A 115,343-nucleotide genomic window follows, 5' to 3' on the forward strand; every position below is an offset into this window, starting at 1 on the left:
CTTTAGGTATTTTTTGCCATAATAATATGTAATTCATAATATTTAATTAATTTTAGATAATATATTTATTATTAGACTTAAATACATGATCACAAAATAATTTTTATTTAGTGTAATATATAAATTTTAGTGTAACATAAACATGAGTCAAACCTTTACTCAACATTGCCAGTTTATAAGGAGATAAAGATTTAGGATTAATAAAAATGTAGCAGCTTTAGCAGAATGGATAGAAAGACGTTTGAAAACTATCATAAACATAGAAAAGGGATATTATGAAGTTAACGATAAAATTGGTAAAAACGATGAATATATACGACAAAGAATTATAAAATTGATAGATTGCAAAGAACCAAAGGAGATTGGATTATTGCCAAAATCAGAGCGAAACAAAATTATTAAACAGCTAAAAGAGAAAGAAGGCTTTTCAATTCAGTAAATTGAAGGAGCAATTGGATTACTATAAGCATTATATCAAAATGTTGACAATTAAGGTACGTCCCCTTTTGACTCAATAGCTTTCCCCTCATAAGTGTAAAAACTTGATTTCTGATGTATGATACTACTTTTGTATTCAGCTGAAAAAGAAACATAAGTATTGCTCAGCTCAAAATAACCAAAAATTTTATTATTGGTTATTTCTATGCTACAATTATTTAAAACATTATCCATCTCTAAATATCCTCTTGAAATTTTGTAAGTCATTCCCCTCCATTTTACTTTTGGTCTAAAATTATCCGTCGCTCCAAATACAACTGTTGTTGAAAATATTAATATCAAAGTAAGTAATACTGTCACTATCCTTTTCATTTAATTCCATCCTCCTACCTTAAAATTAGTCGTAAGCAAAAAGCATTTCTCAAATTCCTTCCCTCTCTTAACACTTTCACCCCTTTCCTAATAATTCTAATGACTACCGGTAGTTCCTTCTATATCCATGGTATCTTATTTCCAGCATCTTGTCAATTGACCAAAAGTATAAATTTTCACTAAAATAGCCTTTACTTTTGCACTTTAGTATAAAAACCGAGTTTCTCCCCTTTAAAATTTGTACTAAAGTACATTCTAACATTTTTGTCCCTTATTTAGTAATGTAATAACAATAAAAACTCATATTAAATCTAACTTTGTTGCCTTGTATATGCAGTCCTTCACATTCCTTGTCCCCAATAGTTTGAAAATTTTCCTTTTGTGATACTTTATATTACAATTTCCTTCTTTATCAAAAATAGGTCCAGCAGTACAATTTAACCTTTTTAAATCTTCAATATAGTGCTGTTCTTTTCTTACAACCACTATATTCTCCTCTCTTATCGCCAGCGATACTGCATTTGTACCTGCAATTTCTTCTTTCAATACCATACCCTTTTTTAAGTAAAAATCGATATCGGCATGGGGTAAGTCTAATTCCAGTATTACACCTTCTTTATCAGTTAACAAAAATATAAAGTTTCTAAAATCATTAATATCTCTCAAATCTTTAATGCTTTTGCGAAAAGCTTTAATTAATGAATATCTTTTGCTATCTTCAACAATTTTTACATTATTCAACGCCACTAACTTTTTATTCGGTGTTAAGCCCCTTTTTAAACATCTCCCCCACGACTGTTCAAATAGACCCTTATGTGTCTCAAACTTTATAATCCTGTCCATATTTTCCCTCCATAATATGTTCCTTATTGTAATATTTCTCCATTAACCTCTAAATTCCTTCTTTGATTGCCAAATTGTAATATTTCTGTAATGTTGTATCAAAGAAAAATGTCGATCCCTTTTATTTAAAATATAAAAAGCCCGGACAGTGCTTTCTGTCCGGGCTTTTTATATTTTAGACAAAGGGAACCGTCCCCTTTGCTTAAAAAGATATGCATTTTATTTTGCAGCATTTATGGTGGGCTACTTATTACTTATGCTTATGCTTTTCTTTAACATTAGTTTCGGAATGAGGAATAACGTCCCCAATACCTTTATGATATCTCCGATACTTACTATACTTGGAGAAAACCATAAAAAACCAGGAATATAGATAACATCGGCAAGAAAATATAAATGCGTGTCTTCTGTTACAAGGGAGTGTATGTAATCCGATTTATCCATAATTTCTTGGTAGAAATGTGATAATCGTGGATCTCCCAAGAGGTACTTTACTTCAACCGGCATGTAAAACCCGTTAGCAGCAACAACAAGAAAATTGAGAAATTCACCGATGCCAATAATAAACATTTGCACGTTCTTGCGGTTATCCCAAAAGAAAAGAAGTAATAAAATTTGGCTGATAGTAAAAGCAACAGCCTTAATAAATATAGGAATATTTACAATAGGATACAGCGTTTCTAAGAGCCAAATGATTATTATAGCAGGTACAGCATATTTCCATATACCTTTTAGATTTAACACTTGATCAAACAAGTTTTTAAAACTGCCTCCTAAAAATATTTTTGTAAAGAGTGCTTCCAAAATAAAAATAACTAATCCCATAACTAATCTTCTTTCCCCTTTCCATGTATGAAGAAATAAAGCCCATGCATAATTCTCTTTTATCACGCTCTTATTTATTAGCTTCATAAGAACAAGCATAGACTTTTAATCATAACTCCAATCATTTTACATTAAATTTTATTTATATCGGCAATACAAGAGTTATTGTCTTTGTTACAAACCAGACTGCCGAATTAGGCACCCATGATGGTGCAACATCTCTTATTCCCTTATAAATTGCATTTTCAATTTCACCCTCTATACCAAGATAATGATCAATAGCTTTAACTGCTGTATCAATCGGAATATATCTTTTGAACCAATATGGAAGCTTAGGATAAACTTTCTCAATGGCTTTTCGAATCAACTTTATCGTAATACTTCCTTTTGATTGTGGAGTAACAACTACACCAGAAACATCTTTCTCCGTGGCCATGTTAAGGTTTGGAGAGAAGTGGTCGACTTGATCATCAACTACAGATTGTTGATTTACGGCTGCAAAAGATGGTGAAATTACTGTAAAGGTAAAAACCATTGAGAGAATAAGAATAGCAAACTTTTTATTCATATTCAATCATCTCCTTTATTTTTCTTTATTTTTTCAAACATTAAACGGAGCGTACGTTTTCTGTCATTTTATGTTATTCTTTTACTCCCTCCTCTCCTTTTTTAATTTTCCTCAGTTGACTGATTTTTCATAATGTTTTCCATTGAAAGATTTTCCAAAAATAGAGTAACATTTATTTTTATTTTGTGCAAACCTTAAATAACACCATATTTTCCTATTTTAAACCGTTTTTTTTTTTTTTTTTTTGAATTATCTCAAGTTTCCTTTATTTTACTCGATTTTCCTGCCATTTACAATAATCTTTATGTATTTTTTAATTTTTAAAATAGCCCATTCTTTATACTGCTTGCCTTTTATTTTGCAGCATCAAGGGTGGGCTACTATCTATCTACTCTCTTAAATTAATTTGTTTTATGGTCCCTGACCTGGTAAAAAATCACCTTTTCTTGAAGTTATTTTCCATACCCCATCTTCTTTAGCCAAATTATAATAAAATCTCATTGTTCCCTCAGGACTATTTGTTACTAATTTTTTAGGAGCATTCTTTATGTCTTCTTCCATTTTTGCTTTCATTTCTGGTTTAATTTCTTCTTTTTTATTACTGGTCTTATATTTATTTATATCAACACCTTGTGGCACAAGCGAAATTATCGTAGCCTGTCCAGAAATATCTGCAATTACTGTTGCTGTATCACCATTAATATTTAGATCAATAAATTTTATACTTTTATTTATGTTTTTCACAACTCTACTTTCTTTGTCTTTAGCCTGTGCATCAACAGCCATTTGTAAAACTTTTATTCTATCAGCAAGCAAACCGGATTTAGCACTGTAATATTTCTGGCATTCTGATATTACTTTTTTGTTCATTGAATCTATAACCTCATTTGGTACCTCAACTTCCGGTGACGAGTTATATGCTTCTGGTAAAAGATATATTGTATTTTCCATATCCTCGGCTTCCATTATAACTCTCTTAATTTTGTTTATATCATTATATTTGGCTTTGTCTTGAAATCCTAAAATTGTTAATATCGCAAATCCTATTATAAGCAATATTGCCAGACTTATAAGAATACTCGACCTTGAAACTAATCTTTCTTTCATGTTTTCACCGCCTTTTCTATACATTTTATTTAGGTCTTATAGCCATAATAGTTGTTGTTGACGAATATTTATTATAAGGCTTTAAATGCCATATTGCCCATTTTCTGTCTGTAGTATGTTGATCTTGTAAATCTCCATAGTGCGGCGAATGTGGATCTTGCCCATAATCAGTTACTATAGCAGCATGAGACCATCCTTCTCCTGTTCCCCAATCATATATTAAAACATCACCAAATCTTAAAGAATAATTAATATCTCCTTGTTGCGTCGGTCCCCACATCCCTACTATAGTACCACCCTCATTTTCAATAAGCCAAATCTGATGGTAAACTGCTACACTCCATGGTTTCCCATAACTGAATCCTCCATACCAATTTTTATAGCAAAACCATCCACCCGCATAATCAAATGAGATTTTACCTCCTTCGTGTAAAGCCTGTGATACGAAATTCGTACAATCAGAACTAAAATTAGGGTATTTTGAATTTCTACTTAATGCCCAGTTATCTGCATATATTGCAGCATTAATATTATCATATGCTAAGATATTGCTGTCATTACCTATTATAAAAATTAATGCTAACAGGAAAATTAAATAAAATCGTTTCACTCTCAAAACTCATCTATCCTTTCCTTTGTATTTTTATGGATTGTTTTAATAAAATTGCTTTTTTATGATAAGAATTTATGTGATTTTACATGAAAGATCTTTCATTAATATAGTAATACTTATTTATATATAGTGCAACACTGATATTTTACTATATTTGCTCATTTATCACTGTTTTTTTTTTTTTTTTTTTTTTTGAATTATCTCATTCTTACTTTATTTTACTCGATTTTCCTTCCATTTACAATAATCTTTATGTATTTTTTCATAAAAATCTCTATATTTTAATTTTAAAAATAGCCCGACCTTTATACTGCTTGCCCTTTCTATTTTGCAGCATTAAGGGTGGGCTACTCACTACTCACTACTCACTACTCACTACTCACTACTAGTTTTTGTTTATCGTGATCCTGTCAAAGGATGATGTTTATTTTCATTAAAAAATTATGGCTTCAGGAATTTTGTGTATCACTTTCGTATCACATGTTTAACTCTTTGGTTTATATTTTTTATAGTATCGTTTATGTCATTTTATGACTTTGCTTAAATCCATTTTAGCATATATAACCCTGTAAATCTCAACAACCTGTTCTTTAACCACATAGAACACTAAGAGTCCACTCGAAATCATCAATCACAAATTAACAAATATGTTATTGAAAACCATATAATTTACAATAAAAAATACTCCTGAACACATATGAAATAAGCACTTAAGAGCTATTTTTATGATATAATATAAATAATATAATAAGAAAAATGTGGTGATAAAAATGTTAGGAAAAGCAGACAGACAAATGTCATTTTCAGATTATTGGTTACTTGGAAAAATTTCTGAAGATAGTTATTATCATAGATTAAGAACATGGGTATTTAATAATCTTAATGAAGAAATGTTTCAGCCACTTTTCTCATACTATGGCAGAGAATCCATATCTCCGGTATATACATTTACAGCGATGCTGATACAATTTGAAAAAGGATATTCTGATCGTGAAATGGAAGAAGAATCACGATTCGATGACAGAATTAAATATGCATTAACCGCACCACGGGATTTTGATGGAATAGATGCAGTAACATTATGTGATCATAGAAAAAGACTGTTTAACAGCGAAATAGGAAAAGAAATATTCATTAAAACAATTAGTCAGGCAAAAGAAGTAGGACTGTTTGATAAAGACAACTTACACATAATAGATTCATTCATGATTTGGGGTTCCTGTGCCAGACAAGATACTTACACTATGATATACCAAGGGATAAAGATGGTTCTCCGTTTCATGAAGTTTTACGAAATGGAAGATGAATCGAAAAAAATACTGAAAAGAACAGATTATAAAGAAAATATCAAAAAACCCAAAATAGCATGGGAAAACGAAAAAGAAAAAGCAAAATTACTCGAAGAACTTGTTAAAGATGCACTATCACTCGTAGAAAATATAAAAACAAAAAAAGATATAAAAGATGATTTAAAAAAAGCAATTGAATTATTAGAAAGAGTAGCATTACAAGATGTTGAAATAACAAACGACGGGCATGTAAAAATGATAAAAGGAACAGCAAAAGACAGAATAATATCAGTAGTAGATGATGAAATGCGCCATGGAAGAAAGACCTCATCGAAATTATCAGATGGATACAAAGCTGAAATTATAACAGGAGGAGAAAAAGGCTCAGTAGTAGTAGGAATAGAAGTTGATGGAGCAAATATAGCAGATGGAGAACATATGAGTGATCTTATAGAACAAAGCCGAAGAAACGGCGTTGATATAGATAAACTGTATGGAGATTGTGCATATAGTGACTTTGAAGAAATAGAAAAAAGGAAAGAAGAAGGAACAGATTTTTGCATTAGAGTGCCGGAAGCAACAAATCCAAGTGGAGGATTTTCAAAAGAAGAATTCAAAATTGATTTAGAAAAAGGAACAGTAGAATGTCCCAATGGACATATAAAACAATTTGATACTGAAAAAACACAAAAACATGAGCAAGTTACAGTGAAATTTAGAGCAGAAGAGTGTAATGATTGTCCGCTAAAAGACCAATGTACAAAATCAAAAAAAGGGAGAACAATAAATATACATCCGTATGAAAAAGAAATACAAGAACAAAGGGAATATCAAAAAACAGATGAATTTAAAGAAGACTATGCAAAAAGACCGAATGTAGAAAGAAACATATCAGAACTTACCAGGCATGGCGGACGTAAAGGAAGGTATAGAGGAAAATTAAAAATAAGATGGCAAATGATAATGGTAGCAATAAACAATAATATCAAAATAATAACGAAACATATTTCTAAAATTTGTAATAGACAAATTAAGAAGGTGGAAGTCTGCCCAAAAACGGCTTAAAGAATGGTTAAGGATATTAAAAATAGCAATAACAGGTCAATAAAGCCATAATATACATATTAAAATCAATAACAAAATCATATATATTTCTTTGAATAGAGATTATTCTGATAATTTATGCGATGATAAAAATTCTTAACCGGCAGATAAGTTATTTTCGAGTGGACTCCTAAATAGTTTTTTACAGGTAATACTCTATATTCATTTTCAAGGGATTTTTCAGGATAATATACCCTGCATGAATACGGAAATTGTGCAAGTCTTGATATTGAAGTATCCAATGCATCAATTAAATCCGTTGCTGCCTTTGGTGCTTTTAACTCATCTGCAATATAAGATACAATATTAGATAAATCTTTACTTGCCAAAGGCAGGTATCTAATTTCATACTTCATCAGATTCCACTTTATTCGTTAACCTTGTCCTTAATTCATTAAATACTTCTTCATGGGAAAAACGTTTATCAGTTGATTTTACTTCCAGTTCCGCTTCCTTCAGCTTAAAGTAAATTTCACTTTTAAACAGTTTCCGTTCATAAGCTTCCATGCTCATTACAACCATATCCCCATAACCATTTTTAGTCAAGAATACTGGTTCGTCAGTTTCATGTACTATCCTTGAAATATCGGCAAAATTATTTCTCAAATCCGATACTGGTCTAATATGTGGCATACAACTATCACCCCTTTATTGATGTTTTAGCATAATTTTATCATAATTATGCTAAAACATCAATAAAGCTATAAAAGTTATTTTTCCTCATTAAGTTGTTCTAATGGCTTAATAGTGAATGTGTCAGTCAGGTTATAACCTTCATATTTTTTAAAAATTCAAGTAAAGCTAAACGTGTAACCTTCATTGAACCAAGTTTTAATGCTGAAAGCAAACCAGCTTTTATAATGTCATAAACATATTTCGTATTTGTTTTTATAAGTTCCGCAGTTTCAGCAATAGCATAAAGAATATCCTATGATTCAGTATTATTTATGACAATGATATTTTGAATATTACCTAAAAGATAATGCCTTTTCAATAGTTATACCATTAAAATTGCCACGTTTAGCTTCAATAAAATTTTTCAATGGCAACAAATCCAATTCTTTTATATTATCATGTAAAATTTTTTCGTCTTTTATTTTTAAACCTTTTTCTGAAACACTCGTATTATCTGCAATAATTTTAACTATTTTTTTATTCAAATTTTTTGCTTTTAACTCATTACTTTTTAAATCATAGCTTCCTATAGCAAAAACAGAACTCAAACTTGAAACCGAAAGAAGTGTCGAAACTAGAAGAAATGAAATAATTTTTTAAATATTTACCAACGTCTCTCTTTTTATTATTTAATTTTACTGAATATTAAGCGGAGCGTGTTTCATCCATTCGAGAAAGAAAAATGCATAAAAAATATACCATAATATCCTTATGCAATCCGTCGTTCTATATCAATTTTATGCGTATAATAGTTTGTTTTATAAGAAAATTTTAATTGATTTACACATTGAGCTTTACATAACCTTTTTTTATCATGTTATTAACAGCAATCATGATACTCAACTTGATTTGGCTATATGATAATCCACCCTGAATATATGCAATATATGGTTTTCTTATTGGAGCATCTGCACTAAGCTCAATAGATGACCCTTGAATAAATCCTCCGGCAGCCATTATTACCTTATCTTCATAACCAGGCATGTCCCATGGCTCTGGTGCAACAAATGAATCAACCGGAGAGCCTTCTTGTATTCCCTGTATAAATGTAATTAATTCATTTTTGTCATTAAATTTAACAGCTTGTACAATATCGGTTCTTTTATTATTATACTTAGGTAAAACTTCATAACCTAAAAGTTCCATGACCCTTGATATTAAAATCGAACCCTTCAATGCATTTCCAACAATATCAGGAGCAAGAAATAATCCTTGCAATATCAATCTGTTGATACCAAGTGTTGGTCCTACCCTCTTCCCTATTCCTGGTGCATATAATTTATAAGCAGCCTTTTCCACAAGTTCTCTTTTACCAATAACATATCCACCTGTTGGTGCAATTCCACCACCAGCATTTTTAATAAGAGAACCCGCTATCAAATCCGCACCAACCTCTGTTGGTTCATTAAACTCTGTAAATTCTCCATAACAATTGTCAACAAAAACAATAATATTCTTATTCCTATTCTTTATATTTGTAATTGCTTCATTTATATCATTAATAAATAATGACTGTCGATAGTCATATCCCTTTGACCGTTGTATCATAACCATCTTTGTAGCATTTGTTATTGAACTTAATAATGCTTCCATATCAATTTTCCCATTACCCTGTAATGATATTTTTTTATATGATATTCCATAATCCATTAGTGAACCTTCACTTTTAACGTTATCACCTATTATTTCTTTAAGTGTATCATAAGGTTCTCCACAGGCAAAAATAAGCTCATCTCCTGGCCTTAAATTTGAAAATAAACATAATGCTATGGCATGTGTTCCAGAAACAATTTGAGACCTTACTAAGGCATCTTCAGCTCCAAATATACCTGCAAATATTCTTTCAATTGTATCCCTACCAATATCATCATATCCATAACCTGTTGTTCCGTTAAAATGGATATCACTTAATTTGTTTTTTTGCATATTGAATAAAACTTTATATTGATTATATTCAACTATTTCATCAACATAGTCAAACATGGTTTTTATATCATTCTCTGCTTTTTTAAACAAAAAAATAACATCTTGTGATATACCAAAATCATCTGCTAAAATATTTCTGTTTATCATTATTTCAATCCTCTCTTATATCAATTCCATCAATTGTCATCAAATCATCTCTTGTAGTAGTTCTCTTGTTTATAATTCTAACTGCATGTTTCCGTATGGCACGTTCAATAATATTTCTGACAAGCCTAGCATTTCCCATCTCCCTTGATTCCTTATCGTAAATAAGGACTTTCATTATCTTTTTCTTTGCTGTATTTGTAAGTACATACTGTCTATTCTTTATCATTAATTCAGCAATCAATAAAAGCTCATCTATTGTATAATCGGGAAAATCAATCTGTATTGGAAAACGTGATCTTAAACCCGGATTTGTATTTAAAAAATATTCCATCTCATCTCTATAGCCAGCTAAAATCAAAATAAAGTTATTTTTATTATCTTCCATTGCTTTAACAAGGGTATCTATAGCCTCTTTGCCAAAATCTTTTTCTCCTCCTCTTGCAAGTGAATATGCCTCATCTACAAATAGTATTCCATCAAGTGCTTTTTTTACATTTTCCTGTACTCTGTGTGCTGTATGACCAATATATTGACCCACAAGGTCTGCTCTTTCTACCTCGACTACATGTCCTTTTTTCAGTATACCAATGCTTTTGAATAATTTACCAAGGATCCGGGCAACTGTTGTTTTACCAGTTCCCGGATTTCCTTTGAATACCATATGTAATACAATTGGAGAAGTTAAAAGACCTTCTTTCTTCCTCTTATTCTGTAATTGAACAAATGCATATAATTCATTAATTATTTGCTTGACTTTATTTAAACCAATTAATGAATTTAACTCTTTTAATGCTTCCTTTTGCAAATCAATATCAGGTTTATTCTCATTTAATAATTTTTTTTCATTTTTACATGATTTGTCTAATTTTAGTGTTTCAAAGTGTATAGGCCAGATTCCCAAAATTATCACATCCCAATATACAGTTTATAATATTTTATGAAATTGAGATATGAATTGTGCTTATTAAAAAATTTATACTTCTATATTTATATTTATATCTTCTACTTTATTTTTACTTATAATAGGTTTTACAACGTCCTCGATATATTCTTCTACTTGGCTTATAGACCTTCCAATAAATTTTATTGGATTTACTAAATTTTCTATTTCCTTATCTGATAAACCTATCTTGTCATTATTTTTAAAATATTCTAATAATTTGTTTTCTTCTCCATTTTTAACTTCTTCAGCTGCTTTTAACGAAAGAATCCTTATAATTTCATGAATTTCCTGTCTGTCCCCTCCTTTTAATACACACTCCATTAATATTGCTTCCGTTGCCATAAAGGGCAGTTCATTTACTACATGTTTTTTAATCATTTTTTCATTAACTTTTAATCCAGATGCAATGTTTATATATAAATTTAAAACAGCATCTGTTGCAAGAAACATCTCTGGTATAACTATTCGCCTGTTTGCTGAATCATCAAGCGTTCTTTCAAACCATTGTTCAGAAGCAGTTAATGAAGTATTCAGCAATGTAACAATAATATAACGGCATAATGAAGCCATTCTTTCGCTTCTCATAGGGTTTCTTTTATATGCCATAGCAGATGAACCAACCTGTTTTTCTTCAAATGGTTCTTCTATTTCTTTTAAATGTTGTAAAAGTCTTAAATCATTACTAAATTTATGTGCACTTTGTGCTATCCCGCTTAAAACTGATAAAAGCATAAAGTCATATTTTCTGGTATATGTTTGTCCAGTAATAACAAAAGATTTATTATAGCCCATTTTTTTAACTACCAAATTATCCAAATCCTTAACTTTTTCTTCATTACCATTAAATAATTCCATAAAACTTGCTTGTGTACCTGTTGTTCCCTTTATACCCCTTAAAGTAATATTATCAAGTCTATATCTTAAATCATAATAATCCAAAATTAAATCCTGAATCCATAAGGCTGCCCTTTTCCCTACTGTTGTTAACTGTGCTGGTTGAAAATGAGTAAAACCCAAAGTTGGCATATCCTTATATTTAATAGCAAACTTAGATAAAATCTCTATAAGCTTTATTAATTTTTTCTTGATTAATTTGAAGCCTTTATCCATTAATATTATATCTGTATTATCATCTACAAATGCTGATGTGGCTCCAAGATGAATTATGGGTTTTGCCTTTGGACATTGTAAACCATATGCACGTATATGTGCCATTACATCATGCCTTAACTCTTTTTCAAATCTTACCGCATCTTCATAATTTATATCATTTATATGCTCTTCCATTTCAGTTATTTGTTCATCTGAAATATTAAGTCCTAATTCCTTCTGGCTTTTAGCAAGTGCAATCCAGAGTTTTCTCCATGTTTTAAATTTCTCATCCTCAGAAAAAATATGCGCCATATCATAACTTGCGTACCTTGTTACTAATGGATTATTATATATATTCTTCATCGATTTACCTCCCATTCAATCTATACTTTTTAAGAAATTATTAATCCTATTTAGTCCCTTATCTATATTTTCTATTGACATAGCATATGACAATCTTATATAATCGTCAGCACCAAATGGTAAACCCGGAATAACTGCTACATTCGCATTTTCAATTAAAACATTTGCAAAGTCAATAGAATTTTTTATATTTTTGCCATTTATATTTTTGCCAATATATTCATTGATATTTACAAAAATATAAAAAGCTCCATCCGGCATTAGACATTTTAAACCTTTAATCTTATTAATTTTATCAACCATGAATACTCTTCTTTTATTAAATTCATCAATCATATGTTTTATTATTCCCTCACCGCCTTTTAATGCAGCTATACTTGCATATTGTGCTATAGAATTCGGATTTGAAGTTGTATGACTTTGGATATTTGACATTACAGCAGCAATTTGACTGTTTGATGCAGTATATCCAATTCTCCAGCCAGTCATTGCATATGCTTTTGACATACCATTTACAACGATCGTTAAATCTTTTATTTTATCATTAAATGATGCAATACTGACATGTTTACCTTCATATATAAGTTTTTCATAGATTTCATCAGATATAATTATTATATTATGTTTCTCTGCTATATCTGCAATTTTTCTTAGCTCATTTTTTTTATAAACAGCTCCTGTAGGATTATTAGGACTGTTTAAAATCAATGCCTTTGTTTTTTGTGTAATAGATTCTTCAAATTGTTTTGCTGTAATTTTAAAATTATTTTCCTCTTTACCTTCAATAAAAATTGCTTTTCCATCTGCAAGCCTTACCATTTCAGGATAACTGAGCCAATAAGGAGATGGTATAAGTACTTCGTCACCTGGATTTAAAATTGCAGTTAATGCATTATAAATTGAATGTTTTGCACCATTTGAAATAACAATTTGTGATACGTCATAAGTTAATCCATTATCCTTTTGTAATTTTTCACATATTGCTTCTTTTAATTCTATCATACCTGATGCAGCAGTATATTTTGTAAATCCTTTATTAATAGCCTCAATAGCAGCTTCTTTTATATAATCCGGTGTTTGGAAATCCGGTTCACCAGCTCCAAATCCAATAACATCAATCCCCTGCGATTTTAATTGATTTGCTTTAGCAGTTATTTCAAGTGTAAGGGATGGAGTAATATGTATGGCTTTTTCAGATAAATTCATTAATTGCACCTCCGAATATTTTTATAACTTATATTTTAACGTAAAATTTAAATTATTTCCATACTTTTTAAAAATTCTTTAAGAAGCTCTACATATTTATAATCTAATTTAATAGTTCCTAATAAATCTTTTCCATCTACTTCTATACCATGAAAATCAGAACCGCCAGTTATTACCAAGTTATTTTCTAATGCAAATTTATAATAATATTTACTTTCCTCAGAACTTTGTTTTGAATGATATACTTCAATACCTTTTAAACCGTTATTCATAAGATTACTTATTATGTTCTTGTCCTTGAGGAGTACTGGATGTGCAAGTACCGGTATCCCTCCTGCCTCAATTATATATTTAATTGAATCTTGAGGATATAAACGGTATGTTCTTGGAACATATGCCGGACCACCTTCGCCAATATATTTTTCAAATGCTTCTTTTACGGTTTTTACATAATTTTTTTTAATCATTGCTCTTGCAATGTGAGGACGTCCTATGAATTTTTCATTTGCAAATTCTAATACATCCTTCATAGTTATGCTAATATTTAAATTGTTTAACTTTTCTATTATTGTATTAGCCCTAACTATTCGGGAATCAATAATTTTTTTCAACCTACTTTTCAATTTATTATCCTTATAATTAATAAAATAACCCAACATATGGACCTCTTGCTCCCCATCATTAGAATTAAGTTCAATGCCAGGAATTATTTCTATATTTAATTCATTTGCTTTTTTTAATGCTTCCTCAATACCATCAACGGTATCATGATCTGTTAAAGATATTGTATTAAGTCCCTTTTCCTTAGCAAGTTTTACTATTTCTGATGGAGAATTTGTACCATCAGATGCTGTTGAATGTATATGTAAATCTGCAAACATTAGTTTCACCCCGCATAATATTATATAAAAACAACCTGCATTAACAGGTTGCTTATCTTGGCTCAACAATCAATTTAATAGCTGTTCTTTCCTCACCATCAATTTCAATGTCCGTAAATGCAGGTATACATATTAAATCTATGCCACTAGGTGCAACAAATCCTCTTGCTATTGCTACAGCTTTTATTGCTTGATTTAATGCACCTGCTCCTATAGCCTGTACTTCTGCTCCTCCGCGCTCACGTAAGACACCGGCAAGTGCACCTGCTACGGAATTTGGATTGGATTTTGCTGAAACTTTTAAAACTTCCATTATTTTTCCCCCTTTATTATATCAATTACTATAAGTGTATATTCTACATAAAAATTAAAAATCCTTCTTTATTTTTAACTTATATGTAAATATTATTTATTCTATAAATATGACTGCATTTTCCAGTTGTTTCGTCAATTTTTATTACTATAGCATTTATCTGTGAACCCCCCTTTGCAATATCAAATTTAACAGGCAAAGAGGTTGTAAACCTTTTTATTATAGATTCTTTATCCATCCCAAGGACTGAATCAGAAGGACCTGTCATTCCTATATCTGTTATATATGCTGTTCCTTCTGATAATATTTTTTCATCAGCGGTTTGCACATGTGTATGAGTTCCAAAAACACAAGAAACTTTGCCGTTTAAAAAATACCCTAAGGCAATTTTTTCTGATGTGGCTTCCGCATGAAAATCAACAATAATAATTTTTGTATGTTGTCTTAGAAACTCTACTTCTTTTTCGGCAACTAAAAATGGGTTCCTGTTACAAGGCATGAAGGTTATTCCTTGTAAATTTAATAATGCAATTTTTATATTCTTAATTGAAAGTAATGAAAAACCTCTACCGGGAGTTCCTTCAAGATAATTAGCCGGTCTTACTATCCTTTTTTCATCATCAATAAAATTAAATATTTCTTTCTGATCCCATACATGATTACCCATTGTTAAAGCAGATATACCAAGATCAAATAGTTCATCTGCAATCTTCCTGGTTAAACCATTACCGCCAGCAGCATTTTCCCCATTTGCTATGATAAAATCTATATTATTATCATGAATCAAGTCTGAAAGCCTTTCCTTTAATATATTTCTACCTGGTTTGCCTACTATATCGCCAATAATTAATACATTCATTATTTACCTCCGTAAAAATTAATATGTTGTAAAAGCGTGCATATGCACGCTTTTACAACTATTTTGCATAATCTACTGCAAATGTTTCTCTTATAACTGTAACTTTGATTTGACCAGGATATTCTAATTCATTTTCTATTTTCTTCGTTATATCACGAGCTAATAGTATAGCAGATTCATCATTGACTATTTCTGGTTTTACTATTATTCTTATCTCACGTCCAGCCTGTATTGCAAATGATTTCTCTACACCTTCAAACGAATTAGCTATCCCTTCTAATTTATCAAGGCGTTTTAAATATGATTCAAGAGTCTCTCGTCTTGCTCCCGGTCTTGCTGCTGATATTGCATCAGCAGATTGCACCAAAACTGCTTCAACTGTCTGCGGTTCAACATCATTGTGGTGTGCCATGATAGCATGTATAACCTGTTCTGATTCATGATATCTTTTAGCTAAATCAGCCCCTATTATAACATGGGGACCTTCAATTTCATGATCAACTGCTTTACCAAGGTCATGTAACAAACCTGCACGTTTAGCAATGTTCGCATCGGCACCTAATTCATATGCCATAAGTCCTGCCAAATGTGCAACTTCAATTGAATGTTTAAGAACATTCTGTCCATAACTCGTACGGAATTTTAGTCTTCCTAATAATTTAATTATCTCAGGATGTAGTCCATGAATACCTATTTCAAAGGTAGCCTCTTCCCCTGCCTTTATAATTACATTTTCTACTTCTCTTTTTGCCTTTTCAACCATTTCTTCAATTCTTGCAGGATGGATTCTTCCATCTTCAATAAGTTTTTCAAGTGCTATCCTTGCTATTTCCCTTCTGATCGGATCAAAACCAGATATAACTACAGCTTCAGGTGTATCATCAATAATCAAATCTATTCCTGTTAATGTTTCAAGTGTCCGGATATTTCTACCCTCTCTACCAATGATCCTTCCTTTCATTTCATCATTAGGAAGTGTGACAACCGATACTGTACTTTCTGCTGCATGATCAGCTGCACATCTTTGAATAGCTGTTGCAACTATTTCTCTTGCTTTTAACTCAGCTTCTTCTTTTGCTTTCAACTGCATTGTTTTAATCATAATTGCAATGTCATGTTGGATTTCATTTCTTACATCATCTAATAAAATATTTCTTGCTTCATCCCTTGTTAATTCTGAAATTTTTTCCAACTCTTCAACTTCTTTTTGATGCATTTCACTTATCTTTTTTTCCAAATCACTTATTTCTTTTTGCTTTTTTTCAAGCGAACTATCTTTTTGTTCAATTATCTCTGCTCTTCTGTCAAGGGATTCTTCCCTTTGCATTAAACGCCTTTCTAATCTTTGTAGTTCTCCTCTGCGGTCTCTTATTTCTTTTTCAAGATCAGACCTTTGTCTGTGAAGTTCCTCTTTAGCTTCAAGTAGCAATTCTCTTTTTTTGTTTTCACCATCTTTTTTAGCATTTTCTAAAATTGTGCGTGATAAATCTTCAGCACTTTTTATTTTAGATTCAGCAATGAATTTTCTTATAAAATACCCTATTGAAAGACCAATTGCTACGGCTATTAATGCAATAATTGCTATAATTAATGGACTAACGTTAATTTGCCTGCACCTCCTTTGTAGATACTTCTTATTTTATTTTAGACTTCTTTCAAAATTATGTCAAGTATACAAATGACTATAGTTTGCACTTCACAAGCAATTTATATGAGAGCCATTTTCATCTTTTGTAATATTAATTGTATATGGAAAATTATCTTTAAAATCTTCCAAATGTGAAATTACAACGATTAATTCAAATTCATCTTTAATAAGATTAAGTACATCAATAATGTTTTGCCTCCCAATTTTGTCCTGAGAGCCAAAGCCTTCATCAATAATTAACGTTTGCAATTTTACTCCTGCTCTTTTTGATAAAAATTTTGAAAGTGCTATACGAAGTGCAAAATTTATTCTAAATGCCTCACCCCCACTGAATAATTCATATTTTCTTGTACCAACATCATCTGATATTTCGATATTTAAAGTTTCCAATACAGAACCATTTTTATTTATCTTCTGTGTTATTAAATTTAAGTACATCTTGCCATCTGAAAGTTTTGATAAAATATTATTTGCTATATCTTCTAATTCTGGTATTGCATTTTCAATTATTAATGCCTGTATACCTTTTTTGCCAAATGAATATTCTAATATTTCATAATAATGTCTTTCCATAGCATTCTTCTCTCTGTCTTTTTTTAAAATATTTATTTTGCTTTCAATGGTGTTGATATTATTTATTTTTTCTGTTAAAGTAGATAGATTAATATTAATGTTAAGGAAATCTTTATTTTCATTTTCAATTTTAATTTTTAATTTGTTTATATCTTCTATTAACATATCATAATCCTTATTCTGTTTTTTTAAAAATTCCATAGTTTTTTTGTCTTTTTCTAAATTTTCTTCATAAATCTTAATGTTTTTTATATATGTTTCACATGTTTTATCATAGGTAACAATAGTCTGTTTTGAAATATTTAATTGTTCCATCAGTTTTTCATATTTTTTATATTTATCATATTTCAACTTGACTAATTTATAATTTTCAAAAGAAAAATTTAATTTGGTTATTTCTGTCTGGATTAATGAAAGCTCTTCTTTTTCATTAATTGCATAATTTTCAGTATTGATTATATCATTTAATTTTTCTATTCTTTCACGTAATTCCTTAATTTTATTAATTTTAAATTCTCTTTCAGATAATTTATTTTTTAATGTATTAATCCTAACAAGAAATTCATTTTTCTGTAAAAGCAAATTATTTATATTATCTTTATTATTTTTAAGCATATTTATTTCTCTAACCAATTTTTCGTTTTCTTTTTTCTTAGTAAATATTTGTATTTTATAATCTTTTTCTTCTTCTTTAAATCCATTTAAAAGTAATTCTTTTTTTTCAGCATTAAGTGCTGTATGACATGTAGGACATATCGCACCAGTATTTAGTATCTTATTATAGTTTTCATTCAATTCTTTAATTTTTTTATTGTAAGTTGAAATTATAGTTGTATTTTCAACCAATTTGGTATTTAAAACAATGATTTTTTCATCGATTTGTTTAAATTGATTTTCAAGATTGTCGAAATCAGGCATTTTCTTAATAAGTTCTTTTAATTCTATCTCATGATTATTTAATTTATCAAGTTCTTCTAAATATTCATTATAACGAGAGGTTAAATTTTTAAGTTCCATTTCCTTCTCTTTTTTTATAGAATTAATCTTATTTTGAATTTCCGTTTTTGATTTTTCCAATTCATTAAAATATATATATTTGCCATCAAGGTTTTTTAATTTATTTTGAATTTCCATAAAATTATTAAATCCCTTAATTATATTGTCTTCGTTATTTAATATGTCCTTCAATTCTTTTCTCTTATTCTCGATATCCAAAAGCATTTCTTTATATTCACTAATTATTTTTTTATCTCTTTCAATTCTATCATAAAACTCTTTTATCTTTAAAATGACTTCATCCATTTCTTTTTTCTTTTCAAGGAGTCCTTCTAAGCGTTTATTTAATTTATTTAAAATAAGTTGTTTTTTAAAGGATAATTCTTCATTTTCCTCTTTCTTTTTAATGATATCTTTTTTATCTTCTATATCCCTTGAATACATTTTTAATTGTTCATCTATTATAACAAGCTTTTGTTCATATTCAATTCTCTTTTCTTTCGCTTTTATTTGTAATTTATTATAGAAATCAAGACCAAGAATTTCTGAAAAAATTTCCTTCCTTTTTGTTGGTTCAACTTCTGAAAAAAAACCATCTTTATTTTGAGGCATAAATGACGATGCTATAAATGTATCATAATCTAGCATTATAGTATTTTTTATTTTTTTTTCAGTATCAATAATCTTTTCCTGTGTCAATGATTTAAATGTTTCATCATTAGTAATAATATTAAATTCAAGAATAGATGATGAATTTCTTTTTTTCTTGCGTAATATTCGATATTTTGTATTTTCTATTCTAAAAGTAAATTCTACTTCCATTGCATCAGCACCAATTCTTATGAGGTCATCAGCACCTCTTCCTGCCGCATCAAGTCCTCTGGCTCTTCCCCATATACACCATGTTATTGCATCCCATAAAGATGACTTTCCATTACCATTTTCTCCAACTATAGCCGCAATATGAAATTTAGTAAAATCAAGGCTTTCATTATCAGAATATGACATAAAATTTTTCAATTTTAAATTTAAAGGAATCAATTATTAATTCACCTCTTCTTTAAGTTCATCAAACAAAGTATTCGCCCTTTTAATTAATTCACTTTTATCTACATCAAGTTCAATTGATAAAAAGTATTTTTCAAGTGCATCTATGGGGTTAAGTTGTTCAGTAACTTCAGGATTTCTTAAAGCACTTTTATCAGAATCTATATCTTTATTTATACCTACAAAGTAATAGCACTTTTCTATCATTAATTTATTGATTTCCCTATATCGTATTTTTCCGTCAGTATCCTTTGTGATTTTCAAGATAAGCCTGACAATGCTGTCATCTAACTCCATATGTTTTATTCTATCTATTATTTTTTGGGTTGGATCTTCTCCTTCAACCTCTATCTTAATTGTTTTAAAAGGTCTTGCATGAAGATTAATGAATTTATGTGATACATTATCCCTATCAATTATTACATGGCAAAATCCCTTTTCATCTTTCTCTTCGCCAAAATCTATTCTTTCAATACTTCCACTATATACTGTTAATGGTTTATCCCATATAACTTGGTATTTATGAATATGCCCAAGGGCAATATATTTATATTGGGGTCTTGCAAGTATGCTTACTGGTATAATGACTTCATCCCCAATCATAATACTTTTTTCACTGCTTGTTATTGCACCTGTAACAGATAGGTGTGCTGACAATATGGCTGGAATTTCTGAGTCAAGTTGGTTCGTCAAAATACTTACAAGATTATTTATTTTTTCTACCATTTTCAAATTAATTTCATCTATTGATAAATTTCTATTTTCTTCAAATTTAAGCAATAAATTTTTAGGGAAATAGGGCAAGCATGCAATTTGTAGTGGCCCATTCTTTGTATTAATCAAAAATATATCTGGCTTATTTGCTATATAAACATTGGGAACTTTTAATATCTTATATAAATCAAATGCTCTTGCTTTAGTATCTGAATTAGGTTGATCATGGTTACCGTTATTAATAACGACAGGGATTTTTTCAGATAATTTTTTTATCCTTTTAGCAAGTTCCCTTTGATGTGTTGGATTAGGTTCCCTTGTTTTATACATATCTCCCGAAATAACAGCAATATCACAATTTTCTGAGGCATATTCTACAAATCTATCAAAAGATTTTAAAAAATCAATTAATCTTGTATTAAATCCGGTATCCTTGTCAATTATACCATAATTCTCAATGCCAATGTGTATATCCGCTGCATGTGCTATATTTATCATGGAATTTTACCACCTTTCTAATCTGGAAATAGTTCATCGACTTTTTCCTTTTCTAAAAGCTTTAAAAAAGGCTTATCAATAAAATCATCTTCTGAAAATGTTGATACATCGTTATAAAAATTTTGATCATAATTTCTTGTTTTTATAACAACAGGCATAGGAACCGCATGACCCAAAATCAAAGCCTGCTGTTTTTGATCGAGGCTTGCAAGTACATTTCTCAATTTTGTTGCATTATTTACACCTGATAAAAACGAATTTATATCATTATCATCTTCAAGCCTACAGGTAATCTTTGTGCCTATCTGTGACAATACTTCAGAATCTATTTGAGAGGTACGTTGATCTACAATTAATAATGTAACATTATATTTACGCATTTCTCTTGCTATTTCACCCATAGTTGTTTCTCTTGAAATTGATGGGTCAAGAAACCTATGGGCTTCTTCAATTGTTATTACAAGAGGTGTTGGTTCTTTACTGTCATTTGCTATGGATTCTTCAGATGCCTTTACATACATTTCATGAATATGCCTTGTAATTATGTTTGCAACAAGCATATAACCAAGCGTAGATACATTGCCGAATTCAATGACAACATTTATGCCTTTTTGTAAAAAGTCCATTATTTGTTTAACACAGTCAGATGGGACAATATGTTTTAAAAAAGGAAGTCTTGTTAATCGTTCCAGCTTTCTTTTTAACGCTTGAAGTGAATTTCCATTTGCACCTATTTTTTCAGCATATTCTTCAATTTCCGATGAATCCATTTTGATAAATTTATAAAGCCAGTCGTTTTTTTCTGCCTTAATCATTTGATAGATACTTTCAACTGCTGTATTATTCAAGTTCAGCATAGAATTTAACAGCATTATATCATCAGGTGTTATTTGATTATATGCAATATTTAGAACCCCATCTACAGGTACTTCCCTTCGAAGTGACGATTCTCTGTCAAGTGTAAATATCGCTACCTGACTCCCAAATAGTTGTTTTAAGCCTTTTACCTTTGAACCCCCTTCTCTTTTGGCTTCGTAACCATATTCATTATGTGCATCAAAAACTAAATTAACAGCACACTTAGATTTTACAAGACCAGCTAATAAAAGCCTTGTTAGATATGTTTTACCTGTACCGGCTCTTCCAAATACTCCTGTACTACGTTCCACCAATTTCTTTAAATTAATACAAATTGGTATGTCCATCTCCGGGGGTGTTCCAATGTATAAATTTTCTTCTGAAGGTATCCCAAATACATTATATATATCTTCAGCATTTGCATCCTGAGCTAATGAACCGTATGCAGGAATAGATTTTACTGAAATAGCATTTCCCTCTCCATCAACCTGTATCATTGGTGATAATGTTATAACACCATATACTCCTGTACCATCTATTATCTTTTCATCTATATCATCTTCAATATTTATGCCATTTATTAGCATCTGTGGATTTAAAGCCTCAAATTTAATATCTGTTACCATACATAAATATTTATTTTTTTTCCCTTGAATTACAACAAAATTTCCAACTTTCACATCTTCGATTATATTTCCATCTGATAATTTGATTTCCAATCCTGATGTTATAGAACCTCTAAACAGATTACCTTTCATATCTTACACATCCTTTTTATCGTTAGAAACCTATCAAAATCATTTTTTAAAAGCCTTATAAGTTCTTTACCCACTGTTATCATGTAACTATCCTTTTCAAGAACTACTTTTGATAAATTACGAATAACCGATGCCACTAATTCTTCTTCAATACCTGTTTGCCCATTTAAAATGTTCTTTAAAAAATTAAGGTCTTTAGATATATCTATTAAATCCTCCCTTTCACAATCATACACAAATGAATGTATCTTTGCTGGTCTTGGTGGCAAAATACCTCTGTAACCTTCTTTTTTATAACCGATTATCAATACTTTGAAATATGTATGCATCAATTCAAATATTTGAGGTTGTTGCCTACGTAATTCTTCCTCAGTTAATCCAAACGCAACTGGTTTTCGTGTAATATCTTCACTCATTGTACAAATATTAAAAACTATACCATAAATCGTCATATCATTTGAGATAACTTTTACAAATCCACCAAAATCCGGACTTTCATCAAGTTTTACAGACTGGCATTCGAACATTTTTGTATTTGTTTCAATAATTTCACCAATATGTTTCACAAAATACCACTCCTCTTCCTCTGGGATTTATAAGACCTCGACATCTTAATACCATTTTTTACGCATATATTTGAAAGCATATTATAAAACATTTCTCTATCACTTCCTGATACAACTGCCTGCTCATGAGCTTCCTGCAGCGATATGGGATATCCCTTCCCCTTTTTTGCCTGGTCGTAACATACGGCATGTATGAAATCTACAAGTTCACTTTTTTCTGTAACCCAAAAAGGTATTTCAATTCTTGATATTTCGCTTCCGGTATTCATGTAGAAAAATGCAATTTTATGCTCCCCATATCTTTCTAATATATGGGACGTGCTTAAAAACATTGGAGAGCGTTCTCCATCTTTCAATATTATGGAAAATAAATCCGAATCATTTATCTTGCTTATCTTGTTACATGGAAGATTATTTCCGGATTTAAGATACCTACATGTATTACAATTTACTACCTTTGAAGGGCATATACAAACCCTAAGCATATTTATAAAATCATTGCTTTTAGGAGAACTTAAATACCCCACTAATGGTATATTAAGTTCTTTTGCCTTATCGAAAGTTTTTAATATACTGCTGATAATAATAGATTCATTTTCATCTCCTTGTACCATCCATTCGATTAAAGTTCCATCAATAAATGCCATTGATATATCTTTATCAGGTTCAGAGATACATTCAAATACCTTATCATATTCCATTATAGTTCTTTTGAATGAAAGGTCTTTTTGAGTTATAAATGTTTTATAACCATTTATATCTTTATAAAGTTCTTCTTCTTTATAAAATAATGTTGGAATACTATTCATTATTGCATAAGAATTTTGACCATAACTTAATATAACATATCCTATATTGATTAAATAACATATTCTTATTTCATGATGATCCGGCATTATTTGTGAACCATCTACCGCAACAACAGAATAGTTTACAGGTATAGAAGGAAGCGGTTTTATGGAGCTAAAATTTTCTATCGGTATTGCAGTTAACCAGGATGTATTACTATCTTTGATCTTTTTTATTAGTTCTTCTTCGTTTCCCTGAATTTTCTTATATTCTTCAAAAGCATTATGGAGATACTTTTTAATATTATTTAAAAAATTTTTATCATTGTTGACAAGTTCATAAATCATTGGCATCAATTTACTTCTGTTAAGCAATTCAATTCCCCTCCTTTCACTTAAGTTCTTCCAATTTCAAGACTTTATTTATATCATCAATCTTAAAGCCATTTCTATATAAATAAGCTTTTATTTTAACAATGTCATTTGAAGTTTTAAGCTTTTTATACAAAATTCTCTTTATAATTTCTAATTCATCAGGATATTTATCTTCAAGTACATCAGAGATTATTATTGTATCTATCCCTTTCACCTTTAATTCGGAAAATATTCTGTACTTACTATGTAATTGTTCTTTTTTTTCTTCAATGTATAATTCTGCATAATATCTATCATCTATATATTTTAGTTCCTTAAATTTAAAAATAATATCATTTATAATGTCATCAGGAAAATCCTTAGATTTTAGTTTTTCTTGTAATTCCTTTTCTGTCCTCATCTTATACGAAAGAAATTTAACTGCTGTATTTTCAGCTTTTCTTTTAAGAAGATAGTTTAAATAATAATTATAGTGTTCATCATCTATTTCTTTACCTTCTTTTAAATCTAAAAAATTTAATTCCTCATATGATGCAGAAAACACATATTTATTATCGATATAAATATTAAACCTCTTATTATTTTTCTTTTGCTTTTCTATCATTGTTATATACATTTATTACACCACTTTTATCAAAGTTTATTTAGTCAATTAAGAAAAGAACCCCTTTTGTGGGGTTATTTTGTTGATACATCTGCATTTTCAATCTTAACATCATTGTGCACAAGGTTAAAATTTTCCCTTATTTTATTCTCCAATTCTGCTAAAAGTTCTTTGTTTTCTTTTAAATATTGTTTGGCATTTTCTCTTCCTTGCCCCAGTCTAACTTCGTTATATGAATACCATGCTCCACTTTTTTCTACTGCGTTTATACTGACCGCCAAATCCAAAATACTTCCTTCTTTTGAAATACCTTCACCATACATTATATCAAATTCTGCCTGTTTAAATGGTGGAGCTACTTTATTTTTTACTACCTTTACTCTCGTCCTATTCCCGACAACATCATTCCCTTGCTTTAATGATTCAATTTTCCTGACATCTAATCTAATTGTGGAATAAAATTTTAATGCTCTACCTCCAGGGGTTGTCTCAGGATTGCCAAACATAATTCCAACTTTTTCCCTTAATTGATTAATAAATACAACAATACATTTTGATTTGCTTATTACACCTGATAACTTCCTCAAGGCTTGAGACATAAGCCTCGCTTGCAAGCCAACATGTGCATCACCCATTTCTCCATCTATTTCAGCTTTTGGAACCAATGCGGCAACAGAATCAACTACTATAACATCGACAGCACCACTTCTTACAAGTGCTTCTGCAATCTCCAATGCCTGTTCACCAGTATCTGGCTGTGAAACCAATAAATTATCTATATTGACACCTAATTTTTTTGCATAAGTAGGGTCAAGTGCATGCTCAGCATCTATAAACGCACCTGTCCCACCAATCTTTTGTGCTTCTGCCAATATATGTAAAGCAATTGTTGTCTTACCTGAGGATTCCGGTCCAAATATTTCTATGATTCTTCCGCGGGGAATACCGCCAACCCCTAGTGCAATATCGAGGTCTATTGAACCGGAAGAAATCACCTCAACATTTAACCTGCTATTATCACCAAGTTTCATTATGGAACCTTTCCCGAATTGTCTTTCAATCTGGTTTATTGCCATATCAAGGGCCTTTTGTTTCTCTATCATTTTTTCTCCTCCCGACCTCAAAAACATATGTGCTTATAATTTATTATATATTATGATAATTTATAAGTCAATTTTTAATTTTAAAATATGTCTCCTAATCATATCCATAGCATTTAATGCGGAAATTAATCTTATCCTTTGTCTAACTCCCATTGTTAGGGTTTTTCTTACATAAAATTCATTGTTATATGATAGACCTATATATACAAGCCCTACGGGCTTTTTTTCCGTTCCACCATCAGGACCAGCAATTCCTGTTATTGAAACACCATAATCAGCATTGGCTATTTCTTTTGCATTAACAGCCATTTCTTTAGCTGTTTCGATGCTGACTGCACCATATTTTTCAAGTGTTTGTTTTGAAACGCCAAGCATTTTGTGCTTAGCTTCATTGCTATACGTAACAAAACCATATTTAAATATTTCCGATGAACCTGGTATATCTGTTATCATTTTTGATAATAATCCACCTGTACAGGATTCTGCTGTGGTTAAGGTCAAATTTCTTTCTCTTAATAAGTTAAAAATAACATATTCCATTGTTTCATCATCTGAACCAAAAATATAATCTCCTATTACGTCTTTTATCTTTTCTTCAATTTTTGCTATCATATTTTCTGCTTCTTCTTTATTATCAGATTTAGCTGTTATTCTTAATGTAACTATTCCATCGCCGATTAATGGAGCTACTGTAGGATTTGATGATATTAATAAATCATTTACCATATCTTCAACTTTAGATTCACCTATGCCAAATATTTTTATAACCTTAGATACGATTATTTTATCACTCATGTTTTTTAAATATGGGTAAACGTAATTATCAAACATCGGAATTAATTCAGAGGGGGGACCGGGAAGTATTATAATTATTTTACCATTTTTTTTTAAAATACAACCGGGCGCTGTTCCTATTTCATTTGGTAATATTTTTGAGCCCTCAGGGAAAAGTGCCTGTTTATAATTATTTGCTGTCATTTTTCTATTGGATTTATTAATATAATTTTCTATTGAAAGTTTAGAATCAGTATCTTCAATCAATGGCAAATCAAAAAATTCTGCAACAGTTTCTTTTGTCAGGTCATCCATTGTTGGTCCGAGTCCTCCAGTTAAAATAATAACATCGGAACGCTTTACAGCAATCTCTAAACATTCTTTCAGTCTTTTGGAATTATCCCCAACATTCGTTTGAAAAAAAACATCTATTCCAATTGTAGACAGTTTTAAAGAAATATATTTTGCATTAGTATTTACTATCTGTCCAAGAAGAAGTTCTGTTCCTACAGAAATTATTTCTGATTTCATTTTTCAACATCTCCTATTTTTCAAATATAAAATCCTTAGATTTTATTATATAATCAATACCAGAAAAAACTGTTGTAATTAAGGCTAAATAAACCACAATAGTAGATAAAGGAAAGTTTATAAGACTAAAAGGATAATTATTAAGCATTAATAATATTACAGCGATTATCTGAAAGGTAGTTTTATATTTGCCGTAAATATTTGCTGCAATAACAACCCCTTTATTTGCTGCCACTGTTCTTAAACCGGTGACAATGAATTCCCTTGCCAAAATTATAATAACAATCCAACTTTCAATTCTTCCAAGTTGTATCAGTGCAATAAGTGCTGAGGATACCATTACTTTGTCAACTAAAGGATCCATAAATTTGCCGAGGCTCGTTATCTGATTATATTTACGTGCAACATATCCGTCAAGTTTATCCGTTAATGATGCTAAAGCAAAAAAAACAGCTGAAAGTATATTTTTACAATTTAAATCCGATAATAAAATAATTATAAAAATCGGAATCATTAGAAGCCTTGCAATAGTAATTTTATTTGCTAAATTCATTATAATTCCCCTAACAAATCATATTCAAATGCATTCTTTATCAGTACTGATACAAACTCTCCTATCTTTAATTTTTTATTTGTTCTAATAAGTACAGTATCATCAATTTCAGGCGCATCCATATAACTACGCCCATAATAAAAATCATTTTCATATCCTTCTATAATTACTTCAAGCTTTCTACCAATATTTTTTTGATTTTTATTAAAAGATATTTTCTTTTGAAGATTCATTATTTCCTTATATCTTTTAAGTTTTATACTTTCCTTAATCTGCGGCTGCATATCATATGCTTCTGTATCTTCTTCACGAGAATAAGTAAAAACACCTAATCGATCAAATTCTTTTTCTGCAATAAAGTTTTTCAAATCCTCATATTCTTCTTCGGTTTCACCAGGAAATCCAACTATAAACGTTGTTCTTATTATCATACCCGGAATATTTCTTAATTTAAAAATAATATCCTCAATATTTTTTCTTCTGGTATTTCTTTTCATCCTCTTTAAAACATTGTCATTTGAATGCTGTAATGGTATATCTAAATATTTAACTATCTTATCATTTGTTTTTATTTCCTCGATCAATTCATCTGTAATGCTATCAGGATATGCATAAAGTATTCTAATCCATTTTAAATTATCTATCTCTGATAATCTTTTTAAAAGTAATGGAAGCATTAATTTTCCGTATAAATCAATACCGTATTTAGTTGTATCTTGAGCTATTAAGATTAACTCTTTAACACCACTTGAAACCATTGATTCTGCTTCAGATACAATATTTTCAATTTTTGTACTCTTGTAATGACCTCTTAATTTAGGTATTATACAATAGGTACATTTATTATTACAGCCTTCAGCTATTTTCAAATATCCATAATATCCAGGTGTACTTAACACCCTTGGTAAATTAGAATCATCCAGCATATTAGCCTTTCCATATTCAAGAACCTTATTGCCCATTTTAATCTTCTCAATAACATTAATAATCTGCGGAAAATCTCCTGTGCCAATTACTGCATCAAGTTCAGGCAGTTCTTTTAATAATTCATCTTTGTATCTTTCAGATAGACAACCAGCTGCTATAAGTATTTTTAATCTTTTGGCTTTAAGTTTTCCTATTTCTATTATCGTTTCTATGGATTCTCTTTTCGCACTTTCTATAAATCCACAGGTATTTATTATAATTATATCTGCATCATTTTCATTATTAACAATTTTATATCCTTTTTTACTTAATAAACCGATCATTTTTTCTGAATCCACAGTATTTTTTGCACAACCAAGTGAAATAATACCAACATTATCCATATAAATCCCTTTCTCTCTATTTTTAAGTATATAACATGTAAAATATGTTGTAAATAAATTTAATCATTGATAATCTTTTTAATTTCATCTTCAGTTAGTAAAATCTGACGTGGCTTAGAACCATCATAGCCGCTTATTATTCCTTTTTCTTCCATTTGATCAATTATTCTTGCTGCTCTTGCATAACCTATTCTTAACCTTCTCTGCAGCATTGATATTGAAGCCTGCCCTGTATCAAGAATAACTGCAATTGCATCCTTAATTAATTCATCTTCTCCTATTGACTTAATTGTTTCAAATTTTGTTTCAACATTCATTTCGGTATATTCAGGTTGTGCTTGTAACTTAAGGAAATTCACCACATCTTCTACCTCTTTATCTGAAATAAAAGCTCCCTGCACTCTTAAGGGTTTTGCTTCGCCTATTGGATAAAACAGCATATCTCCTTTGCCAAGTAATTTCTCTGCCCCTGCCATATCTAAGATTGTTCTTGAATCAATTTGTGATGTTACAGCAAAGGATATTCGAGATGGTATATTTGCTTTAATTACACCCGTTATAACATCAACAGAAGGTCTCTGTGTTGCAATAACAAGGTAAATACCTGCTGCTCTTGCCATTTGTGCCAATCTGCATATATATTCTTCTACTTCGGAAGGGGATACCATCATTAGGTCAGATAATTCATCAATTATTATAACTATTTTAGACATGTGATTTTCTTTATTAATTCTGTTGTAACCTTCTATATCTCTTACATTTATATCTGCGAACATTTTATATCTATTTGTCATTTCTTGAACTGCCCAGTTAAGTACACCTGCAGCTTTTTTAGGATCTGTAACAACCGGTGTTAATAAATGTGGAATCCCATTATAAATATTAAGCTCAACTACCTTTGGATCAATTAATATCATTTTAACTTTATCTGGCAATGCTTTGTATAATAAACTTATAATCAAAGTATTTATACATACACTTTTTCCAGAACCTGTAGCTCCTGCAATTAATAAGTGAGGCATTTTTGCTAAATCTGTAACAATAACATTTCCTGAAATATCTTTTCCAAGTGCAATGGATAAGTCAGATTTATGATTTTTAAATTTATTTGTGTCAATAACTTCTTTTAATGTTACTATCGATATTTTGTCATTTGGGACTTCCAAACCAATAGCCGATTTTCCTGGTATTGGTGCTTCAATTCTTACAGACGGTGCAGCCAAACTCAAGGATATGTCATCGGTTAAACTTACTATTCTACTTACTTTAATACCTGGATTAGGCTGGAGTTCAAATCTTGTAATCGCTGGACCGCGAGTAACTTGAATAACTTTTGCCTCAATTCCAAAATTTAATAATGTCTGTTCAAGTTTTTTTACATTTTCAATAATAATGTTATTATTAATCTTCTGCCTTTGATTACCGTCTTTTAAAAGTGTTAGTGGCGGAAAACTATAATTCCCGTTATTTTTATTAACAGGAACCATATCCGGTTTTTGATTATTCGATTTGATTTTTTCTTCCAGTATCGGCTGTACGATTTCAATATTATTTTCTTCTAAATCATTGCAATCTTGATGTTCTTTTGTTAATGTTACCTCAGCAATTGTTTTTTCAAAATTATCGACTATTATTTTTTTGCTATTAATTTTATTTTTTATTAAAGCTAAAAGCATTTTTATTGAATTTACAAATGAAATATCTGTAATAATTATTGAACATATAATTAATGAAGCACTCAAAAATAATAAAGTACCTATAATTCCGATTAATTTTAAAAGAACGTAAAGTATAATGCTTGCAATCATACCTCCACCAATATTTTTAATCCCATTTTTATAAGCCTCTGCAATATAATCTCTAATTGATATTACATTATTAAAATAATATAAATGATCAATACTTATAAAACATAAAAATATTATTAAAAGCGAAATAACCTTTTTGGTTTTTAAAAAATCACTTTTCTTAAAAAGAAATAAAAAAGCAAAAACTAATATCAATAAAGAAACAACATATGCACCAATACCAAATAACCCTTTTAATAGTATGGAAATATTATACCCTAAAACACCTGTAGATTTTGTATAAAGACTTAATATAGATAAAATAGCAATAACGCAAAATATAATTCCCATAATTTCATTTTTGTATATATCTTCCTTCTTTGATTTCATAATTCATCACCTTATAATTTATTCTACATATTCATTAAAATTCCTCTATTCGTAAATAAAAATAGATGCGTTTTACACATCTATTATATCATAATTTATATAAACCGTGTATTTATAATAGTTCCAGGGCTATATTTAATATCTAAATAATCACATGGATTAGTCGAATATAGTCTTATAATTTTAAAACAGTTTTTGGAAATTTCCTCAAGCAGTAAATATTTATTTTCTATCACCGTTTCAAAATAATTATTATTTATATCATCCCTTTTTTCAAAAATTAATTCGTAGGGAATCACTGTATATAACATTATATACCACCTTCATTTTTTTTGATAAGTTCTTGTAATTTTTTTAGTGCCTCAGACACACCCCCAATTTCATCTATTAATCCATATTCTACTGCTTCTTTCCCAATAAGTATTGTACCAACATCATTAGCAAGTTCACCTATTTTCAGCATAAGGTCTAAAAATATTTCTCTTTTTATTTTTGAATTTCTAATTACAAATTCAACAATTCTATCCTGCATTTTATTAAAATATTCAAATGTTTGAGGAACTCCAATTACAAGACCGGTCATTCTGATTGGATGAACCGTCATTGTTGCACTTGGAACTATAAAAGAATAATTTGATGAAACTGCAAGCGGTACTCCAATGCTGTGTCCTCCTCCTAATACGATTGAAACGGTTGGCTTTGATAGACTTGCAATCATTTCAGATATGGCAAGTCCTGCTTCAACATCACCCCCAACTGTATTCAATAATATTAGCAACCCCTTTATTTGAGGATTTTCTTCTATTGCAACAAGCTGAGGAATTATATGTTCATATTTAGTAGTTTTATTTTGAGGTGGTAATATAAGATGCCCTTCAATCTGTCCTATTATTGTGAGGCAATGTATATTACTCTCAAAATTCGGTATATTTGTTTGCCCAAAATTTTGTAAATTCTGTTGTATTTGAGCAATCTCTTGCGGTGTAGTATCTGCACTTTTAATTGAACTCATTTTATCACGCTCCCGTATATTTATATTATTAAAAAAAAAACGCATAATATGCGTTAATTATAAATTTTAAAGCTTAAATTCATCATGTAAAGCCCTGATTGCTTTTTCAGTTTTGTCTTGACTTATAAGGCATGATATCGTATCATATGAGTCCGCTGTTTGATATATTTCAATGTCGTTATCTGATAATATTTTAATGATTTTTGACATAACCCCTGGAACACCACGTATTCTATTGCCTACTATTGATACCTTGCTGCAGTTTTCCTTTATAGTATAATCAATTTTATATTTTTCCAATAATTCCTCTAACTTTTGTAAGTCTTGCTCTGATATTGTAAAAACCTTTTTATTAGGAAATATGTTTATTAAATCAATACTAATTTTATTTTCGGCTATTTTTTCAAATATATTATTTTCATCATTTTCCATGTTTAATACTATTTGTACTCTATTATTCAAATTTGCTATTCCTGTGACAAGTTTATCAGCATTATATATATTGTTATATGCATCGTTGTATTGTGTTATTATTGTTCCTTGACTATCTGTCATGGTATTTTTGATTATTAAAGGGACATTTCCTCTCATGGCTATCTCCACTGCACGTGGATGTATTACATTAGCACCCTGCTCTGCAAGTTGAAATACTTCATTATAGCTTATTTTTTTCAGTATATTTGCATTAGACACAATACGAGGATCTGCAGTCATAATACCATCTACATCTGTATAAATTTCAACAGCATATGCTTTTAAAGCTTCGCCGAGCAGTACAGCAGATATATCGCTACCACCTCTTCCTAAGGTTGTTATTTCACCATCGACAGTTATTCCTTGAAATCCGGCTACTACGGGAATTATATTTTGATTTACAGCATCCATCAAATGATTAGATTCTACTCTAATAATATCAGCATTACCAAAATTATTATTTGTAATTATACCAGCTTGACCTCCAGTAAAGGCTTTGGCTTTATAACCCTTACTTATAAGCGTATTTGTAAAAATTACGCTGGAAATTATTTCGCAACAAGACATCAGGATATCCATTTCCCTTTTTGGAATATCATTGTTTATAGATTTAGCAAAATTAATCATAGTATCTGTCGCATACGGATCACCATTTCTTCCGATGGCTGATACTACAACAACAGGGGAATATCCCTGTTCTATTGCATTTATAACCTTTGATACAGCCATGTTCCTTCTTTCATTAGTTGCTACTGATGTACCACCAAACTTTTGTACTAAGATATTCACAATCTCACCCTTCCATTAATTATATATTAACTTTTATTATACTTTATTAAACTAATAAAAAAAAGATATTTTTGATTTTCTTTATATTTTGACTTCAACAATTATCATATCATTACCTATTTTTTTAATCGCATCCCAAGGAATTTCTATATTTTCCATCTTATTTCTAAAAATTGAACCTTTCATTTCATAGACAATAATAGATTTGATTTTCCCAGTATTTTCATCTATTATTAAATCTGAATCTTCCATAAGCCCCAATCTTCTTCCGTCATTTAAATTAACAATTTCTTTATTGCCAAATTCACTTAATCTCATATTATCACCCTTTATAATCCAGTATGGCCAAAACCAGATGGACCCCTGTCTGTTTCATTAAGTTCAATAACCTCGATAATTTGAGGCAATTCTATTTTATTTATAATCATCTGAGCAATTCTTTGTCCTCTTTTTACTGTAAAATCTTTACTGCCAAAATTTATAAGGATTAATTTAATTTCACCCCTATAATCTGAGTCAATCGTTCCGGGAGTATTAAGCAAGGTAATTCCATAATTAAGTGCAAGCCCACTTCTTGGACGTATTTGTGCTTCATATCCTGATGGCAATTGAATTTGAATACCCGTTGGAATTAATTTAATTTCAGAAGGTTTTATATTTATACTTTCATGCACATTTGCAAATAAATCCATACCAGCTGCACCAGTACTCATGTATTGTGGTAATGGCAAATCAATAGCATCTTTTGTTTTCTTTATTTTTAGCAGCAAGTTGTTTCCCATTTTTATCACCTTAATTCTATCATTATTAACTTAACTTTAAGAATATTTTATCTACTATTTTAAGACATTAGTTACATTTGTAATTGTATAACCTTTTGATTTGAGTTCTTTTATTATTATTGGCAATGCTTCAACAGTACCTTTTGTTGGATGCATTAAGACAATTGCACCATTATGGCTCTTATTTACAACTCTATTCACAATATTTTCAACACCGGGATTATTCCAATCAATTGTATCAATACTCCAAAGTATTACTTTATATCCCAAACTTTCTGCCGTTTTTATAACTTCATTATTGAAATCACCATATGGAGGTGCAAAAAGCGTCGGTTTTACCCCAGTTATTTTTCTTAGTAATTCACAAGATTTTTTTATATCCTCAGAATATTTCTCTTTATCCCACTGAGTATATTTTACATGTGTATATCCATGGCTTCCTATTTCATGACCAGCCTCAGCAATTTCCTTAACTATTTTAGGATTCTTTTCGGCCCATTGCCCCTCAAAAAAAAATGTTATATTAATATTATTTTCTTTAAATATTTTTAACATCTGTGGTATAAATTCATTTCCCCACGCCACATTGCATGCAAACGCAATCTTCTTTTCATCAGTATTTCCCTTATAAATAGGCTCATTAGTATTAAAAGTAGTAATTGATCTATTTATTAAAAAACACAAGAATAAGATTATTGCTATAATAATGATAATAAATATGAATGATTTTTTAGGATACTTTATATAATATATTTTCATATTAACACCACCAATCTTATATTTCATACTTAATTTTATTCATATGGTGTTTAAATATATTACACATATCCAATAAAAAATTTGTATGAAAAAAGATATAATGATTGTTAAATACAATTTTTAACATTATACCTCGATTATTCTTTCATATAAAATAACAATCTAATTATTCTTTTTCTTTTTTATCCTCTTCTGATAATATATCTTTTCTTGATAGATTTATACGACCTTGTTTATCTATCTCTGTTACTTCTACAAGGATTTCATCTCCTAAATTTACAACATCCTCAACTTTATTTACATGCTTTTTGGATAATTTAGATATATGAAGAAGCCCCTCTTTACCAGGTGCTAATTCGACAAACGCACCAAATGAAACTATTTTAACAACTTTGCCAAGATAAATAGTACCTACTTTTATTTCTTTTGTAATAGTTTCAATTATTCTTTTTGCTTTTTCACTGGCTTTTAAATCTGCCGAAGATATAAAAACTGTACCATCATCTTCTATATCTATTTTAACACCTGTATCAGCAATTATCTTATTTATAGTTTTTCCACCTGCACCTATTATGTCTCTAATTTTATCAGGATCAACATTCAATCTGATTATTCGTGGTGCATATGGTGATAATTCTTTTTTAGGTTCTTTAATAGTTGCTAATATTTTGTCTAATATAAACAATCTTCCTTTTCTCGCTTTTTGAAGTGCAGTTGAAAGAATTTCCCGATCAATTCCGGATATCTTAATATCCATCTGTATTGCCGTTATACCTTTTTCTGTTCCTGCAACCTTAAAGTCCATATCGCCTAAGAAATCCTCGATTCCTTGAATATCTGTCAATACAGAAACAGTATCGCCTTCTTTAATAAGACCCATTGCTATACCTGCTACGGGAGATTTTATTGGTACACCTGCATCCATCAAAGCCAAAGTACTTCCGCAAACACTGGCTTGTGACGTAGAGCCATTAGAACTTAATACTTCTGATACTAATCTGATTGTATAAGGAAATTCATCTTCAGATGGTATCATGGGTTCAAGTGCCCTTTCTGCTAATGCTCCGTGTCCAATTTCTCTTCTGCCAGGTCCTCTTAAAGGCCTTGTTTCACCTACACTAAAAGGCGGAAAATTATAATGGTGCATATATCTTTTTGATTCTTCATCACCAAGTCCATCAAGTATTTGGATATCACCCAGTGGTCCTAAAGTTGCTACAGTCATAACCTGTGTTTGTCCACGTGTAAAGATTGCAGAGCCATGGGTTCTTGGCAAAACATTTATCTCACATGTAATTGGACGTATATCATCAAGTCCTCTACCATCTACTCTTATTTTTTCTTCTGTTATCATTTTTCTCATTTGCTCTTTTGTAATAATGTATAATATTTCATCGATATCTGTTAAATTATTTGGATACTCTTCCTTGAAATGTTCCAATACTTCCTCTTCAACCTTGTCTATATTATCATTTCTTTCTTTTTTTTCTTCTGTTCTTAATGCATTATATATCTTTTTTGTCGCAAATTCTCTAACATTATTTTCAATATCAGCATCTATCTTATGCAATATTACTTCCCTCTTGGGAATTCCGACTTCTCTCACTATATCTTCTATAAAAGAAACAATCTTTTTTATATATTCATGTGCATACATGATTGCATCCAGCATTACATCTTCAGGTACTTCATCTGCACCTGCTTCAACCATCATTATGGCATCTTTTGTCCCTGAAACAGTCAGATGCAGAGTACTTTTTTCTCTTGTCTTTAGATCCGGATTTATAATAAATTTATTATCTACCATTGCAACAGATACCGAACCTGTAGGTCCATTAAATGGTATATCTGAAATTGATAATGCTGCAGATGAACCAATCATTGCAATTATTTCAGGTTGTACATCTGAGCTGACTGAAAGAACTGTTGCAATAACCTGAACATCATTTCTATATCCATGTGGAAATAAAGGTCTTAGAGGCCTATCAATAAGTCTCGAAGTCAAAATAGCCTTTTCAGTTGGTTTCCCTTCTCTTTTTATAAAACCCCCAGGTATTTTACCTACTGAATATAATCTTTCTTCATAATCAACACTAAGCGGGAAAAAATCAATACCCTCTCTTGGCTCTTTCGATGCACAAGCTGTTACTAATACTACTGTATCTTCGCATTTAACAAGAACACTCCCATTTGCAAGTTGTGCTAATTTGCCTGTTTGGATAATTAATTTTTTCCCTCCTAATTCCATTTCAAAATTTTTTTCCATAGTATCCTCCTTTCACTCTTTAGTATTTTTTCATATAATAAAGGCTTTAATACATTTAAAATAGAGCGAGGTAACCCGCTCTATTTTCTTAAATCCAATTTATCAATGATGGCACGGTACCTGTCAATATCTTTTTTCATGAGATAGTTCAATAATCCTCTTCTTTGACCAACCATCTTTAATAGTCCTCTTCTGGAATGATGATCCTTTTTATGGACTTTTAAATGTTCATTTAAAGTATTTATTCTTTCGGTAAGTAATGCAATCTGTACTTCAGGTGAGCCAGTATCTTTTTCATGAACTTTATTTTGATTAATTATTTCACTCTTTCTTTCTTTATTTAACATTTTTTCACCTCCATAATTTTTGTATACACCTATGAGCTTTGATACCGCCGGAGAACGAAAATCAAAGCAAAAGGTAACCATACGTTATATTTTATCATACAAAGTTATTCTTGTAAAATATTTTTATAATTTTGTGCATATATAACATCATTATTGATCTGTTGTATTAAACCCTCAATATTTTTAAATTTTATTTCATCCCTAATTTTTTTTATAAATTCGATTTCTATAAATTTTCCATAAATATTGTCATTAAAATCTAATATAAATGTTTCTATAGAAAAATCCCTATTTGTAAATGTTGGATTAAAACCGACATTTGTTACCCCGATGAAATAATTATCTGCTATTTTTATTCTCGTTAAATACACACCAAAGTTTGGTCTTATTAAATTTTCATCTATTTTGATATTTGCAGTTGGAAATCCAAGTTCTCTACCTATTTTTTCTCCTTCTGTTACATAACCTTCGAGACTGAAATAATGACCAAGACATTTATTTGCTTCTTCAATTTCCCCTAATTTTATTAAATCCCGTATATAACTGCTGCTAACTGTTTCATCATTAATTTTGATATGTTTAATTACGTTAACATCATAACCATATTTTATGGATGCTTCTTTTAAAAACTTTACATCTCCACTTGCATTATAACCAAATCTATAATTTTCACCTACTATTGCTATTTTCATTTTTAATTTATCAACCAGAACATTTTTGATAAAATCTTCTGGCTGCATTTTGGAATATTCTTTTGTGAAATTAAATAATATACAATAGTCAAGGTCAAATTGTGATAACATTTTTATTTTTTTCTTTGGCGTAATTAACAAAGATGGCATTTTTTCAGGATTAATGATTTCCATTGTATGCTGCCTAAATGTAAATACAGCACTTGCAATATGGTTATTTTTCGCCAATTTGACGGCATTATTAAGTAATGCTTGATGCCCTAAATGTATTCCATCAAAATTACCAAGTGCTACTGCTTTATATTTACTGTTAGTATAAATATTATTTTCATCTATTATCTCCAATTACTCCTCAACTCCAACCAATAATCTTTCAATAGATATTTTATTATCATTAACTCTACCAATGCCTATTAAATTTTTATTATTATCATACAATTTTATATTTGGTAAGTTGTTAATATTATATTTATTCATTATTATCTGTCCATGCTTAATTTTATAGGAATCAACATCATTGAGAAAAATTAATGGCATATCAAGTACACTATTAATATCTATCAGTTTAAAATTTTTATTTTTTATTTCTTCTATTGTTATAGAATCCTCAATTTTGAAAGGTCCTACAGCTGTTCTTATAAGCAAAGACATGTATCCTGCCATTGATAACTTCTTACAGATATCATAAACCAACGTTCTTATATATGTTCCTTTAGAGCATTCAATATCAAGCATTAATCTGTATAAATTTACATATGAAACAATTTTGATATCATAAATGGTTATATTAATTTTATTTCTTTCTATGATTTTGCCTTCTTTAGCATATTCATATAATTTCTTACCCTTTACTTTTTTGGCAGAATACATAGGTGGAATCTGCTTAGTATTACCTCTAAAACTATTAATTACGTTAATAAGCTCATTTTCATTTAAATTATGCACTTTAGTAACATGTAAAATATTCCCATATTTATCAAGGGTATCTGTTGAAAATCCAAATGTAATTTCTGCCCTATAACTTTTTTTATGTTCCATCATATAATTTGATAATTTCGTTGCTTTACCAATACATATTGGTAATACGCCTGCTGCACCAGGATCTAATGTTCCTAGATGACCAACTTTTTTTATATGAAGGTGTTTTCTTACAAAATTAACAACATCATGAGATGTCATACCAGGTGGTTTTAATATATTTAAAAATCCATTCAATTTTATCCCTCATTAATAATATCCTTTATTTTATTTAAAATTTGAATCTTTGCTTCTTTTATAGTATTTTTGAGAGAACAACCGGAAGCCCTTATATGTCCACCTCCACCAAATATTTGGGCAATTTTATTTACATCAACTTTTTCCTTTGACCTTAAGCTTACTTTTATTTCATCATCTTTTTCAACAAGTAGTATGGCAACTTCAACACCGTTAATATCTCTTCCATAATTTACTATATTCTCTATGTCGGAAATTTTAGAATTTGTCTCATCTAAATCCTTTTTTGTTATCTCAAGGCATGTAATTTTACCATTTTCATACAATTCCAAGCTATTTAAGGCTCTCCCGATTAGTTTTATTTTATTATATGTGATATTATGAAATATTTTATCCGAAATATCACTTACAGGAGCCCCATTGTTTATCAAATCTGCTGCTACTTCATGTGTAAAAGCCGTTGTTGAGTTGTACATAAATCCACCGGTATCTGTAACAATTGCAGTATAGAGACATGTTGATATATCCGAGTCAAAATTAATACCCAATAATTTAATAATCTGGTAAACTATTTCTGCGGATGAAGCAGCATTTGTGTCGACATAATTTATATCTGCGTAAAGTGTATTTGATATATGGTGATCTATATTTACCGAGATAATATCTTTCTTTAAAAACTCCTGTGCATTCCCTATTCTATCTTTATCTGCACAATCAATAACAATAATAATATCTGCATTTTTATCGTACGGTCTTTCTATTTTGTCGCTATTAGGCAAAAATTTATAAACATCTGGAATATCATCATCAATAAATATTTTTACATCTTTTTTTAATAATTTTAATGCTTTATACATTGCTGTGGTACAACCAATGGCATCACCATCAGGTGATATATGTGTAACTAATATGATATTACTTGAACTTAATATATTTTCGATTATCTCATTTAATATCACTCATTTCCACCCTCCTTATCATTTAAATCTTTTAATATCTCTGATATATGGGCACCGTATTCTATTGAATCATCTATCTCAAATATCAATTCCGGCGTATATCTCATTTTAATTTTTTTCCCTAATTCTCGCCTTATAAAACCTGCGGCACTTTTCAAACCATCTAAGGTGTTTTTTTTCTCTTCATTATTTCCATATATGCTTATAAATACTTTTGCATAACGAAGGTCTTTTGTTACATTTATGTCAGTAATGCTTATCATTGGGCTTATTCTCGGGTCTTTAATTTCTTCAAAAATCATTTTGCTTATCTCACGTTTTATTTCTTCAGATAACCTACCACTTCTGTATTGCACTTTGTTTCATCCTTTCATCGAGGTATTTCTTCCATTTGAAATGCCTCTAATACATCTCCTTCTTTTATATCGTTAAATCGCTCAATCCCAATTCCACATTCAAACCCCTGTAAAACTTCCTTCGTATCCTCTTTGAATCTTTTTAAAGAAGCAATTTTTCCTTCATATATTACTATTCCATTTCTGACTATTCTTATTTCTGCATTACGTAATATTTTACCTTCAAGTACATAACAACCAGCTATATTACCAACACCAGGCACTTTAAATACTGCCCTTACTTCGGCTTTACCAAGCTCAATCTCTTTAAATTCAGGTTCAAGCATTCCCTTCATAGCTGCTTTAATATCATCAATTGCATCATATATAATCCTATATAATCTTATATCAACTTTTTCTTTTTCGGCTAAAGATTTAGCTTTACTGTCAGGTCTTACATTAAAGCCTATTATTATGGCATTTGATGCTGCTGCAAACATTACATCTGTTTCTGTAATTGCACCTACAGCCCCATGTATTACTTTTATTCTAACTTCATCATTACTTAACTGTTCAATAGACTGTTGTATAGCTTCAACGGACCCTTGTAAATCAGCCTTTAATATTATATTTAATTCTTTAATATTTCCTTCTTTTATTTGATTAAATAATTCATCAAGAGAAACCTTTTGTTTTTGTTTTATCTTATCTTCTCTATGTTTCTCTTTTCTTTTTTCTACAATCATGCGAGCTTTTTTTTCATCTTGCAATGCCACAAGCACATCTCCTGCCTCTGGAACATCAGAAAGCCCCAATACTTCTACTGGTGTTGAAGGAGTTGCTTTTTTTATTTTCTTTCCTTTATCATCAAACATTGCCCTTACTTTTCCAAAGGCACTACCTGCAATTATAACATCGCCGGTTTTTAAAGTGCCCTTTTGGACAAGAACAGTTGCAACTGGTCCTTTGGTTTTATCAAGCTGTGCTTCTATAATAACTCCCTTTGCATTTCTATTGGGATTTGCTTTTAGTTCCTGCATTTCAGCAACAAGCAACACCATTTCAAGCAATGTATCAATACCGGTTTTTAAGTGTGCAGATACATTTACACATATGGTATCACCACCCCAGTCTTCTGGAACAAGTCCATGCTCTGTTAATTCCTGTTTTACCCTATCAGGATTAGCATTTGGTTTGTCTATTTTGTTTATTGCAACAATTATTGGTACATTGGCTGCTTTTGCATGATTAATGGCTTCAATAGTCTGAGGCATTACACCATCATCTGCTGCCACAACAAGAATAGCAATATCTGTAACACTGGCACCTCTTGCTCTCATGGCTGTAAATGCCTCATGTCCCGGTGTATCAAGAAAAATAATTTTTTTATTGTTAATTTCAACGACAGATGCACCAATATGTTGTGTTATCCCACCTGCTTCATGTTGGCTTACTTTTGTTTTTCTTATGGCATCAAGAAGTGATGTTTTGCCATGATCTACATGCCCCATTACGGTTACAACAGGAGGGCGTGGTAATAACTCCTCCTCATTATCCTTTTCATCATCTTCTTCATCCAATATATTTATATTTTCATCATCTTCTTCTTTTTTATCAACCAAAAAACCATATTCTTCTGCAATCTGAACAGCATTATCATAATCAATTTGTTGATTAATTGTAACCATGATTCCACGGGACATAAGTTTTTTAATTATATCAGATGGATTAATATTCATTTTTTCAGATAATTCTTTTACTGTAATAAAAGGTGGTACAGATATTATTTTAATATCTTCACTTTTAACCTGATTGTTTTCATCATTCCCATTCTCTATACATTCCATTTTATTTTCATCATCTTTGACTTCATGTTTATCTGTAAGAATTTCAACAATCAAGTTTACTTCTTCATCTTCCAATGTACTCATGTGATTTTTAACTTTGATACCAAGTTCATTAAGCTTTAAAATAAGGTCTTTACTTGATATATTTAATTCCCTTGCTAATTCATATACTCTTGTTTTGGACATATTATTCACCTCCATCATTTTGTAACTCCTTTATTATATTTAATATTTCATTTGATAGATTTAAGTCGTTAATACTAACAACTGAAGTATCATTTTTCCCAATACTTCTACCAATCAATTCTTTTTTACCTTGTATTAATAAAGGTATTTTTTTGATTTCGCAAAGATTTTTAAATTTCTCCGCTGTATTTGTAGCTGCATCATCTGCAATTATTACCAAATATGCAAAACCACTTTTTATACTTTTTTCTACAGCAAAACTTCCATTTGACATGTTTGCAGATTTTTTGCTGATTCCCAACAAAGAATAAAATTTGTTATTCATCAATAACCTCTTTTCTTAAAACCTCTATTAAATCATCAGGTACCTTACACTCCAAGGATTTCTCTATACGTTTAGTTTTTATTGCTTTTTCAAGACAATCGATGTTTTTACATATATAACAACCCCGGCCAGAAATTTTCCCTGTAAAATCAACCTGAACCCCATTGTCTTTAGCTCTTTTTACAATTCTTATAAGTTCTCTTTTAGGTTTCATTTCTTGACATCCAAGGCACATTCTTAAAGGTACTTTTTTTATTTTCATATAAACCACCTCTATTAACCTTCAACCATAGATTCACTTTTTATATCAATTTTCCATCCAGTTAATTTGGCTGCAAGCCTGACATTTTGCCCTTCTTTTCCTATTGCTAAAGAAAGCTGATAATCTGGAACAATAACTTTTGCAAGCTTTTCCTTTTCGTCAATTTCTATATTAATAACTTTTGCTGGGCTTAATGCATTTACAATAAATTCCTGAGGCTTTGAACTCCATTTTACTATATCTATTTTTTCACCTCTTAACTCATTTACAACAGCCTGAACTCTTGTCCCTTTGTATCCAACACATGAACCTACCGGATCGATATTTGGATCTTTTGTAAAAACAGCCATTTTTGTTCTTGAACCGGCTTCTCTGGATATACTCCTGATTTCAACTATACCTTGCTGTATCTCTGGCACCTCAATTTCAAACAATCTCTTTACAAGTCCAGGATGTGACCTTGATATTAAAATCTGAGGTCCCTTTGTTGTCTTTTTAACTTCAACTATATAGACCTTTATTCTATCGCCATGATTATAAGTTTCATTAGGAATCTGCTCATTGGGAATTAGAGTTGCCTCTGTTTTACCCATATCTATTAAAACATTTTTCTTTTCAATTCTTTCAACAATTCCTGTTACAACTTCTGATTCCTTACGAAGAAAATCTTCATATATGATATTGCGTTCTGCTTCCCTTATTCTCTGAATAACTACCTGTTTTGCATTTTGGGCAGCTATTCTCCCAAATATTTTAGGAGTTACTTCAATATCTATTATATCTCCTATTTGATATTTCTTATTGATTTTTAATGCATCCTCAAAGCTTATCTCTAACAAGTTATTATATACATTATCGACTACAACCTTTTGAGCAAAAACCCTGACATCACCTGTTTCGTGATCCATAGTAACTTTTACATTTTGTGATGTGCCATAATTTTTTTTATATGCAGAAACGAGGGCTGCCTCAATTGCTTCAAACATTATATCAGGAGCTATCCCTTTGTTTTTACATATTTGATTTAATGCTTCTATAAATTCGCTATTCAATTTAATCCCCTCCTTACTATTAAAATTTAATTACCGGTTTTATTAAACTAACATCTTTAATATTGAATTCTCGTTGAATTCCATTTTCTAATATTAAAATTTTATCATCAAACAATCCCATAAGTTCGCCTACAAATTTCTTTTTTTGGTCAATCGCAGTATATAATGATATTTCAACTAAATATCCTTTAAACTTTTCAAAGTCTCTTGCACTTCTTAGAGGACGATCTATACCAGGCGATGAAACTTCAAGTATATAACTGTTTTGTAATGGATCAATTTCGTCAAGTTTACTGCTTAAATATTCACTTACAAGCTGGCAATCATCAAGAGAAACTCCGCCATCCTTATCTATATAAACTCTTAAATACCAGTTACTACCTTCTTTTTTATATTCAACATCTACCAGCTCATATTTATTTTGGATTATTACTGGCATTACGATATCCCGGGTTATTTCTTCTATTTTTGACATAATAAATACCATCCTTTATATAAATATGAAAGAGTGGGATCGCCCACTCTAATCTCAGCATAAATTCTATTTTACCATACCCATTATAACATACATGTTTTTGCAATGCAAGATTAAAATAAACTTAACTGATTTGATTCAGGTATATTATTAAGACATCCATGATTTTTCAAAATCTCAATAACATTTTTACTTATCTTTGTTCTTGTTCTTAAATCTTCTACAGAAACAAAAATACCGTTATTTCTTTCTTCAGCTATAACTTTCGCTGCTTGCCTTCCTATACCTTCCAATGAAGTCAATGGTGGTAATATTCCATCTTTTGTAATTAAAAATTTTAAGGCATCTGATTTATAAAGGTTAACATCGGTAAACTTAATACCGCGTAAATACATTTCTAATGCAATTTCAAGTATTGTAAGCTGCCCTTTTTCTTTTGCAGTTGCATTATTACCTTTAGATTCTAAAATTTTAATATTATTTTTAATGTTTTCAAGAGAATTCATTAAATCAAAGTTAAATTCATCTGCTCTAACAGTAAAATATGTTGCATAAAAGGCTTCAGGGTAATGTACTTTAAAATATGCTATTCTAAAAGCCATAATAACATATGCTACAGCATGTGCTTTAGGAAACATATACTTTATTTTTTTACAGGATTCAATAAACCATTCCGGTACATTGTGTTTCTGCATTTCCTGTATTTCTTCATCTATTAAACCTTTGCCTTTACGAACGTTCTCCATTATTTTAAATGACAGTTTTTTTCCCATATTCTTGTTCAATAAATATAACATTATGTCATCTCTTGTTGAAATAACTTCTTTAAGTGTTGCAATCCCTTCTTTTATTAAATCCTGTGCATTGTTAAGCCATACATCAGTACCATGTGATAGGCCGCTTATTCTTACTAATTCTGCAAAAGTCGACGGTTTTGTTTCCAACAGCATTTGCCTTACAAACCTTGTACCAAATTCAGGTAATCCCAATGTTCCAACAGGACAATTTATATCTTCAGGCTTTATACGTAGAACATCAACACTTGTAAATAAACTCATGGTTTCTTTATCATCAAGTGGTATTTCCTGTGCATTTAATCCTGTAAGCTCTTCAAGCATTTTTATAACTGTAGGGTCATCATGCCCCAGTATATCAAGCTTTAACAATCTGCCGCTTATTGAATGATAATCAAAATGAGTTGTAATTATATCTGAGTCCTGGGAATCGGCAGGATGCTGTATAGGTGTGAATTCATATATACTTCTCTCTTTTGGCACAACCATAACACCACCTGGATGTTGTCCTGTTGTTCTTTTTACACCTGAGCAACCCATAATTAATCTCTTTATTTCGGCATTGTGTACAACAAGATTCCTTTCATCTAAATATTTTTTAACAAAGCCAAAAGCAGTTTTATCTGCTAATGTTCCTATAGTTCCTGCTCTGAATACATGCCCCTTGCCGAATAATTCTTCTGTATATTTATGTGCAATAGCTTGATAGTCTCCCGAAAAATTTAAGTCAATATCAGGTTCTTTATCACCTTCAAATCCAAGGAAAACTTCAAAAGGAATATCATGACCATCTTTTTTCATCTTTGTATTGCAATTAGGACAATTATTATCAGGTAAATCAATCCCAGAACCATACTTTTCATTTAGTATAAATTCTGAATGCTTGCAATTAGGGCATATATAGTGAGGAGGCAGTGGATTTACTTCTGTAATACCACTCATTGTAGCAACAAATGATGACCCAACAGATCCTCTTGAACCAACAAGATATCCGTCACTTAAGGATTTTGAAACGAGTTTTTGTGCGATTATATACATTACTGCATATCCATTTGAGATTATAGAATTTAATTCCCTATCAAGTCGTTCTTGAACTATTTCAGGCAAGGGATCACCATATATTTCATGTGCTCTTTTCATTGTCAATTTTTTAAGTTCATCTTCTGCCCCATCTATTGATGGTGGAAAAGTACCATCTGGAATTGGTTTTACCTCATCAATTAGTTCAGCTATCCTATTTGTATTATAAATAACAACCTCTTTTGCAGCATCATTTCCAAGATAATCAAATTCTTCAAGCATTTCTTCCGTGGTTCTGAAATATAATGGCGGCTGTCTGTCTACATCCTTAAACCCTTTCCCTGCCATTAATATTTTTCTGTTTACATCATCCCAAGGCTCTAAAAAATGTACATCACATGTTGCTGCAACAGGTTTATTATACTTTTTACCTATATCATATATTTTTTTATTAATTAATTTTAATTCATCAATATTTCTTACTTCACCTTTATCTATTAAAAATTCATTATTGCCGATTGGTTGTATTTCTAAATAATCATAGTAGTTAACAATATTTTCTAATTTATTATTATCATAATTTGCTATAATAGCCCTGTAAATTTCTCCTTGTTCACATGCTGAGCCAATTAATAGTCCTTCTCTCTTTTGTGTTAATAAGCTCTTAGGTATTCTGGGATTTCTATGAAAATATCTAAGATTTGACTCAGATACAATCTCATATAAATTACGAAGCCCTTTTTGATTTTTAACTAATATTATTACATGATACATAGGTAATTTTTTTATATCTATCGTATTTTTTAATGAATTATTTATATCTTTTACATATAAAATGCCCTTTTCTTTAATTCTTTTAATACTTTTCAAAAATATTTCAGCTGTAGCTTCAGCATCATCGATTGCTCTATGATGATTTTTTAGATTTACTTCAAGGTATTCCGCTACTGTATCCAATTTATAGTTTTTTAAATTGGTATACAAATGTCTGCTTAATTCCAATGTATCAAGTACTGGATTATTTAATTCTAAACATAGTTCTTCAGCTTTCGTTTTTACAAAAGTTACATCAAAATTGGCATTGTGTGCAACTAATATACTGCCAGATATAAATTTTAAAAATCCTGGCAATACCTTATCTAAAGTTGGATAATCCTTAACCATTGAGGTATTTATGCCTGTCAATCGTGTAATAAACGATGATATTGGTATTTCAGGATTAATAAATGTTTTAAATCTATCAACTATTTCATAATTTCTAATCTTTACAGCTCCAATTTCAATTATTTTATCATATTTACTTGAAAGACCGGTTGTTTCTATATCAAATACAACAAAATCATCATCTAATGATGCATCCGTATTACCTGTTACAATAGGTTCACCATCATTAACAAGATACCCCTCAACACCGTATAGTACTTTTACGCCATATCTTTTAGCAGCGGATTGAGCCTCTGGATATGCCTGTAATACCCCATGGTCAGTAATTGCAATTGCTTTATGCCCCCATTCAGATGCTCTTTTAATCAAAGCTTCAACAGAACTTACACCATCCATACTACTCATTTGAGTATGAACATGTAATTCGACTCTTTTTTCATCTGCTAAATCTATTCTAATTTTTTTATTGACTAATACAATATCCTTAGCATTTAAAACCATATCCCTTTCATATTTGTCATATAAAACCAAGCCTTTTACTTTGATACGTATATCTACTTTTAAAGTTTCTTGCATTACTTTATATGTATCTTCATTTATAAAAGCTTTAACAGATATTGAAGATGTATAATCCGTAATATCAAATACCATTAAATATTTAGACTTAATTTGTTTAAATTCAATAGAAAAAATATCACCTTCAATTGTTATTTCTTCACCTTCTTGATTTATATCAGAAATAGCTTTAGCATCTGTATTTATTTCTTTCCCCATTAAAACTTTTATATTTTTGTTAATTTCATGATTTTTCTTGTTTTTTTCATTTTCATTTGAATTTATAATTATATTTGCTAAATTATCTTCATTGGTTTTAATTTTTTCATTTATATTAATATTTAATGTAGAATCTAATAATAATTTTATTTTTATTTTAATATTATAGTTTTCATGAATAAATTTTTCTAAGAATAAATTTATCCTGTTTTTATTTAAAAAATTATATGCAATTTCATTCGATGCTTTGATTATTAATTCCCCATTTTCTTCATACACATTGCAAGATTTAAGAAAACTAAATAAGCCGTTATAAATTTCACTTGATTTAATAAGAATCTCATCCCAATGTTCTTTTATTAGCTCGTCAATGCTTTTAACATTAATTTCCTTAAAACAAAATTCTATATCATTTAGAAGCGGAATAACAGATTTAATTTTCGATTTAATTTTTTCCATAATTTTGTCATTCCGATATTTGTTTGGCAATTCTAAAAATAAAATTTTTTCCTTTATAGATAGGCTTATTTTTTTTATATCAATATTTTTTATCTCAGGGTCTTCTGTTAAAAAAGATGGCAACATCGATTATACTCCTTTACACCCAGATTTTTAAAATATCTAAGTACATCTTAAGTCTTGCATAAAACCCTTTTAAAATACCTAATTTTTCTTCTTTCATAATATGTGTCATATTTTTAAAAGGGATTTGCACTAATCTTAATTTTTTTACTTTAGCATATTTAGTTAATGCTATTTCAAGTCCATATTTGCAAGTATCTAAATCTTTTGAATTTAAAAAGTCTATAAAATACTTTTTGTTCATCGCCCTCTGCCCAGATAAAAATGGAGCAATTTTTTGAGCCAAATCGGTTGATTTTCTTCCCGAAGAAAATACCCCTATACTCATATCTGCTGAATCATTTAAAATAGGGTTGATAAGACTTAAAAAATGGGTTTCTGTTAATCCAACCAAATCCGCATCAAGCATTACTATAATATCACCCTTGGATTTTTCAATACCTGCTTTTACTGCTGCACCTTTCCCCATATTTTTTTTGAGATTTATTAAGATAATATTGTATTTTTCCGCTTCAGCAACTGTATTATCTTCTGAACCATCATTAACTACAATAATTTCATCAATAATATCAATTTTTGTTAAGACACTTAAAACATTACCTATCGTTTTTTCTTCATTATAGGCAGGTATTATAACTGAAATCATTTAGAGTCCTCCTCTAACAAACTTTGTATTTCTTTTATAAATTCGTCAAGAAGAAATTCCTCAGGAACTTTTTTATATATTTGCCCATGTTTAAAAATTAAACCTTCTCCTATTCCTCCGGCTATACCTATATCGGCTTCCTTAGCTTCTCCGGGACCATTAACGGCACATCCCATAACAGCAATTTTTATATGCTTTTTTATGCTTTTTGTTCTTTCTTCAACTTCTTTGACTAAATCTATAAGATTGATTTTTGTTCTGCCGCAGGTAGGACATGAAATTATTTCAACACCTTCATTAAGTAAGCCTAAGGACTTTAGTATTTGTCTGCCTACTTTCACCTCATCTTCTGGATCACCCGTTAAAGATACCCTAATGGTATCACCTATTCCCATATATAATAAAGTTCCTATCCCAATGGAGGATTTTATTGTACCTGAAAATAATGTACCTGCCTCAGTTATTCCAAGATGTAATGGATAATTGACTTTTTCTGATATAAAATTATAGGAATCTATCGTCAAAGGAACATTTGACGTTTTTATAGATATAACAATATCATAAAAACCAAACTTTTCCAAAAGTGATACATTTTTTAACGCGCTTTCAACAATTGCTTCTTTTGTTAAACCGCCATACTTGAAAAGCATATCCTTCTCTAATGAGCCTGAGTTAACGCCTACTCTTATTGGAATATTCCTGCCTTTAGCTGCATCAACTACAATTTTAATTTTATCTATTCCACCAATATTACCGGGATTTATCCTTATTTTATCAGCACCATTATTTATTGCCTCTATTGCTAATTTATAATTAAAATGAATATCAGCAACAATAGGTATATTTACCTTTTTTCTTATTTCCTTTAAGGCATTTGCAGCATCAATGTCCGGAATTGCAACTCTTATAATGTCACAACCAGCATTTTGAAGCTTAGCAATTTGTTCAATAGTTTTTTTTATATCTCTTGTATCTGTATTTGTCATAGATTGAACTGCAATAGGATTATTTCCCCCTATTTTTACTTTGCCTATATTAACAACTTTTGTTAATTTTCTCATATTTATCACCTAATTAAAAATATTCTGACTAAATCTCTATATGTTACAAAAATAAATAAAATTATTAATAATAAAAATCCTATATAATGCACAAATCCTTCTTTATTCGGATCAACAGGTTTTCCTCTTAATACCTCTATTAAAACAAATAATATTCTTCCGCCATCAAGGGCTGGAAATGGAAGCAAATTGAAAAGCCCAAGGTTGACGCTTATAAAAGCCGAAAATATTAATAAATCGACAAACCCTGTCTTTGCTACTGCTCCTATGGTCTGAACTATTCCAACAGGTCCCATTAAATCATTTGCAGGCACTTTGCCTGTTATAAGTAAAACAATGGATAATATAATTATTTTTGAAAAATATACTGTCTTGTCTACAGCTGTTTTTATAGCTAAAAAAATTGACCTCTGATACTCAGGCATTATTCCTATCATGGCTTTTGATGTTTTTTTATCAGTGATTGGCGTTATTTTTTTATCAATTATTGAATTATCTCTTTTTATCTTTAAATTTAATTCGGTTCCTTTATTAGAACTGATAATTCTCTCTAAATCATTCCAATCATTGATTTTTGTACCATTAATCATGACAATTTTATCATTGGGCAATATACCTGCTTTCTGTGCAGGATATCCGCTTAAAACTGATTTTACCTGTGGGACTGGCGAACCTGTTATATAAAATGCCATAAACAAAAACACCATTGCCAATAAAATATTCATAATTGGTCCCGCCGCCAAAATAGCAAGTCTAATATACCAAGGCTTATTTGCAAAGCCTTTTTTATCATCTGTTTTTTCATCTTCACCCGCTAATGCACAATAGCCACCAAGTAATAGTATCCTAAAAGAATACTCCGTTTCTCCATATTTCCATTTAAATAAACGTGGACCAAATCCTATTGAAAATTCATTAACCTTTGTACCAGACATTTTTGCTACTATAAAATGTCCAAATTCATGTACCATTACAAGAATACTTAATACTATCAAGCTTAAAACTATTATCAAATAAATCACCTCATATATTCATCTAAAATTGACTTTCTAATACTATGGTCTACCTCTATTATATCATTTATGTCAGGATTAATGATATTATCGTGTTTTTCCATGCTTTTTTCAATAATTTTTGGTATGTCTAAAAATTTTATTCTCTTTTCCAAGAATAATGATACCGCAACTTCATCAGCGGTATTCAATACTGTTGTCATTGTACCACCTTCTTCAATTGCCTGATAAGCCAATGATAAACATTTAAATGTTTCAAGGTCTGGTTTTTCAAACGTTAATGTGCTAAATACCTCAAAATCCAAAGATTTCACACCCTTTACAGCTTTTCTTTCCGGATAATTCAAAGCATATTGTATTGGGATCCTCATATCAGTTGTAGCCATTTCTGCAATTATACTTCCATCTATATATTCAACCATAGAATGTATAATACTTTGTGGATGTACTAAAACCTCTATTTTGTTTAAAGGTACATCAAATAACCATTTTGCCTCTATTACTTCAAAGCCTTTATTCATTAATGTTGCAGAATCTATGGTAATCTTTTTACCCATCTTCCAATTTGGATGTTTCAATGCCTGTTCCATTGTAACAAATTTTAATTCTTCTTTTGTTTTTCCCCTAAAAGGTCCTCCAGATGCTGTAATAATAAGTTTGGATATATACTTTTTTTCATTACCTTGTAGACATTGAAAAATTGCATTATGTTCACTATCAATAGGCAATATTTTAACCTTATTTTTCTTTGCAAGTTCAGTAATTATTTTGCCCCCTGTAACAAGACATTCCTTATTTGCAAGCATGATATTTTTTTTTGCTTTTATCGCCTTGTATGCAGGCATAAGACCAGCTATACCCTCTATTGCCACAACGACAAGTTCAGCATCATGGTATTCAGCAACATCGCAGATACCCTTTTCTCCAGATAATATTTCAACACCTGTATTATTTAATATATTTTTTAGTTCTTTAGCATTATTTTCATCTTTCACCGCAATTACCTTGGGTTTAAATTCATCGATTTGTTTTATAAGCAAATCTAAATTATTATTACAAGTTAATCCAAGAACATTAAAATCCTTTGAATTTCTGATAACATCAAGGGTCTGTGTTCCAATTGAGCCTGTTGAACCTAAAATTACAATATTTTTCATATTAACGCCTCATTTCATATGCAAATAGTTAAACATAAAATACACATATGGTGCTACATATAGTATACTATCAAACCTATCAATAATTCCACCATGTCCGGGTATTATATTGCCATAATCTTTTATATGACAATACCTTTTAACTGAAGATGCAAATAAATCACCCACTTGTGCAACAACGCTTCCAGATATACTTAAAACTAAAACAAATAATATACTTATTTTAAGTTTATCAAAAAAAAGATACGTAAAAATTATGCTTCCAAATATCGAACCAAATATCCCACCTATTGCACCTTCCAATGTTTTATTAGGGCTTAAAATAGAACATAATTTAGTTTTTCCAAAAAACCTACCTGTAAAATAAGCAAACGTATCTGTCAGCCATGATATAATAAAAACAAACCATACTATTAAATATCCTTCATTTAATTCTCTTAATTTTCCTATGTACGAAAAGAATAAAACATATATAATACCTATAATAGTTAGAGAAACATCCTTTATATTATATCTATTTATAAAAATAGGAACACTGAAAATTATCATAGTAATTAATATCAAGATATCTTTATTGTCCATTAAATTTTCAGTTAAATAAAAGAATAGAATTGACAAATACCCAAAAATTTTAATTGGAATGATATCAATATTTTTTAGAACATTATAAAATTCGTATAATCCAATCATGCTTAATAAAATTAAAAAAAATTGTAAATATACCCCGCCTTTTAATACAATAAAAAAAATCAGAGGTAATCCAACTGCAGCACTTATTATTCTTGTTTTAAGCATAAATTCAACTCCCTCGTTATAAACCGCCAAATCGTCTATTGCGTTTCTGATATTCAACAATTGCCTCTATTAAATCATCTTCATTAAAATCCGGCCATAATACATCTGAAAACCATAGTTCAGAATATGCAGACTGCCAAATCAAAAAGTTACTCAATCTCAATTCACCACCTGGTCTCAAGATTAAATCGGGATCAGGCTGTCCGTATGTATATAAATTTTCATTAATAATATCTTCATTTATGTCGGATGTTTTTAGTTGTCCTGATACTACTTTATCACAAATTTTCTTGACAGCTTTAATTATATCATTTCTTCCACTGTAATTAAACGCTATATTTAGAATAAGCCCTGTATTATTTCTTGTTTTTTCTTCAGCTTTAAATATCTCATAATTGCATTTATCAGGTATTTTGGAAAGGTCTCCAATAAAAATAATTTTTACATTTTTTTTATTAAGCTCATCAACCTCCTTTGATAGATATTCAATTAAAAGATTCATTAATCCATTGACCTCATCAGTCGGTCTTTTCCAGTTTTCTGTCGAAAATGCATATAAGGTTAAATATTTTACAGATAAATCTGAACAGACCTTAACTATTTTTTTTACTGTTTTTATTCCAGCCTTATGTCCAAAGATTCTTGGTAATCCTCTTTTTTTTGCCCATCTTCCATTGCCATCCATTATTATTGCAATATGTTTTGGTATATTATTCATATTTATTTTATTTTTAGCTTCAATTTTACGTTTGTTTAAAAAAAACATTAAATTTCCTCCTCATATTACATAGGCAAGACCCCTCAAAAATGAGGGGTTAAAATTTTGCTATTATTACGGTTATTTCATTGTTATTAATATTTTTCACATTAACAACCCTATATTGATAACCTGTATAATTATAAACCGATCTCGTTTCAATTATTTTATATTTTAAATTATTTTTTTCAAGAAGTTTTATTGCATCATATAGATCCATACCTATAATATCAATCAAATTTCCATTATCTCCTTCTCTTTTGCATCTATTATCCTGTCGATTTTTTTTATATATTTATCTGTAAGCTTTTGTACATTTTCTTCCTTTTTTGATTTTTCATCATCGGATATTTCGCCATTTTTATCCATTTTCTTAATTGCATCATTCGCATCTCTTCTTATTTGTCTAATCGCAACTTTAGCTTCTTCTCCCTTTTTGCGAACTAATTTTACCAGTTCTTTTCTTCTTTCTTCTGTCAAATCCGGTAATACCATCCTTATTACTTTCCCATCTGATGTCGGATTAATATTCAAATCAGATTTTTGAATAGCTTTTTCAATATCTGATAATTTTGATGTATCCCATGGCTGTATGACAATAACTTTTGCTTCAGGGGCCGTTATTGTTGCAAGCTTATTTATTGGCGTAATTGTACCGTAATAGTCGATGGATATTCTGTCAAGAATGGATGGATTTGCTCTGCCTGCTCTTATTGCCATTAACTCATTTTTAAGTATTAAGATAGATTTTTTCATTTTGTCTTCACTGGTTTTTAGTATATCACTCATTTTAATCCTCCTTAACAACAGTACCTATTTTTTGATTCATTAAAATATTTTTTATATTATCAGGAACAGTTAAATCAAAAACGATTATAGGAATTTTATTATCCATACATAGGGACGTCGCTGTAGAATCCATAACTTTAAGTCCTTTATTTAAAACATCTAAATATGACAATTCATCAAATTTAATTGCATCTTCATGTTTTAACGGATCTTTATCGTATACGCCATCTACCTTCTTTGCAAGCAAAATAACTTCCGCGTCAATTTCGGCAGCTCTTAACGAGGCTGTAGTATCAGTGGAAAAGAATGGATTACCAGTTCCTGCTGCAAAAATTACTACTCTTCCTTTCTCTAAATGTCTGATGGCCCTTCTTCGTATATATGGTTCTGCTATTTGCCTCATTTCAATTGCAGTCTGCACCCTTGTTTCAACACCCCTATGCTCAAGTGCATCTTGAAGAGCAAGGGAATTAATAACAGTTGCCAGCATTCCCATATGATCTGCAGTTGTTCTGTCCATACCTATTCCCTCTCTGCCTCTCCATATATTGCCGCCGCCAACTACCATTCCTATTTCAACGCCCATTTCTTTTACTTCCTTTATCTGATCGGCAATTAAACTTACTGTATCAAAATCAATACCATAACTATTCTTGCCAGATAAAGCTTCGCCAGAAATTTTTAAAATTATACGCTTATATTTTGTTAACAATAAAAACACCCCATTTATGAATTCTATAAAATTTTCTAATATCCTTCTTTAATATTTTAAAATAGGACACAACCGTGTCCTATTTTATTGGTTGCCTATTTAATTTTATTATTCTTCAGAAGAATTTTCAATACCTTCGCCTCTTTCATATCTAACAAATCTTCTGATTATTATGTTTTCACCAAGTTTGGCAATTTTTTCATTTAGGTAGTCTTTAACCGTCTTCTCATTATCTCTAATATAAATCTGTTCTAAAAGACAATTTTCCTTATAAAATTTTTCCAGACGACCTTCTATTATTTTTTCAAGGACTTTTTCTGGTTTGCCTTCATTTAATGATTGGGCCTTTATAATTTCTTTTTCCTTTTCAATAACACTTTGGGGTACGTCTTCTCTCGTTATGTATCGTGGATTTGCTGCAGCAATCTGCATACATATTTCTTTGACGAAGTTTTTAAAATCATCTGTATTTGCAACAAAATCTGTTTCACAATTTACTTCGGCTAGTACGCCTATTCTTCCTCCGCCATGGATATATGAATCAACAAGTCCCTCATTTGCAACTCTGCCTGCTTTTTTTGCTGCTGATGCTAATCCCTTTTCCCTCAGTATATCAATCGCTTTATCTATATCGCCATTTGAATCTACTAAGGCTTTTTTGCAATCCATCATGCCAGCACCTGTACGCTCCCTTAATTCTTTTACTTGCTCTGCCGTTATCACTGTTTTTCCTCCTATTCTTTAATATAATTTAGTGGTAAGGATATGATTATGCTCCTTACCACTTTTGTGTATATTATTCTTCTACAGAGGCAGCAAACTGTTCCCCCTGTTTTCCTTCTATAACAGCATCTGCCATTTTTGAAGCAATTAATTTAACTGCACGAATTGCATCATCATTGCCTGGAATTGCATAATCAACTTCTTCCGGATCACAATTTGTATCAACAATTGCCACTACCGGTATATCAAGGCTTTTTGCTTCTGCAATAGCTATAGCTTCCTTCTTAGGGTCAACTATGAATAGTGCAGATGGAAGTCTGTTCATATCCTTTATACCACCAAGATACTTTTCTAATTTTTCCTGTTCTTTCTTTAATTTTATTACCTCTTTCTTGGGTAATACATCAAATGTCCCGTCTTCTTCCATCTTCTCCAAAGCTTTTAGCCTTTCAATTCTGCCTCTAATGGTTTTAAAATTTGTCAGCATTCCACCAAGCCATCTTTGATTTACATAATACATGCCACATCTTTCAGCTTCTTCTTTAACAGAATCCTGTGCCTGTTTTTTTGTTCCAACAAAAAGAATTGTTCCATCATCCATTGAAAGTTGTTTTACAAAATCATAGGCTTCTTCTAATTTTTTAACTGTTTTTTGCAGGTCTATAATATATATACCATTTCTTTCAGTAAAAATATAAGGAGCCATCTTAGGATTCCATCTTCTCGTTTGATGACCAAAATGTACACCTGCTTCTAATAATTGTTTCATTGATATTATTGACATAATTTCACCTCCTGGTTATTCCTCCGTTCAAGTCATCTTATAAAAAAACCATTTTAGGCACCCTTTTTTATAATCATTGAACGTGTGTCTTTATCCACGAATAAATATATAATATAATAGCTAAAATGTCAATACATTTCTTATATTTTTCAAATACACAATGATTGGTTTATGATAATGTTTTGATATACCACTTTTGATTATGTCCTAAATCTAAAATAGCTAAAATATTTATTAATTTGATTAAACTTTAAACCTCTTAACTGATTCTAAAAGCGTATCTGCATATTTTTTTAGTTCATCGGCTGTCGAAGACATTTCTTCAACGATTGCGGTTTGTTCTTCAAATGTTGCAGATACTTCTTCTGATGATGCTGCTGTTTCTTCTGATACTGCTGCAATATCCTGAACAGAATTTACAATTTTATCTTTGTGTGATTCAATTTCTTTAAATGCCTGATTAAGATTTTCCACCTTTTCTGCTATAAGTTTGACAGTTCCTATTATGCCTTCAAACATCTGTTTTGTGCCAAAAATAGCATCTGTTTGCTGATTTGTAATCTTGCTTGATTCATCAACGGTTTTTGTAGTATCTTCAATATTCCTTTGAATTTCAGATATCAGATTTCCAATATTACCTGCAGCCTCTGAAGACTGTTCCGCTAAATTTTTAACTTCATTTGCCACTACTGCAAAACCTCGTCCTGCTTCTCCCGCTCTTGCAGCCTCAATTGCAGCATTCAATGAGAGGAGATTAGTCCTGTCAGCTATTTCTGTAATAGCCTCAACAATTTTACCTATTTCTCTTGATTTTTCATGAAGATAAACTGTTGATTGATTAACTTCTCTATTAGCCTCAATACTTTTATTAGTTTTTTCGATAAGGTCATTTATAGCCTTCAAACCATTATTTGAATTAATACTTATCTTATTCATTTCCTCATTTATATGTATTACATTATCAGCGGATGTATCTAAAAGTTCGCTAAGGTTTATAGCGGCATTCGCACTGTTTTCTGCATCTTTTGCCTGACTTGATGCGCCTTCTGCAATCTGTTCAATAGCAGCAGCAACATCCTGCATTGCTTGCGAAGCTTGTTCAGAACCTATAGCAAGATTTTCAGAGGTTTTATTGACAGAACCTGCTATCCCGTATATATTTTTTATTAATGTTTTTAGACTTTCCATCATATTGTTAAAACTTCTTGATAATACACCTGTTTCATCTTTTGCGCTTATATTTGTTCTGACCGTTATGTCACCTCTTGAAGCTGTTTCCATTGCGTACATAATCTTTTTTAAAGCAGATGTTATAGAATTCACATAAAAATATGAAATTGATAATCCTAATAATAAGAATATTATCATGATTATAATTACAGAATTCCTTATTTTATTTGTATCATTGGTAAGTTCAGTGGATTCATTTGCCACTACTCCCCTCCATCCAAAATTATCAAGTAGTTTTACACTTGCAAATTTTGGTTGATTATTGAATACATATTCGAACATGCCATTTTTCAAAGACATTAATTTGTTACCATAATCATATTTGTTAATGTTTATTCCTATCATTTTTTTATCAGGATGTGTTAAGAATATACCATCTTTTGAAAGCAAATATATATATCCTGTATTACCAACTTTAATATTTTGTAATTTTGATGCAATGTGTTCAAGGCTTATGTCCATACCACATACCCCGATTAATTTGCCATCGGCTCCTTTAACTGACATTGATAATGTGACTTCCTGATCTTTTGTTAAGGAATCAGTATAGGGTTCTGTCCATAATATCTTTCCATCAGAAGTTACTGCATCTATGTACCAAGGTCTCTGAGTCATATTAACATTTTTTAAATCCTGTTGAGGATATATGACTGTTTTATTATCTGTTGTAACGAAATACACATTCTTAATCTCTGGATTACTAATTTTTATATCCTGTATTTTTTTATAGACAGCTTGTAAACTTTCAGCACTTCCATCATAATTTGCTACAGCATCTGACTTTGATAGCTGCAATAAAAACATCTCAGTATTTTCTTTGAATAAATCCATATATTGATTAACAACGGATAATGCTGCTTGATTTGAATTGTTTATTTTCGATTTTAGTATGCTTTGGGATATATTTACAGCATAAAACCCTGTAATAGCAAGTGAAATACTCACTACAGCAGCTATAAGTAAAAGTTGTTTACTTTTGATACTTCTCACTATAAAACCTCCAATAATCATTATATTTTTATAATTCTGTTTTATATTATTTACTATCTTTCCAGTCAATCTCAATTTCATATTCTATTGGGTCTTTTATTCCAGCCTCTTTAAAACCTTTAATACGAAGTCTGCAACTATCACAAATACCACATGCTTTTTCTCCTCCTTTATAACAAGTAGTAGTAAGATGAAGAGGTGCTTGATTTTTTACTGCAAGTTTTACTGTTTCAGCCTTTGTCAAGTTTATAAGGGGTGTAATTATTTTTATAGGCCTACCTTCCACCACTCTTTTTGTCCCTATATTAATTACTTTTTGAAATGCTTCTATAAACTCAGGTCTACAATCCGGATATCCACTGTAATCCACAGAACTTACACCTATGAATATAGCTTCAGCATCTATTACTTCCCCATAGCCCACAGCATAACTTAAGAATAAAATATTCCTTGCAGGCACATAAGTCACAGGTATTTTTTCTGAATCACCTTTGTAATCAGGCACATCAATTGTAAAATCCGTAAGAGCACTACCACCAACATTATCAAGTTTTATAATCTTATGTTGCTTTACCTTGTAGAATTCTGCAACATTTTTTGCACATTCTAATTCTCTTTTATGCCTCTGGTTATAGTCAAATGAAATGGGATACATATCATATCCTTCTTTATATGCAACTGACATACAGGTAGTACTGTCCATTCCACCTGATAACAATATAACTGCCTTTTTCATCTAAACACCTCTTTCATTTTTCCCCCATATAAATTTCTGCAACTGTACTTGTACTCTTACATCAAGTCTGTCATCAAGCACCCATTTTACAATATCCTTTATATTTATTATATCGAATATTGGTGTAAAAATAATTAGTCCTTTTTTATAATATTTTTTTATTATTTCTTTTGACCAGTTATAATCATTTCTATCGCCTATAACAAATTTTATCTCATCTTCTTCTTTTAGATAATCAAAGTTTTTAAAATACATTTTATCACTGCAATTTGATGAAGGTACTTTCATGTCCATTACAAATCTATGATTTTTATGTAATTTGAATTGTGACAAATCAATTGAGCCGTTTGTTTCAATTGACATTTCATAACCTTTAAGCATATCAATAATATCCTGTATATTATGCTGGAGTAAGGGTTCGCCACCAGTAATGCAAACTCTTTTATAACTATACTTATTTATTTCCTTAATTATATCATCCTTATTATAGATAGTTCCATCATAATATGCATATTTTGTATCACAATAGGAGCATCTTAAATTACAACCTGTAAATCTAACAAAAACGGTTGGATAACCCTGTGATATACTTTCCCCCTGTATACTTAAAAATATTTCATTGATTTTATACATTAAACATCTCCCTCTGTATTATTTTTTATTTATCAAGAAAATATATTTTTTTATTATTATACCATTTATGCTTGGATTTTAACACTAATTAAGCAAGAAATCTCCATAAGGTAAATCCAGCATACACAACACAAAAAATGCAGAAGATGCGGAAATTTAGTAGAAAAAGACTTGTCTGTAAGATTACATAAATATGATGGATGCGGAGTGAAGATAGACAGGAATACAAATGCTGCGATAAACATACTGCATGAAGGATTAAAACAAATAGTATAGGCATATATCCACGTAGGGAAGGTTCCACCCGAATATACTCCTTTGGAAATCGTGTAAGACCTGTGAGTGACTTTTAGGATCCACCGGCGGGAATCCTCTCCAATTTATTGGAGAGATGAAAGCCGGTTTTATGATGATATAAATATCGAAAAATACTGCTTATAATTGACTTTATTAATACACTATTATATACTATGTGTATGAAGAAAAATAATCTTATTCATGCAAGAACTTGTGTATAAAACAGAAGTCAAAAATCGGATATGAGAGGTCAGAAATTTAAGCAGTCCTTATAAAAAACAAACCATAATCCTAAATTCCTTAACATATGCTTCATCAAAACTATGGAATGTAGCAAATTATGAAATAAAGAATTGGAATAAAGACAAAAAATACCCTGACTGGTATGACCAAAAATCAAGGTTAAAAAACAACTTCTGGTATAAAAACCTGCCATCACAATCAGCACAAGAAACATTAAAACAACTTCATGAAGCATGGCAGTCATATCATAAATTAAGAAAAACAGGTAAAATAGAAAATCCAAAACCACCAAGATACAAACATACAAATTTCAATGTAAGATGATTAAACAAAGGATTTAAAATCATTGACGGTAAAATAAGATTATCTTTGCCCAAACAGCAGAAAAAACACTTAAAAGAAAAATACGATATAAACGTTGATTATCTTTACATAACAATACCCAGTGAATATAAAAAGCTGAGCGGCAGTCCCAAAGTCATCGAAATAATGCCTTTATCCAAAACAAGGATATATAAGGTTCATATTATTACCGAGCTGCCGCTCATCACACAGAAAGAAGATAATGAAATATATATGAGTATAGATTTGGGTATAAATAACCTTATGACATGCTATATAACAACAGGCAAGACATTTATCATATCAGGCAGACAATTATTAAGCATAAACAGATATTTTGACAAAATGATAGCATACTATCAATCCATAGCATATGCTGGGCAATCAGCAAATAAAGACAAATACCACAAAGATACGAAGAGAATCGTGACGCTATATGCAAAAAGAAGGAAACAAATAAAACATCTGCTTCATACAGCTACAAAGCGTGTTGTAGAAATTGCAGAAAAAGAAGGAGCAGCAAAAATAATAATAGGAGATATAACTTATATACGAGAAAACAAAGATATAGGACACGTAAACAATCAAAAACTCCACAAATGGCCTTTTGAAAAAATAGAAAACCTGATAACGTACAAAGCAGAAGATAAAGGAATAATTGTAGAAAAACAAGAAGAAAGCTATACAAGTCAATGCAGCCCTTATGAAAAAGAAATAAGCAAAGAAACTGCAAATAAAGCAAATCGCAAACAAAGAGGGCTGTATATTGTAGAAAACAAACTGTTTAATGCTGATTGTGTGGGAGCATACAATATAATGAAAAAGTATCTGCAAAGGATGGGGAAACCTGTCACGGCAGTAGTGGGGTTGGACACTCCAGTTGCGTACCGGTGGAACTTTCATCAAGGTTTCATTGGGAGCACGAAGCTCGCCAATTTATTGGCGATGTAGTTCACATACTAATCAGAATTTGAGTTTTTGCTTTTAATTTCTTAAGATGTGCAGCATATAAAGGCACTTTTGCTTTAAAATTAATATAATTATTATCCCCCATCATTATATCTATAAAGTATGATAATGCATTTGGAAAAGATCTAATTGTTTTTTGCATCAATGACATATTGTTATAGACAGATAATGATAATCTGTATGCCCATTTGATATCAGGGATAACTTCCTTATTTATCTTATTTGTGTATTCATCAAGTTTGCATTTCTTAATTAAATATCTATCAATAACATTATATGCTATATTAGCTGTAAGTATTGCATTATATATACCTTCTCCCGTAAATGGATCTGCAAGTCCTGTGGCATCACCTACCAGTATTATTTTTTCACTATTGTAAATTCCTTCATTGCCATCCGGAAAAGGTAATTGATGTCCATATATTTTAATTTCAGTGCTATTGTCAATCATATTTTTGGCAAGTAGGTCATCAAGTCTTTCCTTTATATCAGATAATTTGTTTAAAAAAGTTCCCACACCAATAGATAGCCTATCATTTTTAGGAAATATCCAGCCGTATCCACCATTAATGATACTAAAATCTACTACCGCTTCTCCTTTTTTTTCTACAATATTTTGCTTATCTACATATACCTCAGCTTCAACCGCTATACCCTTATTCCTGTTTGTCAAATTTGCTTTATATGCAACATTACTATTAACCCCATCAGCACCTACCAAAACTTTTGCTTTATACTTATTTTTATCGGTTTTTACAATAATACCTTTATCAGTTTCATAAAAATCCAAAAATCGTTCATTATCATGTACTTTGCATCCATATTCAATAGCTTTATCAACAAGGTATTTGTCAAATTTAATTCTATCGACTTGATAAATAATGGGTTTATCCACCTTCAAACAAATAGATTCATTATTATCGAATACAAATAAAATCTTATAGGTAATATCTTCAATATAGTTGTCTATATCTAAATCTATTAATTTATAACATCTTGATGTTATGCCACCACCACAAGCCTTATACCTCGGCAAACTGTACTTTTCTATTAATAATACGTTATAGCCATCTTTTGATAATTTTCTAGCCAATGTTGAACCAGAAGGACCACTGCCAATTATAATCGTATCATACATTTAATCTGCCTCCATAATTATTATAATTATGCTTGTACATCTCGTGAAAACTTTGATTTAAGCTGATTACAAGTCAGTTGATCAATTTTTTAAGCAGTTTTAATTATCATTAATAAGCCTTAAAAATGCCTGAAAAAAGGCTTTTTTATTTTTATAACTGGAAAAAATTCAAGAAAATTATTTTCCGAAATTTATCGAAAAGTACTTGCCATTTACGCCCCCCTCTATGTAAAATATTTCAGCACATTTTTACCCTCTTTTTACACAATTTCTTCTTTTACCTTTTGCTTCATAAAGCATATTATCTACTCGTGAACAAACCGTGTCAATGGTATCAGTGTCCCTGTATTCAGTTACACCAAAGCTTGCTGTTACTCTGTCTATTCCTTCTAATTCCATCGTACTTACCTGTTTTCTAAGCTCTTCAGCTAGGAGTCCACTCGAAAATAACTTATCTGCCGGTTAAGAATTTTTATCATCGCATAAATTATCAGAATAATCTCTATTCAAAGAAATATATATGATTTTGTTATTGATTTTAATATGTATATTATGGCTTTATTGACCTGTTATTGCTATTTTTAATATCCTTAACCATTCTTTAAGCCGTTTTTGGGCAGACTTCCCCCTTCTTAATTTGTCTATTACAAATTTTAGAAATATGTTTCGTTATTATTTTGATATTATTGTTTATTGCTACCATTATCATTTGCCATCTTATTTTTAATTTTTCTCTATACCTTCCTTTACGTCCGCCATGCCTGGTAAGTTCTGATATGTTTCTTTCTACATTCGGTCTTTTTGCATAGTCTTCTTTAAATTCATCTGTTTTTTGATATTCCCTTTGTTCTTGTATTTCTTTTTCATACGGATGTATATTTATTGTTCTCCCTTTTTTTGATTTTGTACATTGGTCTTTTAGCGGACAATCATTACACTCTTCTGCTCTAAATTTCACTGTAACTTGCTCATGTTTTTGTGTTTTTTCAGTATCAAATTGTTTTATATGTCCATTGGGACATTCTACTGTTCCTTTTTCTAAATCAATTTTGAATTCTTCTTTTGAAAATCCTCCACTTGGATTTGTTGCTTCCGGCACTCTAATGCAAAAATCTGTTCCTTCTTCTTTCCTTTTTTCTATTTCTTCAAAGTCACTATATGCACAATCTCCATACAGTTTATCTATATCAACGCCGTTTCTTCGGCTTTGTTCTATAAGATCACTCATATGTTCTCCATCTGCTATATTTGCTCCATCAACTTCTATTCCTACTACTACTGAGCCTTTTTCTCCTCCTGTTATAATTTCAGCTTTGTATCCATCTGATAATTTCGATGAGGTCTTTCTTCCATGGCGCATTTCATCATCTACTACTGATATTATTCTGTCTTTTGCTGTTCCTTTTATCATTTTTACATGCCCGTCGTTTGTTATTTCAACATCTTGTAATGCTACTCTTTCTAATAATTCAATTGCTTTTTTTAAATCATCTTTTATATCTTTTTTTGTTTTTATATTTTCTACGAGTGATAGTGCATCTTTAACAAGTTCTTCGAGTAATTTTGCTTTTTCTTTTTCGTTTTCCCATGCTATTTTGGGTTTTTTGATATTTTCTTTATAATCTGTTCTTTTCAGTATTTTTTTCGATTCATCTTCCATTTCGTAAAACTTCATGAAACGGAGAACCATCTTTATCCCTTGGTATATCATAGTGTAAGTATCTTGTCTGGCACAGGAACCCCAAATCATGAATGAATCTATTATGTGTAAGTTGTCTTTATCAAACAGTCCTACTTCTTTTGCCTGACTAATTGTTTTAATGAATATTTCTTTTCCTATTTCGCTGTTAAACAGTCTTTTTCTATGATCACATAATGTTACTGCATCTATTCCATCAAAATCCCGTGGTGCGGTTAATGCATATTTAATTCTGTCATCGAATCGTGATTCTTCTTCCATTTCACGATCAGAATATCCTTTTTCAAATTGTATCAGCATCGCTGTAAATGTATATACCGGAGATATGGATTCTCTGCCATAGTATGAGAAAAGTGGCTGAAACATTTCTTCATTAAGATTATTAAATACCCATGTTCTTAATCTATGATAATAACTATCTTCAGAAATTTTTCCAAGTAACCAATAATCTGAAAATGACATTTGTCTGTCTGCTTTTCCTAACATTTTTATCACCACATTTTTCTTATTATATTATTTATATTATATCATAAAAATAGCTCTTAAGTGCTTATTTCATATGTGTTCAGGAGTATTTTTTATTGTAAATTATATGGTTTTCAATAACATATTTGTTAATTTGTGATTGATGATTTCGAGTGGACTCCTAGTATTTCATCTCTTGAATAACCAAGTATACGTTCCGCTGCAGGATTCCAGAAGGTCACTTTACCGTTATAATCAATCATAATAATAGCATCTCCAGCATATTCCATTATAGTACTTAAAATTTCGTTCTTTTCTTTTAAGTCTCTTTTTATCCTTTTGTGCTCTGTCAGGTCAACAGCAAGTGCAACATATACTTTTTCTTCTCCAAATTCTATATGTTCTAAGTGAATCTCTGCTGGATATAAAGAACCATCTTTCCTGCGGTGCATTGTATCAAATATGATTAATTTCTGTTCTCCATTAGAAATCGGCTGAAGAAGTTCTTTAAAACTTTTTAATGTAAACTCAGGTTCTAAGTCAAGAGGAGTCATTTCTTCGAACTCCTCTTCAGTATATCCCAAATTTTCCCTTGACCCACGGTTTACTTCAATGAATTTTAATGTCTTTGAATGAAATATGTAAATTTCATTGAGTGAATCTTCAAAAAGTTTTTTATAAAATTCAAGATTTTTTCTTGCTTTCAATTCTTCAGTAATGTCAAAGATAATCAGATACATCAATGTTTTTCCTTGATAATCTAAAAGAGATGAATATGTTTTTATTAATCTCTTTTTTCCGTCACCTAATTTTTGAAGACAAATACAGGGACTGTAGCCTTTCTTTAAAACTTCCGAACATTTTTGACAACCATCTATGGTAAAAATGCCAATAGCAGCTTCTATATCCATCTGCAGCATGGTTTCTTTGGAATAACCGTAGAAATGACAAGCAGCTTTGTTAGCATCAATAATGCGTCCTGATTCGGGTTCGATAAGTAGCATCATTACATCATGGCTTTCAAACATACTGTGAAACAATTCTTCTCTCTTTTTTATCTGTTTTTTTGCCTCATAGAGCTTAAAAGCCATTTCTATTTGAGATATGAGTACACATTCGTCCACACCTTTGAGGACATAACCGTAAGCTGTAACTGATCGGATTTTTTCCATTATTTCTTTATTGGCATTTGCAGTTAAAAATAAAACTGGAATATCTTTATGCTGCTGAGCTATTTGAGCTGCATCTATTCCGTCGATTGTTCCTCCAAGTTCTATATCCATAATGATTAAATCATAACTTTGGTTGTTGTTTATCTTTTCCACAATTTCTTCTCCCGTTGAGGCTATTTCTGTTTTGTATCTATATTTGCTTAAAATATCCGCCGTTATTTGAGCGTTAAATTTACTATCTTCTACAATCAGGACCTTTTTGGGGAAAGCACTGTCCATCAATTAATACCTCCAATTAACTCAATTTTAGCAGACTTAGTATAAAAATATTTTTGTATATTTTTTGCAAATTAGTTAACACTTTTATTCTCAGGATATAATTATACTCTTTTTATTTGAAGACACAATAAAAATTTTTCGCTCAAATGCAAATTAAGTGATTGATTTATGATAATGTCTTAGTATATCACATTTGATTATATCATATATATGTACTTACACTAAACAAATGTTTTTTGCAATAATTAAATGCAAAAAGTTGAAAAAAATAATTGCAACATCCTAAATACTTTAATGGTAAAAAATAACTTTGTTAGCTCTTGCTATAGCTGCTGTTAAAGCAGGTGATTTTGATAAAACAAGGTCACTTGATGGTTTAAAGCGTTTAGCTTAATTTTACAACTCAAATATTTATCAGTTTTTACCATTCATCTTTTACGGGATTTTTATGCCCTTTTTTAGCTTTTGTTTTCCTCTTATTAAATTTTAAATGTTCAAGTATATTTTTTAGCCTTTATCATTTACATATCGTACCTATTTTGGTTTTTGTTTTTGATTTATCTTTAATTATGCTCATATCTATTTTTATACCATACTCAATATTATTACATCACCACATCTATACTATCTCCAGCGAATATGACCCCACCTTTCAGCACCTTTGTAAATATACCCTCCCGAGGCATGATGCAGTCACCAGCCTGTTCATATATAGCGCATTTGGCGTGACATTTCTTGCCTATCTGGGTTACCTCCAGCAGTGTTTTTCCCGCCCTGAGCTTTGTGCCCACGGGTAGGCTCACCAGGTCTATGCCTTCGGTGGTGATGTTTTCGGCAAAATCCCCGGGACCAACTTTCAGGCCTTTTTCTATCATTTTAGCTATGCTTTCCATGGCCAGAAGGCTCACCTGGCGGTGCCAGTTACCTCCATGGGCGTCGCCCTTTACTCCAAAGTTTTCCACAAGGCGAACAGAACCTACATTTACCTTGCGCTCACCTTTATTTTCGCTCTTACAAACAGCTATTATCTTGCCCATAAGTTAACCTCCATTGTAACTGTATATTTTCACTTCACACATCGCACTTCTCATTTCTAAATGTCCCGCTATTTCCACTGTTCAAAAAGTTCTTCATATTGTTTCTTGTCTCCTGTTAATTTATTTAAAAGGTAGTGTTCTATCTTCTGAAGCATTTTTATTAAAAATCCCACCGAACCACAGCATAAATCACCTATACAGAGTGTAGGTATTCCTGTTTTAGGGTCTTTACCTATCAGTTTTGCTTCCCATCTTTTAAGGCTTCCCTTATCTCTTGAAATGAATCTTTTCAAGCTATCCCTTCTTATACTATAATATTGTTAATATTTAGTCAACAATATTTGACTGCTTTAAAAAATTAAGTCAATGGGAAAAATGTTAATATTTTATAAATTTCCCTTCAAGCCAATCTTATCCGCAACGTTACACATACCTTTTATTGTTTCATCAATAACTTGGTTTAGATCCATCCCCAACATTTCCGCACCTTCTTTAATGATATCTCTGTTTACACCTGCTGCAAAACCTTTTTGTTTCCATTTCTTTTTGACTGATTTTACTTCTAAGTCAAGCACGCTTTTACTTGGACGCATAAGTGCAGTAGCAGTTATCAAACCCGTTAGTTCATCAATCGAATATAAAACTTTTTCCATTTTTTCAGTTGGTTCTACAGAAGAGCATATTTTCCATCCATGACTTACTATCGCATTTATATAATCATCAGGATAATTATTCTCTTTAAGTATTTCTTTAACCTTCTTGCAGTGCTCGTGAGGGTATATTTCATAGTCAAGGTCATGAAGTAACCCTATGATGCCCCATTTTTCTTTGTCTTCATTAAATAATTCTGCAAAGTGCCTCATAACTGCTTCAACGGCTAAAGCGTGGTGTATCAAGCTTTCATTTTTGTTATATTTCCTTAAAAGATTATATGCATCTTCCCTATTTGGAACAAACTCATCCATTTTGTATACCCTCCTTGAAATTATTTCAAGTAGAATTATATCACAATAATATGTATTATTGAATTAATGTAGTAAAAGATTTTAAGAAAAAATCCGGAGATATTGTGATTAAGTACGTAAGAGGCGGTCAGAGACCTAATATGGTACCGGACTATTGTGAATGCGGTCTTGTTATTAATGATGAAAATAAAAAAATGTAATTGATGAGATTAAAAGATTTAAAGAAATGACGTGGTTTGAATCAGAAATAGATTTTAATTTTGTGTCACCTTTTTTAAAATACTGCTATTTATATAAATCGCGTAATATCTTGATTTCATCCGCATAACCAGATAAATCATTTGGCGTTTCTAATATAAATGGCAAATGTCTTAATTTTGGATGATTTATAACCTTAGCTAATGCTTTAATACCGATTGAACCCTTTCCAATTTTTTCATGCCTGTCCTTATGACTTCCGAATGGATTTTTACTGTCATTTAAATGTATCACATATAATTTATTAAGTCCTATTATTTTATCAAACTCTTCTAAAACACCATCTAAATCATTTACTATATCATAACCTGCAGCATATGCATGACACGTATCAAAGCAAACACCCATTTTTTCTATAAGATTAACACCTTCTAAGATCCTCCTTAATTCTTCAAATGTCCTTCCTATTTCTGTTCCTTTTCCTGCCATCGTTTCAAGCAATACGATTGTCGTTTGCTCTGGTTTAAGTATTTTATTAAGCAAACTTATTGTATAATCTATACCCACATTAACTCCTTGTTTTACATGACTGCCAGGGTGAAAATTATAAAGATTATGTGGTAGATATTCCATCCTATTAAGATCATCCGACATAACTTCCAATGCAAATACTCTTGTTCTTTCATCTGATGCACAGGGATTTAATGTATATGGTGCATGTGCTACAATTTTTGAAAAATTATTTTCCTTCATTAAATTTAATAAAGCTTCGCAATCCTTTGGATCGATGTCTTTTGCTTTACCACCTCTGGGATTGCGTGTAAAAAACTGCAATGTATTCGCATCTAATTTTAAAGCTTCCTTACCCATTGTTTCATATCCTTTTGACACCGACAAATGGCATCCTATAAACATAATTAACCTCCTTCAGACAGAGGGACAGACATTAGTATTCCTTATTTCTTTTACAAGTTCAGAGATATTATTTTCTGTATAGCCACATCTTTCTATCATTTGTTTAGTTCCCTTTGTTACTTTATAAACATCTTTAACAATTTTTAACCTTTTTTGTAGCTGATTTGTTTTAATCTTAATGTTTATTTTTATGTATGTATTTTTATTTATTATGTTAGCAAAATGTTAGCAAATCAAACTTTAACATATTATTCCAAGCCGAAAAGCCTTGATTCTAAGCATAAAAATGGCAGGGGAGACAGGAATTGAACCCGCAGCCTACGGTTTTGGAGACCGCCGCTCTACCAATTGAGCTACTCCCCTGCGTTTAATAATATTATATTATAATAGTTATATTTAGTCAATATCAATGTTAAAATTTTTTGTATAAAAATTCAACATTGATATTGTTCATTTATTACTCAATTGATTTTTTATAAGCTTCATTGCTTATTTTATCAGTTTCTTCTACATAACCAGAATTATAATCATCATAATCCTCATCATAATTGTCAAGACCAGCTTTAGTTTTATTATATCTTGCAACTGCTTGATTTGCATCTTCAGCATCAAATTGATTTTCATCTTTAAAATCCATATATCCCCATCCAAAAGGATATTTAATCGCTCTTTCTTCATTAGGTCTTGAAAATTTTAAATCTCTCAGCTTAATATCATTATTTTTAGCACATTCAGCACAGATGGGGGTATAAGGGATGGCTTCAAGCCGCTTATTTTCTATTTCTTTTCCACAGTGATTACAAATACCGTACTGGTCTGATCCTATTTTGCTAAGTGCATCTTCTATCTGTCTTAAAATATGTTTTGCATTATCTTTTAATGCTTGATTTTTTTCCTTTTCATATACTTCTGAACCTATATCTGCAGGATGATTATCTGCAAGGGATAATTCTTGAAAATATTCCCTTTCAGCTATTTTATCTATTCCATCATTATTCTTCATTTCATCTATAATATTAATTACATTATCTTTTTCTTCTAATAATCTTTGTAAAAAATATTTCCGCTTTTTATTATCCATACAAACTCCTCCATAAGTTTTTTAGTTTTTAAACCATTATAAATTTTGCTGAACTATTTTAATTATATGTGCTATTACGCTACCAATTACCGGTAAATTTAGTAGGACTGCTCTTTGAAGAATATAGATCACGATTGCTCCAAGTAAGGTAAAACCTATTGCCATGCCAAAACCGCGTGCAAGACCTCCAATAAAATTTAGCCACAAAAGTCTGAAGGGACTTTGCATAAGTTCTACATAGTCTGCAATCTTCATTCTTTCCATCATTTCCGACATGTTATCAATTTGCTTTTTTATTTTTATTAATATAATATTTTCGTCCTTAGTCAAATTCAATTCCTCCTTGTAATTATTTTTCCTTTTGTTATATAAATTTATGAATTTTTTATGTTTTATTTTTATAAAATATTAATATATGATAAAATATAAGGAGATTTTATATTTTACGGATTAACGAATAATATATTGAGGTGTTTGTATGAAAAAATATAATAATAAAAATAGCTGGCATAGGTATATAGCTTTAATTATTGTGATAATAATGGTTATAGCTTTAATTGCATCCTTTAGCATACCAATGATAAATTTATAGATTAAAAGTGCATAAACTTAGCACCTTTAATCTATAAAAACATAAGCATAAAAATTTATAACACATCTTTTATTTCTTTTACAAATTTTTTAACATTATCTATTATCTCTGTTTTATTTTTGCCTTCGGCAATTTTTTTTACAATAGCACTTCCAACAATAATTCCATCGCAATACGGCTTAAATTTTTTTGCCATTTCACTGCCTGATATTCCAAAGCCGAGTGCCTTAGGCATATCTGTATACTTCGATATTATATCCATATAATCTTTTATATTTGTTTCAATATCTTGTCTTACACCGGTTACACCTGTTGTTGAAACACAGTAGACAAACCCCTTCCCATTCTCGCATATCTTTTTAATACGTTCCTGTGATGTAGGTGCAACCAAGGGTATTAAATAAACTTCATAATTACCTGCAATTTTCATCAGTTCTTCCCTTTCTTCAAGGGGTAAATCAGGTATAATAAGTCCATCAATGCCGGCTTTTTTTGCTTCTTGCATAAATCTTTCAATCCCATATCTAAAAACAGAATTATAATAAACAAGATAGATTAATGGAACATCAGATTTTTCTCTTATTTTGTGTACTGCCTCCATAATATCTGGTATTTTGACACCATTTGACAATGCTTTTGTTGATGAAGCTTGTATAATAGGTCCATCTGCAAGAGGATCTGAATATGGTATACCCAGTTCTATTATATCAGCACCAGCTTCATCCATTGCTTCAACAAGTTCAACCGTTGTTTCTATCTCAGGGTCACCTGCAACAATAAATGGAATCATTGCTTTACGACCTTTTTCTCTTAATATTTTAAACCTTAAATCAATTCTGTTCATAGTTCCACCCCCATTATCTTAGCAACTGTATTTACATCTTTATCTCCTCTACCAGATAAATTAATAATAATGATTTTATCTTTACTTAATTTTGGTGCTAACTTCATAGCATATGCAACTGCATGAGCACTTTCAAGTGCTGGAATTATACCTTCTATATGAGATAAGTCCATAAATGCAGTTAAGGCTTCTTCATCTGTCGCTGATTGATATTCTGCCCTTCCTATATCTTTCAAATAAGAATGTTCAGGTCCTACACCCGGATAATCAAGTCCTGCTGAAATTGAATACACCGGCATAATCTGTCCTTCATCATTTTGCAAAAGATATGTCATCATGCCATGAAGTACACCAATAGAACCCTTTGCTATCGTAGCAGCGTGCATATCTGTATTGAGTCCTAAACCTGCGGCTTCAACCCCAATTAATTTTACTGATCTGTCATTAATAAAAGGATAAAATATTCCCATTGAATTACTGCCACCGCCAACACATGCAATAATATAATCCGGAACCCTGCCTTCTTTTAATAAGATTTGTTCCCTTGCTTCATCCCCTATTACTCTTTGAAAATCCCTTACCATAGTTGGATATGGATGTGGTCCTACTACAGAACCTATAACATAAAATGTATCCTCAATATGTGTAACCCAATGGCGTATTGCTTCATTAACGGCATCTTTAAGTGTAGCAGTACCTGATTTTACCGAATTAACCTTTGCACCGAGAAGTTTCATTCTAAATACATTTAATGACTGCCTTCTTATATCCTCTTCCCCCATAAATATCTCACAATCCATTCCAAACATAGCCGCACCTGTCGCTGTAGCAACACCATGCTGACCAGCACCTGTTTCTGCTATTATCTTCTTTTTACCCATTTTCTTTGCCAGTAATACCTGACCAAGTACATTGTTTATCTTGTGTGCCCCTGTATGATTTAAATCTTCCCTTTTTAAATAAATTTTTGCACCATTCAGCTTTTTAGTAAGATTTTCTGCAAAATAAAGTGGAGTAGGTCTTCCGGAATATTCCCTTAAATAATACCTGTATTCCTCCATAAACTTTTCATCATTTTTTGCCTTATTATATTCTTCTTCCAATTCAATCAAAGCATTCATAATCGTTTCTGGCACATATTGACCACCAAAATTCCCAAATCTTCCCTTCAAGATATTTTCCTCACTTTCTCAATAAATTCTTTCATTTTTTTATAATCTTTATATCCTTCTGTCTCAACACTGCTTGAAATATCAACAATATCCGGCTTAACTATTTCTATAGCCCTTAATATATTATCTGAATTTAATCCTCCTGCAAGTATCAATTGTTTATCCATTCTTAGATTATTTAAAATATTCCAATCGAATGGAATTCCTGTCCCTCCAAAGCTTCCTTCGATTTTACTGTCAAACAGTATTCCATCGACAGAATATTGCTTTATTAACTCTAAATCCCTGATATCTTTTACCCTTATAGACTTCCATACAATAAACCCTTTAAAATTATCGGTATATTCTGGGGTTTCATCTCCGTGAAATTGCAATACATCAAGGTTTAACCTATTAGCTTTATTAAGAACATCATTCTTATCGTCATTAACAAAAACACCTGCTGTTTTTATCTTTTTATCAAGTTTTTCTATAAGTGCCTTTGCTGTTTCAATTTTAACCTGTCTTTTACTTTTTGCAAATACAAATCCTGCATAATCCGGCTTTAATATATTTAAATACTCAATATCTTCTATTCTTCTTATACCACATATTTTAATCTTAACCATTAATATTCACCCTTAGATTTTATTATAAAATCATTTAATTTATTGTAATCATCAATAATTCTCATAAATGTTTCACCAATCAAAACCGCATTTACACCAAGAGACCTTAAATATTTTATATCCTCAGGTGTTTTGATTCCGCTTTCTGATACAACCAATCTATCACCATTTATTTTGCTTATTAATTTTTCTGTTGTCGTTATATCAACATTGAAATTATTTAAATCCCTGTTATTTATTCCGATTATTGCACAATCTGCCTCCAATGCAATATTTAATTCAGTTTCATTGTGTACTTCAACAATGCAATAAAGCTCAAGGGATTTAGCAAGGTCATAAAACTTTTTTATTTTGTTTCCCAGTATTGCCACAATAAAAAGTACAGCATCAGCCTTTAAAGCTTTTGACTCAAAAACTTGATATTCATCAATTATAAAATCTTTCCGCAATATAGGCTTTGTCGTTATGTTCTTTACATCATCTATATATTCATTTTCCCCTTGAAAAAAATACCTTTCAGTTAATACAGATACAGCATCAATTCCGATTTTTTCGTAGCTTTCCGCTATTTTTTTATGATTAAAATCCGCTGCTATTATCCCCTTAGATGGTGATGCTTTTTTTATTTCTGCAATAATAGAAATCTCATCTTTATTTATAGCAGCCGGAAAATCTCTTGATTCCTTATTGCATGTGCAAATAAGCTCTGAAATTGGTTTTAATTCTTTTTGAATTTTGATTTGTTCTTTCTTTTTTGCCACAATATCATCAAGAATCATTGCAGAATCCTCCTTTGATATTGAAGAACATCATTAAATTTATCAAATGCCAAACCTGTATCTATAAGATTATTTGCCATTTTAATACCCTCTTTTATATCTTCAACCATCTTGCCTACGTAAAGGGCTGCAGCGCTATTTAAAACTACAATATCTCTTTTTGCTCCTTTTTCCCCTTTTAAAATATTTATAATTGTATCTGCATTTTCTTTTGCATCACCTCCTCGCAAATCCTTTGTCTTTGCAAGTGGAATATCATAATCTTGCGGCTCAATATAATAATCAAATACTTTTCCATCTCTAACTTCACTTACCTTAGTAGGAGCTGCCGTTGATATTTCATCAAGCCCATCTTCCCCATATACAACCAAAGCCCTTTCCAAACCAAGTTTTAATAATACTTCTGCTATATGATGTGTTAATTTACCATCATATACACCAATTACCTGACCTTTCACAAATGCCGGGTTCGTCAAAGGACCCAACATATTAAATATTGTCCTTAATCCAAGTTCTTTTCTTATTGGAGCAACATTTTTCATTGCCACATGGTATATTGGTGCAAATAAAAAGCCGAAGCCAGTATCATCTATGCTTTTTTTTGTTAATTCCGGTTCTAAATCAATTTTAAATCCCAATTCTTTCAAAACATCAGCACTGCCACTTTTGCTTGATACTGCCCTATTACCATGCTTTGCCACTTTTACACCTGCTGCCGATGCTATTATTGCTACTGCTGTCGATATATTGAAGGTCTTTCCACCGTCACCACCGGTACCGCATGTATCTATAACATAATCCGATGTCAGTTTTAACCTTAATGCATTGTCCCTCATGGATTTGGCTGAACCTGATATTTCTTCAATTGATTCTCCCTTCATTCTGAGAGCTACAAGATATCCTCCGACAAGAGATGGATGAATTCCCCCTTTCATAATCATATTCATTGCTTTTTGAGCTTCTTCTTCTGTTAAATTATTACCCATAACTATTTTTTTAATTGCATCCTGCAACATTACATATCCCCTCCACAAAATTATAAATAATTTTTTTGCCATCCTCTGTCAAAATTGACTCTGGATGAAATTGTAATCCGTAAATAGGGTATTTTTTGTGTTTAAGACCCATTATTATCCCGTCTTTGGTTGTAGAAGTAATTGATAATTCACCGGGAAGCGTCTCTTTTTCTACGATTAAAGAATGATACCTCATTGCTTCTATCGGGTTTTTTATTCCTTCAAATATTCCTTTACCATTATGACTAACCAGTGATGTTTTTCCATGTTTAATGGAATCTGCTCTTATAATTTTTGCTCCAAATGCATAGCCTATTGCCTGATGCCCAAGGCATATACCAAAAATCGGTATTCTATTACCAAAGGTTTTTATAACATCTATACATATACCGGCATCTTCAGGACGGCCTGGTCCAGGCGAAATAATGATTCCCTCCGGCTTCATATTGGAAATATCTGATATATTTATTTTATCATTTCTCACTACTTCAATATTCTCATATACTTCTCCAATATATTGATAAAGGTTATAAGTAAAGGAATCATAATTATCAATTAAAAGCAGCATTTACAGCACCTCCTTTAATGCTTTAGCCTTATTTAACGATTCAATATATTCATTCTCAGGAACAGAATCATATACTATACCTCCTCCTGATTGTATATATGCTGTATTATCTTTTATAAGGGCAGTCCTAATAGCAATACACATATCCATATTTTTATTATATGAAAAATATCCTGTAGCACCTGCATAAAAGGACCTTCTTACATTCTCAAGTTCATCGATTATTTCCATTGCTCTAACCTTTGGTGCTCCTGATACTGTACCTGCTGGTAAGCATGATGCCAAAGCATCAAAATAGGTTAACCCCTTTTTAAGCTTTCCTGATACTTTTGAAACAATATGCATTACATGTGAATAAAAATCAACCTCCATAAACCTTTCTACCTTTACGCTTCCAAATTCACTGACCTTCCCAATATCATTCCTCCCTAAGTCAACTAACATTACATGTTCTGCCCTTTCTTTTTCATCTTTTAATAGCTCTTCTTTAAGTTTTAAATCCTCCTCCTGATTTTTCCCCCTGCGTCTTGTTCCTGCAATTGGATTTGTTATAACTTTATCGCTAAAAACACTTACAAGGCTCTCCGGTGAAGACCCCATCAGTTGAAATTCCTCAAAGTCAATATAAAACAGATATGGGGAAGGATTCTTCGACCTTAACCTTCTATAAATATCAAAGGGCTTAGAAGTAATTTTTGCTTTAAATCTCTGGGATAAAACTACTTGAAATATATCACCATTTTCAATATACCTTTTTGCTTTTTCGACAATAGAGCAAAATTCATCTTTTGATAAATTGGAGCTCAACTCTATATTATTTTTTGAATATGGCAAATCATGATATACATTCGTATTATTAATATCGTTTAGCATAGTATCAATTTCCTTATTTATTCCATCATAAGTAAGTGTTTCATTAGGAAAAACATTATATATAACAGATATTGTATGCTTAAAATGGTCATAGCAAATAAATTTTTTGTAAAACATGAAATATGCTTCCGGCACCTTTATTTCATCTTCATTTTTATCCGGAAGTTTTTCATACTGCCTTATTATATCATAACCGGCGTAACCTACTGCTCCACCTGTAAAAGGAAAGCTCATACCGATATTTTCATATGGAATATTTACAAACTTTTTAATATAATCAAGTACTTTCCCATTTGCTGTATCATTACAACCATCCTTGACTATTTCAATATTCTCACCGTAACTTTTAATCCTCATATATGGCTCTGAACCAATGAAGGAATATCTGCCCCATTCTTTTCCGCTTTCTGCACTTTCTAATAAAAATTTATTATTACCTTTTAAATTATAAAAAATGCTAATTGGTGTTAATTCATCACCGTTTATTTCATTATACACAGGAAATACAATTTTTTTCCTTTTCAAACTTTCAAAATCATTTTCAGAAATATTTAACATCTAAATCCCTCCACAAAAAAATAGAATCACTTCATCTTATGGGACGAAGTGACTCCGCGGTGCCACCCAATTTGGTCTTGTACACAAATGCAAAAAAGCACTCCTCCATACAGGACGAAATGCTATATTCCGTAATGCCACCTATGCGTACAAAACAACTTTATCAGGTACAGATTTCTCGATACCCTGTCTTTTTAACGGTAGACTCCCGGATACTGCTACTTCTTTATTATTTCACATCTCATCTCACAGGCCCATTCAATATCATCTATAGTACCCAGCTTACACCCTCCTGGACTCGCTAAAACTAATCAACAATATTTACTCTTCCTGCTCATCGAATTATCTATTTTAAACTACATTAATTTTATAACCTATTTAATTATTTGTCAATACCATTTATAAAATTTTTTATTATTCTGTGATATCGTCATATTAAAAGTATTCTGATAAAATGTCATGTATGAGAGAGGAGATATTCAATATGACTCAAAAAGAAATAACTCGTCTTAGAGTTATCAATCAGATTATTGATAAAGTTATAACCGTAAGAGAAGCTGCTGAGCTTCTTTCCCTCAGTGAACGCCAAGTAATAAGGTTAAAAGGAGGGGTTTTAAAAGATGGTCCTGCGTTCATAATTCATAAAAATAGAGGCAGGAAGCCTAAGCACGCTCTCTCGGATGAAATTGGACCAAAATTGTCGAGTTAAAACAAACAAAGTACCAAGAGGCTAATTTCATGCATTTTTCTGAGCTGCTTGAGGAAAATGAAAATATTAAACTGAGTTATTCAACAATATATAGGGTCCTGACTCAAGAGGGTATTAAAAGCCCTAAAAAACATCGTAAGCGTTAATCTCATCATCGAAGAAAAAGAAAACCACAAAAGGGAATGCTGGTTCAGATTGATACTTCTCCGCATGAGTGAATCATAGGAGGTAAATCATTTACTCTACACGGGGCGATAGATGATGCTACCGGTGAAATTCTTGCTCTTTTCTTTGCTCCTAACGAGTGTATGGAGGGATATTTTGAAGTTATAAGGCAAATAATTAGTAAATATGGCGTCCCTATGAGTATAAATTGTGACCGTCACTCTATTTTTACTTCTCCTAATAGTGGTAAACTATCTATAGAAGAACAATTAGAGGGAAAGACAGTTAATCTTACTCAGTTTGAAAGAGCTATGAGAGAGCTTGGAATCAATATTATTAAGGCTAATTCTCCACAAGCTAAAGGCCGCATTGAAAAGTTATGGGATACGCTTCAAAGCAGGCTTCCTGTTGAGTTTAAGATTCATGGGATTGATACTATGGAAGCTGCTAATACATTTTTATCGCAATTTATTGTCGCTTACAATGAAAAGTTTGGCGTCGAACCTGAAAATCCTGAACCTGCTTTTAGACAGCTTGATTCTAATATTAACCTTGATTATATCTTATGCGTAAAGAAGGAGCGTACTATCATTGAAGGGTCTGCTTTTTCTTACAAGACTAAGTATTATCAACTTATCAAGAATGGTAAAAGGCTCCAGCTATGCCCAAAGCCAAACTTACTGTCTTAAGCAGTTCTAATGCCTTTTTTAAGGCTTTTCTTTTAAAGAAATGTATAGAATAAATTGCATGCTTTTATGTCTTTAGATTACAAGACATAATATTCTATCCATAGTATGTCTAAAATTAACGCATGCTTTAAAAGGCTCTTCGACAATTTTATATTATTATCAATTCAAAAATTTTTTGCTGCAATTTTACTTCATTTTAAGAAAAAATTTGTAAACCATCACTGAAACATAAAAGCATATTTAAACATGACATTTTCACTGAATAAATTTGCTCTTTTTTAGGTGACATTTCCACAGACTATTTACACACTTTGTGAGGTTTTTTTGGTTTTTTCGCCATGCAATCACTCCTTTTGATGTATTATTTTCTATAATTGAAGAAATTATGACTATTATTGTGATAAACTAAAGAATGTAAATTTTTTTATTTCTTAGATTATAGTTCAAATTAACAGTATAATTATTGTTGTAATTATAGATTAAGGAGAGATTGAAGTGAAGATAAGAGGGCATCATTTTTTATGTATTTTAGGATTTAGAGGGCTTGGATATGATGAAAAATTTGTTGAAAATATGGATAAAATTATTATAAAATTGAATAATGAACAGGATATGTTGATAAAAGTTGTGGATAATGTGGATAATATCTGCAGCATGTGTCCCAATAATGTAAATGGTGGATGCAAGACAGAAAGTTTCCCTGGGAGTGTAAGGGAAAGGGATAGGGCTGTCTTAAAGATTTTGGGTATAGAAGTAAAAGAGGTAATAAGGTACATAGATATTCTAAATAAAATCAAAGAAAATATGACAGAAGAAAAGATGGTGAAAATATGTAAAGATTGCGAATGGTTTAGCCTTGGGTATTGTTTAGAAGGGCTTAAAAAATTAAAAGGCGGATAATACCGCCTTTTATAAGTCTCTTTGTGAAAAGCGTTTTGCACCGTAATAAAGAAGGAATACAACATAGAAAAAGATGTATATGAACATGTAAATACTGGGTTGGGACATGCCTCCAAAGAGTCCTTGTGTCATAAAGCTTATTCCGCTACTTTGTGTCAAAAGCTCTGCTGTCATTTTTCTATATATGACATCTGTAGGAAGGATAAGACTTGTCAAAATACCTGCATTAATTAAACCTTCTCCTTTTATTTGAGATTGTTGCATTGCTACACCTATTTGTTCAAGAACACCTCCAACAAGGGCAATTCCATAAGCCATAATAGCGATTATTCCTGTGTTTACAGTAGAAAAAATTGAGCTTGAGGCGATTATAAGAGCTAAAAATACAATAGGACCTAAATTAAAGAAAAAGAGACTTTTTAAAATATTATCCCACCCGAAGCTTATTTTAGAGCCCAAAAATATATTCAAACCTACAACAGATAAAAACAATATAGAGCTGTATATGACAATCATAATGCTAAGTCCTATAAATTTACCTAATGCAAATTTATATCTTTTAATAGGTTTATATAATATTGAGTATACTGTACCACTTTCAATTTCTCCAGATATTGCCCCTACGGAAGTTAAAACAACTAGAAATGCTATTATAAAATTCGCAAAAAAAAGTCCAGCAGATAAAATTTGAGATTGAAATATTATATCATATATAGAATCTACATGATGATTAAAAACCTGCTTTAATCCAAAAGCATATATAAAAAGGTAGAGGATAGTTAAAATTATTACTAAAATAAAAGCTTTTTTCTTTAACATTTCTTTAAATGTATATTTTATTATTGTTTTCACGATACCTCATCCTTTCCAATTAAATTTATAAACAAATCTTCTAGTGAAGATGTTTTTGAATTAAGTTCATATAGGTTTGCACCAGATTCTATTACCATTTTAGCGATCTGAGGTATTCTTTCTCTATTTTCTACTTTAAAGAAAAATCTATCATCTTTTATGTTAAATTCTTTTGAAATAGATTTAATATTTTTAATTAATTCATCATTAAAATTAGAAATTTTCATTTCTACATGGGTATACTCTTTTAAAAGGTCATTTAAATTTCCCTTTGCTATTACTTTGCCATGATTTATTATAGCTACTTCATCACATACCATTTCTACTTCACTTAAGAGATGGCTGTTTAAAAAAACAGTTTTGTCTTGCGATTTTAATTTTTTGATAATTTCCCTTACTTCAATTCTTCCAACAGGGTCTAGAGCAGAAGTTGGTTCATCTAAAAATACTATTTCGGGCTCGTTTAAAAGGGATATTGCAATGCCAATTCTTTGCTGCATTCCTTTGCTGTAATTTTTGATAAGCTTATTTTCATGACCTTTTAATTTTACCAATTCTAAAAGTTCATCAATCTTTTTTTCTGGATTTTCTATTTTATAAAGCTCAGCATGGAATCTTAATAATTCTTTTCCTGTCATCCAGTCATGATATTTAAAATTTTCAGGTAAAAACCCTACTTTTTCTCTAGACTCTACACTGCCTATAGGTTTTCCTAAAATCCAGGCAAAACCAGAAGTGGGGCGTAAAAGCCCCACCATGGTCTTTACAAAAGTACTTTTTCCTGCACCATTTGGACCCAAGCATCCAAAGACTTTACCTTTTTCTACAGAGAGAGAGACTTCTTTAAAACCGCCTTTTCCATTAAACTGCTTTGTGAGATTTTGTGTCTCTAGAACCATTTAATCACCTCATTGAATTTGCAATTTGCATCAGTGTATTTATTGCCTCTTCCTTTGTAAGGGAATTCTTATTGTCTCCTGTAGGATTTGGCCAGATTGTGAGGTTGTACATCACTCCATTTTCAGTCCATCCCAAAGTTACAAAATAAGGTCCGGATTTTTCAACAATTAGAATGCCTTTATTTCCTCGAATGGTTATTTCCTTAGTTTTAGTGTTGTTCTCCATATGCATCGGTACTGGCAATGTCTCTTTCCAGTCAGTTACACCGGAGATCTGCCTTTTTATATTTTCAGGTAAAAATGGAAGATTTGCCAGAGCATCAATTACTTTATCTACATTTACCCCTTCTGGTACCACTATTTCCGGGGTTTTTACTATGTCAAGGACAACTTGGACTTTTTCACTGCCTTTTCTCTGTAAATCCATACCAAGTGTTTTACCAAAATTTATAATAATGGGTTTTCTGTCAAGTTCTTTTGGGAAAAGGTGCGTTCCGCCAAATGTTTTAATGAGGTCATTTATTTTGTCGACTTTTAATATAAACTCTAAGCCTTCAATTTTTGAGGTGTACGCATGCTTTATTTCAAAATTTTCATCTGCTGGAAGTTTTATTTCATATCCGAGTTCAGATTTTACTTTGTTAGGTTCATCAGGAGAAATTTGACGCCCTTCTGAAGAACCGTCTTTTATGATCTCTCCGTAGTCTTTAAGGTTTATGTTTTTTATGCCTTTGTCATTGAACTGATTTTGGATTTGCGTAATATCCTCTGGTGTTATTGTTATAACCTGCATCTTGTTAAGCCTTAGAAGGTTTAGAAGTTTAGCTTCTGCATTTTTAAGTGGCGGGAAAAAGGCTGAGGCGCCTATAAATGCTACTATCAAAGCAGCGGCAATGGCCTTTTTGTGCTTTGTAAACATTGCAAACATTCCTCCTTTATTATTATTTTTGCTCAATTTTTCATTTAGAGTAGACCAAGCTTCATTTAAATCTATATTGCTTTTGTTTAAAGCTTTTGAGGTAAATTCATTTATAGATTTTAGCTGTTCTAATTTTTCCCTGCATGTACTGCAAGTTTTTAAATGTTCTTCTACATTTTTTGCAGTGATTTCATCCAGTTCATTGTCCAGATATGCTTGAAGAGTTCCTTCATCATAGCACATACCTACACCTCCTTTTCATACATTTCTTTAAACTTTTTTTGTGCTCTTGCAATAGTTGTTCCTACGGAGGACTTTTTTATTCCTAATGAATTTGCTATTTCTTCATAACTATATCCTGAATGTTTGAGTAAAAGACACATCATATCTCTTTTGCTCATTTTTAGAAGGATTTCTTTTACTTTGGTTCTCTCAAGATTTTCAATTGCCATCTCTTCAGGGTTAATAAAGGATTCCTCTTGTGTTATTTTAAAAACTTCCAGTTCTCTTGTTTTTGTGCTTTTTTCACTGCGGATATAATTTAAGGCATGATTTATTGCCACTTTGGATAACCAACCTCCTATATTTTCATTATGACGGGGAGGATTTTTAAAGTATTTTACAAAAACCTCCTGAACTATATCTTCTGCTTTAAATTCATCTTTTATCATCCAAGAAATTTGATTTAAAACTTTTGGATAATATTTTTCAAAGATATCTTTGAAACTCTCCTCTATTTTGAACACCTCCCCTGTGTCTTTTCAATAATAATAACACATGTAAATAAAATTTTATGACATTAAAAAATAAAATAAAGGAGTATTTAAATTTTAAAAACTAATATGTAAATTGCAATATTAAATGCAACACTTTTTAAATAATATAATTGATAAAACCATAATTTTCTAACCATGTATGATATATCTGTTTCCCCTATAGGGGAAACAGAGGTCTTAATTTTGCATTTTGCCATGCTTGAATTATTTCATCGTAATCATTGCGCATAATTGATAACTTTGTTAACCTCATCTAAAAAACATTCTTCAGGCGTCTTGTATCTTAAGATCCTCCTTGGAAGTTGATTGCACCAATTTTGCACTCGTCTTATAGCCCACTCTGATAAGTCAGCTATCGTTTTGCCTTTAGGTATAAACCTCCTTATTAACCCATTATGACGCTCGTTTGTCCCTCTCTCAAATGCAGAATATGGATGACTAAAATATGCCTTGCTTTCACATTTCTTTAATATCTCACTCAATTCGGCAAATTCCGCGCCATTGTCTGCCGTTATGCTCTTAAATATTTTTGAAAAATTCTCCTTATATTGTGCTTTGAGTTTATCAAATACCTTCTTGATTGATAAGCTGTCTTTTTCATCTATCACAAAGATATATTCATACCTCGTTAAACGTTCTGTCAATGTTAATAATGCTTTATCATTTGATCTCTTGCCTATAACAGTATCTATTTCCCAATGCCCAAAACTCTCTCTTTTGTTTATCTCCTCAGGCCTTTGCGATATGCTCTCTCCCATAATCTTCTTGTTCTTTCTTATTATCTTCTTCTTTGGTTTTAAACGTACTTTTAAGCACAAATCAATATTGCGAACTTTTAACAGACCTTTATCTATGTAATTATAAAGGGTTTTGGTGCATACCATTTCTTCTTGCCAGTAAGCATTATTTCTGCAGTAACCCACAACTGCATCAGGTGACCATTTCTCTTTCAATATTTTTCCTTCCGCGAATCTCGAGAATTTCTCTGCTTTTACCACTTTTAGCTTTGCTGCGCAGTTTTTTCGATTCTTTTTATATACCTTGTATCCCACTTCAGGAAAATACTTCTCATATGTAGTTAAATCTGATCTCATTTGGGTTACAGTTCCTCTTCTTATCTCTCTTGAAATAGTACTTGGAACTCTTCTCAGTATCTTTGCTATTTGACGCATTGATTTACCTTGTTCTCTTAATGTATAAATCATTCCCCTTTCATATTGCGACAGGTGTTTAAAACTTCTTTTTTTTGTGGTATTATTATTCTTAGCCATAGTTTCAAGCCTCCTGTATGGTGATTTGATTTTCACTTAATATCATACATGCTTTGAAACTATGGTTTCAATTTTTCTCAATTAAATTTTTGCCTGTTGCATTTAATTATACAACTAGCCTTTAAAAACTAATAGAGAACAATTCCTTTTGTTTTATTGATTTATGTAAAGTATATGATATATAATTAAATATAATTGAGTTTTTAGGAGGTGTTATATTGAAAGATAAAAAATCATTTTATCCTTATTTGGCTGGTATTGGGATGGCTTCAATTTTTGGATTTTCGTTTTTGTTTACTTCTATGGGGCTTGATATTATTCCACCTATGGAAGTTATAGCTTATAGATTTTTGATTGCAGCAACTTTAATAACTTTATTATGGTTTTCTGGTTTAATTAAACTCAATTATAAAGGGAAAAATATGTGGCCTTTATTTTTTCTTTCTTTATCTGAACCTGTAATTTACTTTATATTTGAAACTTATGGTGTTAAATATACGTCTTCTTCTTTATCAGGATTAATGATTTCATTAATTCCAGTTGCTGTTACTATATTGGCGGTAATTTTTTTAAATGAAAGGCCATCTTTATATCAAGTTTTATTTATTATTTTATCTGTTATGGGAGTAGTTTTTATAATTTTAATGACAGGAATAGATAGTAAAAATATTTCTATTATAGGTTTTATATACCTTTTAGGGGCAGTTTTTTCTGCAGCTATTTATACAATATTAGCAAGAAGATATTCTCTTGATTTTTCTCCTATTGAGATAACTTTTGTGATGATGTGGTTTGCTGCAATAGTTTTTAATATATTAAACATATTAGAAAAAGTGGTAAAAAGTCAACCTATAAGTAGTTACTTTTATAAATTAACTGATTATAAAGTCCTTATTCCTGTTTTGTATTTAGGTATTTTGTCTTCTGTTGTTGCATATTTTTTGAATAATTTTGCTTTATCAAAATTGCCTGCTTCTCAAGCATCAGTTTTTGCAAACTTAACTACAGTAATATCAGTAATTGCTGGCGTAACAATAAGAGATGAAGCTTTTTATTGGTATCATATTTTAGGGGCAATTATGATATTAATAGGGGTATGGGGAACTAATTATTATGGGAAGATCTCGCAAGTTGTGATTTTAAATGAAGAGGTAGTATAAAATTAAAGATATTTTACCCTATACACCTGAAAGGATATATCTTAGCCGAAAAAGATGCGTTAGTTATACCGCAAAAAGGAGTGATTTTATTATCATATTTAGCATATCATTTTTTTTGGTGTATAGAAATAGGGAAAATAAAAATACTTTTGTGATATAATAAATTAAGAGGTGATATATTATGGAAAAAGATATAAAGGATGCCTTGGAGTTATTAGGTAAAGGTGAGGGTAAAGCTTTAGATATAGGTACTGGAAGTGGACGATTAGCTTCTAGTTTATGTGAATATGGGTATACGGTAATTTTTTTATCATCTTTTTAGAAAAAATCAACAAAAAACCAAAAAAATTTGTAGTTATTCTGTGATAATGTAATATTGAAACCCCACTTTTGCAGCATTAAGGGTGGGCTACTTATACTAATTCTTATGCTTATGCTAAGCATATATATCCTAATAATGAAAAATTAGTTTATTTTTATGCCAATTTTATTGTTCTATTGCACACTCCTGCTTTGGCAATCATAGAACCTATGATGATCTAACCTCTCAAGACTAAATATGTGGCAACGGGTATATTTTCAAAAAACATTGCAAATCCTATACAAGCTTAAATTACGCTTCTATAAATTCAATAAAGTAAATCCCAAAGTTAAAAATCTACCCTTTACCAAATTTAGCATGTAACATTCTACTTCTTTCATAGTACCTCTGGATTCAAAAATTGAGTCATTATCTTATACACAAGTCGGTTATCAGTAAATCCTGTAAAGAAACGCCAATTAATTAAAAGGTATAATCTTTTCTTCGTACCATTCTTGGTAAATTCAAGCACTAAGGGTTCTCCACGACATAAAAAGGCAAGACGTGGATACTGACCAACTATTCCACCAGCCCAAAAACGGTTATAAAGAGAATCATAATGGAGACTTATTTTCAAAAGCTCATTAAACTTTATCTCTCCTAAATTGGTCAATATTAGTCCTTCTTTACTTACTATTATTTCACCTTTATGAGGAAATCTAAAAGAAGGATGAACAAAACCTAAGAGAGGCTTTTTCTCTGCCAGTTCTTCAGCATAAGCTACAAAATATTTACCAGTAAAAAGCGGTTCAGACATTTTACACCCCCCTTTTTTTCTTACTATCCACCCAGCAAAAGAGCCAAGCAGAAGAAAAATCAGTAAAAAGTTACAAAATGGTAACAATTTAAAATATAAAAAACGGTTCACTTCATATGAAAAACAGATAAGTTAAACCCTTCTCAGCATTTGTTCTAGTGTGTTATTATTTTTCTTCTTTAATTAATATCACACCTATAGCTAAACTAACAAACACTAAAATTGCAGAGAAAATAAGTAGAAAATTATAGCCTTTTATATGGGCTATAAGACCTCCAGTAAAAGATCCAATGGATAAAGCTAAAGCATTATTTGCACTAAAAAGCCCCATTGCAGCCCCTTTAGGAAGATTAGATTCTGAAGCTATTGAAGTTCCAGTTACAGAAATTATTGGCCATGAAAATATTGTTAGGGCAAAAAATAATATTACAAAAATTTTTTTAAGTGCAATTGAGAAATATCCCAAAAGTGCCAGTCCTAATATAGACATTGCTCTTAGCAAAATCCCTAATAGCAATGTCTTTTTATTCCCTCTTTTTTCTGCTATATCACCAGCCCAAGAATATAATAATATACTTAACCCTACTGATATAGAAAAAATAATAGAAGAAAATGAAGGGTCTATTTTATAGACATTTCTCATTATAATAGGGTAAAAGGAAAAAAAGAAAGAGGAAGCAGCCACAACAACAAACCACAAAATATTAAATGTTAAAGTAGAAAGAGAAGCCTTTGATAAATGCGGCAATAAATTCTTTATATGCAACAAATGGTAAGACTGGGAAATTGAAGCCAAAAGTGGTTGTATTCTTGGATGTAATTTTTCTAACGCGGGACGAAATCTGATTCTTTCGCCCTCAGCAATTGTAGGCATAGTTTTATAAAACAAAAGAGGTATGAATGCCATCAATCCTGTAACAATAAAAGCTATTTTAATATGAGTGGCACTGAGCAAACTTGCAATCGCTAAACCCAAAACCTGTCCTATCCCATAAGTTCTCTGAAGAATTCCTACTCTTTCACTTATTTCAATATAAGGAAAGCGTTCAACAATCCAAAGATTAGCAAGGGTGTTTGTCAGAGAAAAGCCCAAACCCGCCATCAAACTTAAAATGCCTAAAATCATATGAATCGGGGAAAAAGTGATGCCTAAAATAGATAAACCAATTATAAACAATCCCATCAGAAAAAGAATTTTATTTAATTTTAACATATCTGCTATTTCTCCCCATAAAGGAGCACTTAGCTGTCCCAAGCCAAATAACGCCATAACAATTCCAACATTCGCCGCACTACTATGTTGCTGTGTCCAAAGGGGAAGCAAAATGGGTATTAGTCCAGAAGCTATGGCACCTAAAATTTCATAAGACCCATACCAGGTTTCAAAAAATCTACTTTTATGAAAGAAAGCCATTTATACATCACCTCTTTAATGTGTCTATCTTCTTTACTACATGTACGCTATACCTCTTTCACGGTTTTTTACTTATTTTTTATTATATAATACATTACATTCAGGTTAGTTGTATAATTAAATGCAACAGATAAAAAAATAGAAACCATAGTGAAAATCGTGTATGATATAGGTGTCAACTAAACATCATACAAGGAGGATTTCCACTATTGTTCATAATAATGATACCACAAAAAAGCGCTCTTTTAAACACTTAAGCAGCTATGAACAAGGAGAGATCTATGCATTACTCAAAGAAGGAAGAAGTATTCGGTATATTGCTAAAAAACTTAATCGATCTCCAAGCACTATAAGCCCTGAAATTAAACGTGGAACAACTACACAACTTAGAAGTGATTTATCTTCTCATACAAGCTATTTTCCTGAAACCGGTCAATCTATCTACGAAAAAAATCGCTCAAATTGTGGAGCTAAATCTAAAGCAGCTAAAGCAGAAGATTTCTTGAAATATGCTGAAAATAAAATATTAAATGAAAAATGGTCACTAGATGCAGTTGTAGGTTATTGTAAAAAAAGCCCTAATCTGGAATAATAAAACCATTGTTTGTACTAAAACACTGTACAACTATATAGATGGAGTATTATTAAAAGTTAAAAACATTGATTTACCTTTAAAACTACGTTTAAAACCAAGGAAAAAACAAAATCGTAAAAATAAACGTATTATGGGTAAAGTATTGATTTTAGGCCTAAAGAAGTTGAAAGCCGTGAAGTTTTTGGGCATTGAGAAATAGATACGTTAATTGGCAAGAAGTCTAAGGACAAAGCCCTTTTAACATTAATAGAGCGTAAGACTCTCCATGAATAATATTCTTATTAGATGCAAAAGACAATAAATCTGTTAAAGATGCATTATCAAAATTAAAAAGATATGTTTGGTAGCAATTTAAACAAAGTATTTAAAACAATAACATCTGATAATTTCAAAAAGCCTTCCACGTTCCTCCATAGTTTCAAACTTCCTTTATAAATTCTTCCAATTTTCTAAGAGCCCTTTTCTTCATTTTGCTTATACAAGACTGCATTTTGTGGAGCATTGATGCAATTTCTTTTTGAGATACACCTTCTACAACATTTAGCATTAATACCTCAAATTCTTCTGGTTCAAGTATTTCTTTATATTTTGAAAGCATACATTTATCTATTACCTCATCCTCAATGGAGATATAACTGTATGTTATGCTATCAATTGCCCCTTCTTCATTCTCGCTTTTTTCATTATTTCTTGGTGCATCTAATATTAAAAGTTCTCTATATTTTACTTCTCGGTATTTCTTTTTAAGCTTTATAGATTCAAACTTGATATATCTAGCTAAATACCCAATAAAAGCTAATTCCACCTCATTTTCTTTCATCTCTTTACCCTCCTTGCCTCTCCCTTTTCTTCCATTGTACCTCTTTAAATGTTAAAATTTATTAAGAAATCCTTAAATTTTGATTACAAATTGGTAATAAACAAAGGTAATAAACAAAGGGGACGGTTCCTTTTGCCTGAATTTGAATTGTTCAGATGATAGGAACCATCCCCGACGTCTCATCGGTATTTTGAGTTAATATAAACTAACATCAATACATTTATCTTTTTTCATATTTATAATATAGTTTAATAGAATATTTTAAAATTAAGAATATGAATAAAACAGAAAATAAAAATATATCAACTCTAAAGCTTATTTTTGTTATGTTATCCAAAGAAAATAATTCTAAACTATTTTTTGGCATGTTATAATCGTAGTATTCTAAAAATTTGAAGGGTAATCCTAATCCATGTTTAAAGTTCGAATAATCTTTAAATTTATCAAAAAATATTGTTGATAAAGTGATAACCATACTAATATTCAATAATTTAGAATTTTTCATTATACCCCACCTCTCGTTTACTTTACTCAAGTACAAATAAGCAGTATTTTTTAATTTATAGACACGCTAAAATAATGGAGAAGGAAGTAGAATCATTGTTAAAACTCCTTTTGTGTGCAAATTCAAAATTTCTCTTTTGCATTATTAAACTTTTTATATATTTATTATATTAAAAAAGCGGTAATAAAACCACTTTATATCTTTTGTAATAATTTTTAATCTAAATCAAGCGAGCAATTCCATGTGTCACTTACTACCATTCCAACTGGGTAATTACCAACCTGCTCTTACACCTTCTACAACATACAAGCACTGACCTTGTTCAACAGACTTTACTATCTATACCTCTCATGAGGTATTAACGATAGTTTAAGGCACGGAGTCTACGTCCCTTTTATTCTTCTTATATTCCCATACTGCTTATTAATGTTTGGTTTTCTTTTAATCTTTCTATTTCTTTATTATGAAGTTTTAAGAAATTGTCGAATTTAAAGATGCATTTATTCCTGTCTATTTTGTTATCTTCTGTGTTTTGTAGAAGAAAAGCCGAATATAAATCACGTTGTACTTTTATTTCTTTGGCATTATGCCTAAGATAATTCCATCTTTCTGAAAGTTCTTTTTTATTATAAGTGTCAGTTATATGATTATACTGGCTTGCTTTAACTTTTGTTTTATTTACTTTGATCAGTTTTTCACCAAAATAATGAAGTTTCCTGTCTATTATATTAAGATGCAATCCCGGAGATTTCGTTCCAATGGATTTTCCGAACCGTTTTTTTCTGTTAAATCTTTTTGTCTTTTTATTTTTAGTTGTTTCTTTTGCTTTTTGGGAAAGTGCAGCATAGTTCATATCTTCAACTTTGATTTTGTTTCCTAAGGATATAATATGGTTTGCTAATTTTTCAAGGCTTTGTTTTTTTATGGTTGCTCTTTTCCGATATCTTTCCTTGATTTCATTTTGTGTTTTAATGCAGTTCTTGCTTTTCTTCCACTTTCCTTTTGTATTCTTTTTTACTGTACCATTAGAATTATAATTTTCGGGATTATTGGAACGTCTTTGTCTGTCCAATTTTCTTTGCAGACGGATTATTCCTTTATCAACAGAATCTATTTCAGGCGCTAATTCGACAAGTTTAACCTCATTATCAGATACAACAGCTTCTATCTGTGTTCCTGCATCTAATCCTATATCGGCATTTCCTATTTTTCTCTCTTTAAGAGGAGGTATGCCTTCTAAAATTAGTTGTGCATAATATTTGTATCCGTTTTTAATGTATTGGCGAAATATCCTGCAATATTTGACTCTGCTTTGAATTGCCGATTGCGCGTACTCATCCTTTGGTTTTACAATTACAGGTATTTCTAAACCGTTCCATTCTATATATCCATCTTTATATCTTATTCCAGATGTGTTTGCCTTACTCTCCAATGAAATGTCTTCATCATATTTCTTAAAATGTACTTTTTTAGCTTTACCGAAAATTAATTTATTAACTGCATCTAATGCTCTTTCGGCTATCTTTTGCGCTGTCAGACTGTCAATATTCTTTTTGAATTTGTTTTGCATTGGTACAACATAGGAATCTATATATGATATTGTCAATTTATATTTTTTTCTTAATGCAGTGAATTTCTCATTTCGTTCTTTGCCTTTTGGCATTTTACATGTTTTTCTGTATTCTTTGCTTTCTTTCATAAGTTTGTAGTTTTTATATGCTTCAGCTAAACACGCATTATACATCAATCTGCTTAGTTTAAATCTCTTATTAAGAATATCTTCTTGATATTTTTGTGTATCTAATCTTAATGTCAAAATAAAAGATAGCGTCTTGCTTTTTTTCATACGATATCGCCTCACTCAATTTTTGACCAATGTATAAGCATTCATCCCCGCCACAAGCGACGAGGCTTTCTGCTAAGCTTCATGTAAAAAATGAATAGTTGATTTTTGATTGCCGAATGTATGGAAAGGAAAAGTTTCGATTATATTATAGCATGATTTTTAAAATTATCAAAAAACTTAAATAGGACAGGTATTATGCCTGTCCTGATACTACCTTTTTTAGTTTGGTTCATGCCTTAAACACAGGTGCCTTAGTTGCTGGTATTACTATTTCTTTTCCTGTTTGAGAATTTCTGCCTTTCCTCTCTGCCCTGCCATGTACCGCAAATGTACCAAAGCCTACTAACTGTACTTTATCGCCGTTTTGCAATGCTTCCATAACATTTTCTATAAAAGCATTTAATGCCTTTTCAGAATCTTTTTTGATTAAGCCTGATTTTTCGGCTATTTTACTGACTAATTCGCTTTTATTGACCTGTTCTTAATTTATTAACTTTTTATAAAGTTTTCTTTTCCAATTTGGCATAACTGAATCGTCATGTTTAATAAGACAAAGCACACTTCCAAACAACTCAAGACCAATGCCAATTCCACACCCCAATCCAAAAATAAAATCCGGTAAATTTATAAAATGATTTAATGAATATACTGTAGCAAGTTCAAATGAACCAATTGCAATGAACATCATTGATTTTTTCATAAAATCACAACCTTTCTTTTAAGATTTTATTATTTGCTCTATTATAGTTTTTGGTGAACCTATTCCCTCCTATAGAGGAAGGAGCTTCCTACTTCATAGACCGTTGCCTGCCTTTATAACAACAGGTCTTACACAATCTCCATAGGCATAAATTCGGGGGGAACCCTCCCTATAAAATATATTATAGCATATTTTCCCATGACAATCAATAGAAATTCATCTCCCACCTATAGAGGATGGGAGACTTCTTTCAAGCTTTGGTTAAAAACTGCCCGAATATCAAGTCTTCTTGTTCAGGATGTTTTATGAGATATCGGTATATCCTATACTACAGCAATAGGAAGTTTTATATCGGTATGGGAAGGAGTAAAACTAGGTTCAAAAGTTGCCAACATAAAGATTGGGTCTTTTACAATAGGACAATTTGGCACTGTAATAAGCGGAATAATTCTACTTGTCATAGCCTATAAAGCACTGTTTTAGCAGTAACATATCTTTTGATTTGCGAATATAATATAGTAGTCAAGTAAAAGCTAAGAGGTGATTATATGGAAACAGAAGCAATAGAAAATTTACCAAGAGTCTGTCTCCCTCAGATAGGAGCTCCGGCTCCCGACTTTAAAGCCAACAGCACGTTTGGCCCTATTAAACTTTCCGATTACCGCGGAAAATGGGTAGTGCTTTTTTCTCACCCAGGGGATTTTACACCTGTATGTACTACAGAATTCATAGCCTTCACACAGGTTTATACTAGTTTTGTAGAAAGAAACGTACAGTTAATAGGCTTAAGCGTGGACAGCAATCCTTCTCATCTTGCTTGGGTTGAAAATATATATAAAACCACAGGTGTAGAAATTCCCTTCCCTATAATTGAAGACAAAAAAATGAGAATTGCAAAACTATACGGAATGATATCTCCTGCAGAAACTTCTACAAGTGCTGTCAGGGCAGTATTTATAATAGATGATAAGCAAATACTCCGCCTCATCCTCTACTATCCGCTAGAAATAGGAAGAAATATACAGGAAATAATACGAATAATAGATGCTCTTCAAACAGTGGATAAATACAAAGTTTTGGCTCCTGCTAATTGGTATCCTGGAATGCCTGTAATTGTACCTCCTCCAAAAACTTATCCCGAACTTAAACAAAGGCTTAAAAATGTCGAAGGGTACACTTGTACTGAATGGTATTTGTGCTATAAAAAAGTTTAAGCCGGAAATCCAGCTTAAACTTCTTTACTTGTTCTGGAAGTCATACACCATAGTTCCTGTGTACAAAAGTCTTGACCCAAAAGAAAATAATGAATATATATTTCTATATGTACCAACATATATATGAAATTGCCATAAAATAAAAACCCCTACAAAGGGGTTAAGAGGGCATAATTTTAATATGCAATTTTCTTTTTCATGGCCATCAAACTCACAAAAATAAATTCCCTGCCAAGTTCCTATGACAAGCTCACCGTGAAGTATAAATACAAAATAGATTAAATAAATAAACATAGAAAAATTGCCTCATCAAAAATATTTCCAATGAAGTACTTAAATTGGGTACTATCACTACATTCTGTCAAAAAGTGTTGATTTTATCCTAAATATCTTGTATAATAAAAATAAGAATAATAAATTTTAACCTCTTCCAGAGGAGGGAGAAAAAATGTTTAAATTCAACATAAAAAATCTCATCTGGGCAATAGCAGGGCTTATACTTCTCGTAGCAACTATATTTTTTATAGTTAACTGGCTTGTAAAATCAAAAAATAATATCCCTAGTGAAAGTGCATAAGCCTATAAATAAAGGTTCTTTGCCAATGTTGGAGTGGGTATTTTTTCTGAATACCCACCTATAAATCTTATCACGTTATATGGTAATCTTTGTAATTATTAGTTGCAATAAGAGATATAGCTAGAAGTATAGGTAGGTAGGTATTTATCTATGCCTTTTTATCAAAGCTCTATAATATTTTTGAATATCTTTTTCCTGAATCGATAAAAATTTCTGTAGCCATATACAAGCCTTTTTAGTACTTTAATTTTATTGTTATAACCTTCTGTTACAGAATTAGTGTAAGGTATATCAAAGGCATTTCTTATTTCTTCAAACCAACGGTTAAATATCTGTCTATTTTAAAGCTCTAGATTTTGAAAAAGCTTATGTCAGAAATATTAATTCTGTCAGCAACCTTAATACTTTTGGCTATATTACTTTGCTTACTGTCGCTATTGTAGCTATTAAACTGGGTAAATTTGATGAGTTTAAGTTCCTTGTTGGTCTGATGCAATCGGCTTAACTTTTGTTTATGTTAATCTAAAAATAGACCACTATAATAATCGAAAACTGGACCAGTTGAAACAAAGAGCATGCCAAGTAGTGTAATACTACTTGGCATGCTCTAAACAACCAAATTATCTCTCTTTTCTCCCAATATAACCTTATGCGAACAGCCAAATATGACGCTAATCAAAAATCCAATAAAATTTACAGTATGTCTGTGACACTGCACAAATTCATTTAAACCTTTATAAATTCTCCCGGCATAAAGCAATTGGAATTATAACCCCCTTTTTTAAGAAGAGGCACGAGATTTTTACATATTTCAAATTCGCAATGCACTAAAAATGTATTATCGGGTTTTATTGAATCCAAGAGAATGAGTAAATCGTTGAACCCTGGATGTACTTTATACCTTATGTTCACAACTTCACATTTAACATTTAACTCTTTGCGTTCCTCATCACTTAATATCCTTTTACCAATAGTTCCTTCTGCTTGATATCCTGTAAGAATTATTGCATTTAGTTCATTTTTTCTGATACTTTCAAAGTAATAAAGAGAGGTTTCAGATGATATCATCCCATCTGTACAGAGTATAACAGCTGGACTTTCACTTCTTACTATCTTTTCTCTTTCACTTTTTGAGCTAATTACATTTATCAAAGCCGAATTAAATTTTTCAAAATATCCCCTTGCAGATGTTTTAAGCCAGTTCTGACTGCATTTGACTTCATTAACCGCATCTAATATATTTTTTTCTACATAAATTTCTACTCTGTTCTCTCCTATTAATAAAGGCCTTTGCATCAATAAAAGAAGTATCTCCGCGCCTCTACCACTGGCAGGCACTGGAAGTAATGCTTTACCCCCTCTTGTCACTGTTTCCTTAATTTTATTGTAAATTCTGTCCCAATATTCCTCCTGCATAGTATTATCATCCCCGTATGAAGCGTCTATAATAGCTATATCACACTTATCATAGGGCATTTCATAATTTAAAAGAATAGAATCAAAACAATAATCTCCTGAATAAAAGATTTTCTTGCTATCAAGCCTAAAATTGAACCATACTCCACCTACCATGTGACCACTCATTCCTGCCTCAACTTCAAAATTTTTCTCAATAATAGATTTACCCAATGTAATTGTATGATATTTTACCTTATCTACATCAGATAAATTAAAAGGAAGTGCTCCATTATTTTGGAGTACGGCATCTATCCATTTTTTTATGCAATCTCTTGATTGTATTGCTGTCTCTTTAGTACAAAAAATATATCCATCGTATCCCAACTTATAAAGAAGTGGAAGAGCAGCACAGTGGTCTTCATGAGCATGGGATAAAAATACATAATCTATATTTTTAATGAGATCCTCATCAATCAGAGGATATTCACCAACTTTGTTTTTAATCTGTATCCTTTTAACACCACAGTCTAGGAGTATGTTTTTATGCTCACTTAACACTGCAAAACATGCCCTTCCATACTCTTCAGAACCCCCGCAAAATTTTAGTTCCATTAAAAATCACCTCTATGCGCCGTATTTTTCAGTATATCCCATGAAATCCATGAGTGTATAAAATACATCTTTTGCAGTATATCCCGACAGAGAACCGCTCTTTATATATTCTTCTCCAAATTTCTGAATACCATCTTTTCTAACATCACTCCCCCATATAAATGCAGGAACTGGATCACAGGTATGGTCTCTTACAGAATACGGGGTTGTGTGGTCAGCAGTTAAACATAAATACGTATTTAATCTATCTATATTTGAATAAAGAAGAGAAAAAATAGTTTCTATATTCTCTATTACCTCTACTTTTTTGAAAGGTACGTTATCATGGCCAGCAAGGTCTGTAGCTTTTACATGAACTACCACAAAGTCATATCCTTCATTTATTTTTTGAAGCACCATCAATGCCTTGCTCTTGTAATCAGTATCAAAACTCCCTGTAAATTTGCTACTGGTAAATACATCAAAGCCGCACATTTTCCCTATTCCAAGTATTGTCTCATCTCCTGCAATACATGCTGCCTTGACTTTAAAAATATCTGTAATTTTTTCTATTTTCTTAAACTTACCTGCACCCCTAGTTATGATGAAATTAGCAGGAAAGAGACCATTTTTTTGCCTTTCTACGTTGACAGGGTGTACTTTTAATATCTCATGGGCTCGCATAAGAAATTTCCATAATACCCTTGTAGTTTTTTCTGCTTCTATCGTATTTTCTGTAGGAAGAGGTTTTTTAACTTTTTCTCCCTCATGTGTCGTTCCTGGATCTGTGTCTGTTACCATATCACTTAAACCTTCTCCCCTTATCACAACTGCTGCTCTATGTTCTGTCAACTCCTTAAGAAATATTTTGCAATCGTCTATTTCTATACCATTTAAACTCTCCGCCAACAATCTTGTACCTTTTCTTATACGACCTGCTCTTCTATCTATAACCGTCAAATCTTCACTCACAGTAGCAAAGTTAGCACGGAAAGCAACATCATCAGCTTTAAGTTCTATTCCCGCACTAAATGCTTCAATTGGACCTCTCCCACTATAAACTTTTTCTGGTTCATATCCGAATATACAAAGATGTCCAACATCTGTACCAACTCTTATACCGGGCTTGTACGGGTGTACAAGCCCGGTCATACCATTTGATGAAAGCATATTTATAACAGGTTTTTTCGCTGCTTCCAGAGGCGTCTTACCTTGCAACAATTCAATCGGTCTATCTCCAAGCCCATCTCCTATAACCATTATGCATTTCTTTTTCCTCATTTATGATACCTCTTTCCCCTATTTCCCTAATTGTTTTTTATTAAATACTAAAAATGTTGCGGCTATTCCCAATGATACAATCCAGAACAAAATATTTTTGGTTGTACTCTCCTTTTTTATAACAAAATCTATACTTATAGATTTTGCAAAACCAAGACCTTTCTTGCCTTCTTTTCCCTTCATATTCACAAGTATATATCTGTTTTTCCCTTCCATCCCAAGTTCGTAGGATTTAGGAGCAGTAACAGTCAATATTTCATAATTTTCCGGCAACAGGATTTTCAATGAATAAGTATCAATACCAGAAGCTACAGGACAGGTAAAAGAATAAGATACTCTGTAAGTCCCTCCTGGTCCTGTACTTTCCTCTGCTGCATCATTTTTAATTGAATAAAAATCTGGCACTAAAAAGGTGGCTTTAAGTTTTACAGGTTTTTCTTTATCCAGGACTTTAAACGCAAGGCAATCAACACTTCCTATTTTTTTCTTTTCAGGTGTATTATTTACAAGATTATTCTCCTCTGCTTGAACTTTCTCAAGCTTTGCTTCTTTTACTGTATTAAATAGATATACATAACCTGCTACATCGGGAGTCTCTTCTGCTGTAATGATAAGTTTCGCATCTTTTTCATTTATAGGTAAGAAAACTTCTTTGTAACTTTTAAAAACCGACTTCTGTGCAGCATATAAAACGGAAGTCGAAGCTATTGATAATATAAAGATAGCCATTAAAAATATCACTTTCATTTTTTTAAACATAGTACCCTTCCTCCTTTTCTAACATATCCCTATAATTTTGAACCAAGTCAATGAAGCTATACCCAGCAATAGCCACTTAGCTATACAGACTATTACTCCATAGATGAATTGGTCAAGTACACTAAAGTATCCTGTACTGTAAAATATCAAATTAGGCTTACAATTAGGAGGCAAGGTAATTGAATCGGCAATTGTAAACGATACTGGCAACGCCAAAGCTATTGGATTTATTCCCGCAGCATTTGCAATACCTATTACTGCAGGTATTAATATTGCCGTTCTTACTGTTTTACTGGTAAATACCATATGACTGAATACAGCAATAAACATGACTATCATGTATAATGGGAAAAATCCTATTTTACCAAGGTCCAAACTGCCAAATACAGCCTTTAATGCCCATGCCGCAGCACCAGATTTATCCAATGCCATACCTGCTGCATAAGCCCCGGCGCTGAATATCATAAGGTCCCATGGAATCTTTGTATCTTTCCAGCTAATAAGTCCTATAAAAGGGAGATAACACAATGTAGCAGATATAATAGCAACCATTACAAGGCTAATTTTAAAACCAAACATTTGAACATGCCATTTATCCGTTGCCCATAAAAATACTGTAATACAAAATATAAATAAAGCTTTTTTCTCTTCCGTTGTCATTTGTCCCATCTTATGAAGCTGCTCTCTTATCTTTCCTATGCCGTCACTACCCCCATCTTCTACTACTGGTACACTTACTTCCGGCTTGAATATCACAAGACCCACTAAATAGGATACTATCATTGTGCACAAAGCAACGGGAAATGAAGCGATAAACCATTCTGACCACGATACATTATATCTGGTGAGATCTCTTATAAGTCCAACTGCCATAATTTGAGGTGCGGTTGCAGTTAAAATAGCGGTTGTAGAAATGTTATTCGCTTGCAATTCCTGTATCATTACTAACCTTCCAAAATTGCTTTTGCCAGGTTGCGCACCATACGCCTGTGCAACAAGCAATGCTATGGGGAGCATCAGAGCAGCTCTTGCTGTCGTAGAGGGAACAATAAATGCAATTACAAAATTAACTATTATCAAGGAAATAAGCGCAAGACGTGCAGTCTTTCCAAAAGTAGAAACAAGCCAAAGAGCAACCCTGTTAGCAAGTCCTGTTTTTGTCATTCCAGAAGTGATTATAAATGCGGCTACCATCAACCATATTACATCATATCCAAATACTCCAAGTACTGATGTTTCATTCCAGGCGCTTGTAAGTGTTAACAATACTATTGCAATGAGAGAGGAAACAAAAGTTGGAACAGCCTGGGATACCCACAACACAAACACCGCCAGAAAAACAGCAATCGCCGATTTCCCTTGAAGCGTCAATCCAGGAGGTGTCTTCATTGTAAAGAGTAGCGCAAATACTATAGCTGCTACTGGCACTCCGAGATACGAAAACCATTTTTCAAAGCTTGTTTTTTCTCTTCCTTCCATTCCCGCAGTTGAGATATTCATACTTTTCCTCCTTTACAAAGTTTTATTTGATTTTACAGTCTCATTATATATCATGTTTATTTTATTATACAATTCAATAATATAGTAATAATTATAACGAAATGTTATAATTAAAATGCAGGTGATAAACTATGGATATTGAAAAACTAAAAACCTTTTGTGCAATGGCTAAGCATCAGAGTTTTACAAAGGCATCAGAAGAATTATTTTGCTCTCAACCTACAGTTACAAAGCATATACAAGAAATTGAAAACTATGTGGACTGCAAATTATTTGATAGGATAGGAAAAAAAGTATATTTAAATGAAAATGGTAAACTCTTTCTCGAATATGCTGAAACTGTACTTAATCTTACAAGAGATTATCTATCAAAAATATGCGAAATGGAATCGCTAAACCGGGGAATTCTTTCCTTCGGCGCAACAGGTTCGATAGGTGTATATCGTATACCGCAGTTATTAAAAAAATATCTTTCTAAATATCCAAACATTTACATAAATTTGTATGTTAATTTTTATCATAAAATACTGGAATATATACACACCAATGTGATTGACTTTGCTCTTATAGCGGATAATGGAGAAATTATTGAGAATAAGAGTCTTATATGTGTTCCTTTCTGCAGTGAGAAATTAGTTCTCATAGTTCCACCTTTTCATAGATGGAAGGGTAGAAATAATATAAATATAGAGGAACTTGAAGAAAAATGTTTTATATGTTCTAATAAAGAATCAGCAACTATGTCCTTTGTCAAAAAAATAATCACAGAAAAGGGGGTAAACATCAAAAAAACAATAGAACTTGGAAACATAGAGGCTATTAAACAGGCTGTCGAGGCAGGTCTTGGAGTGTCAATTGTTCCAGAAAATACTGTGGAAAAAGAAATAGCTTCTGGATGGCTTATAAGTTTGAAATTTAAAAATGCAAAATTTATAAGAAAGCTTTATTATGTACAAAAAAAAGACAAAATTTTGTCTGCACCTGCTAGAGCATTCATTGGAATATTAAAGAAGTCATATCCTAATTTCGAATTCTGACGTTCTCCCCGCCACAAGTAACGTGGATGAATGCTAAGCTTGAGGTAAATCTGTTAGATTAGGTCAAGTTAAATCAATTCCGCTGCCAGGTTCGGCAACTCAAAAAATTTTTTAATTACCCCCTTGACATTTTACCATTTATCTATTTAAAATAGAATCATTCTCTAAGCTAAAATAAACAAGGTGAATACAATACTCGTTACCCACCTGTCGAATATTTACAGCAGAAAAATAATTTTTTAAATTTTCAATTCATCATGCTGTTTGTGCCGCTTGTATTTGAAAAAATGATATCCCTCCCTCCACCAAAACCAGCGCTTGTAGGTATGTCATACGTTTCTACTACTTTATTTTTCTGGTCTATTAGCTCTATCCCTTTCGCTGTCCTGTGCAAAAGCCCTATCATTTCCCGGCCTTTTAAGGCAAAAACATAGAGTTCCGGAGGCTCAGTAGGCTTTAATATTTGAATACCTAAAAACAAAGTATTTTCATAACTTCCTAAAATTTCTATGTTAGCCGGCATGAACGATTTTATTGTTTCTGGAATATATTTTTTCTGATACTCTATCATTTCACTCACTTGTTTGAGCTGCATACTATCGATATTCACTTCAGCAGGTGCTGTAAGAGTAGGTATAAAGAATCTTCTTTCAATAGAAGTTGTATTATTCGGTAAAGGCGGTAATACCGGTGATAATTCTATACCTTCGGGAATTTTTACTTCCTTCCATTCCATCCCTTTTGTCTCAATGTCATACTTTAATATAAAAAGTTTTGAATGAATTTTTCCTTCGCCTGGTATAAAACAGGAATACAGAACAAACACTTCACTTCCATTTTTAATAATTCCTGCTATAGTACCTGTCTCTTCTGTACTGTACTCTTTTCCATCCTCTCCTTTAAAAAAGTATGGAGGAATAACTATTTCCATCTCCTTATTTTTGTTAGTCTCAGTAAGGACTAAAATATACCTGTCCTTTCCTTTACTGACTAGTTTTACACCTTTCCCCCAAATTGTTTTTTCTTGCGCAGGAATTTCTACCTTTTCGATATTTCCTTGATAGTTTTGAGATACTTGTACATACGATGGAACCACTAAATATTCTTTTCCATCCCATAAAACAGGAGATTTTTTGTAAATTTTACTTGGTATCTCTTTCTTCGAAATGCTGTACATGATTTTTGATTCGTCCTTAATCTTCTTATGTTTAAGGTCCCAGTAATAAAGCTTTGCTTTCACTCCCTCCTCGTTCCCCTCAAGAACTGCAAAGGGAATATCGTTCAATGTTGTTTTTTCTTTTCTCTCTTCAACGGTGCAGCCAGAAATTATTACAAGAGTTAATGTAAGGATTACAACTAAAATTTTAAATCTTTGCTTTTTTACTTTCATTCCTCTACCCCCTCGTCTTTTAAATATTATTTAAAGAAATTGCATATTTATTTTTTACTAATAAATGTGCAATTTCTTCATTTTTAAACATTTACCTACATCTCCCTCTATAATCTTTAATTTTACTGAATATTAAATGGAAATATTAAGCGGGGCGTGCCTCATCCGGATCTTTATTATATTTTCCATTGAAAGATCTTCCAAAAATAGAGTAACATTTATTTTTATTTTGCGCAAACCTTAAATAGTGCCATAATCGTTTTTTTTTTGAATTATTTCATTCTTCCTTTATTTTACTCTGTTTTTCTTTAATTTTCAAAATTTTTATGTATTTTTAAGCCTTTTTGTGATACTATATTTTTATTTTTAACATAAATTTTACATTTTTTCACTCATTGTTCTTTTCGCCTATAAATTTTGATAATTATAGTATAAATAGTTGTGACCAAAAAGCCTGCAATAAATGGCACGAAAAATTTTAATTAAAAATTATTAATAATAATGCATTTTATTATATTGTTTATACTATGAATAGATAAAACAATTTTAAATGTTGTCAAAGTTTTATTCCTATAGAGTACATATGAATAATTCAAAATCAATCCTGCCAAAAATGTTGAAAAAATATAAAAAAATTCAGGTGACATATATGACAATTCAGGTACGCCCCCAAATGTCATATATGTTACCTAAGTTTTTCCAACATCTCTTTTACTATATTACTGGAAGTTATAGAAGCTTTTTCAACAAAGGTCTTAAAATCAACAGTTGCATTATCATCTGCATTATCTGAAATACTTCTGATGATTACAAAAGGTATTTTATTTAAATATGCAACATGCGCAATTGCGGCGCCCTCCATCTCCACCGCATACGCATCAAATATTTCTCCAAGCCTTTTAACATCTGCCTTTGATGAAACAAACTTATCCCCTGAGATTATCCTGCCTGAAAATATTTTACCTTTAATATTATCTTTTGCCGCAATTAATGCAATATCAATAAGCTTTTTATCTGCTTTGAATATGCTTTCATCCATCCTTGGTATTTCACCAAGTTTACATCCAAAGGCAGTTGCGTCAAAATCATGTTCTAATGCATCTGTTGAAACAACTATATCCCCAACATTAACTTCTCTTTTTAGTCCTCCTGCAACACCGGTATTTATTATATAATCGATATTAAATTCAGATATTAAAATTTGCGCTGCAATAGCTGCATTTACTTTACCAATGCCAGACCTTACAATTACAACATTCGTATTCTGCAATAAACCGGTATAATAATCCATTCCAGCGCGTTTTAACACTTGTTTTAGATTCATTTCATGCTTTAATATGTCTACTTCCTCATCCATTGCCCCTATTAATCCGATTTTCATTAAAATTACCGCCTCCTTTCAATGTATCAAAGTTATCATAGGGGATAGTTCTTTGACACAAATTTTATTGTATATGTGAAGCACACCTTGAGCAAATTGTCGGATGTTCCTTGATTGTACCTACTGTTTCACTGTACATCCAGCATCTTTCGCATTTAGTACCGGGAGCATTGCTAACTTGAATACCCAATTCAAAATTTTCGCTTTTATATGCTCCTTGAGGTATCTTATCATCTAATAAATGCAATAAAACCTTAGATACAATAAATACTGTTTCAAATTCATTCTCAAATTGCTTTAAAAAATTATATATTTCTTCAGAAGCATAAATATCAATTTGGGCTTCAAGAGAATGCCCTATTTCTTTATTCCCTCTTGATATCTCTAATGCTTTTGAAATATCTTTCCTGATATCAAATAATCTGTTCCATCTATCAATTATATCCTTATTATCGTATATTTCCCTTGCCTTCGGCCATTCTGCAAGCTGTACACTTTCATAATTACTCTTAGTATCATGCGGCATATAACTCCATATCTCTTCAGAAGTATATGTCAATACCGGTGCTATCAATCTTGTTAAGCTGTCAAGAATTATATAAAGTACTGTCTGGGCTGCACGTCTTTCTTTTGATTCAGCAGGGAAGGTATACAACCTGTCCTTCAATATGTCAAGATATAAGTTGCTCATATCAACAACACAAAATGTGTGAACAATATGCAGAAAATCAAAATACCTGTACTTGTCAAATGACTCCGTAAGGTCCTTTATGAGCATGTTCAACTTGTATAATGCCCATTTATCTATTTCTAATAAATTCTCATATTGTACCATATCTTTATCAGGATCAAAGTCATATATGTTGCTTAAAAGAAATTTTGCAGTGTTTCTAACTTTTCTATATGCTTCTGTCATCTGCTTCAGTATATCTTTTGATATCCTCATATCTGAAGTAAAATCAGCTGATACAGTCCATAACCTCAATATATCAGCACCATATTCTTTTACAACGTCAGCTGGGTCTATGCCATTTCCAAGAGATTTGGACATTTTCCTTCCGTCGCCGTCAACTACGAAACCATGTGTTAATACATTTTTGTACGGGGCTTTTCCTTTCGTTGCAACAGATGTCAAAAGGGAAGACTGAAACCATCCTCTATGCTGGTCTGAGCCTTCAAGGTACAGGTCAGATGGCCACCTTAACTCCGGGCGTATTTCAAGGACCGCGGCATGGCTTGAACCCGAATCAAACCATACATCCATTATATCTGTTTCTTTTTTAAATTTATGTGAACCGCATTTTTCACATTTTATATCATTGGGTAATATTTCCTCGGCACTCTTTTTAAACCATGCATCAGAGCCCTCTTCCCTGAACAATTCTTTTACGGCGTTTATTGTATCATCATTAATTAGTTCCTTACCGCATTTTTCACAATAAAATATGGGAATAGGAACCCCCCATATCCTCTGCCTTGAGATGCACCAATCATGCCTATCTTTTACCATATTTGTTATTCTGTCTTCTCCCCATGCAGGTATCCAGTTTACTTCTTTTATAGCGTTAAGAGCCTCATTTCTGAATCCTTCTACAGATGCAAACCATTGCTCGGTTGCTCTAAATATTACAGGATGTTTACATCTCCAGCAGTGCGGGTATGAGTGTACTATTGTCTTAGATGCAAGAAGCCCATTGACTTTTTCAAGGTCTTCTTTTATAACCTTATTAGCTTTTTCATAAAACATTCCTTCATATTTTCCCGCTTTTTCTGTAAAATACCCCTTATCATCAACCGGATTTAAAACATCAAGCCCATATTTTTGCCCTACTATAAAATCTTCTTCGCCATGTCCAGGTGCTGTATGAACACAGCCTGTACCAGATTCCAATGTCACATGATCACCTAAAATTATTATTGATTCTCTATCAAACAACGGGTGTTTTGTTTTAATGCCTTCAAGTTCTTTGCCTTTAAATATTGCTAATATTTCAGGACTTAATAACCCTGTTTCTTTTTCAACATTATTCAACATATCCTTTGCCATTATATATACTTCACTGCCATATTTAGCAAGCGCATATTCAAAATCCGGATTTAAACATATAGCAAGATTTGCCGGTAATGTCCATGTGGTTGTGGTCCATATTACAAAGTACATATTTTTTAAATCGTCGACAACACCTTTGAATTTACCGTTGTCATCAACAACTCTGAACTTGACATATATTGAATCTGATTTTACATCGGAATACTCAATTTCCGCCTCAGCAAGAGCTGTTTCACAATCGGTACACCAGTATACAGGTTTTAAGCCTTTATATATATATCCCTTTTTAGCCATTTCACCAAACACTTCTATTTGTTTAGCCTCATATTCTGGTCTTAATGTAAGGTATGGATTTTTCCAGTCGCCCCTTACTCCCAATCTAATAAATTGTGCTTTTTGTTTTTCAATTTGTGAAAAGGCAAAATCACGACATACTTTTCTAAATTCGACAGGACTTACTTCATGTCTTTTTATACCAAGTGTCTTTATTGCCTGCTGTTCAATCGGTAGTCCATGAGTATCCCATCCCGGCACATATGGTGAATCAAAACCTGCCATGGTTTTATATTTTACAACAATATCCTTAATTACCTTATTCATTGCTGTACCAAGATGTATATTCCCATTTGCATACGGCGGTCCATCATGTAATATATATTTATTTTTTCCTTTATTTTTTTCTAAGGATTTATGATATATATCAATATCATCCCATTTTTTTAATATTTCCGGTTCTCTAATCGGAAGATTCGCCCTCATTGGAAAATCAGTTTTTGGTAAGTTTAGCGTCTTGTTATAATCCATCTTTTACCTCCTATTTTTTAAAAAAAATAAAACTTCCCGTAAGGGACGAGAAGTCTTTGTCCCTATCATGCAATTTATGATGTTTTTTATAATTATACAATAATTAACAAAATTCGTCAACAATTTATGTTGTTATTGCCGAACGTACTTTTACTCCATCTATATTACCCAATTTTCCTGTTAAAGCACCAATTTCATCAGTTGTTCCATTTATAATCAAGGCTATAACAGAAACGCCTTTTTCTCGATAAGGTATGCCCATCCTACCAACAATGATGTCTCCAAAATCACTTAGTATATGATTAACCATATCTGAGGATGTTTTTCTATTTTTTACAAGAATACCAACAACAGCAAGTCTATTCTCCTTCATGTGATTCCCCTTCTTCTTCAAAAAATTCATTTTCATCTATTGAAAGGACTGATTCTAATTGACCCTCCAGAAGTATTTTGAATTTTGCTTTGAAAATATTCAATTTCTTTTTTAAATTTTCTAATTCCGTTCTTATTTTTACAACCTCCTGATTAGCCTTTTGAAGTATAATTTCAGCATTTTGTTGGGCTTCCTGTATGATAAGTTCAGCCTCTTTTGCGGCATTTTGTTTCAATCCTTCGGCTGTATTTTGAGCAACAATCAGAGTATTGTTTAATGTCTTCTCCATATTATTGTAACTTTGCAATTTGTCATTAATTAAATTTATTCTGTCTTTTAAATCGGAATTTTCCTTATATAGTATTTCATAATCTTCTGAAACCTTATCTAAAAATTCATCTACCTCATTTTCATTATATCCCCTAAAGGAACGTTTAAATTCCTTATTATGTATATCCATAGGTGTTAACATTTTATCCACTCCCATCTTCATTTGTAAATTATTTTAATAAGTTTATCCCATAAACATTAATACAAGTTTTACAACAATTGGTCTTATCAGATACTGAATTACAATTATTGCTAAAATCGGTGAAAAATCCAGCATTAAATTTCTGGTGTATGATGACATATACTGAAGTTTCCTGAAAGGCTCAAGTATTGGCTCTGTCACTATTATAACAAATTTAGAAATTGGATTAGACATATTCTCCATTCTTAAGAGAGAGAGTATGACTCTTATCAATATAAGCCAATTAATTACTTCAAAAAAATAATTTAGTGTTGTTAATATTGCAAAATTTGTAGGCAAATTATTTCCTCCTTATTTAGACAAATTGTATATTGAATTGACCTGTTCTTGAATATCTCCAGATATATCAAAATTATCCGGTACTACTAAAAATATAAAATTCGAGATTTTTTTTATCTCACCATTAAGTGCAAAAATAGATCCGCTTATAAAATCTATCAACCGCTGAGCATCATCCTTATCCATTGACTGTACATCGATTATCACCGGTCTTTTGTTTTTTAATTCCAAACATATATTTTGTGCCTGTTGAAATTCTTCCGGTTTTGCAATGAGTACCTTCACCTGTGGTTGTGTATGTATATTCACTATTTTAGTTTTTTTATTAAAAGGAATGACTCTTTCAGTTTCGTCAATTTCTTCAGGCTCCTCCATGCCGAAAAAGCTTAACAATTTGTTAATTACATTACCTGACATTTAATTCCCCTCCATCTTATATAATCTTTTACCAAAAATACCTGTTCCTATACGTATAATATTTGCTCCTTCCTCAATAGCAACATTATAATCATTTGTCATACCCATCGATAGATATTTAGCATCTACATTAGACTGACATACATTTTTGAGGTTGTCAAATAATTCTTTCATTTTTTTAAAATAAGGTCTTACATCCTCTGCCGGAATATTTGGCGCAACTGTCATTAATCCTTTTATTCTTATATTTTTAAATCTTTCAAGCATTTTAATAAATTCAATCGTATCATCCGGTAATACCCCGTATTTACTCTTTTCTCCCGCCACATTTACTTCAACAAGACAATCCATAATAAGAGTCTTTTGTTTTGCTCTTTTATCAATTTCTTCTGCTAATCGTATACTATCTAAGGAATAAATCATTTTGACCTTATCAATGATATATTTAACCTTATTTGTCTGTAAATGTCCGATAAAATGAAAATTGGCCAAATCTTTCAAATATGGATATTTGTCGCAAAGTTCCTGAACCTTATTTTCACCTAAATCTTTTAATCCAATTGAAACTGCTTCTTTTATTCTATCAATATTTACTGTTTTTGTCACTGCCAAAAGCAATATTTCATCAGGATTTCTATTCACTTTTTCAGCACTTAACTTTATATTTTTTTTTATATCTTCTATGTTTTCTAATATGTCCATATCCTCACCCCTATTTTGAAACATAAGCCTTTCCATTCACAGCTACCTTGTCATACATTTTTATCCCTGAAACCATGTCTTTATTTTCAATTATTGTTATTTTATCATTTTCTGCTTTTACGATTACCTCCTTAAAAACAGGATATTTTATATTATTTAAAATGAATACCCCCGTCTTGCCTTTATTATTTATAACAGATGATTTTGGAACTTCATAACCTGTATAATCATTTAAAATCAAATTTACTTTTACCTTCCGTACCTTATAAAGATCCTTATACATATCTATCATATTAATAATAGCAATATATGCTTTGCCATCCGTTTTATAAACTTTTAAAACATCTCCTCTTAATTGATTATCATATCCATTTATGTTAACTTTTATTTTTTCTCCTTCTTTGATTAATTTATAATCATCATTATTTATCGGAATAGCTAAATACCATTTTGAATTATCTATTATTTTAACAAGCATGTCATTTTGCTTTATATTGCCATTTTTTTCAATTGATTCTTTACTGATTTTACTCAACATTTTAGAAGTCAAATTATACATTTTTTTTGTGTCTAATTGATTTTCATATTTGTCAAAGTAAAAACTTACCATTCCTGCTTCAGGAGCATTTATTAAAGCTAAATTTGGATTAATCACTTGCTCTAAAAGTGCTTTCTGATTTTTTAAATCTTCAAGGTCTTTTAATGATGAAGGTCCCTTATTTATAATCTGTTCTTTTTTATTCTTCAAATCTTCGATTTGCTTTTTAAGTTCATCTACAGAGTTACTGTTATTTTTAACAGCATCTTGATATTTTTCTTCTTCTTTTTTAATTAAATTTTCAAGATTCTCTATATCTGCTTCATATGGATTATTAGAAGGATTATTCTTGATTTCCTGTATTTTTTTATTTATATCATCTAATTCTTTTAATTTATTTTTATCCAAGTTTGAAGATATTACTTCTGCTATCTTTGTACCTTTTGGCACCCTTTCTCCGCTGTAAACCATTTTCTTTATTTCACCTGTAATAGGTGAATCTATAATCGTTTCATTTCTGATGATATATGCATCCGCACTAATTGCCTCTGTTAAATTACCGTAGTTAACCAAAGCCGTTTTATCTTTTCCTGTTATTGCATTAAATGATACTTTTCCTATATATAATATAACAGCTATTATAAATAAAATTTTAAATATTTTTTTTTTCATATAATTTAACCACCTATGTTTATATTCTATGTAAAAGATGATTTTCCTTCTAAGTTTTTAAGCACAAATTAATATTTTATATGCAAAACTCTACTATACTAATTTTACCACAATTTTTAAAAAAATAAAGGCTTTATGCCTGCTTTATATTGCAAAACACTTGCCTTTTATACCTATACGTTTATCTTTAATATTAATTTTTACAATGATTCTTTTACCGCATCTATTATGGTTTGCGCTTTTAGATTGTCAATCTTATAATATTTTGCATCCATAAGGTCCGCAATTTCCTTTGCAAGTCCAAAAGTTATGAAATTATCCTTTTCAACATCAATGACAATAGATTTTATCGCTTCCTTTTTTACTATTGATGCAATTTCATGAACCTCTTCTATCGGTTTTTTTGAGCCCATGCTTACATTTGCTCTTCCGTCTGAAATCAACACAACTACAGGATATATATCAGGATTTTTGTACCTTGCATTTTTAATAACCTCTAATCCTTTATTCAAGCCGTCTGCCAAAGGGGTTTTCCCTCCTGTAGGCAGTTCTTCCGTTAATTTATATGCCAGTTCCACACTGGAGGTTGGCGGTAAAACCACCTCCGCAGCCTCGCCTTTAAATACAACCATTGCAACCTCGTCTCTTTTTTGATACGCATCTAATAAAAGAGATACAATAGCACCTTTTGTTTCTTTTATACGCTGATTGGCATTCATTGAACCGCTTGCATCAAGAATAAATACTATAAAATTCCCAATCTTTTTTTCCCTGACTTTTTCTCTTATATCTTTATCTTTAATTGATACTGCAAGTCCTTCTTTGTCACGATTCAATTGATAAGGAGCTGCCGCTCTTAATGTGGCATCAAAAGCTATATCATTGGTTTCTCTTCGTATTCTGCTTCTGACATACCTTCCTGACCTATTATTAATTCTTGTTAGGCTCCTTCTGCCCGAACCTTTTCTTCTTAAAGTCTTATCTTTGGAAAGAACAATTCTTCTTACAGAAAATTCCTCTCCTATTTCAGATACCTGCTCCTGTGAACCGTTGTTTTCTCTTTCTTGTTCTTCTAAAGATTCATCAGTTTTTTTTTATCATCACCATCGGGTTCTTGTTGCTGTTCTCGCTGTTGTTTTTCCTGCTGTTTTTGCTGTTGTTGTTTTTCCTGCTGTTGTTTTTGTTGCTGCTTTTGCTGTTGCTGTTCTTTTAATGTCTGTTCCAATTTTTCTTGGTCCATCTGAGATTGCTGGAAGGGTTTCTTCCTCATTCTATGCGGTAATACAAGTTCTGCCGCTTCTTTTACATCTTCTTCTGTTACATTGTCTTTGCCTTTGTATGCTGCAATGGTTGATGCTGTCTTCATCATTATTATATCTGCCCTGTGACCGTCTACCCCCATATCAAGGGAAATATGCGCTATCAGTTCAAGCATCTCATCATCAACCTTTACCTTTGGCAGAAGTTTTTTGGCATTTATAATCTTTTGCCTTAATTCTTCCTGCTTCTTTTCCCATTTCTCAGAAAATTTCGCTGGGTCTTCCTCAAAGGCAAGGGTATTTTTTATTATCTCCACACGATCTTTTGGGTCTTCTATTCCTTCTACGGTCACACACAGCCCAAATCTGTCTAAAAGCTGCGGTCTTAAATCTCCTTCTTCCGGATTCATCGTCCCTACAAGTATGAAATTGGCAGGATGTGAATAGGATACTCCTTCCCTCTCTACAATATTTACACCCATCGCTGCCGAGTCTAATAATATGTCTACCACATGGTCATCTAAGAGATTTACCTCATCGACATAGAGAATACCTCTGTTGGCTTCTGCAAGTACACCCGGTTCAAAGGATTTTTCTCCTTTTTTTATTGCCTTTTCTATGTCTATGGTACCTACGACTCTGTCTTCCGTAGCGCTTATGGGAAGGTCTATTACACGCATTTTTCTTGTTATTGCAGGCAGTTCTTCTCCTTTTTCACACTTTTCCCTGCAATCTTTGCACATAAGAGCGGGATTATCCGGGTCACATCCAAAGGGACATCCTTCTACCACCTTTATTTCGGGTAAAAGCTCCGCAAGTGCGCGTACTGCTGTTGACTTGGCTGTTCCCTTTTCACCCCTTATTAAAACACCACATAATCTTGTATTAACAACGTTTAATATTAAGGCTTTTTTCATCTTCTCCTGTCCTACTATTGCGCAAAATGGATAATACATAATTATATAAATTCCTCCTCATTTTTCTATTATAAATATTTTTCCTGTGTTTGGGTCCTTGTAGGCTTCCCCTACTTTTTGTAATTCGCCTTTCCCCTGTACAGCTTGCCCTTTTATTTTTTCACTTTGATTTGTTACCTCTTTCATTTGTATAACCTTTTTTAATTCACTTGGCAAAATCTTACCACCACTCCAGCTAAGCATTAGAGAAACCATCAAACCACATGCAAACACCAGCATCAAATCAGCAAGATTCACCACATATGCCAGTGGGTTAAATTCCTCATCATCATCTTCAAACCTTGATATTGTATTGTTTCTCTTTTTCATTTATCATTACCTCCGTAAACAAGTTAGCTATTTCATCAATGGTACTTAGATATTCTTCATACCATCTCCTTCTAACCTTTGATATGACACTTGATATTCCTGCCGCACCCATACCAACTACCGTATTGTCAAAGGCAACACTAACTGATTCAGCTAATAATTTCATGTCACCATTTGCCATAGCCATAAGCCCCGGTCCCAATGGTATCAATGTCCCCATCAAGCCAACGAGGGGACCAAGCTTTGCAATTATATCAGTTTTTTCTAATACCCTCGTTGCCCTTATTTCCTCAGCTTCAATTAATTTTTTCCTTAAAGCAATAAGTGAGGTTTCAGGAAGGTCCTTGTTCTGATAAAGTTTTATCAGTATTTGTTTGCCATTCCTTGGAAGTTTGCTTTCTTCAATAAATTTTTCAAGTGCGTCAAAATCAGACATATCCTTGAAATAGGTTATAAACCTGTCAGCAGGAATTTTCTTTCTGCGTATGCTTTCTACTATAAAACTTCCAAGTTCTACAAGACTCCATAAGAGAAAAATCCACAAGGATACAATAACCGGTATAAGCAGACTTTGTGATATC

General features: G+C 31.2%; 117 protein-coding genes, 1 tRNA gene, 6 pseudogenes and 1 other annotated feature (1 of these 125 running past the window's edge). Of the genes and pseudogenes, 15 read left to right on the top strand and 109 right to left on the bottom strand.

Features of this window, described 5'->3' with window-relative positions; translation table 11 throughout:
• The first annotated feature begins 241 nt into the window (after positions 1 to 241).
• On the top strand, positions 242 to 439 hold the full coding sequence (locus AC0LWJ_RS03230) for a hypothetical protein (RefSeq protein WP_474240109.1): 198 nt from the start codon (positions 242 to 244) through the stop codon (positions 437 to 439).
• 50 nt (positions 440 to 489) lie between these two features.
• Here the strand turns inward: AC0LWJ_RS03230 and AC0LWJ_RS03235 are convergent, their stop codons facing one another.
• From AC0LWJ_RS03235 to AC0LWJ_RS03260, 6 genes are all read right to left on the bottom strand, one after another.
• On the bottom strand, positions 490 to 810 hold the full coding sequence (locus AC0LWJ_RS03235) for a hypothetical protein (protein WP_474240111.1): 321 nt from the start codon (positions 808 to 810) through the stop codon (positions 490 to 492).
• Positions 811 to 1,110: 300 nt separating this feature from the next.
• Complete coding sequence (locus AC0LWJ_RS03240) at positions 1,111 to 1,653, bottom strand: sigma-54-dependent transcriptional regulator family protein (RefSeq protein ID WP_474240112.1); 543 nt, start codon at positions 1,651 to 1,653, stop codon at positions 1,111 to 1,113.
• 243 nt (positions 1,654 to 1,896) lie between these two features.
• Positions 1,897 to 2,565, bottom strand: coding sequence for a DUF5317 domain-containing protein (locus tag AC0LWJ_RS03245; protein WP_474240114.1), 669 nt, complete (start codon positions 2,563 to 2,565; stop codon positions 1,897 to 1,899).
• Between the two features lie 55 nt (positions 2,566 to 2,620).
• Entirely contained in the window at positions 2,621 to 2,914 is a 294-nt protein-coding gene (locus tag AC0LWJ_RS03250; protein WP_474240116.1) for a hypothetical protein, read from the bottom strand.
• Between the two features lie 543 nt (positions 2,915 to 3,457).
• Positions 3,458 to 4,153: a hypothetical protein gene (locus AC0LWJ_RS03255; protein WP_503031463.1), complete on the bottom strand. Its 696-nt coding sequence runs from the start codon at positions 4,151 to 4,153 to the stop codon at positions 3,458 to 3,460.
• Positions 4,154 to 4,178: 25 nt separating this feature from the next.
• Positions 4,179 to 4,763: an amidase domain-containing protein gene (locus AC0LWJ_RS03260; RefSeq protein ID WP_503031469.1), complete on the bottom strand. Its 585-nt coding sequence runs from the start codon at positions 4,761 to 4,763 to the stop codon at positions 4,179 to 4,181.
• A 773-nt stretch (positions 4,764 to 5,536) separates the two neighbouring features.
• Here AC0LWJ_RS03260 and AC0LWJ_RS03265 point away from each other — a divergent pair.
• Positions 5,537 to 7,120, top strand: coding sequence for an IS1182 family transposase (locus tag AC0LWJ_RS03265; protein WP_503031410.1), 1,584 nt, complete (start codon positions 5,537 to 5,539; stop codon positions 7,118 to 7,120).
• Positions 7,121 to 7,197: 77 nt separating this feature from the next.
• Here the strand turns inward: AC0LWJ_RS03265 and AC0LWJ_RS03270 are convergent, their stop codons facing one another.
• The 54 genes from AC0LWJ_RS03270 to AC0LWJ_RS03535 form a co-directional block, all read right to left on the bottom strand.
• Complete coding sequence (locus AC0LWJ_RS03270; RefSeq protein ID WP_503031470.1) at positions 7,198 to 7,515, bottom strand: type II toxin-antitoxin system RelE/ParE family toxin; 318 nt, start codon at positions 7,513 to 7,515, stop codon at positions 7,198 to 7,200.
• Positions 7,505 to 7,792, bottom strand: coding sequence for a type II toxin-antitoxin system Phd/YefM family antitoxin (locus tag AC0LWJ_RS03275; RefSeq protein WP_474238955.1), 288 nt, complete (start codon positions 7,790 to 7,792; stop codon positions 7,505 to 7,507). The genes AC0LWJ_RS03270 and AC0LWJ_RS03275 overlap by 11 nt, the downstream gene beginning before the upstream one ends.
• A 335-nt stretch (positions 7,793 to 8,127) precedes the next feature.
• On the bottom strand, positions 8,128 to 8,382 hold the full coding sequence (locus AC0LWJ_RS03280; protein ID WP_474238957.1) for a hypothetical protein: 255 nt from the start codon (positions 8,380 to 8,382) through the stop codon (positions 8,128 to 8,130).
• 232 nt (positions 8,383 to 8,614) lie between these two features.
• Positions 8,615 to 9,907: a methionine gamma-lyase family protein gene (locus AC0LWJ_RS03285; protein ID WP_474238960.1), complete on the bottom strand. Its 1,293-nt coding sequence runs from the start codon at positions 9,905 to 9,907 to the stop codon at positions 8,615 to 8,617.
• Positions 9,908 to 9,911: 4 nt separating this feature from the next.
• Positions 9,912 to 10,808, bottom strand: a complete 897-nt coding sequence (locus AC0LWJ_RS03290; RefSeq protein WP_284679053.1) for an AAA family ATPase — start codon at positions 10,806 to 10,808, stop codon at positions 9,912 to 9,914.
• 72 nt (positions 10,809 to 10,880) lie between these two features.
• A complete protein-coding gene (purB, locus tag AC0LWJ_RS03295) occupies positions 10,881 to 12,305 on the bottom strand; it encodes an adenylosuccinate lyase (protein ID WP_474238965.1) in 1,425 nt (474 codons plus the stop codon).
• A 15-nt stretch (positions 12,306 to 12,320) separates the two neighbouring features.
• Positions 12,321 to 13,511, bottom strand: coding sequence for a pyridoxal phosphate-dependent aminotransferase (locus AC0LWJ_RS03300; RefSeq protein ID WP_474238968.1), 1,191 nt, complete (start codon positions 13,509 to 13,511; stop codon positions 12,321 to 12,323).
• A gap of 47 nt (positions 13,512 to 13,558) precedes the next feature.
• Positions 13,559 to 14,392: a PHP domain-containing protein gene (locus AC0LWJ_RS03305; protein WP_474238969.1), complete on the bottom strand. Its 834-nt coding sequence runs from the start codon at positions 14,390 to 14,392 to the stop codon at positions 13,559 to 13,561.
• A gap of 52 nt (positions 14,393 to 14,444) precedes the next feature.
• Positions 14,445 to 14,705 carry a stage V sporulation protein S gene (locus AC0LWJ_RS03310; RefSeq protein ID WP_284679049.1) on the bottom strand — a complete coding sequence of 87 codons (261 nt, stop codon included), beginning with the start codon at positions 14,703 to 14,705 and terminating at the stop codon, positions 14,445 to 14,447.
• A 79-nt stretch (positions 14,706 to 14,784) separates the two neighbouring features.
• Entirely contained in the window at positions 14,785 to 15,564 is a 780-nt protein-coding gene (locus AC0LWJ_RS03315) for a TIGR00282 family metallophosphoesterase (protein ID WP_474238971.1), read from the bottom strand.
• 58 nt (positions 15,565 to 15,622) lie between these two features.
• The gene (gene rny / locus AC0LWJ_RS03320; protein ID WP_474239090.1) at positions 15,623 to 17,149 is read right to left on the bottom strand and encodes a ribonuclease Y; all 1,527 of its coding nucleotides are present in this window, start codon (positions 17,147 to 17,149) and stop codon (positions 15,623 to 15,625) included.
• 111 nt (positions 17,150 to 17,260) lie between these two features.
• Positions 17,261 to 19,801 carry an AAA family ATPase gene (locus AC0LWJ_RS03325; protein WP_503031471.1) on the bottom strand — a complete coding sequence of 847 codons (2,541 nt, stop codon included), beginning with the start codon at positions 19,799 to 19,801 and terminating at the stop codon, positions 17,261 to 17,263.
• Positions 19,802 to 19,825: 24 nt separating this feature from the next.
• Complete coding sequence (locus tag AC0LWJ_RS03330) at positions 19,826 to 21,040, bottom strand: metallophosphoesterase family protein (RefSeq protein ID WP_474238977.1); 1,215 nt, start codon at positions 21,038 to 21,040, stop codon at positions 19,826 to 19,828.
• 17 nt (positions 21,041 to 21,057) lie between these two features.
• On the bottom strand, positions 21,058 to 22,656 hold the full coding sequence (locus AC0LWJ_RS03335) for an ATP-binding protein (protein WP_474238979.1): 1,599 nt from the start codon (positions 22,654 to 22,656) through the stop codon (positions 21,058 to 21,060).
• Positions 22,653 to 23,222 carry an HAS-barrel domain-containing protein gene (locus AC0LWJ_RS03340; protein WP_474238981.1) on the bottom strand — a complete coding sequence of 190 codons (570 nt, stop codon included), beginning with the start codon at positions 23,220 to 23,222 and terminating at the stop codon, positions 22,653 to 22,655. Before AC0LWJ_RS03340 ends, AC0LWJ_RS03335 begins: the two co-directional genes overlap by 4 nt.
• On the bottom strand, positions 23,219 to 24,385 hold the full coding sequence (locus AC0LWJ_RS03345; protein WP_474238984.1) for a DNA double-strand break repair nuclease NurA: 1,167 nt from the start codon (positions 24,383 to 24,385) through the stop codon (positions 23,219 to 23,221). The genes AC0LWJ_RS03340 and AC0LWJ_RS03345 overlap by 4 nt, the downstream gene beginning before the upstream one ends.
• Positions 24,386 to 24,401: 16 nt before the next feature.
• The gene (locus AC0LWJ_RS03350) at positions 24,402 to 25,001 is read right to left on the bottom strand and encodes a RecX family transcriptional regulator (RefSeq protein ID WP_474238986.1); all 600 of its coding nucleotides are present in this window, start codon (positions 24,999 to 25,001) and stop codon (positions 24,402 to 24,404) included.
• Positions 25,002 to 25,063: 62 nt separating this feature from the next.
• The gene (gene recA, locus AC0LWJ_RS03355) at positions 25,064 to 26,092 is read right to left on the bottom strand and encodes a recombinase RecA (RefSeq protein ID WP_284679037.1); all 1,029 of its coding nucleotides are present in this window, start codon (positions 26,090 to 26,092) and stop codon (positions 25,064 to 25,066) included.
• Between the two features lie 60 nt (positions 26,093 to 26,152).
• Positions 26,153 to 27,397, bottom strand: coding sequence for a competence/damage-inducible protein A (locus AC0LWJ_RS03360; protein ID WP_474238991.1), 1,245 nt, complete (start codon positions 27,395 to 27,397; stop codon positions 26,153 to 26,155).
• A gap of 13 nt (positions 27,398 to 27,410) precedes the next feature.
• On the bottom strand, positions 27,411 to 27,950 hold the full coding sequence (gene pgsA, locus AC0LWJ_RS03365; protein WP_474238994.1) for a CDP-diacylglycerol--glycerol-3-phosphate 3-phosphatidyltransferase: 540 nt from the start codon (positions 27,948 to 27,950) through the stop codon (positions 27,411 to 27,413).
• Positions 27,950 to 29,260 carry a 30S ribosomal protein S12 methylthiotransferase RimO gene (gene rimO, locus AC0LWJ_RS03370; protein ID WP_474238998.1) on the bottom strand — a complete coding sequence of 437 codons (1,311 nt, stop codon included), beginning with the start codon at positions 29,258 to 29,260 and terminating at the stop codon, positions 27,950 to 27,952. Before rimO ends, pgsA begins: the two co-directional genes overlap by 1 nt.
• A gap of 59 nt (positions 29,261 to 29,319) precedes the next feature.
• Complete coding sequence (locus tag AC0LWJ_RS03375; RefSeq protein ID WP_474239001.1) at positions 29,320 to 31,437, bottom strand: FtsK/SpoIIIE family DNA translocase; 2,118 nt, start codon at positions 31,435 to 31,437, stop codon at positions 29,320 to 29,322.
• A gap of 95 nt (positions 31,438 to 31,532) precedes the next feature.
• Positions 31,533 to 31,748, bottom strand: coding sequence for a YlzJ-like family protein (locus tag AC0LWJ_RS03380; RefSeq protein ID WP_474239005.1), 216 nt, complete (start codon positions 31,746 to 31,748; stop codon positions 31,533 to 31,535).
• Positions 31,748 to 32,449 carry a ClpP family protease gene (locus tag AC0LWJ_RS03385; RefSeq protein WP_474239007.1) on the bottom strand — a complete coding sequence of 234 codons (702 nt, stop codon included), beginning with the start codon at positions 32,447 to 32,449 and terminating at the stop codon, positions 31,748 to 31,750. Before AC0LWJ_RS03385 ends, AC0LWJ_RS03380 begins: the two co-directional genes overlap by 1 nt.
• A gap of 66 nt (positions 32,450 to 32,515) precedes the next feature.
• The gene (dapG, locus tag AC0LWJ_RS03390; RefSeq protein WP_474239009.1) at positions 32,516 to 33,712 is read right to left on the bottom strand and encodes an aspartate kinase; all 1,197 of its coding nucleotides are present in this window, start codon (positions 33,710 to 33,712) and stop codon (positions 32,516 to 32,518) included.
• Positions 33,713 to 33,793: 81 nt separating this feature from the next.
• A complete protein-coding gene (locus tag AC0LWJ_RS03395; RefSeq protein ID WP_474239012.1) occupies positions 33,794 to 34,030 on the bottom strand; it encodes a YlmC/YmxH family sporulation protein in 237 nt (78 codons plus the stop codon).
• A gap of 11 nt (positions 34,031 to 34,041) precedes the next feature.
• Positions 34,042 to 34,494 carry a dUTP diphosphatase gene (gene dut, locus AC0LWJ_RS03400; RefSeq protein WP_284681005.1) on the bottom strand — a complete coding sequence of 151 codons (453 nt, stop codon included), beginning with the start codon at positions 34,492 to 34,494 and terminating at the stop codon, positions 34,042 to 34,044.
• 54 nt (positions 34,495 to 34,548) lie between these two features.
• Entirely contained in the window at positions 34,549 to 35,253 is a 705-nt protein-coding gene (locus AC0LWJ_RS03405; RefSeq protein WP_474239016.1) for a polysaccharide deacetylase family protein, read from the bottom strand.
• A gap of 166 nt (positions 35,254 to 35,419) precedes the next feature.
• A complete protein-coding gene (locus AC0LWJ_RS03410; protein ID WP_474239018.1) occupies positions 35,420 to 37,519 on the bottom strand; it encodes a polyribonucleotide nucleotidyltransferase in 2,100 nt (699 codons plus the stop codon).
• A gap of 80 nt (positions 37,520 to 37,599) precedes the next feature.
• Positions 37,600 to 37,866: a 30S ribosomal protein S15 gene (rpsO, locus tag AC0LWJ_RS03415; RefSeq protein WP_284681002.1), complete on the bottom strand. Its 267-nt coding sequence runs from the start codon at positions 37,864 to 37,866 to the stop codon at positions 37,600 to 37,602.
• A gap of 104 nt (positions 37,867 to 37,970) precedes the next feature.
• A complete protein-coding gene (locus tag AC0LWJ_RS03420; RefSeq protein ID WP_474239021.1) occupies positions 37,971 to 38,903 on the bottom strand; it encodes a bifunctional riboflavin kinase/FAD synthetase in 933 nt (310 codons plus the stop codon).
• Positions 38,904 to 39,779 (bottom strand): tRNA pseudouridine(55) synthase TruB, encoded by an 876-nt coding sequence (gene truB / locus AC0LWJ_RS03425; protein WP_474239094.1) that lies wholly within the window; start codon positions 39,777 to 39,779, stop codon positions 38,904 to 38,906. It abuts the gene before it with no gap.
• Positions 39,776 to 40,732: a DHH family phosphoesterase gene (locus AC0LWJ_RS03430; RefSeq protein WP_474239024.1), complete on the bottom strand. Its 957-nt coding sequence runs from the start codon at positions 40,730 to 40,732 to the stop codon at positions 39,776 to 39,778. Before AC0LWJ_RS03430 ends, truB begins: the two co-directional genes overlap by 4 nt.
• Entirely contained in the window at positions 40,729 to 41,088 is a 360-nt protein-coding gene (gene rbfA, locus AC0LWJ_RS03435) for a 30S ribosome-binding factor RbfA (RefSeq protein WP_474239026.1), read from the bottom strand. The genes AC0LWJ_RS03430 and rbfA overlap by 4 nt, the downstream gene beginning before the upstream one ends.
• 14 nt (positions 41,089 to 41,102) lie before the next feature.
• Positions 41,103 to 43,115 carry a translation initiation factor IF-2 gene (gene infB / locus AC0LWJ_RS03440; RefSeq protein ID WP_474239096.1) on the bottom strand — a complete coding sequence of 671 codons (2,013 nt, stop codon included), beginning with the start codon at positions 43,113 to 43,115 and terminating at the stop codon, positions 41,103 to 41,105.
• The gene (locus AC0LWJ_RS03445) at positions 43,102 to 43,425 is read right to left on the bottom strand and encodes a L7Ae/L30e/S12e/Gadd45 family ribosomal protein (protein ID WP_474239029.1); all 324 of its coding nucleotides are present in this window, start codon (positions 43,423 to 43,425) and stop codon (positions 43,102 to 43,104) included. The genes infB and AC0LWJ_RS03445 overlap by 14 nt, the downstream gene beginning before the upstream one ends.
• Positions 43,418 to 43,687 carry an RNase P modulator RnpM gene (rnpM, locus tag AC0LWJ_RS03450; protein WP_474239031.1) on the bottom strand — a complete coding sequence of 90 codons (270 nt, stop codon included), beginning with the start codon at positions 43,685 to 43,687 and terminating at the stop codon, positions 43,418 to 43,420. Before rnpM ends, AC0LWJ_RS03445 begins: the two co-directional genes overlap by 8 nt.
• 14 nt (positions 43,688 to 43,701) lie before the next feature.
• On the bottom strand, positions 43,702 to 44,739 hold the full coding sequence (gene nusA, locus AC0LWJ_RS03455; RefSeq protein ID WP_474239033.1) for a transcription termination factor NusA: 1,038 nt from the start codon (positions 44,737 to 44,739) through the stop codon (positions 43,702 to 43,704).
• Positions 44,740 to 44,758: 19 nt separating this feature from the next.
• Complete coding sequence (gene rimP / locus AC0LWJ_RS03460; RefSeq protein ID WP_474239037.1) at positions 44,759 to 45,214, bottom strand: ribosome maturation factor RimP; 456 nt, start codon at positions 45,212 to 45,214, stop codon at positions 44,759 to 44,761.
• A gap of 113 nt (positions 45,215 to 45,327) precedes the next feature.
• Positions 45,328 to 49,551 carry a PolC-type DNA polymerase III gene (locus AC0LWJ_RS03465; RefSeq protein WP_474239039.1) on the bottom strand — a complete coding sequence of 1,408 codons (4,224 nt, stop codon included), beginning with the start codon at positions 49,549 to 49,551 and terminating at the stop codon, positions 45,328 to 45,330.
• Between the two features lie 13 nt (positions 49,552 to 49,564).
• Positions 49,565 to 50,194: a glycosyltransferase family 2 protein gene (locus AC0LWJ_RS03470; protein ID WP_474239042.1), complete on the bottom strand. Its 630-nt coding sequence runs from the start codon at positions 50,192 to 50,194 to the stop codon at positions 49,565 to 49,567.
• Positions 50,191 to 51,255, bottom strand: a complete 1,065-nt coding sequence (gene ispG, locus AC0LWJ_RS03475) for a flavodoxin-dependent (E)-4-hydroxy-3-methylbut-2-enyl-diphosphate synthase (protein ID WP_474239045.1) — start codon at positions 51,253 to 51,255, stop codon at positions 50,191 to 50,193. Before ispG ends, AC0LWJ_RS03470 begins: the two co-directional genes overlap by 4 nt.
• Positions 51,256 to 51,260: 5 nt before the next feature.
• Positions 51,261 to 52,226 (bottom strand): RIP metalloprotease RseP, encoded by a 966-nt coding sequence (gene rseP / locus AC0LWJ_RS03480; protein WP_503031489.1) that lies wholly within the window; start codon positions 52,224 to 52,226, stop codon positions 51,261 to 51,263.
• Positions 52,227 to 52,273: 47 nt separating this feature from the next.
• Positions 52,274 to 53,425, bottom strand: coding sequence for a 1-deoxy-D-xylulose-5-phosphate reductoisomerase (locus AC0LWJ_RS03485; protein ID WP_474239051.1), 1,152 nt, complete (start codon positions 53,423 to 53,425; stop codon positions 52,274 to 52,276).
• Between the two features lie 9 nt (positions 53,426 to 53,434).
• A complete protein-coding gene (locus AC0LWJ_RS03490) occupies positions 53,435 to 54,277 on the bottom strand; it encodes a phosphatidate cytidylyltransferase (RefSeq protein WP_474239054.1) in 843 nt (280 codons plus the stop codon).
• The gene (gene uppS, locus AC0LWJ_RS03495) at positions 54,237 to 54,986 is read right to left on the bottom strand and encodes an undecaprenyl pyrophosphate synthase (RefSeq protein ID WP_474239056.1); all 750 of its coding nucleotides are present in this window, start codon (positions 54,984 to 54,986) and stop codon (positions 54,237 to 54,239) included. The genes AC0LWJ_RS03490 and uppS overlap by 41 nt, the downstream gene beginning before the upstream one ends.
• A gap of 49 nt (positions 54,987 to 55,035) precedes the next feature.
• On the bottom strand, positions 55,036 to 55,215 hold the full coding sequence (locus AC0LWJ_RS03500; protein WP_474239059.1) for a hypothetical protein: 180 nt from the start codon (positions 55,213 to 55,215) through the stop codon (positions 55,036 to 55,038).
• The gene (gene frr / locus AC0LWJ_RS03505; RefSeq protein ID WP_474239062.1) at positions 55,212 to 55,766 is read right to left on the bottom strand and encodes a ribosome recycling factor; all 555 of its coding nucleotides are present in this window, start codon (positions 55,764 to 55,766) and stop codon (positions 55,212 to 55,214) included. Before frr ends, AC0LWJ_RS03500 begins: the two co-directional genes overlap by 4 nt.
• Position 55,767: 1 nt before the next feature.
• Positions 55,768 to 56,478, bottom strand: coding sequence for a UMP kinase (pyrH, locus tag AC0LWJ_RS03510; RefSeq protein WP_474239064.1), 711 nt, complete (start codon positions 56,476 to 56,478; stop codon positions 55,768 to 55,770).
• 108 nt (positions 56,479 to 56,586) lie between these two features.
• Complete coding sequence (gene tsf, locus AC0LWJ_RS03515) at positions 56,587 to 57,201, bottom strand: translation elongation factor Ts (RefSeq protein WP_474239067.1); 615 nt, start codon at positions 57,199 to 57,201, stop codon at positions 56,587 to 56,589.
• A gap of 73 nt (positions 57,202 to 57,274) precedes the next feature.
• Positions 57,275 to 57,985 carry a 30S ribosomal protein S2 gene (gene rpsB, locus AC0LWJ_RS03520; RefSeq protein ID WP_474239071.1) on the bottom strand — a complete coding sequence of 237 codons (711 nt, stop codon included), beginning with the start codon at positions 57,983 to 57,985 and terminating at the stop codon, positions 57,275 to 57,277.
• A 243-nt stretch (positions 57,986 to 58,228) separates the two neighbouring features.
• Positions 58,229 to 60,205: a methyl-accepting chemotaxis protein gene (locus AC0LWJ_RS03525; RefSeq protein ID WP_474239074.1), complete on the bottom strand. Its 1,977-nt coding sequence runs from the start codon at positions 60,203 to 60,205 to the stop codon at positions 58,229 to 58,231.
• Positions 60,206 to 60,251: 46 nt separating this feature from the next.
• Entirely contained in the window at positions 60,252 to 60,941 is a 690-nt protein-coding gene (gene queC / locus AC0LWJ_RS03530) for a 7-cyano-7-deazaguanine synthase QueC (RefSeq protein WP_474239077.1), read from the bottom strand.
• Entirely contained in the window at positions 60,942 to 61,574 is a 633-nt protein-coding gene (locus AC0LWJ_RS03535; protein WP_474239080.1) for a 7-carboxy-7-deazaguanine synthase QueE, read from the bottom strand. It abuts the gene before it with no gap.
• 171 nt (positions 61,575 to 61,745) lie between these two features.
• Here AC0LWJ_RS03535 and AC0LWJ_RS03540 point away from each other — a divergent pair, with 171 nt between their 5' ends.
• Both AC0LWJ_RS03540 and AC0LWJ_RS03545 read left to right on the top strand, forming a co-directional pair.
• A complete protein-coding gene (locus AC0LWJ_RS03540) occupies positions 61,746 to 61,850 on the top strand; it encodes a hypothetical protein (RefSeq protein WP_474239083.1) in 105 nt (34 codons plus the stop codon).
• Positions 61,851 to 62,483: 633 nt separating this feature from the next.
• A complete protein-coding gene (locus AC0LWJ_RS03545) occupies positions 62,484 to 63,407 on the top strand; it encodes an RNA-guided endonuclease TnpB family protein (RefSeq protein WP_474239085.1) in 924 nt (307 codons plus the stop codon).
• A gap of 1 nt (position 63,408) precedes the next feature.
• Here AC0LWJ_RS03545 and AC0LWJ_RS03550 read toward each other — a convergent pair whose 3' ends face one another.
• The 18 genes and pseudogenes from AC0LWJ_RS03550 to trpE form a co-directional block, all read right to left on the bottom strand.
• Positions 63,409 to 64,563: a geranylgeranyl reductase family protein gene (locus tag AC0LWJ_RS03550; RefSeq protein WP_474239088.1), complete on the bottom strand. Its 1,155-nt coding sequence runs from the start codon at positions 64,561 to 64,563 to the stop codon at positions 63,409 to 63,411.
• 249 nt (positions 64,564 to 64,812) lie between these two features.
• A pseudogene (locus tag AC0LWJ_RS03555) lies at positions 64,813 to 64,998 on the bottom strand (diguanylate cyclase domain-containing protein); the annotation flags it as partial.
• 166 nt (positions 64,999 to 65,164) lie between these two features.
• Positions 65,165 to 66,748, bottom strand: a complete 1,584-nt coding sequence (locus tag AC0LWJ_RS03560) for an IS1182 family transposase (RefSeq protein ID WP_503031472.1) — start codon at positions 66,746 to 66,748, stop codon at positions 65,165 to 65,167.
• 158 nt (positions 66,749 to 66,906) lie between these two features.
• Positions 66,907 to 68,178 (bottom strand): annotated as a pseudogene (locus tag AC0LWJ_RS03565) (PAS domain S-box protein); the annotation flags it as partial.
• Between the two features lie 605 nt (positions 68,179 to 68,783).
• Positions 68,784 to 69,215: an MOSC domain-containing protein gene (locus AC0LWJ_RS03570; protein ID WP_474237554.1), complete on the bottom strand. Its 432-nt coding sequence runs from the start codon at positions 69,213 to 69,215 to the stop codon at positions 68,784 to 68,786.
• A 68-nt stretch (positions 69,216 to 69,283) separates the two neighbouring features.
• Positions 69,284 to 69,508, bottom strand: a complete 225-nt coding sequence (locus tag AC0LWJ_RS03575; protein ID WP_474237555.1) for a hypothetical protein — start codon at positions 69,506 to 69,508, stop codon at positions 69,284 to 69,286.
• A gap of 93 nt (positions 69,509 to 69,601) precedes the next feature.
• A complete protein-coding gene (locus AC0LWJ_RS03580) occupies positions 69,602 to 70,180 on the bottom strand; it encodes an HD domain-containing protein (protein WP_474237556.1) in 579 nt (192 codons plus the stop codon).
• Between the two features lie 285 nt (positions 70,181 to 70,465).
• Positions 70,466 to 71,293 carry a deoxyribonuclease IV gene (locus tag AC0LWJ_RS03585; protein ID WP_474237557.1) on the bottom strand — a complete coding sequence of 276 codons (828 nt, stop codon included), beginning with the start codon at positions 71,291 to 71,293 and terminating at the stop codon, positions 70,466 to 70,468.
• A 287-nt stretch (positions 71,294 to 71,580) separates the two neighbouring features.
• Positions 71,581 to 71,656, bottom strand: a tRNA-Trp gene (locus AC0LWJ_RS03590).
• A 94-nt stretch (positions 71,657 to 71,750) separates the two neighbouring features.
• Positions 71,751 to 72,374, bottom strand: a complete 624-nt coding sequence (locus AC0LWJ_RS03595) for a TraR/DksA C4-type zinc finger protein (protein WP_474237558.1) — start codon at positions 72,372 to 72,374, stop codon at positions 71,751 to 71,753.
• Positions 72,375 to 72,410: 36 nt separating this feature from the next.
• Entirely contained in the window at positions 72,411 to 72,650 is a 240-nt protein-coding gene (locus AC0LWJ_RS03600) for a DUF5665 domain-containing protein (RefSeq protein WP_348771614.1), read from the bottom strand.
• 371 nt (positions 72,651 to 73,021) lie between these two features.
• The gene (gene trpA, locus AC0LWJ_RS03605) at positions 73,022 to 73,810 is read right to left on the bottom strand and encodes a tryptophan synthase subunit alpha (protein ID WP_474237559.1); all 789 of its coding nucleotides are present in this window, start codon (positions 73,808 to 73,810) and stop codon (positions 73,022 to 73,024) included.
• Positions 73,807 to 74,982 carry a tryptophan synthase subunit beta gene (gene trpB, locus AC0LWJ_RS03610; protein WP_474237560.1) on the bottom strand — a complete coding sequence of 392 codons (1,176 nt, stop codon included), beginning with the start codon at positions 74,980 to 74,982 and terminating at the stop codon, positions 73,807 to 73,809. Before trpB ends, trpA begins: the two co-directional genes overlap by 4 nt.
• Positions 74,979 to 75,590: a phosphoribosylanthranilate isomerase gene (locus tag AC0LWJ_RS03615; RefSeq protein WP_474237561.1), complete on the bottom strand. Its 612-nt coding sequence runs from the start codon at positions 75,588 to 75,590 to the stop codon at positions 74,979 to 74,981. The genes trpB and AC0LWJ_RS03615 overlap by 4 nt, the downstream gene beginning before the upstream one ends.
• Complete coding sequence (gene trpC / locus AC0LWJ_RS03620; RefSeq protein ID WP_474237562.1) at positions 75,590 to 76,369, bottom strand: indole-3-glycerol phosphate synthase TrpC; 780 nt, start codon at positions 76,367 to 76,369, stop codon at positions 75,590 to 75,592. The genes AC0LWJ_RS03615 and trpC overlap by 1 nt, the downstream gene beginning before the upstream one ends.
• On the bottom strand, positions 76,366 to 77,385 hold the full coding sequence (gene trpD / locus AC0LWJ_RS03625; RefSeq protein ID WP_474237563.1) for an anthranilate phosphoribosyltransferase: 1,020 nt from the start codon (positions 77,383 to 77,385) through the stop codon (positions 76,366 to 76,368). Before trpD ends, trpC begins: the two co-directional genes overlap by 4 nt.
• Positions 77,366 to 77,953 carry an anthranilate synthase component II gene (locus AC0LWJ_RS03630; RefSeq protein WP_474237564.1) on the bottom strand — a complete coding sequence of 196 codons (588 nt, stop codon included), beginning with the start codon at positions 77,951 to 77,953 and terminating at the stop codon, positions 77,366 to 77,368. Before AC0LWJ_RS03630 ends, trpD begins: the two co-directional genes overlap by 20 nt.
• On the bottom strand, positions 77,954 to 79,384 hold the full coding sequence (gene trpE, locus AC0LWJ_RS03635) for an anthranilate synthase component I (protein ID WP_474237565.1): 1,431 nt from the start codon (positions 79,382 to 79,384) through the stop codon (positions 77,954 to 77,956). It lies immediately after the preceding gene.
• A gap of 36 nt (positions 79,385 to 79,420) precedes the next feature.
• Positions 79,421 to 79,731 (bottom strand) — a binding site (T-box leader).
• Positions 79,732 to 79,868: 137 nt separating this feature from the next.
• On the opposite strand from trpE, the gene AC0LWJ_RS03640 reads away from it, so the two are divergent.
• From AC0LWJ_RS03640 to AC0LWJ_RS03650, 3 genes are all read left to right on the top strand, one after another.
• Positions 79,869 to 80,093, top strand: coding sequence for a helix-turn-helix domain-containing protein (locus AC0LWJ_RS03640; protein ID WP_474237566.1), 225 nt, complete (start codon positions 79,869 to 79,871; stop codon positions 80,091 to 80,093).
• Positions 80,094 to 80,368: 275 nt separating this feature from the next.
• Positions 80,369 to 80,947 (top strand): transposase family protein, encoded by a 579-nt coding sequence (locus AC0LWJ_RS03645; RefSeq protein WP_474237658.1) that lies wholly within the window; start codon positions 80,369 to 80,371, stop codon positions 80,945 to 80,947.
• A 495-nt stretch (positions 80,948 to 81,442) separates the two neighbouring features.
• Entirely contained in the window at positions 81,443 to 81,847 is a 405-nt protein-coding gene (locus AC0LWJ_RS03650; RefSeq protein ID WP_474237567.1) for a DUF1284 domain-containing protein, read from the top strand.
• 9 nt (positions 81,848 to 81,856) lie between these two features.
• Here the strand turns inward: AC0LWJ_RS03650 and AC0LWJ_RS03655 are convergent, their stop codons facing one another.
• The 5 genes from AC0LWJ_RS03655 to AC0LWJ_RS03675 form a co-directional block, all read right to left on the bottom strand.
• Positions 81,857 to 82,699, bottom strand: a complete 843-nt coding sequence (locus AC0LWJ_RS03655) for an ABC transporter permease (RefSeq protein ID WP_474237568.1) — start codon at positions 82,697 to 82,699, stop codon at positions 81,857 to 81,859.
• Positions 82,696 to 83,598, bottom strand: coding sequence for an ABC transporter ATP-binding protein (locus AC0LWJ_RS03660; protein ID WP_474237569.1), 903 nt, complete (start codon positions 83,596 to 83,598; stop codon positions 82,696 to 82,698). Before AC0LWJ_RS03660 ends, AC0LWJ_RS03655 begins: the two co-directional genes overlap by 4 nt.
• Positions 83,599 to 83,602: 4 nt before the next feature.
• A complete protein-coding gene (locus AC0LWJ_RS03665) occupies positions 83,603 to 84,760 on the bottom strand; it encodes a DUF2275 domain-containing protein (protein ID WP_474237570.1) in 1,158 nt (385 codons plus the stop codon).
• A 2-nt stretch (positions 84,761 to 84,762) separates the two neighbouring features.
• Positions 84,763 to 85,263: an RNA polymerase sigma factor SigX gene (locus AC0LWJ_RS03670; RefSeq protein WP_474237571.1), complete on the bottom strand. Its 501-nt coding sequence runs from the start codon at positions 85,261 to 85,263 to the stop codon at positions 84,763 to 84,765.
• A 248-nt stretch (positions 85,264 to 85,511) separates the two neighbouring features.
• On the bottom strand, positions 85,512 to 86,564 hold the full coding sequence (locus tag AC0LWJ_RS03675; RefSeq protein WP_474237572.1) for an IS30 family transposase: 1,053 nt from the start codon (positions 86,562 to 86,564) through the stop codon (positions 85,512 to 85,514).
• 263 nt (positions 86,565 to 86,827) lie between these two features.
• On the opposite strand from AC0LWJ_RS03675, the gene AC0LWJ_RS03680 reads away from it, so the two are divergent.
• Together AC0LWJ_RS03680 and AC0LWJ_RS03685 are read left to right on the top strand one after the other, a co-directional pair.
• The gene (locus tag AC0LWJ_RS03680; protein WP_503031490.1) at positions 86,828 to 87,724 is read left to right on the top strand and encodes a DMT family transporter; all 897 of its coding nucleotides are present in this window, start codon (positions 86,828 to 86,830) and stop codon (positions 87,722 to 87,724) included.
• A gap of 181 nt (positions 87,725 to 87,905) precedes the next feature.
• Entirely contained in the window at positions 87,906 to 88,046 is a 141-nt protein-coding gene (locus tag AC0LWJ_RS03685) for a class I SAM-dependent methyltransferase (RefSeq protein WP_474237574.1), read from the top strand.
• Positions 88,047 to 88,422: 376 nt separating this feature from the next.
• Here AC0LWJ_RS03685 and AC0LWJ_RS03690 read toward each other — a convergent pair whose 3' ends face one another.
• Positions 88,423 to 88,842 carry a hypothetical protein gene (locus AC0LWJ_RS03690; RefSeq protein ID WP_474237575.1) on the bottom strand — a complete coding sequence of 140 codons (420 nt, stop codon included), beginning with the start codon at positions 88,840 to 88,842 and terminating at the stop codon, positions 88,423 to 88,425.
• A gap of 166 nt (positions 88,843 to 89,008) precedes the next feature.
• A complete protein-coding gene (locus tag AC0LWJ_RS03695; RefSeq protein ID WP_474237576.1) occupies positions 89,009 to 90,256 on the bottom strand; it encodes an MFS transporter in 1,248 nt (415 codons plus the stop codon).
• 208 nt (positions 90,257 to 90,464) lie between these two features.
• Here AC0LWJ_RS03695 and AC0LWJ_RS03700 point away from each other — a divergent pair.
• Positions 90,465 to 91,238, top strand: a pseudogene (locus AC0LWJ_RS03700) (IS30 family transposase); the annotation flags it as partial.
• A 31-nt stretch (positions 91,239 to 91,269) separates the two neighbouring features.
• On the opposite strand, the gene AC0LWJ_RS03705 reads toward AC0LWJ_RS03700, so the two are convergent.
• The 5 genes from AC0LWJ_RS03705 to AC0LWJ_RS03725 all read right to left on the bottom strand — a co-directional run bounded on the left by AC0LWJ_RS03705 (position 91,270) and on the right by AC0LWJ_RS03725 (position 94,722).
• Complete coding sequence (locus AC0LWJ_RS03705; protein WP_474237577.1) at positions 91,270 to 91,671, bottom strand: sigma factor-like helix-turn-helix DNA-binding protein; 402 nt, start codon at positions 91,669 to 91,671, stop codon at positions 91,270 to 91,272.
• Between the two features lie 220 nt (positions 91,672 to 91,891).
• Complete coding sequence (locus tag AC0LWJ_RS03710; RefSeq protein WP_474237578.1) at positions 91,892 to 92,176, bottom strand: hypothetical protein; 285 nt, start codon at positions 92,174 to 92,176, stop codon at positions 91,892 to 91,894.
• A gap of 403 nt (positions 92,177 to 92,579) precedes the next feature.
• Positions 92,580 to 94,022: a nuclease/transposase family protein gene (locus tag AC0LWJ_RS03715; protein WP_474237579.1), complete on the bottom strand. Its 1,443-nt coding sequence runs from the start codon at positions 94,020 to 94,022 to the stop codon at positions 92,580 to 92,582.
• A 229-nt stretch (positions 94,023 to 94,251) separates the two neighbouring features.
• Entirely contained in the window at positions 94,252 to 94,470 is a 219-nt protein-coding gene (locus AC0LWJ_RS03720) for an HU family DNA-binding protein (protein ID WP_503031491.1), read from the bottom strand.
• Positions 94,471 to 94,503: 33 nt separating this feature from the next.
• Positions 94,504 to 94,722, bottom strand: coding sequence for a hypothetical protein (locus AC0LWJ_RS03725; protein WP_474237580.1), 219 nt, complete (start codon positions 94,720 to 94,722; stop codon positions 94,504 to 94,506).
• 318 nt (positions 94,723 to 95,040) lie between these two features.
• Here AC0LWJ_RS03725 and AC0LWJ_RS03730 point away from each other — a divergent pair.
• Together AC0LWJ_RS03730 and AC0LWJ_RS03735 are read left to right on the top strand one after the other, a co-directional pair.
• Positions 95,041 to 95,205: pseudogene (locus AC0LWJ_RS03730) on the top strand (sporulation membrane protein YtaF); the annotation flags it as partial.
• 65 nt (positions 95,206 to 95,270) lie between these two features.
• A complete protein-coding gene (locus AC0LWJ_RS03735) occupies positions 95,271 to 95,936 on the top strand; it encodes a peroxiredoxin (RefSeq protein WP_474237581.1) in 666 nt (221 codons plus the stop codon).
• A 24-nt stretch (positions 95,937 to 95,960) separates the two neighbouring features.
• On the opposite strand, the gene AC0LWJ_RS03740 is transcribed toward AC0LWJ_RS03735, so the two are convergent.
• A complete protein-coding gene (locus AC0LWJ_RS03740) occupies positions 95,961 to 96,230 on the bottom strand; it encodes a YjbQ family protein (RefSeq protein ID WP_474237582.1) in 270 nt (89 codons plus the stop codon).
• 154 nt (positions 96,231 to 96,384) lie between these two features.
• Between AC0LWJ_RS03740 and AC0LWJ_RS03745 the strand changes: the two genes are divergently transcribed.
• On the top strand, positions 96,385 to 96,513 hold the full coding sequence (locus tag AC0LWJ_RS03745) for a hypothetical protein (protein ID WP_474237583.1): 129 nt from the start codon (positions 96,385 to 96,387) through the stop codon (positions 96,511 to 96,513).
• Positions 96,514 to 96,674: 161 nt separating this feature from the next.
• Here AC0LWJ_RS03745 and AC0LWJ_RS03750 read toward each other — a convergent pair.
• Positions 96,675 to 96,848, bottom strand: a pseudogene (locus AC0LWJ_RS03750) (transposase); the annotation flags it as partial.
• A 5-nt stretch (positions 96,849 to 96,853) separates the two neighbouring features.
• Here AC0LWJ_RS03750 and AC0LWJ_RS03755 point away from each other — a divergent pair.
• Positions 96,854 to 97,018, top strand: a pseudogene (locus AC0LWJ_RS03755) (transposase); the annotation flags it as partial.
• A gap of 221 nt (positions 97,019 to 97,239) precedes the next feature.
• Here the strand turns inward: AC0LWJ_RS03755 and AC0LWJ_RS03760 are convergent.
• From AC0LWJ_RS03760 to AC0LWJ_RS03775, 4 genes are read right to left on the bottom strand one after another with little or no spacing between them, the layout of a single operon-like run.
• Complete coding sequence (locus AC0LWJ_RS03760; protein ID WP_474237584.1) at positions 97,240 to 98,523, bottom strand: MBL fold metallo-hydrolase; 1,284 nt, start codon at positions 98,521 to 98,523, stop codon at positions 97,240 to 97,242.
• A 12-nt stretch (positions 98,524 to 98,535) separates the two neighbouring features.
• Positions 98,536 to 99,783: a 2,3-bisphosphoglycerate-independent phosphoglycerate mutase gene (locus AC0LWJ_RS03765; protein ID WP_474237585.1), complete on the bottom strand. Its 1,248-nt coding sequence runs from the start codon at positions 99,781 to 99,783 to the stop codon at positions 98,536 to 98,538.
• 18 nt (positions 99,784 to 99,801) lie between these two features.
• Positions 99,802 to 100,542, bottom strand: coding sequence for a hypothetical protein (locus tag AC0LWJ_RS03770; RefSeq protein WP_474237586.1), 741 nt, complete (start codon positions 100,540 to 100,542; stop codon positions 99,802 to 99,804).
• Positions 100,543 to 100,560: 18 nt separating this feature from the next.
• Complete coding sequence (locus tag AC0LWJ_RS03775; RefSeq protein WP_474237587.1) at positions 100,561 to 102,042, bottom strand: SLC13 family permease; 1,482 nt, start codon at positions 102,040 to 102,042, stop codon at positions 100,561 to 100,563.
• 131 nt (positions 102,043 to 102,173) lie between these two features.
• Between AC0LWJ_RS03775 and AC0LWJ_RS03780 the strand changes: the two genes are divergently transcribed.
• Entirely contained in the window at positions 102,174 to 103,079 is a 906-nt protein-coding gene (locus AC0LWJ_RS03780) for a LysR substrate-binding domain-containing protein (RefSeq protein ID WP_474237588.1), read from the top strand.
• A gap of 247 nt (positions 103,080 to 103,326) precedes the next feature.
• Here the strand turns inward: AC0LWJ_RS03780 and AC0LWJ_RS03785 are convergent, their stop codons facing one another.
• The 13 genes from AC0LWJ_RS03785 to AC0LWJ_RS03845 all read right to left on the bottom strand — a co-directional run.
• Positions 103,327 to 104,469: a hypothetical protein gene (locus tag AC0LWJ_RS03785; RefSeq protein WP_474237589.1), complete on the bottom strand. Its 1,143-nt coding sequence runs from the start codon at positions 104,467 to 104,469 to the stop codon at positions 103,327 to 103,329.
• Between the two features lie 685 nt (positions 104,470 to 105,154).
• Positions 105,155 to 105,850, bottom strand: coding sequence for a 5'-methylthioadenosine/adenosylhomocysteine nucleosidase (locus tag AC0LWJ_RS03790; RefSeq protein ID WP_474237590.1), 696 nt, complete (start codon positions 105,848 to 105,850; stop codon positions 105,155 to 105,157).
• A gap of 64 nt (positions 105,851 to 105,914) precedes the next feature.
• Entirely contained in the window at positions 105,915 to 108,704 is a 2,790-nt protein-coding gene (gene ileS / locus AC0LWJ_RS03795) for an isoleucine--tRNA ligase (RefSeq protein ID WP_474237591.1), read from the bottom strand.
• A gap of 124 nt (positions 108,705 to 108,828) precedes the next feature.
• Positions 108,829 to 109,077 (bottom strand): TM1266 family iron-only hydrogenase system putative regulator, encoded by a 249-nt coding sequence (locus AC0LWJ_RS03800; RefSeq protein WP_474237592.1) that lies wholly within the window; start codon positions 109,075 to 109,077, stop codon positions 108,829 to 108,831.
• Positions 109,064 to 109,549 (bottom strand): DivIVA domain-containing protein, encoded by a 486-nt coding sequence (locus AC0LWJ_RS03805; protein WP_474237593.1) that lies wholly within the window; start codon positions 109,547 to 109,549, stop codon positions 109,064 to 109,066. The genes AC0LWJ_RS03800 and AC0LWJ_RS03805 overlap by 14 nt, the downstream gene beginning before the upstream one ends.
• Before the next feature lie 42 nt (positions 109,550 to 109,591).
• Positions 109,592 to 109,888 carry a YggT family protein gene (locus tag AC0LWJ_RS03810; protein WP_474237594.1) on the bottom strand — a complete coding sequence of 99 codons (297 nt, stop codon included), beginning with the start codon at positions 109,886 to 109,888 and terminating at the stop codon, positions 109,592 to 109,594.
• 12 nt (positions 109,889 to 109,900) lie between these two features.
• On the bottom strand, positions 109,901 to 110,305 hold the full coding sequence (locus tag AC0LWJ_RS03815) for a cell division protein SepF (protein ID WP_474237595.1): 405 nt from the start codon (positions 110,303 to 110,305) through the stop codon (positions 109,901 to 109,903).
• Positions 110,306 to 111,007 carry a YggS family pyridoxal phosphate-dependent enzyme gene (locus tag AC0LWJ_RS03820; protein WP_474237596.1) on the bottom strand — a complete coding sequence of 234 codons (702 nt, stop codon included), beginning with the start codon at positions 111,005 to 111,007 and terminating at the stop codon, positions 110,306 to 110,308.
• A 10-nt stretch (positions 111,008 to 111,017) separates the two neighbouring features.
• Positions 111,018 to 112,217 (bottom strand): biotin/lipoyl attachment domain-containing protein, encoded by a 1,200-nt coding sequence (locus AC0LWJ_RS03825; RefSeq protein WP_474237597.1) that lies wholly within the window; start codon positions 112,215 to 112,217, stop codon positions 111,018 to 111,020.
• Positions 112,218 to 112,417: 200 nt separating this feature from the next.
• Complete coding sequence (locus AC0LWJ_RS03830; protein ID WP_500861902.1) at positions 112,418 to 113,242, bottom strand: vWA domain-containing protein; 825 nt, start codon at positions 113,240 to 113,242, stop codon at positions 112,418 to 112,420.
• Positions 113,243 to 113,289: 47 nt separating this feature from the next.
• Positions 113,290 to 114,432: a magnesium chelatase ATPase subunit I gene (locus tag AC0LWJ_RS03835; protein ID WP_474237599.1), complete on the bottom strand. Its 1,143-nt coding sequence runs from the start codon at positions 114,430 to 114,432 to the stop codon at positions 113,290 to 113,292.
• 18 nt (positions 114,433 to 114,450) lie between these two features.
• Positions 114,451 to 114,762 carry a DUF2149 domain-containing protein gene (locus AC0LWJ_RS03840; protein ID WP_474237600.1) on the bottom strand — a complete coding sequence of 104 codons (312 nt, stop codon included), beginning with the start codon at positions 114,760 to 114,762 and terminating at the stop codon, positions 114,451 to 114,453.
• Positions 114,728 to 115,343 carry the 3' portion of a MotA/TolQ/ExbB proton channel family protein gene (locus AC0LWJ_RS03845; RefSeq protein WP_474237601.1) on the bottom strand. The gene runs 26 nt beyond the window's last position, so 616 of the gene's 642 nt are visible here — the last part of the coding sequence; the start codon falls outside the window, past its right edge; it ends in the stop codon at positions 114,728 to 114,730. The genes AC0LWJ_RS03840 and AC0LWJ_RS03845 overlap by 35 nt, the downstream gene beginning before the upstream one ends.

It is taken from the genome of Aceticella sp. 75b-Ac (genome assembly GCF_056032965.2).

Bases quoted from the DNA above. Each gene is read 5' to 3' on its own strand.
- AC0LWJ_RS03685 (WP_474237574.1), top strand. From the start codon at position 87,906: ATGGAAAAAGATATAAAGGATGCCTTGGAGTTATTAGGTAAAGGTGAG.
- AC0LWJ_RS03235 (WP_474240111.1), bottom strand. From the start codon at position 810: ATGAAAAGGATAGTGACAGTATTACTTACTTTGATATTAATATTTTCA.
- AC0LWJ_RS03255 (WP_503031463.1), bottom strand. From the start codon at position 4,153: ATGAAAGAAAGATTAGTTTCAAGGTCGAGTATTCTTATAAGTCTGGCA.
- AC0LWJ_RS03780 (WP_474237588.1), top strand. From the start codon at position 102,174: ATGGATATTGAAAAACTAAAAACCTTTTGTGCAATGGCTAAGCATCAG.
- AC0LWJ_RS03735 (WP_474237581.1), top strand. From the start codon at position 95,271: ATGGAAACAGAAGCAATAGAAAATTTACCAAGAGTCTGTCTCCCTCAG.
- AC0LWJ_RS03600 (WP_348771614.1), bottom strand. From the start codon at position 72,650: ATGTCGGAAATGATGGAAAGAATGAAGATTGCAGACTATGTAGAACTT.
- rimO (WP_474238998.1), bottom strand. From the start codon at position 29,260: ATGGATAATGTTGGTATTATTTCACTTGGTTGTGCAAAAAATACTGTG.
- AC0LWJ_RS03710 (WP_474237578.1), bottom strand. From the start codon at position 92,176: ATGAAAAATTCTAAATTATTGAATATTAGTATGGTTATCACTTTATCA.
- AC0LWJ_RS03465 (WP_474239039.1), bottom strand. From the start codon at position 49,551: ATGTTGCCATCTTTTTTAACAGAAGACCCTGAGATAAAAAATATTGAT.
- AC0LWJ_RS03300 (WP_474238968.1), bottom strand. From the start codon at position 13,511: ATGAATTTATCTGAAAAAGCCATACATATTACTCCATCCCTTACACTT.
- AC0LWJ_RS03485 (WP_474239051.1), bottom strand. From the start codon at position 53,425: ATGAAAAATATTGTAATTTTAGGTTCAACAGGCTCAATTGGAACACAG.
- AC0LWJ_RS03740 (WP_474237582.1), bottom strand. From the start codon at position 96,230: ATGTTTATTTATTTAATCTATTTTGTATTTATACTTCACGGTGAGCTT.
- AC0LWJ_RS03560 (WP_503031472.1), bottom strand. From the start codon at position 66,748: ATGTTAGGAAAAGCAGACAGACAAATGTCATTTTCAGATTATTGGTTA.
- AC0LWJ_RS03240 (WP_474240112.1), bottom strand. From the start codon at position 1,653: ATGGACAGGATTATAAAGTTTGAGACACATAAGGGTCTATTTGAACAG.
- AC0LWJ_RS03640 (WP_474237566.1), top strand. From the start codon at position 79,869: ATGACTCAAAAAGAAATAACTCGTCTTAGAGTTATCAATCAGATTATT.
- frr (WP_474239062.1), bottom strand. From the start codon at position 55,766: ATGAGTGATATACTAAAAACCAGTGAAGACAAAATGAAAAAATCTATC.
- AC0LWJ_RS03310 (WP_284679049.1), bottom strand. From the start codon at position 14,705: ATGGAAGTTTTAAAAGTTTCAGCAAAATCCAATCCAAATTCCGTAGCA.
- AC0LWJ_RS03270 (WP_503031470.1), bottom strand. From the start codon at position 7,515: ATGAAGTATGAAATTAGATACCTGCCTTTGGCAAGTAAAGATTTATCT.
- AC0LWJ_RS03585 (WP_474237557.1), bottom strand. From the start codon at position 71,293: ATGTTTATAGGATGCCATTTGTCGGTGTCAAAAGGATATGAAACAATG.
- AC0LWJ_RS03680 (WP_503031490.1), top strand. From the start codon at position 86,828: ATGGCTTCAATTTTTGGATTTTCGTTTTTGTTTACTTCTATGGGGCTT.
- uppS (WP_474239056.1), bottom strand. From the start codon at position 54,986: ATGTTTTTTTTAAACAAACGTAAAATTGAAGCTAAAAATAAAATAAAT.
- AC0LWJ_RS03285 (WP_474238960.1), bottom strand. From the start codon at position 9,907: ATGATAAACAGAAATATTTTAGCAGATGATTTTGGTATATCACAAGAT.
- AC0LWJ_RS03705 (WP_474237577.1), bottom strand. From the start codon at position 91,671: ATGAAAGAAAATGAGGTGGAATTAGCTTTTATTGGGTATTTAGCTAGA.
- AC0LWJ_RS03570 (WP_474237554.1), bottom strand. From the start codon at position 69,215: ATGGGCAAGATAATAGCTGTTTGTAAGAGCGAAAATAAAGGTGAGCGC.
- AC0LWJ_RS03330 (WP_474238977.1), bottom strand. From the start codon at position 21,040: ATGATAAATATAGCACATGCAGCGGATATACACATTGGCATTGAGAAT.
- AC0LWJ_RS03775 (WP_474237587.1), bottom strand. From the start codon at position 102,042: ATGAATATCTCAACTGCGGGAATGGAAGGAAGAGAAAAAACAAGCTTT.
- AC0LWJ_RS03395 (WP_474239012.1), bottom strand. From the start codon at position 34,030: ATGAGATTAAGTGAATTTGGCAATAAAGAAATTGTTAATTTAAATGAC.
- AC0LWJ_RS03405 (WP_474239016.1), bottom strand. From the start codon at position 35,253: ATGAAAATATATTATATAAAGTATCCTAAAAAATCATTCATATTTATT.
- AC0LWJ_RS03770 (WP_474237586.1), bottom strand. From the start codon at position 100,542: ATGTTTAAAAAAATGAAAGTGATATTTTTAATGGCTATCTTTATATTA.
- rseP (WP_503031489.1), bottom strand. From the start codon at position 52,226: ATGGTACATGAATTTGGACATTTTATAGTAGCAAAAATGTCTGGTACA.
- AC0LWJ_RS03665 (WP_474237570.1), bottom strand. From the start codon at position 84,760: ATGTGCTATGATGAAGGAACTCTTCAAGCATATCTGGACAATGAACTG.
- AC0LWJ_RS03760 (WP_474237584.1), bottom strand. From the start codon at position 98,523: ATGGAACTAAAATTTTGCGGGGGTTCTGAAGAGTATGGAAGGGCATGT.
- AC0LWJ_RS03595 (WP_474237558.1), bottom strand. From the start codon at position 72,374: ATGGATAATAAAAAGCGGAAATATTTTTTACAAAGATTATTAGAAGAA.
- AC0LWJ_RS03825 (WP_474237597.1), bottom strand. From the start codon at position 112,217: ATGAAAAAAAAAATATTTAAAATTTTATTTATAATAGCTGTTATATTA.
- AC0LWJ_RS03470 (WP_474239042.1), bottom strand. From the start codon at position 50,194: ATGATTTCAGTTATAATACCTGCCTATAATGAAGAAAAAACGATAGGT.
- pgsA (WP_474238994.1), bottom strand. From the start codon at position 27,950: ATGAATTTAGCAAATAAAATTACTATTGCAAGGCTTCTAATGATTCCG.
- ispG (WP_474239045.1), bottom strand. From the start codon at position 51,255: ATGAGAAAATTAACAAAAGTTGTTAATATAGGCAAAGTAAAAATAGGG.
- AC0LWJ_RS03350 (WP_474238986.1), bottom strand. From the start codon at position 25,001: ATGTATATAACAATGATAGAAAAGCAAAAGAAAAATAATAAGAGGTTT.
- AC0LWJ_RS03265 (WP_503031410.1), top strand. From the start codon at position 5,537: ATGTTAGGAAAAGCAGACAGACAAATGTCATTTTCAGATTATTGGTTA.
- dut (WP_284681005.1), bottom strand. From the start codon at position 34,494: ATGGGAAACAACTTGCTGCTAAAAATAAAGAAAACAAAAGATGCTATT.
- AC0LWJ_RS03315 (WP_474238971.1), bottom strand. From the start codon at position 15,564: ATGAATGTATTAATTATTGGCGATATAGTAGGCAAACCAGGTAGAAAT.
- AC0LWJ_RS03385 (WP_474239007.1), bottom strand. From the start codon at position 32,449: ATGAGTTCAATTAAAAGTGCAGATACTACACCGCAAGAGATTGCTCAA.
- AC0LWJ_RS03695 (WP_474237576.1), bottom strand. From the start codon at position 90,256: ATGGCTTTCTTTCATAAAAGTAGATTTTTTGAAACCTGGTATGGGTCT.
- AC0LWJ_RS03410 (WP_474239018.1), bottom strand. From the start codon at position 37,519: ATGGAAAAAAATTTTGAAATGGAATTAGGAGGGAAAAAATTAATTATC.
- AC0LWJ_RS03580 (WP_474237556.1), bottom strand. From the start codon at position 70,180: ATGGATGAGTTTGTTCCAAATAGGGAAGATGCATATAATCTTTTAAGG.
- AC0LWJ_RS03725 (WP_474237580.1), bottom strand. From the start codon at position 94,722: ATGAAAAAATCAATGATGTTCATTGCAATTGGTTCATTTGAACTTGCT.
- AC0LWJ_RS03630 (WP_474237564.1), bottom strand. From the start codon at position 77,953: ATGCTGCTTTTAATTGATAATTATGATTCCTTTACTTATAACCTTTAT.
- AC0LWJ_RS03335 (WP_474238979.1), bottom strand. From the start codon at position 22,656: ATGAAAGGTAATCTGTTTAGAGGTTCTATAACATCAGGATTGGAAATC.
- infB (WP_474239096.1), bottom strand. From the start codon at position 43,115: ATGGAGGTGAATAATATGTCCAAAACAAGAGTATATGAATTAGCAAGG.
- AC0LWJ_RS03790 (WP_474237590.1), bottom strand. From the start codon at position 105,850: ATGAAAATCGGATTAATAGGGGCAATGGATGAGGAAGTAGACATATTA.
- purB (WP_474238965.1), bottom strand. From the start codon at position 12,305: ATGAAGAATATATATAATAATCCATTAGTAACAAGGTACGCAAGTTAT.
- AC0LWJ_RS03765 (WP_474237585.1), bottom strand. From the start codon at position 99,783: ATGAGGAAAAAGAAATGCATAATGGTTATAGGAGATGGGCTTGGAGAT.
- AC0LWJ_RS03820 (WP_474237596.1), bottom strand. From the start codon at position 111,007: ATGGACATATTAGAAAACATAGAAGATATAAAAAAAAATATAAAGTTA.
- AC0LWJ_RS03535 (WP_474239080.1), bottom strand. From the start codon at position 61,574: ATGTATAAAATCAATGAAATATTTTTAAGTATACAGGGGGAAAGTATA.
- AC0LWJ_RS03380 (WP_474239005.1), bottom strand. From the start codon at position 31,748: ATGTTATATACAGTGATTCCCTACGAATTAATTTTTGAAAAAAGGGAT.
- rpsB (WP_474239071.1), bottom strand. From the start codon at position 57,985: ATGTCAATAATATCAATGAAACAATTATTAGAAGCAGGTGTACATTTT.
- rnpM (WP_474239031.1), bottom strand. From the start codon at position 43,687: ATGAAAATAAAAAAAGTACCTTTAAGAATGTGCCTTGGATGTCAAGAA.
- AC0LWJ_RS03715 (WP_474237579.1), bottom strand. From the start codon at position 94,022: ATGAAAAAAAGCAAGACGCTATCTTTTATTTTGACATTAAGATTAGAT.
- AC0LWJ_RS03660 (WP_474237569.1), bottom strand. From the start codon at position 83,598: ATGGTTCTAGAGACACAAAATCTCACAAAGCAGTTTAATGGAAAAGGC.
- AC0LWJ_RS03675 (WP_474237572.1), bottom strand. From the start codon at position 86,564: ATGGCTAAGAATAATAATACCACAAAAAAAAGAAGTTTTAAACACCTG.
- AC0LWJ_RS03275 (WP_474238955.1), bottom strand. From the start codon at position 7,792: ATGCCACATATTAGACCAGTATCGGATTTGAGAAATAATTTTGCCGAT.
- queC (WP_474239077.1), bottom strand. From the start codon at position 60,941: ATGAAAAAGGCAGTTATATTGTTATCAGGTGGAATGGACAGTACTACC.
- AC0LWJ_RS03805 (WP_474237593.1), bottom strand. From the start codon at position 109,549: ATGTTAACACCTATGGATATACATAATAAGGAATTTAAACGTTCCTTT.
- AC0LWJ_RS03305 (WP_474238969.1), bottom strand. From the start codon at position 14,392: ATGTTTGCAGATTTACATATACATTCAACAGCATCTGATGGTACAAAT.
- AC0LWJ_RS03615 (WP_474237561.1), bottom strand. From the start codon at position 75,590: ATGGTTAAGATTAAAATATGTGGTATAAGAAGAATAGAAGATATTGAG.
- trpE (WP_474237565.1), bottom strand. From the start codon at position 79,384: ATGTTAAATATTTCTGAAAATGATTTTGAAAGTTTGAAAAGGAAAAAA.
- AC0LWJ_RS03245 (WP_474240114.1), bottom strand. From the start codon at position 2,565: ATGAAGCTAATAAATAAGAGCGTGATAAAAGAGAATTATGCATGGGCT.
- AC0LWJ_RS03840 (WP_474237600.1), bottom strand. From the start codon at position 114,762: ATGAAAAAGAGAAACAATACAATATCAAGGTTTGAAGATGATGATGAG.
- ileS (WP_474237591.1), bottom strand. From the start codon at position 108,704: ATGGATTATAACAAGACGCTAAACTTACCAAAAACTGATTTTCCAATG.
- AC0LWJ_RS03250 (WP_474240116.1), bottom strand. From the start codon at position 2,914: ATGGCCACGGAGAAAGATGTTTCTGGTGTAGTTGTTACTCCACAATCA.
- AC0LWJ_RS03445 (WP_474239029.1), bottom strand. From the start codon at position 43,425: ATGAATAACAAATTTTATTCTTTGTTGGGAATCAGCAAAAAATCTGCA.
- AC0LWJ_RS03690 (WP_474237575.1), bottom strand. From the start codon at position 88,842: ATGTCTGAACCGCTTTTTACTGGTAAATATTTTGTAGCTTATGCTGAA.
- AC0LWJ_RS03745 (WP_474237583.1), top strand. From the start codon at position 96,385: ATGTTTAAATTCAACATAAAAAATCTCATCTGGGCAATAGCAGGGCTT.
- AC0LWJ_RS03785 (WP_474237589.1), bottom strand. From the start codon at position 104,469: ATGAAAGTAAAAAAGCAAAGATTTAAAATTTTAGTTGTAATCCTTACA.
- trpD (WP_474237563.1), bottom strand. From the start codon at position 77,385: ATGTTGCAGGATGCAATTAAAAAAATAGTTATGGGTAATAATTTAACA.
- AC0LWJ_RS03375 (WP_474239001.1), bottom strand. From the start codon at position 31,437: ATGAAATCAAAGAAGGAAGATATATACAAAAATGAAATTATGGGAATT.
- trpA (WP_474237559.1), bottom strand. From the start codon at position 73,810: ATGAACAGAATTGATTTAAGGTTTAAAATATTAAGAGAAAAAGGTCGT.
- AC0LWJ_RS03815 (WP_474237595.1), bottom strand. From the start codon at position 110,305: ATGTCAGGTAATGTAATTAACAAATTGTTAAGCTTTTTCGGCATGGAG.
- AC0LWJ_RS03800 (WP_474237592.1), bottom strand. From the start codon at position 109,077: ATGAAGGAGAATAGACTTGCTGTTGTTGGTATTCTTGTAAAAAATAGA.
- trpC (WP_474237562.1), bottom strand. From the start codon at position 76,369: ATGATTCTTGATGATATTGTGGCAAAAAAGAAAGAACAAATCAAAATT.
- rpsO (WP_284681002.1), bottom strand. From the start codon at position 37,866: ATGTTAAATAAAGAAAGAAAGAGTGAAATAATTAATCAAAATAAAGTT.
- AC0LWJ_RS03360 (WP_474238991.1), bottom strand. From the start codon at position 27,397: ATGAAATCAGAAATAATTTCTGTAGGAACAGAACTTCTTCTTGGACAG.
- AC0LWJ_RS03835 (WP_474237599.1), bottom strand. From the start codon at position 114,432: ATGTATTATCCATTTTGCGCAATAGTAGGACAGGAGAAGATGAAAAAA.
- rimP (WP_474239037.1), bottom strand. From the start codon at position 45,214: ATGTCAAAAATAGAAGAAATAACCCGGGATATCGTAATGCCAGTAATA.
- AC0LWJ_RS03550 (WP_474239088.1), bottom strand. From the start codon at position 64,563: ATGTATGATACGATTATAATTGGCAGTGGTCCTTCTGGTTCAACATTG.
- recA (WP_284679037.1), bottom strand. From the start codon at position 26,092: ATGATAGAGAAACAAAAGGCCCTTGATATGGCAATAAACCAGATTGAA.